We start from the raw sequence: 96,475 nt of genomic DNA on the forward strand, positions 1-96,475 counted from the left end.
TGGTTTGTGGTTTAGATTCTCTAGTCCTAGGAGAAACACAAATTTTAGGACAGGTACGAACAAGTTTTTTATTGGGGCAAGAGGAGAAAACAACCGGAACCATTTTCAATCAACTATTTAAACAAGCGATTACCTTAGCCAAAAAGGCGCATTCCGAAACAGAAATTGGGGCAAATGCCGTATCTGTCAGCTATGCAGCTGTCGAACTAGCCAAGAAGATTTTCGGGCATTTGAAGCATAAGCATGTTCTCATTTTAGGTGCAGGCAAGATGGGTGAATTAGCGATTCAAAACCTTTATAGTAATGGAGTAAGCAAGGTTACGGTAATCAATCGTACCTTTGAAAAGGCACAAGATTTAGCTAACCGTTTTGCTGGCAATGCCAAATCACTTGATGAGCTTGAAACAGCTCTTATCGAAGCGGATATTTTAATTAGTTCAACCGGTTCAAAGGATTTTGTCATTACGAAAGAAATGATGGCAACTGTTGAGAAAATGCGGAAGGGAAAACCATTGTTTATGGTGGATATTGCGGTACCACGTGATTTAGATCCACAAATCTCTGAGTTGGAAAATATATTCCTTTATGATATCGATGATTTAGAGGGAATTGTCGAAGCAAACCTTCAAGAACGAAAAAAAGCAGCTGCCGAGATTTATTTGATGATTGAAAGTGAAATTGTGGAATTTAACCACTGGCTTAATATGCTTGGTGTAGTGCCTGTTATTTCCGCATTGCGTGAAAAAGCGCAAATGATACAATCGGAAACCATGAAAAGCATTGAACGAAAATTACCTAATTTATCTGAACGTGAGATTAAAATTTTAAATAAGCATACAAAAAGCATTATTAATCAAATGTTAAAGGATCCAATATTGCAGGCAAAAGAAATTGCAACAAGAAAAGATGCCCATCGTGCAATGGATTTATTTGTACAAATATTTAATATAGAAGAACTTGTGAATAAGGAAAGAGAATTGAGAGCATCCGAAACTGAGCAATTGGTGGTACCATCCGGACAGGCATCATTCAGTCATAAGTGAGGTCAATTCGATGAATGACATCTTTATGGTTAAGCTGCATGAACTTACGGTAGTTTTGTATGCTCTTAGTGTGCTTTTATATTTTATTGATTTTCTTAATAGTAACCGGAAAGCAAATAAAATTGCCTTCTGGTTACTTGCATTTGTTTGGGCATTACAAACGACCTTTCTCTTTTTTTATATGCTGAAAACTGGAAGATTTCCAGTTTTATCTATTTATGAAGGGCTATATTTTTATGCTTGGGTGCTCGTTACCCTATCGCTTGGGATTAATAGTCTTCTCCGCGTAGATTTTATCGTTTTTTTTACTAATGTTCTAGGCTTTGCGATAATGGTTATACATACCTTTGCGCCTGCTGAATTGAACTCTCATGTGGTCGCAATGAAATTAGTGTCTGAATTGCTGTTGATCCATATAACGATTGCGATTCTATCTTATGGCGCCTTTTCACTTTCCTTTGTTTTTTCTCTGCTCTATTGTCTTCAATACAAGCTTTTAAAGGAGAAAAAATGGGGGAAAAGACTATTGCGGATTGCCGATTTATCAAGGCTTGAGCATATGTCCTATGTATTAAATGTCATTGGGGTGCCAATGCTGATACTGGCCATTATCCTTGGTTTACAATGGGCGTATATTAAAGTACCCAATATGCATTGGTATGACACAAAAGTCATTGGTTCTTTTATTGTGCTTTGTTGCTATAGCAGCTATTTATATATGCGGGTTGGCAAAGAGCTTAACGGCCGGTCTCTTGCACTATGGAATATGGCTTCATTTTTGATTGTATTAATCAACTTTTTCCTATTTGGGAAGCTTTCATCCTTTCATTTTTGGTATTCATAAATCATTTTAAAGGGATGAATGAAAGTTTTGACTTGAAATTTCCTTATTAAATGACAGGAGGCTATCATGAGAAAAATCATTGTGGGGTCTAGAAGAAGTAAATTAGCCATTACACAAACGAATTGGGTAATCGATCAATTAAAACAAATCGATCCTTCCTTTGAATTTGAAGTGAAAGAAATGGTTACCAAAGGGGATAAAATTGTCGATGTTACCCTTTCAAAAGTAGGAGGCAAAGGACTTTTTGTAAAGGAAATTGAGCATGCGATGCTGACGAATGAAATTGATATGGCCGTTCACAGCATGAAAGATATGCCGGCAGTTTTACCAAAGGGCCTTGTGATTGGTTCCATCCCTGTGAGAGAGGATCACCGAGATGCTCTGATTTCAAAAGGAAATGTGAAATTTGCTGATTTAAAACCCGGTGCTATCATTGGGACAAGTAGTCTAAGACGCAGCGCTCAAATTCTAGCCGCTCGTCCGGATTTAAACATAAAGTGGATACGTGGAAATATTGATACTCGCCTTGCTAAATTGGAAAACGAAGATTATGATGCGATCATTTTGGCAGCTGCCGGATTATCACGAATGGGATGGTCGAAAGAAACGGTTTCGGAATTTCTTGATGCTGATATGTGTGTACCAGCAGTTGGGCAAGGAGCATTATCGATTGAATGTCGTGAGAGTGATCAGGAATTATTGGCGTTATTAGAAAAATTCACTTGTCAAAAGACAAGCCAGACGGTTCGTGCAGAAAGGGCCTTTCTTGATAAAATGGAAGGTGGTTGCCAAGTACCGATTGCCGGCTTCGCATCTTTTGATAAGGAAAATGAAATCATTTTAACGGCTTTGGTTGCTTCTCCTGATGGAAAGACTACATTTAAGGAGAGAGTAAAAGGAGTGAATCCTGAAGAAGTAGGGATTACTGCTGCTAATCTATTAATTGAAAAGGGTGCAAAGAAATTAATTGATCAAGTGAAAGAGGAGCTTGATCAGTAATGACTACCTCAAAACCCTTTGAGGGAAGAAAGGTTTTTATCCCAAGAGGACAGAAACAATCAGGAGCATTTTCAAAATTAGTGAAAAAATATGGGGGAGAACCGACGGAGATTCCCTTAATTGAATTTCAACCGGTAAATGATAAAGGGCTTCGAGATGCAATTCAAAACTTAGCATCCTATGATTGGGTGATATTTACAAGTAAAGTAACAGTTGAGATTTTTTTCTCATTAGTGGATGAGACAGTGAGTGTACCAAAGATTGCTGTTATTGGCGGGAAAACAGAGGAAACGATACGAAAGCTTGGATATCATGTGGATTTTCTTCCTCATGAATATGTAGCAGAAGGGTTCATTCGTGAATTCCTCCCTATAGTATCAAAGAAAGCCAAAATTCTTCTTCCTAAAGGCAATTTAGCAAGGGATTATATTCCCAATCAATTAAGGACAAGTGAAAGAATGGTAGAGGAGCTTGTCGTGTACGAAACTGTTTTTCCGGAAGAAAGTAAGAGGATGTTAAGAAATTTATTAGAACACGGTACAATGGATATTCTTGCTTTTACAAGCCCATCAACGATTGAAAATTTTATGTCTATCGTTAACCAATATCAGCTACATAAAAGTCTTAAAGGTGTAATCATTGTTTGCATTGGTCCTGTTGCTAAGAAAAAGGCGGAGGCCTTTGGCCTAACCGTCAATGTTGTTCCTGACGTATATACCGTGGAAGAAATGGTTAATAGTTTAATTGCATATTTAAGTCATACATCGAAAAATATGGAGGAAGAAAAGATATGAATTTTCAATTTGATCGTCATCGTCGATTAAGACAAACCGCTAATATGAGAGCGCTTGTACGCGAGACGCATTTACATGTCGATGATTTTATTTATCCCTTATTTGTTGTAGAAGGAAATCAAATAAAGAATGAAATCCCTTCGATGCCAGAAGTCTATCATTTGTCTTTAGATAACCTTAAACCTGAATTGGACGAGATTGTCTCATTAGGAATTAAATCTGTTTTACTATTTGGAATTCCAGATGAAAAAGATGAATGTGGAACGGGTGCCTATCATGACCATGGGATTGTCCAAGAAGCTACTCGTTTTATTAAACAACATTATCCAGATCTTATTGTCATTGCGGATACATGCCTATGTGAATATACAAGCCATGGTCATTGCGGTGTCATTGAAAATGGCGATGTTTTAAATGATCCATCACTTGAACTTTTAGTCAAAACGGCAGTAAGTCAAGCGAGTGCTGGAGCTGACATCATCGCTCCTTCCAATATGATGGATGGATTTGTGGCTGCTATTCGAGCAGGACTCGATGAGGCTGGGTTTATGAATGTTCCGATTATGTCCTATGCGGTTAAATATGCATCTGCATTTTATGGTCCATTCCGAGATGCTGCACAATCAGCTCCACAATTTGGCGATCGTAAATCTTATCAAATGGATCCTGCGAATCGAATGGAAGCCTTACGTGAGGCAGAATCCGATACAAAGGAAGGTGCTGATTTCCTTATTGTGAAACCGGGTATGCCTTATTTGGACATTGTTCGTGATGTAAGAAATCATTTTAATTTGCCTGTTGTTATTTACAATGTAAGTGGAGAATATTCCATGGTGAAGGCTGCAGCTTTGAATGGTTGGATTGATGAGCAAAAAATCGTTATGGAAATGTTAACTGGAATGAAACGTGCTGGTGCGGATTTAATTATTACCTATCATGCAAAGGATGCTGCACGCTGGTTAAAAGAGGAATAGAGAGTAGAATCAATCAGAAACAATAGACAGCAAAATAGCGTATAATCTTGCTGATTTGCAAAGAAATAGAAAATGAACAGTAGCTGTAATCAATGCCTAACGAAATGAGGGACTTATTTTGAGTGACTATACAAAATCGATTGAAGCATTTAAGGAAGCAAAAAAACTAATGCCAGGGGGCGTTAATAGCCCTGTTCGTGCTTTCAAATCCGTTGGAATGAATCCAATCTTTATGGAGCGGGGAAAAGGTTCTAAAATTTATGATATCGATGGAAATGAATATATTGATTATGTGCTTTCATGGGGGCCACTTATTTTAGGACATACAAATGATCAAGTGGTTGAGGCCATAAAAAAGGTCGCTGAAAATGGAACAAGCTTTGGAGCCCCAACTTTAATTGAAAATGAATTAGCAAAGCTTGTTCAAGAGCGTGTTCCATCGATTGAGATTATCCGGATGGTTTCATCTGGAACAGAAGCAACTATGAGTGCTCTTCGTTTAGCACGCGGTTATACAGGAAGAAACAAAATCTTGAAATTTGAGGGCTGTTATCATGGTCATGGTGACTCCTTATTGATTAAAGCAGGATCAGGCGTAGCTACTTTAGGTTTACCTGATAGCCCAGGCGTTCCTGAAGGAATTGCAAAAAATACCATCACAGTTCCATATAATGATTTAGAAGGTGTCAAAATGGCCTTCGAACATTATGGTGATGATATTGCTTGTGTGATCGCCGAGCCTGTAGCAGGAAATATGGGCGTTGTTCCACCAATACCTGGTTTTTTAGAGGGCCTTCGTGAAATTACAACGCAATATGGTGCTCTCTTAATTTTCGACGAAGTGATGACTGGATTCCGCGTGGATTATCATTGTGCCCAAGGATATTTTAACATTACTCCTGATTTGACTTGCTTAGGTAAAGTCATCGGCGGAGGTCTACCAGTTGGTGCATTTGGTGGCCGGGCAGAGATCATGGAACGCATTGCTCCAAGCGGTCCTATTTATCAAGCTGGTACGTTATCTGGGAATCCATTAGCAATGACAGCGGGTTATGAAACCTTAAAGCAACTAACTCCAGATTCATATAAAGAATTTATTCGGAAAGCTGATTTACTTGAAAAGGGTCTTAAAGCGACAGCTGAAAAATATGATATCCCACATACCATTAATCGAGCAGGTTCGATGATTGGTTTCTTCTTTACCAATGAAGCAGTTATCAACTATGATAAGGCGAAGACATCTAATTTAGACTATTTCGCTTCCTATTATCGCGATATGGCGGAACAAGGTGTATTTTTACCACCTTCACAATTTGAAGGCTTATTCCTCTCAACCACTCACAGTGATGAAGACATAGCTAAGACCATAAAGGCTGCTGAAATTGCCTTTTCTAAGTTAAAATAATCATGAGCAAACCTATTCTACTTGAATAGGTTTTTTTTTATCATAAATTCATCCCTCCAATCATAGAGTGGTAATGACATAGTGATTATACGGAAAGGATATGAAAGGAGGAGTCGCTTTGTCTCAAGGAAATCAGTCTGTATTACGATTTTCAATAGAAGAATCGGTTTGGTTTCAAAAAGGACAGGAAGTAGATGAACTGATTTCTATTTCCATTGATCCTGATATAACGATACAAGATAATGACCTATATGTTTCGATACAGGGTGCTTTAGAATTAACGGGAGAATATAGATGTCATAAGAATGAAGAAGAGGAAGAGGAGAAATTTCCCATTCCTAAATTTATTCAACATGTTGAGGAACGAGAAGGAGGAATTTGTGAATTTTCGCATCGGTTTCCTGTAGATATCTCAATCCCAAATAATCGAGTTCAAAGTGTTTATGATATAGATGTGGAAGTGGCTTCCTTTGATTATAGTTTTCCAGAGCGCAGCTTAATGAAATTGACAGCAGAAGTAACCATTTCAGGTCTTTACGATGAAGAATCAGGATCGCAAAATGAGATAGAAGAGGATTTAAACTTTCGTCCGTATTCTTCCCAGACAGAAGAGGAGGAAGAATCTATTGATGAGCCTGTTCATTTTAATCGAACAGAAGAAAATCCAGTAACTGATTTTCAAAAAAGTGAATATGATTTACATCCTTTTAGTCGTCCATCTTTAGAGGAAGAACATCCTGTTGACGAGCATTTAGGTGAAACAGGAGTGACAGAGCATAAGGAGGAATGGAGTACTCCTTTTGAAGCTGTTGCCAGAAAGGTACCTGAAACTGAATCAGAAATAAATGGAACAGATGTCGAAGAGGATCAATTTAAGAATGAAATTCCGATTGTTCAAGTTAACCCAACCCCGGAAGTAGCTTTTTTATCAGCAAAGGGCCCAGAGTTAGTTGGGGCTGAAAGGAATAAAGAGGAAATCAAGATTGAGGTCGAAATTCAAGAGGAATCCAGTTCGAAGCTGGTAGAGGAAAGTGAATCTTCCTCTTCTGAAAACCTCTTAAAAAAGAAATTATTTGCGAAGAAGAAAAAGTCTTTAACCTTGTCAGAATTTTTTGCGCGAAAAGAAGAACAGCCAGATTTAACTAGGTTAAAGGTATGTATTGTTCAAAGTGGTGAAACCTTAAATCAATTAGCGGAGAGATATGATGTAGCAGTTCAGCAGCTTATGCGTGTTAATCAATTAGAATTTAACCAAGAAGTCTCTGCAGGTCAAGTACTATATATCCCCGTTACCGTTGCGAGAAGCTAATGGGAAAAAATTGAGTAGATATGATTGTCTACTCAATTCTTTTGTTTAGAGGGTGTTAAGGAAGAATCCTAGATAAGTGAATTCATGTAAGGGATGATTAATGGAATTTCACGGTGATTTAATACATCCATGCATAATGAAAGAGAGTGTATGAGGATGGAAGAGCAAATATTACTCCAAAAGGCGACAGCAATCGTAAAACCATATGGAATTAAACCCTATTTTGCGGAGGATTTTGGACGTATTTTAAGAATTTATGCTGATGCTGGGTCCTTTGCTTTAAAAAAAGTTCCACCAAATATGGGAACGGATTTTATTCGTCATATTCAATTTCTTTATCAAAAGGGGTATAACCGAGTGGTGCCAATCTATCCTACCAATGATGGGCGTTATGCCGTTTTGTATCAAAATGAATTATATTACTTGATGCCATGGCTACCTAATGAGGAAAAGGAAGAGAGAAAGGAAAAGCAGCATCAGCTTTTTCGGGAATTAGCAAGGCTTCATACTTTATCTGTAAGCGAGGTGCAAATCAGTAAGGAGGAGCGTACTATCCATTACGAAACAACCTTAAATCAATGGGAGAAGGATCAAGAATTTATTGAAGGATTTATTGAAACATGCGAGTCCAAAATTTATATGTCTCCATTTGAATTATTATTTTGCCTGTATTTTCATGATATCAACCAGGCAATTAAATTTTCTATTAATCAATTAAAAGAATGGTACGAAAAGACAAAAGATCAAGAAAAAGCAAGACGGGTGTTAGCGCATGGGAAAATTTCAACAGAGCATTTTTTATATGATGAAAGAGGGTATGGGTATTTTATCAATTTTGAAAATGCAAAGCTAGCGTCTCCCAATCACGATTTACTCCCGTTTATCGCAAGAGTGCTAGACGGATATCCAAAGCAATCAGATGAATGTGTCGATTGGTTTTATAATTATATGAAATATTTCCCGCTTAAGGAGGAAGAATTGCTTCTCTTTTTAGCTTATTTTGCGTATCCAAGTCCCATTTTGCAAGTTGCAGAGCGGTATCATAAGTCTTCAAAAAGCATAAATGAACGAAAGGTTGTCCAGCAGTTGCAAAAAAAATATTGGCTATTAAAAAATACAGAATATGTTGTGATGAAAATAACCGAAATTGAAAATCAAAAAAAGATACAGCAAGCAAGTAATAACGGAGCCCAATCATCCTAGTCATGGTTGGGCTTTAAATGATTCGTAAATAGACAGCAACTGCAAGTAAAATTAAAATGGCTAATAATAAAACATCAAAGGTTGTAGGAAAGAAAATTGTGCGAATTCCTTGGAAAATGCTAATTGGAATAATAAATTGCGCACAGACATTTCTGCAGGTCCTTAGCCATGGCGGGTATCGATATTGATTGTATCTTTTCACCATAATCCCCCTCGTAAAAATAATTCCTTACTCTAATCCTATGATTTCTTTCGTAGGAATGTGTCAAGTCTTCGAAAGTCTAGGGAAACTTTCATGTTAATGCAATCGAAGTCCAGCTGCTGTTAGTAAAATAGGCGTATGAAAATTGAAAAACTGGGTTATCCTTATTGACGACATGATGTTTTATTTTGTAGTATAATGAATATAAATTGAAAAGTGAAAAGCTTTGAAAGGGATAGTACAAAGGATTCACTGCTTTAAGAGAGGAAAATCATTTGCTGTGAGATTTTCTAAGCAGACCCGTTTTGGAAAGTCACCCTTGAGCTTCTTTTGCGAAAGAACGATTGTTTGAGTAGTGAAAGACGGGAAATCCGTTATTGATGTTGAGCCAATTCAAGTTTTTGGATTGGAAAAAAAGGTGGTACCGCGAACAGCACTCCATTCGTCCTTTTATGGGATGAATGGAGTTTTTTGTTTTGAACATCAGATTATTTATTGGAAAGGAAGACTCAAATGGAAGCAAATGAATTATCGATGCCAACTAAATATGATCCACAATCGATAGAACAAGGTCGCTATGATTGGTGGCTTAAAGGAAAGTTTTTTGAAGCGAAGGGTGGAGAAAAAAAAGAACCTTATACGATTGTTATTCCACCCCCAAATGTAACAGGAAAGCTACATTTAGGTCATGCTTGGGATACCACTTTACAAGATATTTTAACCCGAATGAAACGGATGCAAGGCTATGATGTGCTTTGGCTTCCAGGAATGGACCACGCAGGGATTGCTACCCAAGCGAAAGTTGAACAAAAGCTTCGTGGTGAAGGAAAAAGCCGTTATGATCTTGGTCGTGAAAAATTTGTTGAAGAAACATGGAAATGGAAGGAAGAATATGCATCCTTCATCCGCCAACAATGGGCGAAGCTAGGGTTAGGACTTGATTATAACCGTGAGCGCTTTACGCTTGATGAAGGCTTATCAAAAGCAGTTCGGGAAGTATTTGTTTCCCTTTATCGCAAAGGTCTTATTTATCGTGGAGAGTATATTATTAACTGGGATCCATCAACGAAAACAGCCCTTTCAGATATCGAGGTTATTTACAAAGATGTTCAAGGTGCTTTCTACCATATGAAATATCCATTAGCAGATGGGTCTGGGTCAATTGAAATTGCCACAACTCGTCCAGAAACGATGCTTGGGGATACGGCGGTTGCGGTTCACCCTGAGGATGAGCGCTATCAACATTTGATTGGGAAAACGGTGATCCTACCGATTGTTGGCCGCGAAATTCCAATCGTTGGCGATGATTATGTCGATATGGATTTCGGTTCTGGAGCCGTTAAAATTACTCCAGCTCATGATCCTAATGACTTTGAAGTGGGAAATCGCCATAATCTTGAACGAATCCTTGTCATGAATGAAGACGGAACGATGAATGATAAGGCTGGAAAATACGAAGGGATGGACCGTTTTGCATGTCGCAAGCAAATTGTAAAGGATCTACAAGAACAAGGCGTTTTATTTAAAATTGAAGATCATCTCCATTCCGTTGGCCACTCTGAACGAAGTGGCGCCGTTGTTGAGCCATATTTATCTACACAATGGTTTGTGAAAATGCAGCCATTAGCAGATGAAGCTGTTGCTCTTCAAGAGAAAGAGGGCAAGGTCAACTTTGTTCCAGAGCGTTTTGAAAAAACGTATTTGCATTGGATGGAAAACATTCGTGACTGGTGTATTTCTCGTCAGCTTTGGTGGGGCCATCGCATTCCAGCTTGGTATCATAAAGAAACTGGGGAAGTATATGTGGATCATGTGCCACCTAAAGATATTGAGAATTGGGAACAGGATAAGGATGTTTTAGATACATGGTTTAGCTCCGCTCTTTGGCCATTTTCAACCATGGGCTGGCCAGATAAAGAGGCGACAGACTATAAACGCTATTATCCAACGGCAGCACTCGTGACCGGTTATGATATTATCTTCTTCTGGGTTTCCCGGATGATTTTCCAAGCAATCGAATTTACAGGTAAACGTCCATTTAAAGATGTTCTCATCCATGGTTTAGTTCGTGATTCAGAAGGAAGAAAAATGAGTAAGTCATTAGGCAACGGGGTTGACCCAATGGAAGTAATTGATCAGTATGGGGCAGATTCTTTACGTTATTTCTTATCAACCGGAAGCTCACCAGGCCAAGATTTACGCTTTAGTGTTGAGAAGGTTGAAGCTACTTGGAATTTTGCTAATAAAATTTGGAATGCTTCCCGTTTTGCTCTTATGAATATGAATGGTTTAACCTATGAAGAAATCGATTTAAGCGGCGAAAAATCTGTAGCAGATCAATGGATTTTAACCCGTCTAAACGAAACAATCGAAACCGTTACAAGACTTTCAGACCGTTATGAATTTGGCGAAGTAGGTCGCGTTCTTTACAATTTCATTTGGGATGATTTCTGTGATTGGTATATCGAAATGGCGAAGCTTCCACTTTATGGGGAAGATGAGGCAGCTAAGAAAACGACGCGCTCCATTTTAGCCTATGTATTAGATCAAACCATGAGATTATTACATCCGTTTATGCCATTTATCACGGAAGAAATTTGGCAAAACCTTCCTCATCAAGGTGAATCCATTACAGTTGCTAAATGGCCAGAGGTGAAGGCGGAATTAACGGATACACAAGCAGCTGAGGAAATGAAGCTTCTTGTTGAAATCATTCGTTCCGTTCGTAATATTCGCGCGGAAGTGAATACACCGTTAAGCAAGAAAATTAATATGATCGTGAAAGCTAAGGACGCTTCTGTTTTAGCTACATTGGAAAAAAATCGTGCTTATGTTGAACGCTTCTGTAATCCAGAAGAGCTTGTAATAGGCACGGATGTTGAAACTCCAGATAAAGCGATGACCGCTGTAATAACTGGAGCAGAAATCATTCTTCCGCTCGCTGGTTTGATCAATATCGAAGAAGAAATCGCTCGACTTGAAAAAGAATTTGAAAAATTAAATAAAGAAGTAGAGCGTGTGCAAAAGAAATTAAGTAATGAAGGATTTGTGAAAAAAGCTCCAGCAAAAGTCATCGATGAAGAAAAAGCAAAGGAAAAAGATTACTTGGAGAAGAGAACAGCAGTGGAAGCAAGATTAAAGGAAATGAAGGATCAATAATTTCCTATTTTAGAGTGAAAACGGACCCTAAAAAGGGTTCGTTTTCTCATGAAATCATCAAAAAGGGGAGACAAACTTGTTTACTGCATATCATGAAGCACTAGATTGGATTCATGGGCGTCTAAGACTTGGGATTAAACCAGGCTTAAAGAGAATGGAAATAATGATGGAGAAATTAGGTCATCCGGAAAGAAGACTAAGAACCATCCATATTGGGGGAACGAATGGCAAAGGTTCAACCTTAACGTATCTTCGATGCATATTAGAGGAAGCTGGCTTATCCGTTGGAACCTTTACCTCTCCCTATTTTGAACAATTTAATGAAAGAATCAGTGTCAATGGCCACCCTATTTCAGATAAAGAAATCATTGAACTCGCCAATGTGATCTACCCTTTAAGTGAAGAACTAGAAAAAACGGAATGGGGAGGACCGACTGAATTTGAGATTATCACTGCGATGTCCATGTATTATTTTGCCCATATTCGTCCGGTTGACATCGTTTTATATGAAGTCGGTCTTGGAGGCAGATTGGATTCGACCAATATTATCTTTCCACTTGTTTCCGTTATAACGAGTATTGGATTAGATCATACCAATATTCTCGGTGATACTTATGCAAAAATTGCTTATGAAAAAGCAGGGATTATTAAAAATGGAGTAAAAGTGGTGACCGCAGTAAAACAAAGGGAAGCGCTGGAGGTTATTCAAACTCAGGCAGAGGAAAAGAAAGCCCCTTTATATCTCTTAGGGAGTGAATTTTCCATTGAAAACCACATCTCGACTGAATGCGGAGAACGGTTTTCATTTAAATCGCTTTTTCACGAGCTGGATAAGCTTGAAATTCAGATGATGGGGAAGCATCAAACTGAAAACGCCGCACTTGCAGTGATGGCGGCTATTTTATTGAATAATTATTATTCTATTTTCATTGAGGACGAACATATTTTATCAGGCCTAAAAAGGGCTTACTGGCCAGGCAGATTTGAGATCATAACTAGTAAACCGCTTGTGATGATGGATGGGGCTCATAATGAGGAAGGAATCCAATCCCTCGTTCAAGAGCTTAATAAGCGATACCCTGAGAAGGCGAAGCGCATCCTATTTGCTGGATTGAATGATAAGAAGTTGGATAGAATGATTGGTCAGTTAGATGAGATTGCCGCTAGTATCACTTTCGTGGACTTTGCCTATCCAAGAGCAGCAACGGCTGAAACCTTGTTCGATATAAGTAACTCTAAAAATAAGAGAATTCTTTCAAATTGGAAGGAAGCAGTTCAGGAAGAAATAACGGATTTAAAGGTAGATGAGATGTTGATTATTACTGGGTCGTTATACTTTTTGTCGGATGTGAAGCCGTATTTAGTTACGATTATATAGCAGAAAAAAGCTGAGAATATCAGCTTTTTTCTTGCCTTTTAAGCCATTTTCAGGAATCCTTATCTCTATCAAAAATTTATATTAAGGATTTCACAGTAAATTCAAAACTAGGAAAAATTAGTTACTGTAATAAACCAAAAGACCTAGTATAATAGTTGTGTATTATAGAAGAATAAATTCTTCCAAAGAAGGAGGGAAATGCGGGTGAAACGAAGGCTTCAGTTCTTTTCTAATTTAACAATTATTTTATTTCTCCTATTATCTACTCTATATCGTCCTGTAATAGTAAATGCTGCTGAACAACCAAGTGTTGATTTTTCTGTTACACCTTCATCAAGCCAATATACACTAACCCCTGATGGAACTGCAGAGGGAAGTCTTAACATAAATGTCACGCCTAAAGGCAGCGCCTCAAATATAAATCGCGGCCCAATGGATGTTGTTTTTGTCCATGACACATCTGGATCGATGGACTATATTTTAGATGGAGTAAAAAAATCCGTCAGTGCCAAAAAGGCTTTACTCGATGCAGTTTCCTATTTTAATCAAAACAAACAAACTGGTGATAATTATTATTTTGTTCCGTTTAGCGATGATGTCCGAAAAAGTGGAGATGTCAAAGTTGTCGAAGGTTTAGATAATATTGCAAATACAGCAAAAAGCCTCGACCGTTCAGGTATTAATACAGGTGGTACAAATTATACCCAGACCTTAGAATATGCGAAATCCTTATTATTAAAAAGTAATAATAAAAATAAATATATTGTTTTTCTTACGGATGGGGAGCCGACAGTATTAAATTATCAAGGTTGGAAGTATATCTTATATACAAATGGAACAGCACTTTATCAAGGATTTACCTCTAGCAGGAATTATACGAAAACAAAAAATCTAATTCAAAGTGTTGCTTTACAAACAAGCGACGAACTGGATAAAAATAATATTACGATGTATAGCATTGGCTTTGCTGATCCTCAAGATATTGATTTTCAGCTATTGCAAAATATGTCAGCCAAAACAGGCGGCTATGCTGTCCAAGCGAATACAAGCAATTTAACAAAACTATTTCAAGAGATTTCTAAAAAAATTGATAGCTATGCCATTCGTGGTGAAGTAACAGTTGATTTAAGCAAATTCAGTGGGAAAGTAAATGTGAAAGAAGGAGCAAATGCTGTTGTTGATTCAAATTCAGTTGCTCATATTCCGTTCCAATTCAATTTTCCAGTAGGAATGCAGCCAGATCCTAGTAATTTACAGGTAACTTTACCGCTTGTGTTTACTGATGCGGGAACCTATACATTTGATGCAATCAAGCTGCAATATGATGGATTAACAACGCCAAAAATTCATGCGCCTTTTACCATAACAATAAATAAAGATATGACTTCACAGCCTGCAGCCACATTTTCCGTAAAACCTTCGGCAGATGAGTTTATTAAGCCGCCAGATGAAAATGCAAAGGGAAATATTGATGTTACGATCACTCCAAAGGGAATGGCACCGAAAGATAATAGACTCCCGATTGATGTGGTATTTGTCCATGATACGTCAGGTTCGATGGCAGAAACATTAAATGGGGCTAGAAAGGATACGACTGCAAAAAATGCTTTAATCTCTTCAGTGAATTATTTTTTGCAGCAACAAACTATTCAAAACCCTAAACTGGATGATACTTTTTATTTTGTTCCATTTGACGATGATATAAGTAAAAAATCGTATTTTAATAGCTATCAAGTCGAGCCTACTTCTGGTCTTAGTAATATCAAAAATATGGCTAATAATTTGGATTATAATTATAGTGTTTTATTTTTACCAATCTATAGTACAAGCAGTGGTGGTACTAATTATACTGCAGCCTTAAATGAAGCGATGACGAAATTTAATAGTGTTCGAAAAAGCAATAAATATATTATTTTTCTAACTGATGGTGAACCGACTGTTTTGAAGAAAAATAATGATTATATGTTATATTCTGATGGAAAATCAGGTAAATATAACGGGATTGAATTTTACAATAATACAACAAAATACAATGAAACAAAAGCAATCATTAATGCTGAAGCTAAGAATTCAGCTACCGTATTAGGCAGAAATAATATCTCCATGTATAGCATTGGTTTTGCAAATGAAGGGGATGTAGACTTTCAATTATTGCAAGATATGTCTGGTAAAACAGGTGGATATGCATTACAAGGAAGTTCTAGTAATTTAACCAATATTTTTAATGACATTTCAAAAAAGGTTAATTCTTCGACTATTGCGGGTAATGTCATAATTGACCTGAAAAAATTTAATGGAGATGTGATTGTCGATCCAGCTTCAAATATTCAAGCAAATAGTGATCAAATGGTTCAAATTCCATTTAAAATTACCTTCCCAGTTGGAGAAAAGCCAAGTCCAAATGTCATTCAGCAATCATTGCCTTTACAATTTAAAAAGGCAGGAAGCTATGAGTTTAAAGATAATGTCAAAATGACCTATACCGATATAGATGGTAATGAACAAACCATTATTAATCCACCATTTACAGCTGTTGTAAGAGACGAAGCAGCACCACAATTTTTGAATGAAGTAAATATTAAGGGAAACCAATATTTTTCACCAGACAGCTTAGTTAAACTTGGTACTACAGATTCAGAGCGTAATGAATTTACAGTCGAATATAAGCTTATTCCAGATACTGTATTTACAGACATAACAAAAGGAAAAATCAATGGGTTGAAGATTACCCAACCTTTACCAAAGGGTATTTCATTAGCAAACGCGAACCAAATTGCCTTGTTCAAGAATAATAATCAACCACTAACAGGTGCTTCCGTTCAATTGATTAATAATGGAACTGCTGCTGAAATAAGCTTGGGAAGTAATGAAATTACCTATGAATCTGGTAAATTTTCGCTAGATAATTTCATTGTTCAATTGAAGTTAAAAGCAGATTGGGCTTTGCCATTAACCGCATTGCCACAAGCAAATTTGAATTTTTATGATTCTCGTTTTAAGGATCAGGAACAAACCTTGAACATAGACGATCAACTTATTTCCATGACTGTTCGTATTGCTGGAATGAATGAACAATATATCGGTAACTATAATGGTACAATCGGCAAGGTTAGGTTGTTTGATGGAGAATTAGTTGCGGAAACTCAGCTAACGAATGAAAGTGGAAGCATTGAAAAACCTGTTAAAGGAATGGAGCTAATTAATGACAATAAAGCCATTCAAGTAACGTACAATGATAATTCAAAAGCTATTCTCCATTTAAAAACAGATTTTAATATCCGAAACTTAACCTTTAATCAGGACTTAAAATCAGGTGACACTACAAAAGGAAGAGTGGCCTTCAAAATTACTGATTTAGTACCAGGAAATGATGTCAAATATGAATATATGCTAAAATCGGGTGAAAAAGAAACCCAATGGACAGCCTTTGATCCATCAGCGACAATTGAAATTCCGAAAGAGATGGAAGGTAGAATAGAAATCCTTGTAAGGACAATTGGTGGATTCTCTTTAAATAGTGATGCCATCAGTAAAACGATTACGATTATAAGAGAAAAAATCGTCGTTCAGCCTGATCCAATCGAACTAAATGTCGGGGATTCTGTTGAAGTAAATTTAAGGGTTAATCCAGATGATACGATGGATAGACAGTTTGATGTTACAGTTGCCGATCAAACTGTAGCTAAATATGAAAATGGAAAGATCACAGGTTTAAAAGAGGGGGAGACACAATTAATTGTCAGAACTACGGATATAGATGGTGACTGGATTGAGAAGAGAGTAACCATAAAGATTAATGCTGTATTAATAGAAAGTATTAGGGTTACACCTAATCCATTAAACCTCAAAAAATTTGTGGATTTCAGTGATTTCACTATCGATATCGAACCTGAAAATGCGACTAATAAGAATTTAAGATGGACGTCCTTAAATCAATCAATTATTGAAATATTAGAAAATGGTAAAGTTAGAGGACTTTCAACTGGAACAGCGGAAGTGGAAATTGCTGCTGAAGACGGAGGGAATGCGAGAACAGCGATCCAAATAAATGTGGGATCTCCTCTAACTGGAATTGAAGCAAGTCCAGCAGAAATTAATGTTAAAAAGGGTGCTGTATTTGATGGTAATGATAATATTCAAATTCACCCAAGTGATGCGACTAATATTAAGGATGGTCCAAACTTCCAATTACTAAATGTAGAAGAGTCTTACATTCTTGGTGTAGAAGCAGATGGAAAGAACATGAAAGCCAAAAGATTAGGTAGTGCAACCGTAAGAATCACTTTGCAAGATGAGAATGGCAATATATATTCTACCTTATTAAAGGTTAATGTTGTTGAATCTAATTCAAATGACAATGGTGGAGACGATAAATATTAAAAAGAAGGGGCTGTCTGATAAGTCTCTAAAATAAAGGAAGTGGAGAAAAATGACCCGTTTTTCTTCACTTCCTTTTGTCTTTTTTTTACTCTTCTCTGAAAGCAGTTGATGAATGCTGGCTACTTTCAGGATGTTTTGCTAATACCATATTCTTAAACCCGAGAATCCACAGTGAAAATGGATGTAACGATTGATTGCCCTTGATGAGGCCGAACGTACCTTCCTCCTCGATTTGACGCGCAACTTTCTCCTCATATTCAGGTGCTGATTCGAAACGTGACTTTTCTTTATAAAGGACTTTTTCTTTGCAAAAAATAATAAAATTGAACAATTTGAGTATTTTTGATAGTAAAATTGAAATAATGGAGTGATAGTGTTAATTTGTTTAAAATAAAGTATTCTTGTTATATTCAAAATTGATATAATAGTATAAAAGTAATGGCTTTTTTAATATGGATAAATAGGGGTGGTAAAGTCAATGCGGAAAATAATTTGTTTGTTGATACCATTATTATTAATACTTTCAGCATGTCATCATCCAAATGAAGATAGGGATGTTAATTTGACTGACTTTGTCACCTTATCTCGAGATATTCAAAATCAAGCAGAAATCTATGAAGTTGGAAAGCCTATTACGATTAATTATTCTGTCACTCCCAAAAGTAATATCCAATCCGAAGTAGTTATTCCAAAAAATAAATTAAGACCAATGGCTGTTCGAGAGGGGTATCTCGACGGAAACTTGAATAAAGAAGTTGTTTTATACGAGGGTCCACAGACAGATAGTGATAACGTGAAATTTATTAATTTCAATGTTAACAACAGTTCGGATGCAGTAAAAAATAGTATTGTAAATGGGTACTCTGATAAAGTTTCTATTTCCTATTTAAACAATGAAGATGAATTATTTAATTTACTAAATGGAAATCACACTGGAAAAGTAAGGGAAGGATTAGAAGAACTTGTAAGACATAATAATGAAATTATTCTACCAGTAGTTGATGATTTTTCCAACAGCAATAAACCCAATTATATTAAATTTGCAAAGTTTGGATCCCTAAAAGTTGAGCAGAAAGTGAATGGAAATGGTAATGACAATGGTAACGGTCAAATTAGGTTTAGCGCAACTTTTTTAGGTTATTATAGCGGCAATACCGATCAATACGAAACGGCAGATTTATCATTTGAAGAATCATTTCCAACTGATTTTAAGATAAATCCATCAGATATAACTGGTTTGGAAGATGTAAGTGTAGAAAATAATGTGGTAAAAGGTAAATTACGTATTAGATATATAGAAAGGGACAATGAATTTAAGGCTGAGAAAGATGTTTATCATTTTTCTATTAAAGTTACCCCTACGAAGATTGATAATTATACTTTAGATAAAAGCACCATCCAAGTGGATAATGAGGATTTAAAGGACACACAATCCTTTAATTCACTACCAATTTCAGTAAAAGGAATCGAAGTAAGTGTTAATTCACCTATTTCTATGAATGTAGGAGAATCAAAGCAGATCGATGTAGTATACAATGGGTCACTGGATATTATCCAACAAAAAACATGGAAATCAAGTGATTCAAACATTGCTGAGGTTAGTAGCGACGGTAGGATTCATGCTAAAGCACCTGGTGAAGTTACGATTACTTTAAGAGTAGAGCATAGTTTCGGGGTAATAGAAAAAAATATCCAACTGTCTGTCATAAGGCAAGCAGATCGTATAACCACGAATCCAGATTCACTTAATTTAAAAGTGGGTGAAAGATATTCATTAGATCAGATTGAAGTTACTGTAGGCCCTGAGGATGCTTCAAATAAGGAATATAAATGGGATCAGATTTCTAACCAAATCCTTAATCTGAATGGTGACGAAATTGTTGCCAATAATTCAGGGGAAACAGATATGATTGTGAGACCTATAAATCCTATTAGCAGTAGTATATTTGCAATCGTTCATGTCAAAGTTTATTTGCCATTAGACAGTATTTACTTTGATCATTTGCAAATGGAGAAAGGTGAAACTATTCATGTCAATAGTTTAATTAAAAGAGTACCTGAGCTATCACAAGAAGAAATTATAAATAAAAAATTTACTGTAGATAATAAGTACCTAGCAACCATTGATTCATCTGGTAAATTAACTGCGAAGCGATTGGGTCATGTAAATGTGACTCTAAATGCTGAAAGCGAATCAGGAAAGAAACTTAATGCTACATTGAATGTAGATATTGTTGAGAAAAAAGATTCTGATTCCCAGCAGAATGATGGAGATTTATACTAATATAAATCGTATTAGGATAAGGGACTGTTCAAAAAGTGGAAAATTCTTGAATTGCAGCAATTAGGAATGTCGGAATATCAGGGCTTTTAAACATGAAAAAGGGGTATCCAAAAGTCAAAAAAATGACTTTCTGGATACCCCTTTCTAAATAGATTGGTTGAAATCTATTTGCTGTGCATAGAATGACACGTTAAAAATCCGTTTTAATGGGTTAACAATAAAATAGCTGAACTGGGCATGACTTGTTCAGCTATTTTTATCTTTTTCCATAAGATCAGTTAATACTTCAAGTTGATTTATTCTTGGGAGACCCTGAGATTGATTAATAAATAGGCTTTTATTATTACGAACGATTAGTCTTGAGGATTTTTCATCTTCTTCTGGGGTGAAATTTAAATCATTTTCCCCTTCTTCGGTTTTTCCTCTAAATGCATTGATTTCTAAATTGCCATTTGAAAAGATGCCTCCATCTATGTAAACATAAGAGCCCACAGCATAAACACTAGCATTTTCATTAGTATATAGGTAAGCCTTAATGGAGTTAACATCGTCTAGTTTTGTACTATCAGGATTTTGAAATTTATTAATTCTAGCAATATCAAGGGTTTTTTGTGACATCAAAATCAATTCGCCATTGTTATAACCAGTTAAATCTACGTTATTTATGGTTGTCTTTCCCAGTACATACATGGTTGAATCAAAGGCGATTTTCCCTTTAATCGTTACATCCCCTGTGACAAGTATATTAGCAGAGACATTCATAGATGGTTCAGATTCATCGGAATCAGTCATACTACCATTATTTTCAAAGTAGGCATTTCCATCAATAATTAGCCACTTTGATTTATCTATAATCAGATTATTTGTATCGATATAAGCATTTTTATCCGCATTTGGACTAGTATATAAGTAGCTTTTAATATTAGCATCCTCATTTAGTTCATCGAAGGAGGTTACGTTACTAATCGAACTATTATGAGATCCGTTTTTAATAATTTCTTCAACTGATAAATTATAAGGATCAGTATTTTCCTCTAAAAAACCTGCGTCTTTGAGTTTATCTTTAAAGGTTTTTTCGATATCTACATCTACAAAGGTTGTGTCATCAATCGAGAAGGTTGGAGCATTTGGATTAAACACACGACTTATATCATTGACATTTAGAGCCTGAAACGGCAGCTCATTATCCCCTTGATAACAAGTTGATTGACAATATTCCAATTGGGTCCCTTCTTCTGCATAAAGTAGGCTATTTTTAGAGACAGAAGGGAATGTAGTGAGTACTTCTTTTTTTTCATTATGATAAATATACCTAGCCTGGTTACTTATTTTTAGTCCTTCATTAGCGAACAGATTTCCTTTTTGAAGATAAACAGAACCATTTAGGGTTAATTCTCCTTTTGAACCCAGTGCATACTTCAAAAAGCTTGGCATTCCGGTTATATATACCTTCTGAGTAAAAGATTTAGAACCATCTATATTAGATTTTACTAACAAAACCCTAGTATAATCTTTTGAAGGATTAATTTTGTCTTTATATTCAATTGATTCGGTAAGATTTGTTATGACAAATTCATTCTTTGCTTCATCATTGGAAGAATGAATAAAGGAATCGAGTTGCTTACTAAAGTCATCTGGATTACCCATTTGTTTGGAATAATCATTCACAAATTTTTTTATAGTTGCAACGCCAATATTTAAAGCATTAATGGAAGTAAGACTATCTTCAACTTCGTTTTCTCTGATACTTGTTCTATTAGATCCTCCCAAACTAACAGATAAGATGGACAAGCCTAATATTGAGAAAACAAATATCATGAGCATAACAGTCAGTAAGGTTGAACCTCTTTCATTTTTTAGCATGAAATTATACGCAACCTCCTTTACTCTATTTAATAGCCAAAAGAACTTTTTAATATCAATGGGTTTATATTAAATATTTGGTTTTGACCTTGGCGTATATCATCGATCACAAGATTTAGATTAATCCGTCCATGTTGACAATTGCCATTGGAATCTTTTCTGCTGCATTGCCCAATTGAAATGGAAGAAATTTCTTTGGATGAATCTTCTCCAACCGTAGTGGTTTTTGATGAATCAGTAGAGATTTCAGTTTTGCTATTGGTAATAACTGAACCATCTTCCTTTCTTTCAATATCCTCAATAAAGAATTTTCCTTCAAGATAATAGATAAGGAGATCCTTATCAATATAATTCACTTCATCCACATCCTGAGGTTCTTCGATTAGGTATCCATTCACTACCTTTTGCTTGTACCGAACTAGTTCAATTCCTTTGGCCCCAGTTTCCATATTGTCATAGTCAGTAATATAATTGGGGGGATAATTATACATTTCATTCAATATCATTGTTGCAATATAATCTGCATCATCTCTTAGTTGAGACTCGATACCAATTTTTTGGTAGAGTTTTATACCTGTAATAAAAACACTATAAACAACACCAGAAACAATCGCTGTAATCACTAATGTAGCCAATACTTCTATTAAGGTCATCCCTTTGCTAGCAGTAAGTAATTTTCTCATTTTTTAATCAAACCCCTTACTGTTTCTGTCCGGTTTCCCCATTGTACTTCTACTTCTACCCCTATTAAGTATTCATTTAAGGAAGAATCATTTTGACTATCATTTTCATTATTATTAGCATTAACTCCATTAGTCAGCTTTACGGACTTTGTAACGTATTCAATATTATTGATTTTGGTAGAAAAGAATTGTTTACATACCTCAGGTTCAAAAACGTTTTCGTCTGAAGACAATAATTGATCATTGCAATTATCAATAGTTAATTTTTTTTCGGTAGCGGAATCAGAAAAATACAATTCCGTGATGTCATCATAATTTTGTTGTTCAAAATAATTAAGAACATTTCTTGCAACGTTAATTCCTACAGTATTATTTTGATTTTTTTTAGTATAGGAATAAGCTTGATTAAAGAAAGATAGGAAAGAAGTCATGACTATTCCTAATATTGTGAGAGAAGCTAAAACTTCAATAAGAGTTAGGCCATGGTTTTTTTTCAATAATTTCCACATAATCATAACTACACCTTCTTTCAAAAATCATAAGATTATTATACAATATTAATTAGTCGAGAATTGTCTAAAATGATAGAAATAAATATGGTACAAATGACATATTCACTTCAATAAAAAATACATAGAAAAAGGGGTGATAAAGTGGAAAGCATGATTATAGCACTAGTATCATTAGTTATTCTAGTACCAATCATCTACTTCCTGCCTCTTGGGTTAAAAGTAGGAGGAAAAATTATTCTGATAGTACTTTCCTTCTGTATCGCGAATATTGGGATATTGGCAAAAAATAATTTCCCATTATGGCAATCCGTTTTACTCGTTTTATTGTTACTCATATTAGTTTCCTATATTTTAGATAAAAGACTTGGAAAAGCGCTTTATTTAGCTAATGATCAAGAGATCGAGGAAGAAATAGGGAATACGGCTCCAAAAGCGGTGAAACTTAGCTCTCGATTAAGTGAGTCATCGGTGGACGATTCGAAAGCAATACTAAAAATGGAGGAATTATCAAATCTATCTTCTCCTCCAGATAAGCAAGAAAACCTGAAGCCAGCAAACGATGATATTTACCTCGAAGAAATTGTTTTTGAGGATGAAAAAGATTCTGAACAAAATGATCAATCAAATGAAGAAAAGCACAACAAGCCAATGGAAGCTGAGACTGAGTCAAATGAAGAGGTTCTTCAGGAAGAGGAACTTTCTGAGCTAATGGAGAGAAGTGAGCCTAAAGAATTGAATGATGAAGATGGTCAGAAAGAGGTTCCCTCAGATGACAATGAAGTTCACTATATGGCTGAAATTGAAAAACTTATAGAGGAAGATGAAGAGTTTGACAACTTAGTGCTAGAGGATTCAAACCCGAAAGGACAAGATGATCAGCTCGAAACAAAAGCTGAAATCAAAATTACAGAGTTAGAATTGACTGATCTTGAGGATTCCTATAATCCCGTCGATGAAAGTTTATATGAAGAGCTATTTAATGAAGAAAAGGTAGAGGTAGAAGATTCAATTCATGGGGAAACGGTTCCGGAAGCCTCGAAGCTGGAAATAGACGATGAACTTCCAGAAATAAAACCGCAAGAAGAGGCTGAATTCACTGCTAATTGGGATGAAGATGAAATAATTCCAATTGATGAGATTCATTCGAATAAAGAAGAAATAAGCGAAAATGAAATAAATCAAGCTGATTTTATTGCTGATAATTCCCTTGATTTGGACAAACTAAAGAATGAAGAAATGGATGTATTTTCGGGTGATGTGGATTTGAATGAATCACCACTTGAATTAAATGAAGTCGCTGTAGGATTGGAATCTATACAAGAGAAAATAGAGGCTGAAGAGATTTTGAATCAATCCGTTGACTTTGATGAATCATATGTAAATGAATTATCAGAAGAAAAAACGGATATTCCACAGAAGGAAGAACCGATACTGGAACATCCTAAGAGAAATTCAGTGCAGCAGCAAATCTTCCATACAATGGTATCGCAAATCAATCTGATGCGAAAGCAATTGGATCCTAATCAATTTGAAAAATTGATTCAAGATCATCTGATCCCTACGTTACCACCAGAGGAGCACTTTACTTTTGCTAGCATGCTAATTGAGCATTACATGCGTACCCATGAAATGGATAAATTAAAGGGATTACTAGATAATTTAAAGAATCAATATCAAGATTATCCAATCGTTCAGCTGGAAATTCTATATTTATATGGACAATATTATGAAAATACACTATAAATTAAAATGTGCATGGTAAAATGAAAATCATATATTATAGTTTAGTAACTAATAGATTAGGTGTGGTGAAATATTCATGAAGAAAAGTACTCAAATAAGTGGATTACCGATTATCAGTATTGCTGATGGAAATCAGATTGGAAAAGTAAAATCATTAGTTATCAATCCGGACAAAGGTTCTGTTGATTTTTTAACAATTGAGCATGAAGATTTTCAAGTCAGCGTTAAAGCGATTCCTTTCAAAAAAGTAGTTGGAATTGGGGAATATGCCGTTACGGTTGATAGTGAAAATGCTGTCATTGATCTAAATGAAATCCCAATTGCGAATCAGCTTGTGAATAAAAAGATTAAGATCAACAATACAAGAGTGATGACTAGAAAAGGCGAATTAATCGGTGAAGTGGTCGAGTACTTTGTTGATCAGGATACTGGACATATCATTGGCATGCAATTAAAAGTGGGAGACAAACAAGTCGCACTCTCTACAGATTTAGTAGTCACTTTCGGGAAAGATATCATCATCGTGAAGGAAGAAGCTACTTCCAGTTTTCTTAATTCAGTTGAAGAATTAGAAGAAAATGAGCAAATCGAAGCAGCTGCAAGTGAGGCTGATGTCCTAGTTGAAGAAATTCCTACAGTAACAGCAGAACAATCTTCTGAGGATGTAGAAGTGCTAGCCCTAAAAGAAAAGCAAATTGAACTATTAACCGGAAAAAAAGTCACAAAGGATATAATGGATAATGAAGGAAATATGATCATCGTAGAAGGAACTATTCTAAGCTCAGCAGATATCGAAAAGACACAAGATGCTGGGCCAAGCGTTGTCGTTGAGTTATCCATGAATGTTGAAGCATAACATAAAGGGGGCTCATAAATGTGAGAAATCAGCAAGTCATTAAACTGTTTCTTGTACTAATCATTTGTACCTCTTATATTTATGGTTTCTCACAATTTGGGGTTCAGGCCTATGATACATTATGGAAAGATAACAGTACATTTGAAAAAGGAACAACGATTGGTTCTGTCGATGTATCTGGAAAATCAAAAAGTCAAGCGTCTCAGTTTGTTGATCAAGAAGCAGCAAAATGGCTAAAGGATGCAAAAATAGAAATCCATTTTAAAGAAAAAACGATTCCTTTTGACAATAGCCTGATTACCCTTCGCGTTGGAGAATCCGTCAATCAAGCAAAGCAGGGGCAGCAAAATAATCTTTTGGTTGTCATGGAGTCCATTGATTCATTTATGGCGAGCATTTCACCGGAACTATCCAATACCGTTTATGATTTTGAAAAGATAAAATCGGCCATTCTTTCTCAGGCTGCCCGCCTACAATCTGGCAAGCAAGAAATACAACTGAATGACTACTTAATTGATCCTCAATATGAGAAGGAAAATGTCATATCAAAGGTAAGTGTGAATGCCAAAATAGCAGAAAATGATATTGCGTTATTGACAGATAAGCTGTCTGAAATTGAGTTGAAACCCATGTCTCAATTTTCCCTGCTTAGCACATTGAAGGATCTTGACTTAAAGCAAGTGTCAGCGCAATCGATTAATATGCTTGCAACAGGCATTTATCAAGTGATCTTGCCAACTAATTTTGCCATTATTGAAAGACAAATTAGTGAAGAGCTACCAAAATATGCGAACCTTGGATATGAAGCAAAGGCGGATATAGATAAAAATATGGACCTGGTTTTTTCTAACCCTAATGAATCTAGCTATCAATTAAAGCTAGATTGGAAGAAAAATAAACTAACCGTTTCCTTGCTCGGTCCAAGCTTTCTAAATCAATATCGGATTCAAACAAAGGATAAGCAGACATTTAAACCGAAAATCATTGTTCAATTTAATCCTCAATTAAATCCAACTCAGAAAATCGTCGAACAAGAGGGACAAGAAGGGCAACTGATTAAAGTAATCCGGACCACGTTTGACGAAACTGGCAAGCTTTTGAAAACAGAACAAATATCAGAGGATTTCTATGCACCGATCCATCGAATCGAGGTTCAAGGACTCATTATAGATGAAGGCTCCTCAAATACAAATACAGATGAGCAAACCACCAATAATCAGGATGAGTCTACAACAAATCCAAATGAGGATACAAATTCAGATTCTGATTCTCAAAATCCTGATGAAGGGACAACACCGCCATCAGACGATGAGAATGCTCAAGGGTAAAGTTATTGTTTAGAATGAAAAATTATATATCACCAAAAAAGCGGGGTTATGAAGGATGAAGCAAACCCGAAAACGTCTTGGAGATTTACTTGTTGAAGCTGGTCTTATTACTGAAGATCAGCTTCAAACTACATTAAAAGAAAAAAGTGCCGGTCAAAAGCTTGGCGATGCCTTACTGCAAAGAGGGTATATTACAGAGCAGCAGCTTATAGAAGTTCTGGAATTTCAGCTTGGAATCCCACATATTAGCCTATACCGTTATCCTTTTGATACAAAACTGTTCAATCTCATCCCAAAGGAAACAGCAAAACGAAATTTATTAATTCCACTATCAATTGATGGGGATAAGCTGTTTGTGGCGATGGCGGACCCGATGGATTTTTTTGCAATTGATGATTTGCGTCTTTCTACCGGTTTTCAAATTGAAACGGCGATTGCTACTAAGGACGATATCCTTCGTGCCATCAATAAATATTATGATATTGATGAAGGCTTTGAGGAATTAGTGGGACGCCCATCTGATGTTGACGATGAGGAAGAAGAAAAAATCAATGATCAGGATTCCCCCATTGTTCGGCTCGTGAATCAAATGCTCTCCAATGCTGTAGCCTTGAAAGCAAGTGATATTCACGTTGACCCTCAAGAAACAAAGGTCGTTGTCCGCTATCGGGTTGATGGCATTTTGCGGACGGAAAGAGTCTTGCCAAAGCATATGCAGAGTCTATTAACGGCACGTATTAAAATCATGTCCAATCTAGACATTACCGAGCATCGTGTTCCACAGGACGGACGAATTAAAATCAATCTTGATTTTCATCCAATTGACCTTCGTATTTCGACTCTTCCAACGATTTATGGGGAAAAGATTGTGATGCGGATTCTTGATTTAGGCAGCAACTTAAATGATATTAACAAATTAGGCTTTAATAAGCTCAATTTAAAGCGTTTCACAGAAATGATTAACAAGCCAACTGGAATTGTTCTTATTACAGGTCCAACCGGATCAGGGAAATCCTCAACCCTTTATGCAGCCATGAACCGATTAAATAGCGAAGAAGTGAATTTAATTACAATTGAAGATCCGGTGGAATACCAACTAGAAGGGGTCAATCAAATTCAGGTTAATCCCAATATTGGCATGACCTTTGCGGCAGGTCTGCGTTCGATTCTCCGGCAGGATCCAAATATTATCATGGTCGGGGAAATCCGTGATAAGGAAACGGTTGAAGTGGCTATTCGCGCCTCATTAACCGGCCATCTCGTGTTAAGCACCATCCATACGAACGATTCTTTAGGCACGGTAACGCGCTTATTGGATATGGGAGTTGAGCCATTCCTAATTGCTTCTTCATTGAGCGGCATCGTATCTCAACGTCTTGTAAGAAGAGTGTGCCGAGACTGTGCTGAAGAACAGGCACCAACGAAAAGAGAGATTGAGATTTTTGCCAAACGCGGGCTAACAATTGATCGCATTGTTCGTGGCCGTGGCTGCTCATCCTGTAATATGACCGGCTATAAAGGACGGATCGCGATTCATGAGGTCTTTGTCATCAATGATGATATTCGGAAAGTGATAATGAATGGAGAATCGTTTACAAAGCTGCGCGAGCTTGCGATTAAGGCAAAAACGATCTTTTTAATTGACGATGGTTTATTAAAAGTAAAGCAAGGGATTACGACGACGGAAGAAATCTTAAAAATGGCAATCCCTGAGTAGAGGTGCTAGAAATGAAGGAAATGGTTGACCATTTGCTGCGGGCGGGCTTTGAGCTGAAAGCATCGGATATTCATTTAACTGTGGGAGTTCCACCCATTATGCGAATCAATGGCGAGCTAAAACGATACGGAAAAGATATGATAAAGCCTAAAGATACAGAGGAAATGGCGAGGACTATGATACCTGAAAATTTGTGGGATAAATTCAAGGAAAAGGGCGAGTTGGATTTTTCTTATAGTATTCCAGGAGTTTCACGATTCCGCGTGAATACGTATTTGCAGCGCACATGTGTTGCCATTGCTGTTCGTGTCGTGCCAACAAAAATTCCAACCATCGATGAGCTCGAGCTTCCAGAAGTATTGAAAAAAATCATGGAAAAACCACAAGGATTAGTTCTGGTAACGGGTCCAACCGGAAGTGGAAAATCAACGACATTGGCAGCGATGATTCAATTTATGAATCAAACGATGCGCAAGCATGTGATCACACTTGAAGATCCAATTGAATATTTGCATAAACATGGAAACTGTATCATAGACCAGCGCGAGGTCGGCTTTGATACGAATAATTTTGCGAATGGCTTAAGATCGGCTCTAAGACAGGATCCAGATGTCATTTTAGTTGGAGAGATGCGCGATTTAGAAACGATTCAAACGGCGATAACGGCAGCGGAAACTGGTCACTTAGTCTTAGGAACCTTGCATACATCAAGTGCTCCGGCAACGATTAACCGGATTATTGACGTTTTCCCGCCATCCCAGCAGCCACAGGTTAGAATTCAATTGGCATCCGTCCTTGTTTCGATCATTTCCCAGCGGCTCTTTCCAACTGCCAATCATAAAGGGCGAAGGGCGGCGACAGAGATCTTGATTAATAATTCAGCGATAGCAAACCTAATTCGCAATGAAAAAATCTATCAAATTGTCAATGTCATGCAAACTTCACGTGTTCTAGGCATGCATACCCTTGAAGCGAGTATTAATGAGCTAGTTGCAATGGGGATTGTCGCTAAAGATGCCGTGGAGCCATTTTTACAGGAGACTATGAGCTAAAATGGGACGATTTAAATATACAGGTAGAGACCGAAAAGGAAAAAAGAATGGGGTTATTAATGCTACCTCTAAGCGGGAGGCTGTGCAGAAGCTGAGAGCCGATGGTATTCGGGTGATGGATGTGATTGAGGTACCAGAGACCCTTTTGACGAAGGATATTTCCTTTGGTTCTTCAGTTAAGCTTGAGCACATGGTTATTTATTTACGGCAATTTTCAACATTGCTTAAGGCTGGAGTTTCAATTGTTGATTCCACCAGTATTCTTGCAGAACAAACAGATAGCAAAGGGCTAAAAAAAGTACTTTTAGACATTGTACAAGATTTAAAAGAAGGGAAACCTTTATCTGAAGCAGCAGCCAAGCATAGAAAGATTTTTTCTCCGATGTTTATTAATATGATTCGCGCTGGTGAAGCAGGCGGTAATATGGATGAGACGCTTGATCGCTTGGCTATTCATTATGAAAAGCAGCATAACACACGTTCGAAAATCAAATCGGCACTTGCGTATCCGATTGCGGTGGCTGTTTTTGCAGTGGCTGTTGTGATTTTTCTATTAGTATCCGTAGTTCCAACATTTGTGGATATGTTTGCAGATTTTGGCGGGGAGCTACCAGCCATCACACAGTTTGTGTTGGATGCTAGTAAATTTATGCAAAAATTTTGGTGGCTAATTGTTCTTTTGATTGTTGCATTTATTGTATTTATTATAGCTTTAAGGAACAACAAAAACACCAAATACTATCTAGATTACTTTATGCTTCGTATTCCGATTTTTGGAAAGATGATGCAAAAGGCTGTTCTCGCTAGAATGACTAGGACTTTAAGTTCATTATTTACAAGCTCAGTCCCGATTTTACAAGCAATGACCATTGTCGAAGATGTTGTCGAAAATGAAGTCATTGCCCGTGTGATTCGCGAGTCCCATGATGCATTGGAAAAAGGTCAATCAATGACGATACCAATGAAAAAGCATTGGGCTTTTCCTCCATTAGTCACACAAATGATATTGATTGGGGAAGAGACAGGATCGCTTGATGCCATGCTTGGCAAGGTAGCGGATTTTTATGAACAAGAAGTTGAAAATAGTACAGATCGGTTGAAATCGTTAATTGAGCCGTTGATGATTATTGTACTAGCTGGCTTAGTTGGAACTATTGTTACCTCAATCGTTGTTCCAATGTTTGATATTTTTAACCAGGTAGGAAATACAGAATAGCAGGAATTGTAAAAAAATGTCGTCGAATTGCCATAGAAACTCTCTATTTTTATGCTTATTGTTTTGGTAGAGTACTGTTATAATAGTAATATAAGACTAGTATTTAGAGGAGATGGGACTTATGATTAAAATTCTAAAAAATCGTTTAAAAAATCAAAAAGGTTTTACTTTAATTGAATTGCTTGCTGTTATTGTTATTTTGGGGATAATCGCAGCTATTGCGATTCCTAGTGTTGGGAAAATAATTCATAATTCTAGGATAGATGCTATTAAAACAGATGGAATTCAAATTATAAATGCTTCTAAGACAGCATATGCAGAAACAGGGGCAGCAAGTTATGATCTTGCATCGCTAGCTGATTATATTGATGTGGATGCCGATGAATTTAAAGATACTACAGTAACAGTGACTGATGGAGTTTTTACACTAAGTGGTACTGGAACTAAAAGTGGTGTAACAGTAACTTTTAATGGTGCGACTGTTTCTGATATTAATAAGGCAGCGAAAGGTGATACAACAATTCCAAAGTAATTAATAATAAGTGAATGAATAACAGAAAAATGAATTGATTATAAAATAAATTAAAGGATTACGAAATGTTTATACTATTTTCTTATCTTTTTATTATTGGAATAATACTCGGTTCCTTCTACAACGTAGTCGGCCTAAGAGTCCCGCTCAAACAATCCATCATAACACCACGCTCAGCTTGCCCTAACTGCCACCACCAGTTAACAGCAATTGAGCTCATCCCGGTGTTATCGTTTATCATTCAAGGAGGGAAATGCCGTCAATGCAGGGCGCGCATTTCTCCCATTTATCCAATCGTGGAATTGATGACGGGGATCCTGTTTGTGTCAGCGCCACTGGTTCTTGGCTGGACTTCTGAGTTATTTGTCGCTTGGACGTTGATCTCGCTGTTTATGATTATTTTTGTATCAGACGTTCATTATATGATAATCCCTGATAAAGTGTTACTTGTGTTTGCAGGGATTTTTTTAGTGGAGCGGATTTATATCCCGCTGACTCCATGGTGGGATTCAGTGCTTGGAGCGGGTGTTGGTTTTATTTTGCTGCTTCTGATTGCTGTCATTAGTAAGGGCGGCATGGGTGGCGGTGATATTAAATTATTTGCTCTCATTGGCTTTGTTGTAGGAACGAAAATTTTGTTGCTTGCTTTTTTTCTTTCTACGGTATTTGGTGCGGTATTAGGCTTAGTAGGGATGCTCTTCAAAATTGTGAAAAAGGGAAAACCGATTCCTTTTGGACCTTTTATTGTTATGGGAACGCTCACGGCCTATTATTTTCATTTTGAAATTGTTCATGCCTATTTAAATCTTCTATCTCGATCATTTGAAATGTAATTCCCTGATTCTTTATACCTATTGATTGCAACAATAAGAATCAGGGATATTCCTTTTTTTGCATAATTATCCGTGATTTTTGTCAGTTTTTGTAGGATAATAGAGGAATAGTAGCGCTTTCGTATTAATTGGTTGAATTAACTATCAGTTGTGAGTAATGTAAGACTGGTTGTTAATTGAACTAGATTAATAGGAATCTTAAATAAGGGGTTAATGGAATATGGTTTTATCTCGATTTTCGCGAAAAGGTAATGTAGTTAATCTCGTGATTAATGACCACGCCATTCGATATTTAGAGTTAAAGCAAGTAAAACCTCCGATTGCGAGTAAATGGGGAGAGCGATTGTTGCCAAATGGAATCATTAATAATGGGAAAATTCTCGATTTTGAATCCCTCACGAGTATTTTAGAGGAATGCATTCATGATTGGAAATTGCGGAATCGCCAAATTCGCTTTCTCATCCCGGAGTCTTTTGTGATTATCCGGAAGCTTTCCATTCCATCTGTGATCAGCGATGATGAAATCAAAGGGTATTTATATTTAGAGCTTGGATCAAGCATTCATCTCCCCTTTGATGAGCCTGTGTTTGATTGTATTGTCTTAGGAGAAAAAGAAGACAAAAAGGAATTATTGTTATTTGCTGCGCAAGAAGAGAATGTGATGGATTACGTGGATTTATTTTCTCACTTAAATTTAAAACCGATAGAGGCAGAGATTTCACCGCTTGCGTTATATCGACTCTACCATCACCTAGATTTGGCTCATAAAGACGAAGATTTACTGGTTGTCCAATTTAATTTAAATTCCGTCAATATTTGCATCTTTGAAAATACGATTCCATTTTTCATGCATCATCTTCCACTCGATTTTGATGAGAATCAATGGGATATAAAACTAAATCACGAAGGAAATTATGAATTAAAGTTTATCGGTGATGAACGAAATTTATCCATGCAATTTGAAGATTCGTATAAAGAAATCACTCGAATTATGGACTTTTATCGTTATTCCTTGCATCAAGGGCAAAAGCAGGTTTCCAAAATTTTATTAAACGGAGATCATCCAATGCTATTAAAGATTAAGAAGGACCTTGGAGAACGATTAGATACTCCGATTGAAACCATTTCATATAATGGAGTTGTTCCTACTGAGATCCATTTTCCAGTGACGCATTATCTTTTATTAGGCCTTGCGTTAAAAGGGGTGCAATAGATGCTCGTTGAAATTAATCTATTACCTCAAAAAGAGGAGAAAAGAATGTCCTTTTTATTGCTGGGAATAATCGGACTTGTCATCCTAGTCATAGCGGGTCTGGCATTCTATTGGTTTAATTATTCGACAAACACGAAAATCGACCAATTAAATAGGCAGATTTCTACAACGGAAAATACCATCGCCATCGAGCAACAGAAAATCGTCAAATATGAATCCTCTAATTCCCTAGCAGAGCTGGAGAATGCGGTTTCCTGGGCAAAGGATTATCCTATTAAAACGGTTTCTGTTATTAAAAAGCTCACTTCACTGTTGCCTGAACGAGGCTTTATTCAAAGTATTAAATATGAGGAGACAGGAGTGCTTACGGTAGGGGTCCAATTCGAGACGAATCGTGATGCCGCCTATTATTTGACGACCTTGCTTGATTCAGAATGGATTAAGGATGCAAAGCTGAATAAGCTGGATGCGGCGACTGCCTTTTACGATAAAAAACTCGGCCAAAAGATGGATGATACTAAAATTAAAAATGAAAAATATGTTCCGCGTTATCTTGGAGAATATGAAATTACGCTAAATCAAGATATTGTAAAGGAAGATATTAAAAAACAAAACGATGATTCAGATCCTTCCGATAAGAAAGGGGGAGATGATTCATGAATATAAGTTTTTTGAGAAATAAAACGGTCACGGTGACTGTTTCGGTTCTTGTTCTCTTAGCAATGGTTGCGGGTGTCTATTTTCTAATCGTTTCACCGAAATTAGAGGACGTGAAGCAAAAGGAGCAGGAATTATCCGCACAAGAAAAAATTCTGTCAGTTCTCCAAAATAAAATAACAGATACGAAATCCAGTACATTTGAGAGTACAGTAGCTCTACAGCAGAGTGTACCGGTTAAGCCGTTGTCCGAGCAGCTTCTTCTTGATATCGAAAAGGCAGAAACAATTTCCGGAAGCTTTGTTGTGAATATGGAATTCCAGGAAGCGGATATGGAAGGTAACCAAGATCAGCAGAAATCAGATAGTACAAACGAAAAGCAGGATCAGACGAATCAAGCTACAACAGAAGAAGAGCAATCGAAGGAAAATACAATTCCCCTTCCAACCGGGGTGAAAAAGCTAACCGTCAATTTAAATATTGAATCACCAAGCTATTTTGAGCTTGAAAAGTTTCTGCAAATTCTTGAAGCTTCGACTCGGATTGTTGTCGTAGAAGCAATTGATTTTAGTGCAAACGATGAAATTATCTCAACTGATCAAACGAATAAACCTTTAACTTATAAGATAACGCTTTCTGCCTTCTATATGCCTGGATTAACGGATTTAATTAATCAACTGCCAAAAATTGATGCACCGGCACCAAGCAATAAGAAAAATCCATTAATTGATTTTGGTGATTATAATAGCAGCGAAATTGAAAGCAATGTTGATGACTCTGTTACAAATTCAGATGATAATAATACGAATAATAATAATCAAAATAACGAGAATAATAACACGGAAGAAAAGCCTGATACAACAACGGATACGCCAAATCATAATAATAATGAATCAGCCAATGATACGAATACAAACGAGAATAAAAAAATACTAAAATATACAGTCAAAAAGGGAGATACTTTGACAAAAATTGCGATGGAATTCTTCCATTCTAAAGATGGAGTTAAGATTATCATGGACGCTAATCATCTTAAGAATGAATCAGTCACTGTTGGGCAAATCCTTCTTATTCCATTGCAGATCTAGATAATACTTGATTATAATCTCTTAAAAAAATTGACGAAAGCATTCGATAACAAGACGACAAAAGTCTTGTTATTTTTTTTTTTGATTATGATAGGATGGAAAAAACTAGTTAGATGAGGGGAGGTCAAACATGGAAAGCAAACAAAAGAATCGAACCATCACGATCAAAATAAATGGAAATGAACATCCATTTGATGAAGCCGTTGTGACGAATGACTCAGATAAAGTCGAGAAACTCAGAAAAGTGGAAGAAGAATCCATGCTGTCTAAAGAACTCGATTTAACCGAGCAACTTGCTGCTGCAGAGGAAAAAATGGAGGACCACTTTGATTGGATTCTTCCAGAACAGGCAGATGAGGAGTTAAAAGAATATAAAATCAACTACTCTACTTCTCCTAAGAAGGGGAAATCTTCCGTTTATCCCAAAAGTACTAGTAAAGGACGAATGCCAAAATGGAATCCATCGATCATTATTTCAGTTGCCTTTGCTATTATCCTTGGGACAAGCTTTGGATTTTTCATGCTTAAACTATTAACGAACGATCATCCTAAGAATCAACCAACCATATTAGAAAATGGAAATTTGGAAAACAATGAGACAAACACACAGGCAAGTTCAAATGGAAACAAAGCGATTCCATTGCCTACCCTCACAACGAATATTATTCAAGCTGGAGTATTTTCAAGTAAGGAATCGGCTGAGCAGCAGCAGGAGATCATCATGGCGGCTGGTTTTCCGAGTGAAATCGTCACATTTGATGGAAATTTCTTTCTGTTTGTGGGCACTGCAGATACGCTGGAGAATGCTAAATCTTTAAGTTCTGAATTCAAAGATAAAGATATTGGTGTCTATGCAAAGGAATGGAGTACAGGTGGTGAGACTAAAGTGAAATTTAATAAAGACGAACAGAAATTACTAACTCTCATTCCAGATACCTATCAGTTGCTTGTCCAACAATATTCCTCATTAGCTCTCGGTGATACTCCTTCCAGTGATTCTAGTCATGCTCTTTCAAGTCAAATAGAAAAGCTTAAGCAAATCAAGGATAAGAATGTTAATAACAAGACAATAATTGGAATAAAGGAAGATGCAGAGAAAGCCGGGAATCAATTAAGTCAAAGTAAATTTGACGTTCAGAAAGACCTTTTATCGATTCTAGCAAAGTATCATTCACTTACTAGTGAATAATAGTCAAGGATAAAATAATATATTTAAAGACAGCATTCAACAAATATCGTATATTTTCCGGGAAATAACACATTTTGAAAAGAGTCTGTTCGTTTTAATTCGACAGACTCTATTTATTTGATGAAAATTGTCATTTTTTTCAAAATCAAATTGTTCCATTGACATATTTTTGATACGATAGTCATGTATCTTCCTTTTTAGACAAAATTTTTAAGGTCAGGTGATTGTATGCAAACCCTCATTTTAGCCTCTTCGTCTCCTCGGCGTAAAGAACTTCTTGAAAATCTTCAGATATCTTTTCGGGTTTCCAGTAGCGATGTAGATGAAAGCTATGATCCTCATTTAAAACCACAAGAGGTTGTTATGGAACTGGCATCGCGAAAAGCTGGGCATGTAGCTAAACAGAATCCAGAGGCCTATGTGATTGGCTCAGATACTGTCGTGGTTATTGATGAGGAAATATTAGGGAAGCCTAAGGATCGAGATGAAGCATTTCAAATGTTAAGTCGCTTGTCTGGCAATACACATTCTGTTTATACAGGTGTGGCCATTGCGAAAGAAAATGAGATTCATCAATTTTTTGAAAAAACAGATGTGGTGTTTTGGGAGTTAACAGATGATGAGATTGACTCTTATCTTAACACCGGTGAACCGTTTGATAAGGCAGGTGCCTATGGAATACAGGGCTTCGGCAGCATCCTTGTTAAAGGAATTGTTGGAGATTATTTTTCCGTTGTAGGCCTCCCTATTTCAAGAACGGTTCGAGAACTTGCAAAAATGGGCTTTCATTTTCGAAAAGAAGGGAAATGATAATCATTTGCTAACTTCTTTATCATCATGTTTGGTAAGGAGGAATAGTAATTGCCAAAGGAAACGTTAATGATTAGAGACTTCCCACAAGATGAACGGCCAAGAGAAAGATTTCTTCAGAGTGGGGCACAAAGTCTTTCCAATCATGAATTAATCGCTATTTTACTTAGAACAGGTACAAAGGAAGAATCTGTCCTTCAATTATCGAATCGCTTATTAACCCATTTTGAAGGATTAAGATTGCTTAAAGATGCGACGGTTGACGAAATTACCTCAATCAAAGGGATTGGTATGGCTAAGGCGATTCAAATTTTGGCGGCTGTAGAAATAGGAAGAAGAGTGTCAAACCTCGCTTATCAAGACCGCTATGTTATTCGCTCTCCTGAGGATGGAGCAAAGTACATGATGAATGAGATGAGATTTCTCTCCCAGGAACATTTCGTTTGCCTCTATCTCAACACCAAAAATCAAGTACTTCATAAGAAAACCATCTTCATTGGCAGCCTAAATGCCTCGATCGTGCATCCCCGCGAAGTGTATAAAGAAGCTTTTAAACGATCAGCCGCTTCCATTATTTGCCTTCACAACCATCCCTCCGGCGTGCGCCTGCAAGGTGCGTAGTTTTAGCGATTTCTAAAGAAATCTAGAACTCCTTACAATGTTCTATGGTCAGCATCTTACCTTGAGGGGAAACCCAACATAGGGAACAGAGCATGATGTGAAAAGGAGAAGAGACGACAAAGCTATCTAACGTCGAGTCAGTTCTTCAGACCAAGTGATGTATGGTAAAAGCTATACTGCTTGAATCCTAGACGAATGAGCGATGGGTGCGCCGTTGTCTACGATAGCTAACAGGCAATGAGGACAAAATGGGAGACGTATCGCCAGAGCGTCTGTTGGAAATCTCCGCATTCCTGCCCATAGTAAGGTTTGTCCTTCAATCCTTAACTAGAGGAAAACGTCGAAAGGGATACCTAACCATCACGCATCTAAATTTGCGCATAATGCAGGGATTACCTAAGTGCAAGCGTCATTTTGGCTATTAGACTTTAGGTTTTGAAAATTGCATATGGTAACGGAGTCTCCATAGTACCCAACGTTTGCTTGTAATGAGTTTAGCAGGGGGAAGGGAGATAGGTTGATGTTAACGTTAACGAGAAAGGAGTCATGAACATGGCAAAAAATCCATTTCGACAGTTAGACGTTATAAGAAATGCTTCTCAAAAAGGAAACATCATTACGGATTGTTACCGTCTCATGTATAGCAAAGAGCTGTGGATTAAAGCATATGCAAAACTATACCCGAATGCAGGGAATCTAACAAAAGGAATATCAGAAGAAACAATAGATGGTTTCAGTTTACAAAAAATAGATGACATTATAGAGAAATTAAAAGCTGGAACATTTCGCTTTGCACCTGTAAGAAGGGTTTACATTCCAAAATCTAATGGTAAAAAGAGACCTCTAGGAGTTCCTAACTTTATAGATAAGATGGTACAGGAAGTCATGAGAATGATACTGGAAAATGTATTTGAGCTAGTGTTCTCAGACAACTCTCATGGGTTTAGAGAAGGAAGAAGCTGTCATACAGCACTATCCCAAATCAAAAACACATGGAAAGGGTTAACATGGTGCATCGAAGGAGACATAAAAGGCTTTTTCGACCATATTGACCATTCTGTATTATTCAAACTAATTTCAAAGAAAATTCACGACCACCGTTTCCTGCTTCTTATTCACAATGCGGTTACTAGCGGTGTTATGGAAAATTGGACATATTATAAAACATATAGCGGTACGCCACAGGGAGGTATTATCTCACCTTTGTTAGCCAATATCTATCTTCATGAGTTTGATCTGTTTATGGAAAAACAAATGGAGAAGTTCGATAAAGGTAAAATCAGAGTGAGAAATGATGAATACATCAAGATACGTTCAACAATCAGCACCTTGTCCAGAAAGATTAAAAGGCTTGACGAAAGAAAGGGACATCAATTTTGGGAAGGGCGAGAAGAATTAATCCTAAACATTCAAGAACTAAAAACTAAGCAAATTAGGATTCCATCAATAGACCCTTTGGATGAAAATTATCGCAGAATGAAATATGTTCGGTATGCTGATGATTTCGTGATTGGTATCGCTGGTTCTAAACAAAGTGCAGTCAACATGAAGGAAATAATCAAAAATTTTCTTAAAGAGGAACTTCTGCTTGACCTTAACGAAGAAAAAACGCTTATTACTCATTTGGAACATTCGATTCCCTTTCTGGGATACGAATTCAGAAGATGGAATGAGATAAAGGTCAAGAGAGTCATGTATAAAAACCAAAAGTATCCATTGAAAAAGCGTACTCTATCAGGTGCAATTAAGTTAGAAATCCCTGAAAAGAAAATCAAAGAATTTGCAATAAAAAATGGATATGGAAACTTGGAAATTTTTAGAATAATCCACAGAGCAAAACTAATTAACAATTCAGAGATAGAAATCATGTATACCTATAATGCGGAACTGCGTGGAATTGCAAATTACTATATGTTAGCAAATAACTATCATAATTTGGACAAGTTATTCTATCTAGCTGAAAGTAGTTTTATCAAAACCATTGCTAATAAGCGGAGAAATACTTCTATGAAGGTTGCATCTAGCATGAGAACGCACAAACAAGGTGTTCTATGTTTAACTAGGAAGGACAAGCATGGTAACGAAAAACTTCATCAATTTGTTAAACTTAAGGACTTACCTAAGCATAAAGGTGCTATTAAAGCAGATTCTTCTGAAATAGATACACTTGTTAATACATTAAAATATTCAGGAAGAACAGAATTTGAACAACGCTTATTAGCAAATCACTGTGAAGCATGCGGTACAACAGAAGGTCAGATGGAAGTTCATCATGTTCGAAAGTTAAAGGACATTAAGAATAAGCGTAGCTTAACATATTTGGACAAAATTATGATTGAACGGAACCGAAAGACACTTGTCCTGTGTTATAAGTGCCATCATGACCACCATGAGAAGCAAATTCCTATTAATCAACTGGCGAGCCGTATACGCTGAAAGGTGTACGTACGGTTCTGAGGGGGGAGTTGTGAAACCTGCTTTGGAAACAAAGTAAGGCGCATGGTTCCTACCCTACGACCCCGCGCCAAGCCGCGAAGATATTGAGGTTACGAAACGTTTAGCGGAGTGTGGTAAAATTATAGGGATTGAGCTATTAGATCATTTGATCATTGGAGAAAATAAATTTGTCAGTTTGAAGGAAAAAGGGTATTTATAACACTATGATTTTATTTGACGTTAGGCTATAATAATGGTTATGATTTTTTTGATGATAATATTATAATGAAAAAGTTAGTTCTTGAGTTTGCAAATATCAAAACAGATAAATCCTAGCTTTAAAAATTGGCAACTTCAAGTTTAGAAAGGGAGATACAACTATGTTTGGAATTGGGACAAGAGATCTCGGAATTGATTTAGGAACAGCGAATACACTCGTATATGTAAAAGGAAAGGGGATTGTTGTACGTGAACCTTCCGTAGTAGCATTTCAAACGGACACGAAAACCATTGTCGCTGTCGGAAATGATGCAAAAAATATGATTGGACGTACACCAGGTAATGTTGTAGCCCTCAGACCAATGAAGGATGGAGTTATTGCTGATTATGAAACAACCGCAACAATGATGAATTATTATATAAAGCAGGCTATTCATACGAAAGGTATGTTTTCTGGGAAACCATATGTAATGGTCTGTGTTCCTTCAGGCATTACGGCTGTTGAAGAGCGGGCTGTAATCGATGCTACACGCCAAGCAGGAGCGAGGGATGCTTATACCATTGAAGAACCATTTGCAGCGGCTATCGGGGCGAATTTGCCTGTATGGGAGCCAACGGGAAGCATGGTCGTGGATATCGGTGGAGGTACAACGGAAGTAGCGATTATTTCTCTTGGAGGAATCGTGACAAGCCAATCCATTCGCATTGCCGGTGATGAAATGGACGAAGCTATTATTAACTATATTCGCAAATCCTACAATCTCCTTATTGGCGATAGAACAGCTGAGACGATTAAAGTTGAAATCGGTTCTGCTGGCGATCCAGAAGGGATTGACAATATGGAAATTCGTGGCCGCGATTTATTAACGGGCTTGCCAAAAACAATTGAAATCTCTGCTGAGGAAATTGCGAAAGCTTTACATGATACAGTGTATGCCATTGTCGATGCCGTGAAAGTGACACTTGAAAAAACACCTCCTGAATTAGCGGCAGATATTATGGACCGCGGCATTGTGTTAACAGGTGGCGGAGCATTATTACGTAATCTAGATAAAGTGATTAGTGATGAAACCAAAATGCCGGTATTAATTGCCGAAACTCCACTAGACTGTGTAGCGATCGGAACAGGAAAAGCATTGGATCACATCCATTTATTTAAAAATAAATCAAGAGATTCTCGTTAATGGAATCTCTTTCTAGGCAGGGTCAGGTCTTTTAATAAAGAGGACAAGTTATAAGACCAAATGGAAAATCGGGAGAGGCAAAAAAACTCGGTTTCAGAAATAGATAAATAAGGATTAAGAGGTGTAAAAGAATGCCACAATTCTTTTTGAATAAACGCCTGATTATTTTGCTTGTTAGCATCATTCTTCTCGTGGCATTGATTGGGTTTTCCTTAAAAGAAAAGGATAATTTGACCTGGCCGGAACAATTTGTGAAAGACACAACCGGCTGGGTTCAAACCGTTTTTTCAAGACCAGCCCATTATGTTGCAGGCTTTTTTTCAAACGTGCAAGACTTGCAAAATACATATCAAGAGAACAAAAAGCTTAAATCAAGACTGGATGAGCTTGCGAAATTAGAAGCAGATGTCCAAGAATTAAAAAAAGAAAATGATGACTTAAGAGGGATCCTTGATAAAAAGGATGATTTAAGAAGCTTTTCACCAATTCAAGCAACGGTAATTGGTAGAAATCCAGATCTATGGAATGAATTATTAATCATCAATAAAGGTAAGGTCAATGGAGTTAAGAAGAATATGGCTGTTATTACAGCAAATGGACTAATTGGGAAAGTGAAAAGCAGTAATCAATTTAGTGCGACAATCCAATTATTAAGTTCAATGGATCATACGAACCGAATTTCCGCGGTTATTCAAGGAAAAAAACCAGCATATGGCATTATCAATGGATATGATGAGAAGAAAGAGCTGTTATTATTAAAGCGAATTCCATCTAAAGCTAGTGTTAAGAAGAATCAAATGGTCATTACCTCAGGACTTGGAGGTGTCTTTCCAAAAGGGCTCACGATTGGAAAGGTAGTTGAGGTGGAACCGGATGAAAATGGTTTAACGCAGACAGCTTATGTCCAGCCCGGAGCGAATTTCTATGATGTTGAAAATGTGATGGTTGTCAAAAGAGAAATGATGCAGCCGGATTTTAGTGATGAAATAGAGGGCGAGGAGGAAGACCTGTGAGAAGATTCCTTCTTCCGATAATTTTTGCCTTCCTTTTTATCCTTGAAAGTATATTTGTTGAACTATTCTCTAATCTGATTGCAAGGGGCGAATGGATATTAGTGCCTCATTTTTTAATGGTGGCTATTCTTTTATTAACGATATATGGTAGTAAAAAGCAGGGAATTATTTACGGATTAATATTTGGGCTTTTGTTTGATATTGTCTATACAGAAATCCTAGGTATTTATTTATTTATGTTCCCGCTTGTTGCTTATATCATTTCCATTTTGATGCGAATTTTTCAAACCAATGTCTTTATCTCTAGTATTGTGACCGCGATTGGGGTGGCATTGCTTGAGCTTGGCGCTTATGAGATGAATTTTCTCATTAAGATCACGGATATGGGCTTTACCACCTTTTTATACAGCCGCCTATTTCCAACGATTGTTTTGAACCTTGCATTTACGATTATCGTTATTTATCCTTTAAAGAGGTTCTTTGAGAAAAACACTGAAGAGGCTTCATAAGGGGCATCGAATCCTGATTTGATTAAGATGCTCAAACGTGAAGTTCTTTCAGGTGCTTTTTTTAAAAAAGAAAAAGATGTCCACTGAGAAAAAGAGGAAAATAGCTAGATTTGTCGAATTATTTATTTTAGCTGACTTCAAGAATTGGTGGTCCTATAGTAACAACTTCACGATGCTGGCGCTGACCTTTAGAATGAGGCGCTTATGTTATCTAACCTGAGGTGAACATCTTGACATGAAGAAATCACAGATTGTTGTCATAAAGGGTACAAAAGAAGGAATATCCTTACATCTTGATGATCATTGCTCCTTTGATGAGCTTTTGAAAGAATTAGATGAAAAATTATCCGAAAGTTCAATTTCAGTGGATGATCGTCCACTTATTTCTGTTACAATAAAACTTGGTAATCGCTATTTAACACTAGAACAAGAGGGAACTATCAAGGATTTAGTTCGCCAAAAACGAAATCTTGTGGTGGAATCTCTCGTATCTAATGTGATTACAAAGGAAGAAGCAGAGCAAAAAAAAGCTGAAAATGAAATTGTATCGGTTGCGAAGGTAATCCGCTCTGGACAAATCCTTGAGGTCCCTGGAGATCTTTTATTGATTGGCGATGTAAATCCAGGTGGTACCGTGAGGGCTGGAGGCAATATTTTTATTTTAGGTGCTTTAAAGGGAATTGCCCATGCAGGGTTCAATGGAAATGATGAAGCCATCATAGCGGCTTCTGTCATGAAACCTTCACAATTAAGAATCAGCAGTTGTATTAATCGCGCGCCGGACCACTATCTTGAAAATGAGAAAAGGGAAATGGAATGCGCATTTATTGATGCGAGTGATCAGATTATCATTGATAGATTACAAGTGTTATCACATCTTAGACCGAATTTAACTAGATTGGAAGGGGGACGCTAAAGTGGGAGAAGCAATTGTTGTGACATCTGGAAAAGGCGGAGTTGGCAAAACAACAACATCTGCTAATATTGGAACAGCTTTGGCTCTTCAAGGAAAACGTGTGTGCTTGGTGGACACGGATATAGGCCTTAGAAACTTAGATGTTGTGATGGGTCTTGAGAATAGAATTATATATGATTTAGTCGATGTAGTTGAAGGCAGGTGCAAAGTCCATCAGGCTCTTGTCAAAGATAAGCGATTTGATGATTTATTATTTTTGCTACCAGCTGCACAAACTTCTGATAAAACAGCTGTTAATCCAGAGCAGATGAAGCAATTAATAGATGGATTAAAGCAAGACTATGATTATATTATCATTGATTGTCCAGCGGGAATTGAACAAGGCTATCGAAATGCGGTAGCTGGGGCGGATAAAGCGATTGTTGTCACGACTCCAGAAGTATCTGCGGTTCGTGATGCTGATCGAATTATTGGATTGCTCGAAAAAGAAGAGAATGTGGAACCTCCAAAACTTGTCATAAACCGAATTCGAAATCATCTTATGAAAAATGGAGATATGCTCGATGTCGATGAAATTACAGCCCATCTTTCCATTGATTTAATGGGGATTGTAGCTGATGATGATGAAGTCATTAAAGCTTCTAACCATGGAGAGCCCATCGCATTAAATCCGAACAGCAGGGCCTCCATCGCCTATCGCAATATTGCGAGGAGGATACTTGGTGAATCCGTTCCCCTACAGTCACTCGAGCAAGATTCTAAAGGAATGTTTTCAAAACTGAAAAAGTTCTTCGGTGCAAAGTGAAATCAAACTACCTAGTTTGGTTTCTTTTTTTTGTCATACACCCATCATGCGACTCATAGACTTGTACAAAAGAATAATAAGGATTGGTGGGGGAAATGCGATCTCGTGCAGATGAAGTTCGAAAAAGAATTGAAAATCGAAAAAGAGAAAAAGAGAGAATGTCGAAAAATTTGAATAATCGCTTTTTATGGCCTGAGGAAGAAGAAAAGTATGGCTTTGATAAAGTGACTACTTTTGAAGGAGGACATGAGGAGAAAAGCCATCCTTTATTCAAAAAGGAAATTTTTGTTTTCAAAATTTTATTCTCTGCAGCACTTGTTTTGGTTCTGGCTATTCTCTTTCGCAATGATAGCCCGACTCTGGATCCAACTCGATCCTTTATTACAAAAACAATGGAAAATGAATTTCAATTTGCTTTTGTATCTAATTGGTATGAGAAGCAATTTGGAAAGCCGCTTGCGATCCTACCTTTTAATCACTCAGATAAAGAAAAGGATAAATCCGATGGGAACGAAGGCGAGTATGCAATGCCAGCCTCAGGTAAAATCTTAGAGCAATTTAGCTCAAATGGACAAAGGGTTGCCATTGAAACGAGCAAGGAAGCAACTGTTGATGCAATGGAGGAAGGCCTTGTCAGCTTTGTGGGAACAAAAGACGGGTTTGGTCGTACCGTGATTATTCAGCATCCAGATAAGAGTGAGTCATGGTATGGCAATTTAGCGCAGGTGGAAGTGGATCCTTATGATTTTATTGAAAAAGGCGATATTGTGGGGAAAGCAAGTGATAGCAAAGATGGAGAGAAAGGGGAATTTTATTTTGCGATTAAAAAGGGTGATGATTTTATCGACCCTATTCAGGTGATTAAATTTGAATAATTTTTTCAGCTTGATGAGAAAACTTCAGATTCATCCGTTATTTTGGGCTGTCGCTGCTCTTTCGATTGTTACGGCGCATTTTCAAGATCTCTCCATTCTTTTTCTCATCATTTTCATCCATGAAATGGGACATGCAATGATGGCGAATTCTTTTTCGTGGCGCATTAAGAAAATATCTCTGTTGCCCTTTGGAGGGGTGGCAGAAATGGATGAGCATGGGAATCGCCCATTGAGGGAAGAAGCTTGGGTTATTTTAGCAGGTCCTCTTCAGCATCTTTGGTTATTTTTAGTGGGAGCTATTGGCTATTCATTAAACCTTGTTCCTGAGGACATTTATCAGCTATTTGTTCAATATAATGGGATGATCCTTCTCTTTAATCTTCTCCCCATTTGGCCGCTAGATGGTGGGAAGCTGCTATTTTTGCTTCTATCACTGAAACAGCCTTTTCCTGAAGCTCATATGAATACGATTTTTCTTTCAATTGGAAGTCTTGTCATCTTTATTTTGACGAATCTTTTCATGAATCCGTTTAATTTGAATGTATGGATGATTGTCGCCTTTTTATTATTTTCACTCTATTTCGAATGGCGGCAGCACAGGTTTCTTTTCATGCGATTTCTACTGGAAAGGTATTATGGGAAAAACCCGGATTTTCGCTCTTTGCAGCCAATAACGGTACAAAAAGACGAATTGGTAGTGAATGTTTTAAAACGATTTCGTAGAGGCTGCAAACATCCAATCGTCATTGAGGGGAATGGGAGTGAGATTGGGACATTGGATGAAAATGAACTCTTGCATGTATTTTTTTCTGACAAGCTTTTGACTGCAAAGGTGGGAGATTTGCTATATTATTATTGAGAAAAAGATTTACCCTATTTGCAGGAAACGAGGAAAGAGCTTGAATACATTAGTAGTGAATTATACAGGAAGAGAAAAACGTTTTGCCCTTTTGAAAAATGATAAAGTGGATAAAATTTTCATCGAACAGCCTGAACAGCAATCATCCGTAGGAAATATTTATTTAGGGATTGTGACAAAGGTTTTGCCCGGAATGGATGCAGCCTTTGTCGATTTTGGTGAAAAAAAGGGTGGCTACCTTCATCGCGATAAGCTTTTATCCTTTCTTCAATTGGATGTTCCCAAGGAGGAAAAGCAGCAGCAGAGAATCTCATCATTTGTTCATCAAGGGGAAAGGCTTCTTGTTCAGGTGGAAAAGGATGCTGCTGGTACAAAAGGAGCCCGTCTTACCGGAATCGTTGAATTTTCGGGTGAATATGTTATTTATATGCCATATGGACGCTATGTGGCTGTCTCAAAGAAAATCAAACAAGAAGAAGAGAGAGCGAAGTGGCGTAGCTTAGGCTATGAGATAAAAACAGTGGATGAAGGAATGATCTTTCGAACCGAATGTGAAGGACAGGCGAAAGAGGACGTACGATCGGAGCTTGATGAATTACGGGGGAAAAATCAGAGTTTGATGAAACAATTTCTATCAATGAAAAAACCTGGACTTATTCTATCTCGAGATACGTTTATGGAAGAAGTGGAAAGGGAATTAAGAACCTGGGATGAGGGCCAAGTTGTTATCGATGATGGAGAGATGAAAAAGAAACTGGATTCTTGGAAGATGAATCCTAAGATAGAGATTCTATGGTATTCCAAGAGGGAAAATATTTTCTCCGCCTATCATGTAGAGCATGAGGTGGAGAAGGCCTTAAAACGCATCGTATGGCTGCCAAATGGAGCTTATCTTATTTTTGATTATGCGGAAGCCTTAACGATTATTGATGTGAATACAGGAAAGTTTTCCGGAAAGAATGATTTAGAAGCGACGGTATTAAAAACAAATGAATGGGCTGCCGAGGAAATTGCGCGCCAAATTCGTCTAAGGGATTTAGCCGGGATGATATTGATTGATTTTATTGATATGAAAAAGGAGGAGGAACGAAAACTAGTTCAAAGGCGGCTCGAGCAGGAGCTCACAAAGGATGACCGAAGAACAAAAGTGATTGGTTTTACCTCTCTTGGCATCCTGCAATTAACGAGAAAGAAGACCAAAGTCTCCTTATCCGAGGCATTAGAGATGAAATGCCCTACTTGTGAGGGAACAGGAAAAGTCATAAGCACGGAAACCATTGCTTTTCGGCTAGAAAGGGAGCTTTGGGAGCATCGAAATTCAGATGCAGAAGGGATATACATTGAGACAACTGCCGAAGTAAAATCTTTATTTTGCGGGGAGCAGAATGAACATAAAAAGAGGCTTGAGGAAGCCATTGGTTTGAAAATCTTTTTCTCTTTAAAAGAGGCATTTAAGCCATATTATGAAATTAGACAAATTGGGAGTATTTCCGATATTCAATAATGAAGGTTAGCCTGATGGTTTAATAGCTGACCTTGCTTTTTCTATTGACATAAACGACTAAATTATGATAGGATTCTAATGTTATGTTTGTAGCGCACCGTGCTACAACCGCTCAAAACAGGTACTAAGCTTTTGCTTATTTCGCAAAACGCCTGTCCATGGCGAGTCTTAGTTTATAAGGAGGTGCATTTCATGTACGCAATTATCGAAACAGGTGGTAAGCAAATCCGTGTAGAAGAAGGTCAAGCTATCTATATTGAAAAGCTTAACGCTGAAGCAGGCGAAACATTTACATTTGATAAGGTTTTATTCGTTGGTGGTGACAACGTTAAAGTTGGTAGTCCTGTTGTAGAGGGAGCAACTGTCACAGCAAAAGTTGAAAAACAAGGTCGCGCGAAAAAGATCATTGTTTTCAAATACAAAGCGAAGAAAAACAATCGTAAGAAGCAAGGTCATCGTCAGCCATACACAAAAGTTGTAATTGAAAAAATCAACGCGTAAGGCGATTTAAGATGATTCATGTCAATTTAAAACGTACTGAATCCGGGAATATTCAATCCTTTACTTTGAGTGGTCATGCCTTGTTTGCTAATCATGGAAATGACATTGTTTGTGCAGGGGTTTCTGCCGTATCGATTGGTGCGATTAACTCTATTATGGCACTAACAGGTGTTACTCCTGAAATCGAACAGAGTGATAGCGGCTTTCTCCAATGTGTGATTCCAGATGATTTAAAAGAAGAGACACAAGAGAAAGTTCAACTGTTGCTTGAAGGAATGCTTGTCTCACTGCAAACGATTGAAAGAGATTATGGTGATCACATAAAAATTACCTTCAAAAAGTAGGAGGTGGAAATAAATGTTAAGATTAGATCTTCAGTTCTTTGCTTCTAAAAAAGGAGTAGGTTCTACAAAGAACGGACGTGACTCTATCTCGAAGCGCCTTGGTGCGAAGCGTGCAGATGGTCAATTCGTAACTGGCGGTTCTATCCTTTATCGTCAACGTGGAACAAAAATCTATCCAGGTGTGAACGTAGGTAAAGGCGGCGACGATACTCTATTTGCAAAAGTAGATGGTGTTGTTAAGTTCGAACGTTTAGGACGTGACCGTAAGCAAGTGAGCGTTTACCCAGTAGCTCAAGAAGCTTAATTACTTTACAAAACTCTAACCAGGCTTGGTTAGAGTTTTGTTTTTGTTTGGAATCATTTTTACATAAGAATTTTTGACTTACATAGTCCAAAGTACAATTTTGGCTGTATGATGTAGGTTTTACAGGAAAAATATGAAATTAATCATGCGATTGTTTATATTTTTGGTATACTAGCCTAAAGAGGAAACTGTGTGTGTAGGAGTGCTACAATGAAAAGGGACTGGAATACAATAGAGGTGCTAAGGCACGCAAGACATGATTGGCTAAATCAAATTCAATTAATCAAAGGGAATATTTCCTTAAATAATATCGCACGTGTCAATGAAATTATTGATGAAATTGTTGCAGAGAGCAAGCATCAATCAAAGCTTTCCAATATGAATTTACCTCAGTTTGCCTCATTACTGCTTACTTGCAATTGGGAAAATCATTTATTTCAATTAGAATTCGAATGTGTTGAACAAAATCATCTGTGTGCTGATGATCATCGTTTAGCAAATTGGACAAATGTTTTTTTTGAAGTATTAGATGAGTCTATTAAGAAATTTCATGATAATTACCTTTCTATAACAATAGAACCACAAGCGAAAGGAATCGGTTTCTTTTTTGATTTTAGCGGGATAATAATTAGTAAAGACCATATGGAAGATTTTCTAAAGAGTCAACTATCTTTAGAAATAGGAGTGAAGGTTCAGCAATTTTCTGAATGTGAGCTAACGCTCGAATTCTTCTTACCCAATAACGAAACGAAGGAATGAAAAATAGAACGGTTCTCGTCAGGTGATATTCATTCTTTTAAAAGACTTGCGACGGGAGGAAAAATATGTTTGTAGATCAAGTCAAAATTTATGTTAAAGGCGGCGATGGTGGCAACGGTATGGTTGCATTCCGCCGTGAAAAATATGTTCCAAAGGGTGGTCCAGCTGGTGGGGACGGTGGAAAAGGAGCAAATGTTGTATTTGAAGTGGAGGAAGGCCTTCGTACATTGATGGACTTCCGTTACCAACGTCATTTTAAAGCCCCTCGCGGAGAACATGGGATGTCTAAAAATCAGCATGGAAAAAATGCAAAGGACATGATTGTCAAGGTTCCACCAGGTACTGTGGTTTCAGATGCCGAAACAAAAGAAATTATTGCTGATTTAACCGAGCATGGTCAACGGGCTGTTATTGCGAAGGGCGGAAGAGGAGGCAGAGGGAATTCACGTTTTGCAACACCTGCTAATCCGGCACCTGAGCTTTCTGAAAAAGGAGAGCCGGGGCAAGAAAAAGACGTTATCCTTGAATTAAAGCTATTAGCCGATGTGGGGCTAGTAGGTTACCCAAGTGTCGGGAAATCAACCTTGCTATCTGTTGTTTCAGCGGCAAGACCGAAGATTGCGGAATATCATTTTACTACGAATGTTCCGAATTTAGGGATGGTGGAGACTGAGGATGGAAGAAGCTTTGTCATGGCCGATCTTCCTGGATTGATTGAAGGGGCACACTCTGGAGTTGGACTAGGACATCAATTTTTACGTCATATTGAAAGAACAAGGGTTATTGTCCATGTCATTGATATGGCTGCGATGGAAGGGCGCGATCCTTACGAGGATTATACGACCATCAACAATGAATTGACGGAATACAATCTGCGCCTTACAGAACGTCCACAGATTATTGTAGCCAATAAAATGGATATGCCGAATGCGGAGGAAAATTTAAAGCAATTTAAATCTCAGCTCAAAGAGGATTATCCGATTTTCCCGATTTCAGCCATTACCCGAAAAGGGCTCAGAGATTTGCTGTTCGCGATTGCGGATAAGCTCGATCAAACATCAGAATTCCCACTCATTCATGAAGAAGAGCAAGATGCACAAACCATAAACAGAGTCTTATATAAGCATGAGGCAGAGAAACCGGATTTCGAAATTACAAGAGATTCTGATGGAAGCTTTGTTCTTTCTGGGTATTCCATTGAGCGATTGTTCAAAATGACGGACTTCACAAGAGATGAATCCATTAAACGATTTGCACGTCAGCTAAGGGGAATGGGTGTTGATGATGCATTACGGGCAAGAGGAGCCAAAAATGGAGATACCGTTAAGTTGTTAGAATATGAATTTGAATTTATGGATTAACCTGATTGGTTAATGGGGTGGGGAAATGAAAAATAGTAAATTAGATCGAAAATTTTACTTAGTTCGTGAAGATGTGCTTCCAGAAGCAATGAAAAAGACGATAGAAGCGAAAGAAATGCTTGAAAGAGGGAAGGCATCTTCCGTTGGGGAAGCTGTGCAAAAGGTTGATTTGAGTCGCAGTGCCTTCTACAAATATCGTGATACCATTTTTCCTTTTCACACAATGGTGAAAGAAAAGCTGATAACCTTATTTTTTCATTTGGAGGACCAGTCAGGAACATTATCCCATTTACTTAGCGTTGTCGCCACATCTGGCTGTAACGTCCTGACGATTCATCAAACCATTCCATTACTTGGCAGAGCGAATGTTACCTTATCTTTAAATATTTCTGAAATGGAAATGGACATTGATGAATTGCTTTCTCGTTTAAGAAAGCTTGAATTTGTTGAAAAAGTTGAGGTGTTGGGGTCAGGAGCCTAAGGGACTCCCGAGCCCCTTTTTTTTAAAATCATACATGAATCCATTAAAGGATTAAAGAAAATCGAGGTTTCTTGTTTGTAGGAGGAGATGGGAAAAATGAAAGTTGCCTTTTTAGGTCCAAAAGCGACATTTACAGATTTAGCTGTTCAAAAGATATTTCCAGATGCGACAGCTATTCCTTATATGACGATACCAGATAGTTTAGATGCCGTAATGGGGGATGAAGTGGATACGGCAGTTGTCCCTTTAGAGAATGCTTTAGAGGGGTCTGTAAATATTACTCTTGATTATTTAGTTCATGAGGTTGAATTACCCATTGTAGGGGAAATAACGGCGCCAATCCGTCAACATTTGCTCATTTCTCCTAAGTTTTCAGGGAATTGGCAGGAGATTGAGATTATTTATAGTCATTCTCATGCGATTGCACAATGCCATAAATTCCTTCACAGTCACTTTAAGGGGATTCCCTATGAAAGTGTGACTTCGACAGCAGCAGCAGCGAAATACCTCTCAGAACATCCCAATGGAAAAGTTGCCGTTATTGCCAATGAACTAGCAGCCAAGGAATATGGCCTAGTTATAGCCAAACCGGATATTCATGATTATGATTTTAACCACACAAAATTTATTATCTTATCTAAACAAAACTTAGACTTCAGTAAGCAACAACGTTATAAAAATGGTGATAAGACTACAGTGATGGTTACACTGCCCTCAGACCAGGCTGGAACACTGCACCAAGTGCTTTCTGCATTCGCTTGGCGTAAGCTGAACTTATCTAAAATTGAATCACGCCCGATGAAAACGGGATTAGGAAATTATTTCTTTATTATTGATATTGAAATGGCCTTGGATGAGGTTCTCATTCCAGGTGCGATCTCAGAGCTTGAGGCACTTGGATGTTCTGTTAAAATTCTGGGAAGCTATCCGTATTTTCAATTGGACAAAGAAAAGGCAACGCCGATGGAGGCATCTGAAGTATAAACACATGAACAAGAAAAAGGACATTTTAACTCTTATTTCAGAGAGAAATGTCCTTTTTTTGTATAGTTATAAAAAATAGCTAGCGCTGATCAATTAAAAAATTAGCCTTTTTCATTGCTTCTTCTGCTTCTGATAAAATTTCTTCAGAGGTTGCGGTTATCGTATGGAGATGGTATCCATCCGTTAATTCCGAAAGATAGGAGGCATTCGTTGTCTTAATTTTCTCCATAAATTGCTTCACTTCTTTTCGATTAGAAACCATAATGGATGCAGTCAGATCCCCATAGACAGGATGTTCGATTTTCACATCCTTTACTGTCACCCCTAAGTCAACTAATAAAAAGAGTTCTTCTTCCGTTCGTTCAGGAGGATGGAAGCAGGCGACTGTTCGTTCATAGATCTTGACGGCTGATGGATGAATCAGATAGAGATATCCTTGGCTGGAGGCAATAATCGGCTCATTTCTCGCCTTAAGTAAGGTGATATCTCCTACAATCACCTGTCTGCTGACATTGGCTCTTTCCGCAAGTTCACTTCCTGTAATCGGGCGATTGCTCGTCTTTAACCAATTAAGGATTAAATCTCTTCTTTCTTCACCTAGTAACTTTTTTTCCTTCATTTACAATCCTCCTTTTTACATCATTGTATCATGTATTTTGTTCCATTTTTACAATCGAAAGGATGGACTCTCCTAAGTTCTCCACATCCTCTATCGTTGTTTTTTTTCCAAAGGAGATACGAATAAATTCCTTTGCCTCTTTTGCTGCAACTCCAAGTGCCTTCATTGTTTTGGACGGTGAGAGTAAACCAATCTGGCAGGCGCTGCCTGTTGAGATGGCAAATCCAAGGCGATTTAATTCAAGCATGATCCATTGTCCCTCTAGTCCTCTTACACGGAGACCAATTGTTGAAGGAAGCTTGTTTGCAAATTCGTAGAATACAAAGTTTTCCCTTTTATTTTTTAGTAAGCGAATGAAACGTTTTCGAAGCTTGTCGTAATGCTGATGTAAAGAATCGCGTCTTGCTTCAAGCTGTTCTGCAGCGACGGTCATGGCCGCAATGGCTGGAACATTGACGGTTCCAGGCCGCATCCCTTTTTCATGAGTGACTCCCGGGTAAAAAGGTTTCCAGGCAATTTTAGGCGAGAGATAAAGGATGCCAATCCCTTTTGGTCCATAAATTTTATGTCCAGAAATAGAAAAACTGTCCACCAAGCGGGAAATCTCTTTCAAATCTACTTTACCAAATGTTTGCACACAATCGCTATGAAAACGAATTTGTTCTCTTTGACATATGGCATGAATTTCAGCTATTGGCTGAAGGGTTCCAATTTCTGGATTTCCATGCTGAATGGAGATACAGATTGTATCTGGTCTTAAAGATTGCTTCAATTCCTCTACATCAATGATTCCATTTTCGTTAAATGGAAGATAAGTAATTTCATAGCCGTTCTCTTTTAATTTCTCTAATGTACTTTCAACAGAAGAATGCTCTGCCATGCCAGAAATGATGTGCTTTCCTTTTTTTAAGGGCGACCGTATGAGGGATTGAATGGCTAAAAAATTACTTTCAGAGCCTCCAGAAGTAAAATAAAGTCCATCTGAATCAACACCTAATAGCAAAGAAAGCTGTTTTCGGCAATTTTCTAAAAGATTGTGCGCCTGATTCCCAATATCATGGAGGCTTCTTGAGTTTCCATAATATTCTGTTGCAGCTTTCACATAAGCTTCTGCTGCCTCTCTATCCAAAGGACAAGTTGCTGCATAATCGAAATATATCATAACATCCTCCGATTTCTACACTTTAATCTCAAAACACTTGTCATAAGTTTAAATCTATGTAATTATAAGTGTCAAGACAGTTGTAAACTGGGGGGGTAAAAATAATGGGAAACTCCAATGTATTGATTATTGGTAGCGGGATAGCCGCGATGCAATTATCAAAAAAATTACGAAATGATGTAAATGTGATGATTCTCACAAAGTCAAGCATAAGTGATGGAAATTCCTTTTTGGCTCAAGGGGGAGTCGCGGTTGCTTTGGGAAAGAATGATAATCCATATAAGCATTATTTAGATACGATGGAGGCTGGACGTTACCATAACAATGGGGAGCTTGTGTTAGAAATGACGAAAGAGGCTCCGCATCTAATAAATGAACTTTTTGCCAATGGCTGCTTATTTGACACGGATGCCAGTGGCGAGCTTCTTTTAGGCTTAGAAGGAGCTCATCAAGAAAGAAGAATTGTTCATGGCGGTGGTGATGCAACAGGGAAAACGATCATGGAGTATTTTTTACAGCGAATAAATGACAATATCTCTGTGGTGGAAAACATTACTGTATATGAATTAATAATAGAAAATAATCGCTGTATTGGAGCGAGAGGGAAATTTCAAGATGGTACCATTGAGACCTTTTATGCTGATCATGTGGTGCTGGCAACGGGAGGATGCGGGCAGGTCTATAGTTTTACCTCAAATGCCGAAACCGTCACAGGCGATGGAATCGCATTAGCTTATATTGCTGGTGCAGAAGTAGCGGATATGGAATTTATCCAATTCCATCCAACACTTTTGTTTGTCGATGGAAAAACGAGAGGATTAGTTTCTGAAGCCGTCCGTGGCGCTGGAGCGAGATTAGTCACAAAGAAGCGAGAAACGATTATGGATGATGTTCATCCAATGCGTGACTTAGCCCCAAGGCATGTTGTCTCACAGGCTATTTATGATCAAATCAGACAGGGAGAAGAAGTATTTTTAGATATAGCTTTCATTTCAAATTTTGAAGAATATTTTCCAACTGTTTCAGAGATATGCAAAACGAATGGAGTGGATTTAAGGGAACAACTTTTACCAGTAGTTCCGGGCTGCCATTTTTTAATGGGGGGAGTCAAAACGGACGCCTATGCCAGAACAAGCATCCCTGGCCTATATGCAATCGGAGAGGTTGCTTGCACGGGTATACAAGGGGCAAATCGCCTCGCAAGCAATTCCTTATTAGAAGGGTTATTCTTTGGCCATCGTTTAGCGGAGGTTATTCATGCGCAAACCGATGTTAGTCAAGTTTCCCATGAGGGAAATCTAAAGCAGAAGATAGACAATCATTCTCTCAAACTACCAACCATTTCTGAATTACAAAAAAGGATGATGGATTTTACCGGTATTGTTCGAAATCATGAACAATTAAAACGGCAAAAGGACTGGTTGGAAGGCTTTGCAATTGAGAAATGGCTTGAGATGGATTTTGCACAACTCTCAAAAAGGGATATTTCAAGAGCTTTTATGCTCATTACTTCATGGCTTATCACAGATTCTGCTTTACAGCGAACAGAGTCAAGAGGCGGCCATTATCGCACCGATTATCCATTTGAAAAGGATAAGGAATGGAAACAGAAGCAAATCATTCAGACAAGACGGAAAGTTGAGGTAGGAGAAAATGAACAAACTAAAGCTGAAATTACAACTGGAGCAATTCTTTCTTGAAGATATTGGCGAGCGTGACGTAACGAGTGAGCTCATTTTTGCAGAGAAAGAACAAGGAGAAGTTGTCTTTCTGGCAAAGGAGAGTGGGATATTTTGCGGAGAAGAAGTGATTCGCACCGGTTTTAAACTACTTGACGAGAATGCTGAAGTTCGATTATTAATTTCTGACGGCGATCCGCTAGAAAAAGGACAAAGTTTAGCAATAGTAAAAGGAACAATTTCAGAATTACTAAAAGCAGAACGTGTCGTCTTAAATCTTGTGCAACGAATGAGTGGGATTGCCACCAAAACAAGAGAAGCTGTAAGGATTCTGGGCAGCTCTCATACAAAAATCGTCGATACGAGAAAAACAACACCCGGATTAAGAATGGTAGAAAAATATGCTGTGCGCTGCGGAGGAGGATTGAACCACCGCTTCGGTTTATATGATGCTGTGATGATTAAGGATAATCATATTTCATTTGCTGGTTCGATTACAAAAGCGGTAGAAAAAGTTCGAGTTAGTCTTGGCCACATGGTGAAAATAGAGGTGGAAACGGAAACAAGGGAAGAAGTGTTTGAAGCAATTGAAGCCGGCGTTGACGTCATTATGTTCGATAACAGAAAGCCTGAAGAAATAAGTGAATGGATTTCATTGGTTCCAAAAGGAATCATGACGGAGGCATCTGGAGGCATTACATTAGACAATCTTGCTGACTACAGCGATTGCGGTGTCGATGTGATTTCTTTAGGTTTCTTAACTCATACAGTGAAAGCTCTTGATATTAGCGTAAAGGTTCATGTTGTAGGTTAAATATTTGCTAGTTTGGAAGATTTGCCATACAGGTTTGCGGCTTTGATTCAATAAAGCAACGAAAGATTTTGTTTATTCGCGAAAATGGATAGTTTATTCGCGATATTTAAAATTTATTCGCGAAAATCAAGGTTTTATTCGCGAAAAACCTAATTTGCTCGCGAAAGCCAAAATTTATTCGCGAAAAACCTAATTTGCTCGCGAAAGCCAAAATTTATTCGCGAAAAACCTAATTTGCTCGCGAAAGCCAAAATTTATTCGCGAAAAACCTAATTTGCTCGCGAAAACTAAAATTTATTCGCGAAAAACCTAATTTGCTCGCGAAAATCAAAATTTATTCGCTAAATTCCAAGCTAATTCGCGAAAGCCAAAATGTGCAAACTAAATTCAAAGCTACTCGTAGAAAACAAAATTAATTCACAATTTCATAAATCATACCAAAGCTCTATCATACCATGCAAAATAATTAAAATATTAAAAACATCCATATTACCATTAGGAGGATGCGAAAAGCATGAATATTTTCCAAACCACAGAAAAAACGAATCATCTACCGGAAAAATATAAAACGATGTCCGTTGAAGAATTGGAAGGTCGTGTCAAGGAAATCAAAGAAAAACTCGGGAAAAGATTATATATTCCAGGTCATCATTATCAAAAGGATGAAGTGATTCAATTTGCTGATGCAACAGGTGATTCTTTAAAGCTTGCCCAATTATCTGCTGATAATCGCGATGCAGAGTTTATTGTGTTTTGCGGGGTTCATTTTATGGCAGAAACAGCGGATATTCTAACAACAGATAATCAAACTGTATTTTTGCCGGATATGAGAGCAGGTTGTTCGATGGCAGATATGGCCGATATTCATCAAACGGAAAGAGCTTGGGAAAAGCTTTATGAACTGTTTGACGATACGATTTTACCGCTTACCTATGTGAACTCAACCGCTGCAATTAAGGCCTTTGTAGGGGAACATGGGGGTGCGACTGTAACAAGCTCAAACGCTTCAAAAATGGTGAAATGGGCATTCAAACAAAAGGAACGAATCCTATTCTTGCCCGATCAGCATTTAGGGCGGAATACCGCTTATCAATTAGGAGTCCCAGTAGATGAGATGGCAATCTGGAATCCTCAGGAAAATCAATTAGAGTATGATGGACCAGTTGAGAAAATTAAAGTGATTTTATGGAAAGGTCATTGTTCAGTTCACGAAAATTTCACAACAGCTAACATCGAATCAGTCAGAAAAAAATATCCAGACATGAGAATCATTGTTCATCCTGAGTGTAGCCGTGAAGTGGTCAATTTATCGGATTTGGCAGGTTCCACTAACTATATTATTAATCAAATTGAACTTTCCCATCCAGATACTTCGTGGGCGATTGGAACCGAAACAAATTTGGTCAATCGTCTCATTAAACAGCATCCAGATAAACATATTATTTCGTTGAATCCATATATGTGTGTATGTCTTACAATGAATCGAATTGATTTACCACATCTTGTTTGGTGCCTAGAATCGATTGAGAGTGGTGAGCGCACAAATGTGATTAAGGTGGAAGAAACCATTTCCTTCCATGCAAATCTCGCACTAAATCGAATGCTTGCTCAATCTTAATGAAGAGTTGAGGAAAAACTACCTAAAAAAATTTGATGTTTACAGGTAGTTTTTCTTTTTAAATCTCCTGGCTCATTCGAATTATTGGATCCTGTTAACATATTTTTTTTGATTCATGCATAAGTTTTTGTGAAGATTATTAGCAATTTGCCCACTTCATCATACACTATATGGACTTATGCATAGGAGGGAAACTAAAGTGAAGATCCATATCGTACAGAAAGGGGATACTCTTTGGAACATTGCCAAGAAATATGGGGTTAACTTCGAAGAGCTGAAACAGATGAATTCCCAGCTAAGTAATCCAGATATGATTATGCCTGGTATGAAAATAAAAGTACCGACTGCAGGTGGCTCCATAAAAAAAGAAATGCAAATGGGTTCCAAAAAAGAAGCTCCCATCATGCAGCATCCATTTACAAAAGAAAAACCATTACCGATTGTTGAACCACCGATTACGCCCGCACCAATAAAAGAAGCGCCAATCATGCCTGCACCAAAGGAAAAACCAAAAGCACCGTATGTTCCTAAAATGCCTCAGCCTATTATTCCTGAAATCGATATTAATAATTATTACACAATGAATATGCAAAATGTATCTGTAGAACAAAAACCACAGCCAGCTCCAAAACCAGAAATTCAACCCATTATCATTGTGGAAGAAAGCTCAGAATCCATTGAATCTCCAGTGGAAATGCCGATGCAGGAAGTTCCATATCAGCCAATGTATCCTTGCGTTTACTGCTATCCTGTAACACCAATTATGCCGGGAACAGGTTTATGTTATCCAGGAGGATTTCCTGTTCCGCCAATGATGCCTTTTATGCAAGCACCAGCTCCATATTCTGTTCATCAACCAATGCCACAAGTGGCGGGAGCTTATGAACAACCAATTCTACAAGGAATGATGCAAGATCCTAGCCAGATGATGATGCAACCAGGTGTAGCCGGTGACTTTGATGATGAATCCTCCTCCTTTATGCCACAAATGCCTGCATTTAATCCAGAGACACAAGGAATGGGCATGGGAGGATTCGCACCTGAAAGTCCAGAAGGATATCCATACATGCAACCAGGTTATCCAGGAGGAGTCCCAGGTCAAATGCCGTTTGGCACGCTGCAAGCCGCTCCACATCAGCCAATGCAACCGATGATGTCACCAATGATGCCGATGCAGCCCATGAGCCAACCAAGTTTTCCTGCCGGCCAAGTTCCATATGGCTACCCAGCAATGGGAATGCCAATGGCCCAAGCTCCAATGGGATTCCCAATGGAATCGTTTCAACAGAGAAATGATTTTGATGAATCACTAGCTATGCAGGTAGCTCCTCAGCAAATGCCCGTAGCACCACCAGTTCCAGGTGCTATGAATGATTGTGGCTGTGGGGGACCAAAAATGGCTCCAATGCCGTATGAGATGGGTGCATTTGGACCGGGACCAGTGATGAATCCATGGATGTTTGGTCAAGGAGCTCCAGTCTATACCCCAATGTATGGACAGCAAATGGCTCCACCGTTTATGACTCCATTCAGCTATGGTCCATATGGTCCATATGGTCAAGGGATGCCAAGAAATCCTGAAGATGAGGAAATTGGAGACTAAGAATATGGGAGACGATTACCAAAATCGTCTCCTCCTCAATTTAAGAGAACAAATCCCATTCGTTATCGAAGACATTTTGCGAATTCGTAATCATGTTTTTTTAATCAAAACTGATCATCTTCCTTTTATATTAAAAGGTTTTCCAACCTATCATCGCTTGAAATTACAGGAATCATTTACAGAATCTTTAAAAAAGGAAGGCTTTCATAACACTTATCATTTTTTAAGCATAGAAATGGATCCTCCTTTGTTGTTTGAGCAAAAATACTATGGCTGTTTAGAATATATTGAACCAGCCAAAGAGAGCTTTTCTTATCATCAAGAGGAAAATCGTCATCGAGGTTTGAAGGTGCTAAAGGATTATCACCAAACAACTAGAAAATTAGTACGCCGCTATAAAACCTTAATTCCTGATTTTGATTTAAAAAATAAATGGCAGGAACGTTATCGTACATTTGTCCAAAACCTCCCTATTATTCGTTTTTTTATTAAGAAAGAATTCGTTCGCCAAATTTTAGCATGGGCTCATTGGTCTCTTAATGGCTTAGAGAGAGAGAAGTCATTTTTTTATCAGGGGGAGACGGTTATTCTGCATGGTGATGTAGCGCATCACAATTTTATATGTACTGAACAGCATCAATTAACCTTAATCGACTTTGATTTAATTGCAATAGGGAAAAATTGGATTGATTATTTGCAATATGCAAACCGCATTTTTCCTTTTTTAGAATGGAATTTACAGGAATTATGGAGATATGAAGAAATGAAAGAGTACCAAAATGTAAAGGGTTTCTTGTATGCTTTAGCATTTCCGACAGATATTATGCGAGAATGGAACCGAGTAATCAAGGAAAAAAGCTACAACCATCCTCGAAAGATTCGCCCGATTATGGAGCTAACGATGGAACAATTTCATTTGCGAAAGCAGTTTTTTAAGGATATCCAATCAACCTTGGATGACAATTAATGGTCTTATCTGACAGCATGAAAATCTTCTTCCGTCACAATCTAATAAAGAGCAGTGCGTAAATTGCTCTTTATTATAGCGAAGGAGGTTTTTCGCTTGAATAGAAAAGGTTTAGTGGTTGTCTCTTTTTCAACCTTAATAAGTTTGGGTCTTGCAGGATGTAATGCAAATAATGAAGCAAAAATTCAAGGTAGATATTCTGATTCCATGGAGCCTGTTGGTTATTACTCTAATGAGAATGTCCATCATGGGGGTAATGCCATTGTTGACCAGGATAATGACGGAGCGTTAATAGAAATAATGGATCATACTCTTGGTGGAGAAGGAGAAGCTGTAAATGAAAAACGGCAAAGGATTTTAAATGCCCGCGATGGAAATGGGAATCCCGGAAATCCAACAAAACCATTAGCTGATAAGGATCGAAATTTTTTTGAAAGAGATAATCGTTTTAGTCGTGCGGATATCAATTATCACGGCCATCTAAATAGTAACCAAAATGTAGGCAGAACATCTTACTATTCCAATTATGATGGGGAGCTTGTCGAGAGAATCAGGGATAACGCCGAAGCGGTTCCGAATGTAGATAGTGCCCAGGCGGTTATTTACGGAAAGAATGTTTTAGTAGCGGCTGATTTAAAGGACGAAACAAGGAAAAATTCGACTGCTCAAGCGATTAAAAGTAAAGTTAACTCAGTCATAAATGGGAAAAAAATAACCGTTGTTACGGATCAAGCAACGTATAGCCGTGTCAGGAGCATTGATAATGATTTGCGCGATGGTGGGCCAACAGACCATATACAAGATGATTTAAAAAACTTGTTCCGTTCTTTCTAATCGTTGTTTTATCGACAATTTTTAGCTATGGACAGCCTCAACTTGGCTGTCCTCTTTTTTTTTGAGGATAATTCACTTCTAAATTGGTAAGGATAGATAATGGAAATTAAAAATTTTTTTGATTTTCTTATCGATAATAGAGGTGGTCAACATGAGAAGCATTCTTCCCCGATTGCTGATGGCTTTTGTTTTCATTTCAGCTTTTATCATTCAGACAAATCAGATATCCGCTCACGGCATGGATCGTGAGCATTCCAAAACTGAAAGTCAGGAGAAACCAATTCATTTAAAGGTCATATTAGAAAGATCCTATGTTGATGGAGATAAGAGCCAGGAAGTGGTTCATGAAACAATCTGGTCAATGGAGAATTTTTGGGCGAAATATGACCAATGGGAGTTAGTTTATATGGGGAAGGATCAATTAGTTTTTCGTCAAAATATTGATGATATCTCACCTTTATTAAAATCAAATGGATATTTTGGAATAACGGATGAGGGAATCCTGACCATTTTTAACGGCAAACCAAGAAATTATCAAATCATCCATTCATTTTTTCAGATTGATATTGGGAAGCTTGAGAGCAAAAAGCATGAACAATTAAAAAAAGGGATTCCAATCAAAACAAAAAATGATTATGAAGAGGTTTTGGAAAGCTTTAAAATGTACTCAAAAGAGGAAAAACATTAGGAATCTTTTGCCTAGAAGTCTGTCACTATAAAGTGACAGACTTTTTTTCCGTTAGGATATTTCCTTCGTAACTGATCACTTGATATGATAAAATGAGGTACAGCAAATGTTGAGGAGCGGATGTTTTGTTTGAGTTTATAAAAGGAATTATAGAATTTGTTGGACCGGAATATATTGTGATCGAAAATCAAGGGATAGGGTATCAAATTGCAACACCTAATCCGTTTTCCTATTCCAATTTGATGGGGAAAAATGTGACGGTGTATACGTATCATTATGTTCGTGAGGATGTTATCGCTTTATATGGATTTCATTCACGTGAAGAGAAAAGCTTATTCACAAAGCTATTAAATGTCTCAGGCATTGGGCCGAAGGGGGCACTTGCTATCCTTGCCTCTGGTGTTCCAGAACAGGTGGTACAAGCGATTGAAGCGGAGGATGAGGCTTTCCTTGTAAAATTCCCGGGTGTCGGGAAGAAGACAGCAAGACAAATGATTCTTGATTTAAAAGGAAAGTTGCAAAATGTCGTTCCAGATTATTTTCCCAGTCTTTTCTCAAGTAATCTTGATGAGGTGAAACAGCTTCATAATCAAGAACTAGAGGAAGCTTTATTGGCATTAAAAGCACTAGGTTATTCGGAAAAAGAAATTAATAAAATGACGAAAGACTTAGGAAAAGAAAAACGGACGACGGATCAATACTTAAAATTAGCTTTACAAAAGCTATTAAAATAAAACTTGGATGATTTTTTCATGAAAAAGGATGGGGAACAAATGGAAGAACGAATTGTATCAGGGGAAGCTGATGTGCAAGATTTCTCGTTCGAACAAAGCTTGCGTCCACAAACCTTAAAACAATATATTGGGCAAGATAAAGTGAAGGAAAATCTTGATATCTTTATTCAAGCAGCAAAGCAGCGAGAGGAAACCCTTGATCATGTATTACTTTATGGACCTCCAGGGCTTGGAAAAACAACATTGGCTGCTATTATTGCCAATGAGATGGGAGTGAATATTCGCACAACCTCTGGACCAGCGATTGAACGCCCAGGAGATTTAGCCGCAATATTAACTGCACTTGAGCCGGGGGATGTATTATTTATCGATGAAATTCATCGCTTGTCAAGATCAATTGAAGAGGTTCTATACCCTGCAATGGAGGATTTCTGTTTGGATATTGTCATCGGAAAAGGGGCAAGTGCCCGTTCCGTCCGTCTGGATCTTCCTCCTTTTACATTAGTCGGTGCAACGACAAGAGCGGGATCCATTTCTGCTCCATTAAGAGATCGATTTGGCGTTTTAGCTCGGCTAGAATATTATCAAGAGGAACAATTAAAGTTGATTGTCATGCGGACCTCTGATTTATTTGAAATCGAAATAGATTCACAAGCAGCAAGTGAAATCGCCAGGCGTTCTCGAGGCACTCCAAGAATTGCTAATCGCCTTTTAAGGAGGGTCCGGGATTATGCCCAGGTTCGTGGAGATGGGGCTATTCATAGCGATTTAGCCATTGAGGCACTTGAGCTTCTGCAAGTGGACCGTTTAGGGCTCGATCATATTGACCATAAATTATTAAAAGGGATTATTGAAAAATTCCGCGGTGGTCCCGTGGGTCTAGAAACCGTTGCTGCCACCATCGGTGAAGAAGCACTGACGATTGAAGATGTATATGAGCCGTATTTATTGCAAATCGGATTTTTACAAAGAACCCCAAGAGGCAGAATTGTCACTGATTTAGTATATCGTCATTTTCATATGGAGGTGCCTAAAGATTGACTGGAATTCCAAAATTACTCATGACGGTTGGGGCCATTATTTTTGCAATTGGTTTTTTGCTGCAATTTATTCATATTGGGAAGCTTCCAGGAGACATTATTATTAAAAAGGGAAATACGACCTTTTATTTTCCTTTGGCCACTTCGATTATATTAAGCATTTTATTATCATTCGTATTATACTTATTGGGGAAGTTTCGTTAAAAAAATTGTAAATCAGTTAGAGTAGGGTGACAACATGAAAGTAGATTTATTTGATTTCCATTTACCAGAGGAATTAATTGCACAAGTACCTCTTGCGGATCGTACAAGCAGCCGTTTAATGGTGCTTGATAAAGAGAATGGAAATATTCGACACGATATTTTTAAAAATATTACCTCCTACTTAAAAAAAGGAGATTGTTTAGTATTAAATGACACAAGAGTATTACCTGCCCGTCTTTTTGGTGAAAAAAAAGATACAGGGGCTAAAATAGAGGTGCTCCTTTTAAAACAAACAGAAGGAGATACATGGGAGACTCTTGTAAAGCCAGCTAAGCGTGTAAAAGAAGGGACTGAGATTCTGTTTGGAGATGGTCTTTTAAAAGCAATCTGTGTAGGAACCTCTGATCATGGAGGAAGATTGTTTTCATTTCGGTATGAAGGTATCTTCTATGAGGTTCTCGATCAATTAGGGGAAATGCCTCTTCCACCATACATAAAGGAACAATTGGATGATCAAGAACGTTATCAAACCGTCTATGCAAAGGAGAGAGGTTCTGCTGCAGCACCAACTGCAGGGCTCCATTTTACGGAAGAATTATTGGAAGAAATTAAATCTTTGGGTGTTCATTTAGCCTTTATTACCTTACATGTAGGTTTAGGAACCTTTCGACCTGTAAGTGTCGATGATGTCGATGAGCATGAGATGCATTCTGAGTTTTACCAAGTCTCAGAAGAAACTGCCCGTTTGCTGAACGAAGTAAGGGCAAATGGTGGACGCATTATTACCGTAGGAACCACCTCAACGAGAACACTTGAGACCATAGCAAGTAAATATGATGGGAAGTTTGTAGCGGGGTCTGGGTGGACAAGCATCTTTATTTTCCCAGGCTATGAGTTTAAAGCGATTGACGGGATGATTACGAATTTCCATTTACCAAAATCAACTCTCATTATGCTAGTAAGTGCTTTAGCAGGTAGAGAACATGTTCTTAAAGCGTATGAAACAGCCGTAAAGGAAAGATATCGCTTCTTTAGTTTTGGAGATGCGATGCTTCTTATATAGAAACGTCCATATTTAATAGGAGAGACACCAATTTCCTCTTGTTAAATTAAGGAGAAGTTCCATTCAGGAGGTAGCAAATTTGACAGCAATTAAATATGAATTAATCAAAACATGTAAACAAACAGGTGCTCGCTTAGGACGGGTTCACACCCCGCATGGTTCCTTTGAGACCCCAATCTTTATGCCGGTAGGAACCTTGGCAACAGTAAAAACCATGTCCCCTGAAGAATTGAAGCAAATGTCCGCCAATATTATCTTAAGTAATACCTATCATCTCTGGTTACGACCTGGTCATGATATTGTGAAGGAAGCAGGGGGATTGCATAAATTTATGAATTGGGACCGTTCCATATTAACGGATTCAGGTGGATTCCAAGTATTCAGTTTGAGTGATTTTCGTAAAATAGAAGAAGAAGGTGTTCATTTCCGTAATCACTTAAATGGTGATAAGTTATTTCTCTCACCGGAAAAAGCGATGGAAATTCAAAATGCCCTTGGCTCCGATATTATGATGGCCTTTGATGAATGTCCACCATATCCTGCTACATTCGAATACATGAAGAAATCAGTAGAAAGAACTTCAAGATGGGCAGAAAGATGTTTAAATGCTCATACTCGCCCAAACGATCAAGGGATATTTGGAATTGTCCAAGGGGGGGAATACGAGGAACTGCGTAAGCAAAGCGCCAAGGATTTAGTATCATTAGATTTTCCTGGCTATGCAGTAGGTGGATTGTCTGTTGGCGAACCGAAGCATGTAATGAATCGCATGCTTGAATTTACAACCCCACTATTACCAACAAATAAGCCAAGATATTTAATGGGAGTAGGTTCACCAGATTCATTAATTGATGGGGCCATTCGCGGAATTGATATGTTTGATTGCGTTTTACCAACTAGAATTGCGAGAAATGGCACTTGTATGACAAGCGAAGGGCGTCTTGTTATCAAAAATGCAAAATATGCACGTGATTATCGCCCGCTAGATGAGCATTGCGACTGCTATACATGCAAGAATTATACGCGCGCTTATATTCGTCATCTTATTCGTTGTGACGAAACATTCGGAATTCGACTTACATCTTATCATAACCTGCATTTTCTGTTAAAATTAATGGAAGAGGTCAGACAAGCTATTCGTGAGGATCGCTTGGGTGACTTTAGAGAAGAGTTTTTTGAGCGTTATGGCTTCAACAAACCGGATGCTAGAAACTTTTAATAAAGCTTGAAAGGAGGAAATAGAATGGAAGGTTTAGTAGGCACAATAGGTCCTCTGTTATTAATGTTTGTTTTGTTCTACTTTTTATTAATTCGTCCACAACAAAAGCGCCAAAAAAATGTTCAACAAATGCAGAGCAGTTTAAAAAAAGGTGACAAGATTGTGACAATCGGCGGTCTTCATGGTACAATTGATTCAATTGATGAAGATACGGTTGTTATTAAATGCGGTGATGGAAGTCATCTGACATATGACCGTGTTGCAATCCGTGATGTTAAATCATCAGAGGATTAAGAAAAATAGCTGACTCCAAAACTTTGGAGTCAGCTTATTTTTTTCTACATAATCCAATGAAGTATTATTCTTCATGTGTTACGCGATTTTGTGGTCATATTCACTCCCAGGATTCCACCCATCATGGCCGTTAAAATATAGCAAGTATGATAAATCAATGTTTCCATAGAAAATAATCGATTTAATCCCAAAAATTGAAATAAGAATATAATTAAAGAAAAGACAAGCCCCGTTAAACTACCAAGCAGCCATCCTTTTTGTTTTCCCCGTCCACCTGAAATAAAGCCACCCAGAAATAATGTAATAAATGAAATGGCTGTTACAACAAATTGGAGGGAAGATTCTTGGAGAGAAGTAAATTTCAATAGGATGGACATCACAAAGCTAGTCACGATTAACAATAAAAAAATTGTAATAATCCCATATAAAATTGAACTACCTATTTTCTTTGATTCCTCCATTTTTTGATCCCCTTTCTTAAAATCCAATTACCTGAAGAATTCGCACAGCTTGTTTCTTATAGTACATGCATATTCACAACACATGAAAAGTAGAATGAAAAGGTGGTTTTAAATTTGAAAAAGTATCCTTTTATTGCTATTTAAACGATGAAAAATAAGGTGTTTACAACAGAATTGAAAAAGCTAATCATTTTACCTTTACTTATTAGGAAGAAACAAATCGTGACAAAAATTTTCCAATTAACGGAATGCGGGTAAATTCATTTTTATAAATAAGTCCGAAGAGAATAATGAGTATGGAATAAAGAATCACCATAATTACTGTTGTCGTGAACAAATTGAGAGTTAGCTGAAGATGATCGGACATACTTGAAAAAACAAAGGAACCAACCATTCCAGTAATGGTTATGGCAAGAATGGTTTTGACATAGTCTCGAACATAAAAGGTAAAAGAAATGGCTTTTACGACAGTGGCAAAATGAAGTAAGGTCACGAGTAAAATCCCAACTACAATACCGATGGCTGCCCCATTAATTCCAAAGCTGGGTTGACTTGCCAATAAAAGGATGACTACTGTTTTGACCAAAGCCCCAAGAAAACTATTAATCATGGCGGCTCTCGCCAGGTTTAATGCCTGGAGTGTAGCCTGTAGTGGACCTTGATAATATTGCAGAAGGAAAAAGGGTGCCATCAGCTTTATAAAAAAGGATCCACTTGAAGAGCCATACATGACTTTCATTAAAGGCTCAGATAATACATAGAGAATGACAACGGAAATCCCTCCAGTAATAAAAACGTAACGTAAAGCCTGCTGTAAGCGATGCTCTATCATTTTTTTATCATGACGAGAATTTGCTTCACTAATTGCAGGGACTAGTGAGGTCGATAGAGAATTCGTTATAAAGGAGGGAAGCATTAACAAGGGCATGGCAAGACCAGTTAACGCTCCGTATTGCCTTGTTGCAAGAATTGTTGTCACACCCGCTAGGGCTAATGCTTGAGAAACAACGATTGGTTCTAGGAACCAGGAAACATTTCCGATTAGTCTACTCCCGGTAGTCGGGATGGCAATTTGCATTAATTCTTTAAACGTTTGTTTTCCAGTTTGAACATGATGAAAGAAGCGCCCTCTCAACCGAAAACGTTTTTTTAATTTAAAGCTTGTTAACAAATAAATCAGTGATGACAATTCTCCAATCACAGAGGCCAACATCGCACCCGCTGCAGCATACTCAACGCCATAAGGCAAAAACTTTTTTGTCATGAAGGCAATCAAGGCAATGCGGAAGGTTTGTTCAATCACTTGTGAGATAGCAGCAGGCTTCATATTTTGTTTCCCTTGAAAATAGCCCCTTAATACGGATGATATGGCCACGATCGGAACAATCGGGGCAATGGCTAATAACGGTAATTGAGTTCTTGGGTCTGTAAACAAGGTATGAGCAAGATAGGGCGCAAGAAAAATGAGAGCAGGTGTGAAGAGAACGGATAAAGTAATGGTAGTGCTTAGAGAAACGACTAGGATTTTTTTTATTTTTTTAACGTCTCCTAGTGCTTCAGCCTCTGCGACATTTTTCGAGATGGCAACCGGTAACCCTAATTGTGTAATGGTGATGACGAGGATTAGTGTAGGGAAGGCCATCATATATAACCCTACTCCTTCTTCCCCAATAAAACGGGCAATGACAATCCGATTAATAAACCCTAGTACTCTTGTTACCAAGCCCGCAATTAATAAAATAACGGTCCCTTTTAAAAACTTAGACATCCATTTCCCTGCCTTCTCAAAAATGGTGATATCATTTACAATTAACTATATGCAATGATGTGGACAAAGCATGACAAGGTTGAGATAAATATTAATTTAAAAAGGTAAGAGGAGGCGGCTCGATATGAACATCGGCCATAAATATGATCACTTTCGCAACCAAGTACAGCCTGCTTTGAAAAGTAAATTGGAAGAATTTGAACTTCTTGGATATGGTACAGTATTAGAAGATACATTGTGGAAATTTTTAACTAAAAAAAAGTGGAAAAAGCCGAAGGAAGAGATGAAGCTTTTTGAAATTGTGCAAGATATTTTATCTGTTGACGCCGGTGAGTACATGAGTTTTGTTACCGTAGAAGCCTTTAAAGAATCTGAATTTTATTTTGTTAACGGAGATGATTTAAAGGAATTATTAAAGTAGGGCTATGACTTTTTACCTAAATGAATGAGAGATTTCTTTGTCAAAAAAAACAGTTTTCTTGAAATTGGCATTGAATGTTCACGTTCATAAATTGACAGCTTTTCCAATCTGTTTCATAATGAGAATGTTGATTTTATAAAAATAGCATCATTCTGATTCCAAGAGAGATTGTGGTTATTTAGGCCTTGAATTAAGGAGGATTTATACATAATGGTTAAACGCAGTAGAATTGTTGCTTTCCTGCTACTAGTGCTTTTGTTAGGCGGGCTAGTCGGTGGAACAGCTAAGAACATCCTAGAAAATATCAAGCTTGGGCTGGACCTTCAAGGTGGTTTTGAGGTTTTATATAAGGTAGAACCAGCGAAAAAGGGACAAGAAATTGACAAGAAAGTTTTAGCCAATACGGTGGACGCTCTTGATCGACGTGTCAACGTGCTCGGTGTGAGTGAGCCGAACATACAAATTGAAGGAAAAGACCGCATTCGTGTGCAACTAGCAGGTGTTAAGGACCAAAATAAAGCACGTGAAATTCTTTCTACACAAGCGAACCTAACGTTCCGCGATGTGAATGATAAGAAAATGATGGATGGCACGGATTTAAAAGAGGGTGGAGCGAAGCAAACCTTCGATGAAAATGGGAACCCGAGTGTATCTTTAACATTGAAAAGTGCAAACAAATTTAGAGATGTGACCCAGAAAATTGTGAATATGGGTGAACCTAATAATCTACTTGTCATTTGGTTAGATTTTAACGAAGGTAAGGATTCGTTTAAAGCGGAAGCAGCGAAAAAGGATCCAGGCTATCTTTCTGCACCTCGTGTAAGCCAAGTGTTTAATCAGGATACCGTTTCAATCGTGGGTGATTTCAAGGTTGAAGAAGCGAAAACATTAGCTAACTTATTAAATGCAGGGGCTTTGCCAGTTAAATTAAAAGAAGTGTACTCAACTTCAGTTGGTGCCAAATTTGGAGAACAAGCATTAAATGAAACGATATTTGCAGGAGTAGTCGGAATTGCAATTATTTTCCTATTTATGCTTTTGTATTATCGCTTACCAGGGTTCGTGGCAACCGTTGCTTTATCCGTCTATATTTATTTAATATTACTGGTCTTTGACTGGATGAACGGTGTGCTGACGCTGCCGGGAATTGCGGCGATAATCCTCGGGGTCGGGATGGCAGTCGATGCCAATATCATCACGTATGAGCGGATTAAGGAAGAAATAAAAGTCGGTAGAAGCATTAAATCTGCCTATAAAGCTGGGAGTGCCGGAGCTTTTACGTCCATCTTTGATGCAAATATTACGACCCTTTTAGCAGCAGGTGTGTTATTCTTCTATGGAAACAGCTCTGTTAAAGGGTTTGCGACGATGTTGATTATCAGTATCCTCGTCAGCTTTATCACAGCCGTATACGGTTCCAGATTACTGCTTGGATTATGGGTACACAGTGGTTTATTTGACAAGAGACCTGGTTGGTTTGGCGTTAAGCAAAAGGATATCCATAAGATTTCCGAAAACATCGATACGCTGCAAATTCCAACTCATTTTGATAAACTGGATTTTGTGCATAATCGGAAGAAATTTTTCACGATTTCAGGGATTCTTTTAGCTGCATCAATTATTGCGATTATTTTTGTTCGCTTGAATCTTAGCATTGATTTTTCAAGTGGTACACGGATTGAGTTGTTATCCAAGCAACCATTGACTTCAGAGGAAGTACAATCACAGTTTAAACAGTTGCATATTAAAACAGAGGATGTTGTCATCTCAGGAGATAAGAAAGATATTGGTGTGGCAAGATTAAAAGGAGTATTATCAAAAAATGAGATTGCCGATTTAAAATCTCACTTTAAAAAGGAATTTGGAAATGAACCAAATGTAAGTACCGTTTCACCAATGGTTGGTAAGGAATTAGCGAAAAATGCCCTGATTTCAGTGGCGATTGCTTCCATTGGAATTATCATTTATGTTGCCTTCCGCTTTGAGACAGCAATGGGGATTTCAGCAGTTCTTGCCTTAATTCATGATGTCATCATGATTATCGGATTTTTTGCCATTACTCGACTTGAAGTCGATTTGACCTTTATCGCGGCTGTCTTAACGATTATTGGTTATTCTATTAATGACACGATTGTTACCTTTGACCGGATGCGTGAATCCATGATTAAGAAGAAACGGTTGAAAACACCAGAGGATATTGCAGAAGTAATCAATGTTGGGATAAGACAAACCTTAACGCGTTCAGTCAATACGGTTTTGACGGTTATAATCCCAGTTATTACCCTTCTGATTTTTGGAAGTGAGTCTATTCGTAACTTCTCGATTGCTCTTCTCTTTGGATTAGTAGGCGGTGTCTATTCCTCTATTTGTATCGCAGCGCAAATATGGTATGTGTTAAAAGTGAAGGAATTGAAGAAAAAAGGTACAATTAAAACGACGAAGAAAAAACGAATGATTTCAGATGAACCACAAGTATAAAATGTAAAAATCAAGGGACTGTTTCATTTTCGCGAATTTAAAATGGTTAGAGCTTTTTAGTTCGGTTAGGAGGGCAGTCCCTCCTTTTTTTTTGCACTTTAAGAAAGTATAAATTGGCAGCGGTGATGAAGATCGAGGTAGTGGCCAATTTTAGGAATAAAGTATAAGGGCAACTACGCCTCTGTCTTCGCCTGAAGGCTTGCCAATCGGCGAGTTTTCTTTATGGCTTTTTAGAAGATGAACTGATTTCTTGTTGTTCGGATTTCGTAGGTGATTGTCAACGAACTTACATTGAATCAAAATAAAGGCTCCTGTATAATAATATCTCTAAAGAGGTGGGCGTATGTTAAAACCAAAAAGTCGATGGATTGTTCGTGAACCAGATCAAGAACAGGTTGAAAGACTCATTTCGGAGCTGAACATCACTCCTCTTGTGGCTTCTTTACTTGTTAATCGGGGATTGCGAACACCTGAATCAGCAAAGAGTTTTTTATATGAAACCAATCAGGATTTTCACGATCCTTTTTTATTGCCTGAAATGGAGAAAGCTGTCTTAAGAATTCATAAGGCAATCGAAACACAAGAGCCTATTTTAATATATGGTGATTATGATGCGGATGGAGTTACAAGTACAACTGTCATTATGTATACCTTAACTGAACTAGGGGCGAATGTAGATTTTTACATTCCCAATCGTTTTACGGAAGGGTACGGTCCGAATGAAACTGCTTTTAGAAATGTTGCAAGTCTTGGCATTCGCCTGATCATTACTGTTGATACTGGAATTGCGGCAATACATGAAGCACAAGTCGCAAAGGAATTAGGGGTTGATTTGATTATCACCGACCACCATGAGCCTGGGCCTGAGCTGCCTGATGCCTATGCTATTGTTCATCCCAAATTGGAGAATAGTGAGTACCCCTTTCGCGATTTAGCGGGTGTTGGCGTAGCCTTTAAGCTCTCCCATGCGTTATACAAATGCGTTCCAGAGCATCTCTTAGAAATTGCAGCCATCGGAACAGTAGCGGATCTTGTTTCACTTACAGATGAAAATCGATTAATTGTGAAAAAAGGTCTTAAAAAGCTCAAGGAAACCGAAAATTTAGGCTTATTAGCATTGCTTAAAAAGGCAGGAGGGCAACTTTCAACGATTGATGAAGAGACGATTGGCTTTGTTATCGCTCCAAGGATTAATGCGATGGGAAGACTTGATCGTGCAGAACCAGCTGTCCATCTTCTTTTAACGAATAATCCTGTTGAGGCGGACGAGTTAGCAACAAAAATTGATCGATTAAATAAAGAAAGACAGACAATCGTTGCGGAAATTACAGAGAAAGCCATTAAAGAAGTGGAAGAGCATTATCCAATCAAAGATAACGCCGTTTTGGTTGTCGGAGGGACCGGTTGGAATGCTGGAGTGATTGGAATTGTTGCATCGAAACTGGTTGAAAAATATTACCGACCAACGATCGTACTTAGCTATGATGAAGAAAAGGGCTTAGCTAAAGGATCTGCAAGAAGTATTATCGGTTTCGATTTATTTAAGAATTTATCCACCTGTCGTGATATTTTACCGCATTTTGGTGGACACCCTATGGCAGCAGGGATGACCTTAAATTTAAGTGATGTAGTCCAATTCAGAGACCGTTTAAATGGACTAGCAAAAGAACAGTTGACAGAAAAAGATTTTATTCCGGTTACAACGGTGGATTGTGAAATAAAAATGGATGAAATCAACTTGAGTGCGATTGAGGAAATGGGATTACTTTCTCCATATGGAGTGGATAATCCAAAGCCAAAGGTTTTGGTTCAGCAAGTTGGCTTTTCGCAAATAAGAAAAATCGGCTCTGATCAGAGTCATTTAAAGCTGACCTTATCCACTGATAACACCAGTTTAGATGGAGTTGGGTTTGGACTAGGACATTTATATGAGGGCATCTCCCCACTCGCAAAATTATCCGTGACTGGAGAGCTTTCCATTAATGAATGGAATAATATTCGTAAACCACAAATTTTCCTACAGGATATTGCAGTCTCCTCGTGGCAGCTTTTTGATTACCGGGGACAAAAACGAATGCATCAATTAGTTAGTGCGATTCCTAAAGAAAATACAAAATGGATCTTGTTCAATCATGAGAATAAAGGGAAGTTACAAAGATACTTTGCCGTTGATTTTGACATCGTTGATTGCGAAACATCTGCACAAGAATTATCAATTGATGATTCTAATGTTGTATTAGTTGATATGCCATCAAATAAAGATTTACTTGAAGGGTTGCTTAAAGGGAAAAAACCAGAAAGAATATATGCGCATTTTTATCAGGAAAAAAGCGACTTCTTTAGTACGATGCCAACTCGAGAGCATTTTAAATGGTATTATGCTTTTCTCTTAAAGAAAGCCCCTTTTGATATTGGAAGATTTGGCGATGAATTAGCGAAATATCGCGGATGGACAAGAGACACAATTGATTTTATGTCAGAGGTGTTTTCTGAATTAGAATTTGTTAAAATAGACAATGGATTTATTTTCTTAAATAAGAGTATGCAGAAACATGATTTAACAGAATCGCTTGTTTATCGTATGAAGCAAGCCCATTTTGCACTTGAACAGGATTTGTTATATTCCTCATTCCAAGAACTACATCAGTGGTTTGATGAAATGCTTCAAGGGCAGATGAAAATTGAGGAGGCAATGGAAGAATGGATTTAAAACCATATGTTACAATTGTAGAGGATTGGCCAAAACCTGGAATTAAATTTAAAGATATCACCACATTAATGGATGATGGGAAAGCATATAAATATGCGACAGATCAAATCGTGGCATATGCTTGTGAAAAACAAATAGACCTTGTTGTAGGACCTGAAGCAAGAGGCTTTATTATCGGATGCCCGGTTGCCTATTCATTAGAGGCAGGATTTGCCCCTGTCCGTAAAGAAGGAAAACTTCCACGAGAAACTGTAAAGGTTGAGTATGGTCTTGAGTATGGGAAGGATGTTCTTACCATTCATAAAGACGCCATCAAACCTGGACAAAGGGTTTTAGTTACGGACGATCTTCTTGCTACAGGTGGAACGATTGAAGCTACGATTAAATTAGTGGAGCAGCTTGGTGGTGTTGTTGCAGGGATTGCTTTTCTCATTGAATTAACTTATTTAGATGGTCGCAGCAAGCTTGATGGTTATGATGTCTTAACTTTGATGCAGTTCTAATGAGAAATCCTTATAATTTGCATAAATAGTAAACCGAAAAGAGCGCTAAGAAATAGCGCTCTTTTTGTACTTTAAGAAGGTATAAATTAGCACCTCTATCTTCGTCTGAAGGCTCGCCAAACGGTGAGTTTTTTCTTTATCCCACTCTTAACGGACATTTTGACTCCCACTTCAAGATTCTGAGAATACGAAGAAGATAAGTGGGAGATCAACTGTCTGTAAAGGTCCGACGAGGGATTAAGGTCCTAGTCAGGCGAAGCCACAGGACGTGGCGTTATGAGCGTGAATAAGTGAAATAAGATTTTTCTTTGGGCCTCAGCCCTTAGAAAAATCAATCAGGCTTTGCGTGACTAACCATCAGTGGGGGATGAATGGCAGACTAAAAGCGCGATGTCAATCGCAACGTCTGCACACTTCACGTCCTGTGCGTCGAAAACCCCCACTGATGGAAGTTTCACTTTATATATCTATAATTTTCTTGAAATTGGAAGAAAAAGAGCGCTCAAATCTATTTTTTCGACATTTTTTTAAATTCCCATGAAAAATAAATTTCAATCTCTTTACATATTGCTTTTTTTTCAAGATAATAGTAACAATCATTCAATTTTTTCAAGTAATAAAAATCATATAGTAATTATTAAATAAAAGAAATTATAGAAATCAAAGGTGATTATATGGCGAATGATCAGGTTTTGACCGCCGAACAAGTCATCGATCGAACAAAGCAATATTTAAATGATGAGAATGTAGAATTGGTGAAGAAAGCATATGAATTTGCCAAGTATGCTCATCGTGATCAATTTCGAAAATCAGGTGAACCGTATATCATTCATCCCATTCAAGTTGCTGGAATTCTAGCCGATTTGCAAATGGATCCTTCAACGGTGGCTGCTGGTTTTCTTCATGATGTCGTTGAGGATACTCCGGTTACTTTAGATGATTTACGGAAAATCTTTAACGATGAAATTGCGATGTTAGTCGACGGTGTCACAAAACTCGGAAAAATTAAATACATGTCTAAGGAAGAACAGCAAGCAGAAAACCATCGGAAAATGTTTGTGGCCATGGCTCAGGATATTCGCGTAATATTAATAAAATTAGCTGATCGTTTGCATAATATGAGAACCCTTAAACATCTTCCAGCTGAAAAGCAAAGAAGGATTTCTAATGAAACATTAGAGATATTTGCTCCTTTGGCTCATCGATTAGGAATTTCCAAGATTAAATGGGAATTAGAAGATACAGCTTTACGCTATTTAAATCCTCAGCAATATTATCGCATTGTAAATTTGATGAAGAAAAAAAGAGCAGAACGTGAGCAATATTTAGAGGAAGTAATCGAAGAGGTAAAAATGAGGATGAATGAGGTTTCTATTAAAGCAGAGATTTCAGGACGTCCAAAGCATATTTATAGCATCTATCGCAAAATGGCATTACAAAATAAGCAGTTCAATGAAATATATGATCTTCTTGCAGTAAGAATTGTAGTGAGCAGTATTAAGGATTGCTATGCGGTGCTAGGGATTATTCATACATGCTGGAAGCCAATGCCTGGCCGTTTTAAAGATTATATTGCAATGCCTAAGCCAAATATGTATCAGTCACTTCATACGACTGTTATAGGTCCTAAGGGTGAGCCGCTTGAAGTCCAAATTCGGACAGTGGAAATGCATCGTATCGCAGAATTCGGGATTGCCGCTCACTGGGCGTATAAAGAAGGAAAAACGGTCAATGAATCTTCTTCATTTGAAGAAAAGCTAACATGGTTTAGAGAGATTTTAGATATTCAGGACGAAACAACAAATGCCGAAGAATTTATGGAATCTCTTAAAATTGACTTATTTTCCGATATGGTCTTTGTCTTTACCCCAAAAGGAGATGTCATCGAATTGCCGTCGGGTTCCGTTCCAATTGATTTTGCCTACCGTATCCATTCGGAGATAGGGAATAAAACCATTGGGGCAAAGGTTAATGGAAAGATGGTCACGCTCGACTATGTTTTAAAAACAGGAGATATTATCGAAATTCTTACCTCCAAACATTCGTATGGACCAAGTCAGGATTGGGTCAAGCTTGCCCAAACCTCTCAGGCCAAGAGTAAGATTAGACAATTCTTTAAGAAACAAAGAAAAGAAGAAAATGTCGAAAAAGGCAGGGAGCTAGTAGAAAAAGAAATCCGCAGCATGGATTTTGATGTGAAGGAAATATTGACAGCAGAGAATATTAAAAGAGTAGCTGAGAAATTTAACTTTGCCAATGTTGAGGATATGTATGCTGCTGTTGGATATAATGGCATTACCGCTTTGCAAATTGCCAATCGATTGACGGAAAAATGGCGAAAGCAGCGGGACTTAGAACAAATAAGCACGATCAAACATGCTGTTTCTGATTTAAAAACCTACCCTCAGACGAAAAAACGAGAATCTGGAGTTAGAGTTGCAGGGATTGATAATCTCTTAATTCGATTATCTCGCTGTTGTAATCCAGTACCGGGAGATGAAATCGTCGGTTTTATTACAAAAGGAAGAGGGGTTTCCGTTCATCGTGCCGATTGTCCAAATATTGAGACGGAAGATGCTAAGGCAAGATTAATTGAGGTAGAATGGGAAACCGGTCTGACGACGCGAAAAGAATACAATGTTGAAATCGAAATTACTGGCTATGACCGCAGAGGGTTATTAAATGAGGTTCTCCAGGTAGTAAATGAATCGAAAACCGATATTTCAGCCGTTTCTGGTCGAACGGACCGTAATAAAATGGTGACCATTAATATGTCGATATCCATCTTAAATGTGAGTCACTTGCATAAAGTGGTGGAACGGATTAAACAAATTTCTGAAATCTATTCTGTTCGTCGAATTATGAACTAATCGAGCAAATCTATGGTAGGCGGCCATTTAGCAAGTTAAAAGGAAAGGTAAGAACTGTTAGACAAGGAGTTAAAAAAGATGCGGATCGTTGTGCAACGCTGTAAAGAAGCAAATGTGAAGGTAGCAGGAGAAATGGTTGGTGCTGTTGGAAAAGGATTCATGCTGCTTGTAGGTGTCACTCATGACGATACTGAAAAGGATGCAGAATTTCTTGCTGATAAAATTTCTCATCTTCGTGTTTTTGAAGATGGGGCAGGGAAAATGAATTTGTCCTTATTAGATGTGGGGGGCGGAATTTTATCCGTTTCTCAATTTACATTATATGGCGACTGCCGCAAAGGAAGAAGACCTAATTTCATGGATGCGGCTCGACCTGATCATGCGCTTAAGATATACGATGCCTTTAATCGCTATTTGCAAGCTAAAGGAATTCAGGTGGAAACAGGCAAGTTTGGGGAAATGATGGATGTACATTTAATCAATGATGGGCCTGTGACATTAATAGTAGAAAGTAAATAATGATTTTAAATCAATAACCAATAAATAATATTTGAGGTGACTCTTGAAAAATGACTTTTTTGAGCCACCTTATTTTTTTAGGTTTATTAGAGGAAATGATTCAAATAATTAATAGGATTTGCTGAAATAATGTTTCAATCCCTCAAAGATAGCACTTGAGACAAGCTTTTGATACTGTTCACTCTTAGCAAGCTTTTCTTCCGTTGGATTGCTTAAATACCCAAGCTCAAGGAGAATCGCTTTTTGCGTGTTTTCTCGTAAAACATGGTAATCACCAAACTTAAGACCTCTGTCCTTCATGATTGATAAACCAGAAAGGGCTGAATGAACCTCAATTGCGAGTGGTTTTTGATAGGAGTGGTAGTAATAGGTTGTCACACCTTGAATGCTTGAATCGAAAATACTATCGTAATGGATGCTTATAAAGGCATCAGCATTCTCTTTTCCTGCAATTTTTACTCTTGAAGGCAAAGAGAGAAAAGTATCAGTCACCCTCGTTAAAACAACGGTTGCTCCTGCTGATTCTAACTGTTCAGCTAGTAGCTTCGCTGTCCGTAACGTTAAATCTTTTTCATTTGTGCTAGAAAAACCAGTGGTTCCTTTATCCTGACCTCCGTGACCGGGATCAATCACAATGACTTTATTTTTCAGTGGATTTTTTTGTTTGCTTTGGCCATTGGTATTTTCTAAAGAAACGACCCAAGCGGCCACGTAGCCGCTGTCACCATTTGCTAGTCGTATTTTATACCAATTTTTTTCAGATTCGATAATTGGAAATGTATTACCTGAATTTGCTTTTTGAATAATATCATAGGATAAATCGGGACCAGTACGAATATTGGTTTTGTCTTGGAGGATCATGACATTTTTTTCTTCCACCATTTTTTTAACTTCATCTTTATCCTCACTTGTGCTTTTGGGAGATGCTTGAGAATGAATCATCACATACTCTTTATAAACCCAGCCATCTCCTGCTGGTGTTAAAAGTTTTACCCAATTCTGTTTGGTTTTCAGAATGGTGAAGCTTTCCCCCTTATTCATGACCCCGATGATTTCAGCATTCGTGCTTGGTTCTTTTCTTACCCTTAAATGATCAGCATTTGAAGTGGCTTTTCTTTCTGCTTTTTTGCTATTCAATGTTGGTGATTTTGTAATGAGCCAGTTTGCAACCCATCCTTTTTGGTTATTCCCAATTTCAATGAGACTCCAATCTCCTTCTTCCTTTAGTAGGGAATAACTTTCGTTTTTTGAAGCTTTTGCTAGTATTGGATATTCTAGTCCGGGACCTTCGCGTATGTTGACGATTTCATCAGAAATGATAATCGTTTGCTTTTCTGCCTTTGCAAAAGAGGGTCCAAACAAAATAGAAAGGAAGAGAAGCGCTGTAATGAAGGATATCGTTCTTTGTTTAGGCAAGGAGCATTCCCCCTTAATCAGTATCTTGAAACGAAATTTGGCATTGGACATATTGGTTAGTAGAAAGATTTTTGATCCTATTTGTGGTTCTATATCATTTCTATTAAAAATTAATAATTCCTTTTAAAATCGAGAGAGATTTTGTCCACAAAGTTTGACAAACATTTTTAGACAACTTTCTTGTAACATTTTTTGCATTGATGGGAACACTAAAAGTCAGATGAACTAAAGAGGTGACAATCGATGCGATTTAGCGAAAAGGGAATGACTTCTCAAGCAGGAGAAAATCAATTATTTGGGGTGGATTTTCATGATTTTATTCAAAAAGAACAAAATGCCAATATGGTAGAACTAGCTTCAGAATTTGGGATATCCATTAAAGATGTACAGAAATTAAAAAAACAACTGGGGCGCTCCTAATCTTGTGTAAAGCATTTTTGAAAAAACACAGGAGCTATTGACTTTTCTATCATAGCTACGTATTATTATAGAGATAAAGTAATACTTCATTAGAGGTATTTTTCAAAAAAGATTTTTCATGACTTGTATGAAAATGAAATAAGAACAACCAATGACAGAGAATAGTAATTAGGAACCACGTGGAAAGAGAGGAAATGTCCCCGGCTGAAAGCATTTCTCCATTGTGACTTAATGAAGGAACACTCTATAGGCTTCTCTCTGAAATATCCATTTTTAGTAGGAGATGAACGTTCACAGGCGTTAACTGTAAAAGTGGAAATGTCAGAGCTTTTGGCATTTCAACTAGGGTGGCACCACGGGAAATGATAACTCTCGTCCCTTGTATGATTACAAGGGATGGGGGTTTTTTATTTTGGTTCCTAAAGAATTTGATACATATAAGGGAGGTTTATGATGTCCATTCAAATACCAAGAGGAACGCAGGATATTCGTTCAGGGGATGTTGAAAAATGGCAGTTAATTGAAGCAAAAGCAAGAGAGCTTTGTGATCTCTATCAATATAAAGAAATCCGCACCCCCATTTTTGAACATACCGAATTATTTTTAAGAAGTGTGGGCGATACGACTGATATTGTCCAAAAGGAAATGTATACCTTTGAAGATCGTGGAGGAAGAAGCATTACTCTTCGCCCAGAAGGTACTGCATCAACCGTTAGAGCTTTTGTGGAACACAAGATGTTTGGTGAGGCTAATCAGCCAGTAAAGCTCTATTACATGGGACCTATGTTTCGTTATGAACGTCCACAAGCGGGTCGCTTTCGTCAATTTGTTCAATTTGGCATTGAGGCATTAGGAAGTGCTGATCCAGCCATTGATGCAGAAGTGATTTCGCTTGCCAGGCATTTATATCAAGCCCTCGGTTTGAAAAAACTCAAATTAGTTATTAATAGCTTAGGTGATAAAGAAAGTAGAAATGCTCACCGCGAAGCATTAATAGAATATTTTCGCCCACGTATTGGCGAGTTCTGTCATGATTGTCAAAATCGCTTAGAAAAAAATCCAATGAGGATTTTGGATTGTAAAAAGGATCACAATCATGAATTAATGAAATCTGCGCCTTCCATAATCGATTACTTAAATGAAGAATCTAAAAATTATTTTGAAAAGGTGCAGAAGTATTTAACAGCACTAAACATTCCATTTGAAATTGATCCAAATCTTGTTCGTGGTCTTGATTATTATAATCATACAGCCTTTGAAATCATGAGTGATGCAGAAGGATTCGGTTCTATTACCACCCTTTGTGGTGGAGGTCGATACAATGGATTGGTTGAAGAAATTGGAGGACCGGAAACCCCAGGTATTGGCTTTGCCTTAAGCATTGAACGTTTTATCGCAGCTTTAGAGGCAGAAAGCATTGAGCTTTCGCTGAATAAAGGCATCGATTGCTATGTGGTTGCTTTAGGAGATGAAGCAAAGGATTACTCCGTATCTCTACTTCAACAACTGCGGTCGGCCGGCTATTCAGCAGAGCGCGATTATCTCAATCGAAAAATTAAAGCGCAGTTTAAAGCAGCGGATCGACTGCAAGCAAGCTATGTTGCGATTCTTGGAGAAGATGAGCTGAAGGCTAATAAAATCAATGTAAAATCAATGAAAACAGGTGAACAGACAGAATTAGAATTAGATCAATTTATCGATCAATTTACATTACTAAATAAATAGGGGGATCATCAACATGTTTGGAAGGTCTTATTTCTGCGGAGAGGTTCCAGAAGCGGCTATCGGTGAAAAAGTTAAATTAAAAGGCTGGGTCCAAAAAAGACGTGACCTTGGCGGTGTGATTTTTATTGATCTTCGCGACCGTACAGGGATTATCCAAGTCGTTTTTAATCCGGAAACATCTGCTGAAGCTTTGAGGACAGCAGAAAAAATTCGTAATGAATATGTACTGGATATTGAAGGAGAGGTTATAGCACGTTCAGAAGGTACCTTCAATGATAACTTGAAAACAGGCAAAATAGAAGTGAAGGCGGAAAAGGTGGTTATTTTAAATGAAGCCAAAACACCTCCTTTTATCATTTCTGATCAAACCGACGTCTCAGAGGATGTTCGATTAAAATATCGTTATTTGGATCTGCGACGACCTGTGATGTTTGAAACATTTAAAATGCGTCATCAAGTCACACAGGTGATTCGTAACTTCTTAGATAGCGAAGGATTTTTAGATGTGGAAACACCGATCTTAACAAAAAGTACTCCAGAAGGGGCACGTGATTATTTAGTGCCAAGCCGTGTTCATCCTGGTGAATTTTATGCACTTCCACAATCACCACAGTTATTTAAGCAGCTTCTGATGGTTGGTGGATTTGAACGCTATTATCAAATTGCTCGTTGTTTCCGCGATGAAGATTTACGTGCGGACCGTCAACCAGAATTCACACAGGTCGATATTGAAACAAGCTTCATGAGTCAAGATGATATCATTGCGCTAATGGAAAGCATGATGAAAAAAATAATGATGGATGTAAAAGGAATAGAGGTTCAAACTCCATTCCCGCGCATGAAATATAAAGAAGCAATGGATCGTTATGGCTCTGACAAACCAGATACCCGCTTTGATATGGAGCTTGTTGATCTATCTGAAATACTGCAGAATTCTAGCTTTAAAGTATTTGCTGGTGCCCTTTCCTCAGGCGGACAAGTAAAAGCAATAAATGTGAAACAGGGTGCTGAAAAGTATTCACGTAAAGATATTGATGCTTTAACTGAATTTGTAGCGGTATACGGAGCAAAGGGATTAGCATGGTTTAAGGCTGAGGAAGATGGCTTAAAAGGCCCAATTGCAAAATTTATCTCTGAAGAAGAGCAAATCGGTATTAAAGCAACACTTGAAGTCGAAAATGGTGACTTATTATTATTCGTAGCTGATAAAACAAGTGTTGTTGCAGATGCACTTGGCGCTCTTCGTTTGAAGCTTGGAAAAGAGCTCGATTTAATTGATCAAAATAAATTTAATTTCTTATGGGTAACAGATTGGCCGCTTCTTGAATATAATGAAGAGCTTGGCCGCTATTCTGCAGCCCACCATCCTTTCACAATGCCATTTAGAGAGGATCTTCCACTGCTTGAAGAGAAGCCAGAAGAAGTCCGTGCACAAGCTTATGATATTGTGCTTAACGGCTATGAGTTAGGCGGTGGTTCACTGCGTATTTTTGAACGTGAAATCCAGGAAAAAATGTTTAAAGCGCTTGGCTTTACTGAGGAAGATGCAAAAGCACAGTTCGGATTCCTCATGGAGGCATTTGAATATGGAACACCACCACATGGAGGAATTGCCATTGGCCTTGACCGTCTAATTATGCTGCTCGCTGGAAGAAGCAATCTTCGTGACACGATTGCATTTCCAAAAACAGCAAGTGCAAGCTGTCTCTTAACCAATGCTCCTGGAGAGGTAAGCAAGGCACAATTACAAGAGTTGAATCTAGCATTAACTGTGAAAAAATAGTCAATTTGTGCTACCCTCACCTTTCTTGAAAATCAGTATCTGTTATGATATGATAATTTCAATAAAATAAAGAGTCCTGAGGTGCTCGTTGTATAACCTAAAGTTTTGACCGAACATTTCGTCTTTGGGAGCTCGGAGTTTTTAAGTAGCGTAAATGCCTATGGATTTAGGACTTACTAAGCTTAAAATAGAACACCCACCTGCTAGTAGCGGGATCAAAACAAAGGCACATAAAGCGACGGCACAATTGGGACTCTTTCGTTTAATAGACAATTACGGAGATGATCACGAAAATGATCATCTCTTTTTTATGCCTCTTTTTATTATTATTATTCCTATTGCTCTACTTGTTTTTAAAAGAAAGTATGTTATATTCAATATCGGGAAAAACAAAAAATAAGTGTTTTCTAAATTTTGTTATGTCGGAGTTGAGATAAATGTTACATCAGTTTTCGAGAAATGAGCTTGCAATTGGTAAGGAAGGTTTAGAAATATTAAGAAAAAGCACAGTAGCGGTTCTAGGAATTGGCGGGGTTGGCTCTTTTGCGGCAGAGGCCTTAGCAAGGTCCGGTGTAGGGAAATTAATTCTAATTGATAAAGATGATGTGGATATCACCAATGTCAATCGTCAAATTATGGCTCTATTATCAACGGTTGGCAAGCCCAAAGCTGATTTAATGAAGGAAAGAATTAAAGATATAAATCCTGAGTGTGAAGTCATTGCTTTAAAAATGTTCTATACAGAGGAAACCTATGAAGAAATTTTTGCTTACGGGCTTGATTTTGTGGTAGATGCATCGGACACAATCTCTTATAAAATTCATTTAATGAAGGAATGCTTAAAGCGAAACATTCCCATCATTTCAAGTATGGGTGCGGCAAATAAAATGGATCCAACACGTTTCCAAATTGCTGATATTTCAAAAACACATACTGATCCTATTGCAAAGGTGATTAGAACCCGCTTAAGAAAAGAAGGAATTAAGAAGGGAATTCCGGTTGTCTTTTCTGATGAAAGCCCGGTTGTTATTCGCGAAGAGATTAGAAAAGTTGTTGGCAAGGATGACGCAAAGATTCGAAAGGCTAAAATGCCACCAGCATCAAATGCTTTTGTTCCTTCTGTTGCTGGTTTGATTGAGGCAAGCTATGTGGTTAGGGAGCTTTTAAAAGGAATTGAAATTAAACGGGTGAAGGATGAGAAATAAAAGGCAGGACGATTTTTCGTCTTGCTCTTTTTTTTACACAAGTAATCATCAGCCTATTTTATTTAATTGTCCAGATATTAACGATATAATTAGATTAGCAATAGGTTGGAGGTTATCAAAGTGAATGGTGAACCACTTGCTTACCGGATGAGACCGACTCATTTAGATGAAATTGTTGGTCAAAAAGAGGTAATAGGAAAGAAAACGAGTTTATATAAAATGATTCAAAATGGCTATGTCCCTTCTATGCTTTTATATGGCGAGCCTGGGACAGGGAAAACGTCCATCGCCTTTGCGATTGCCGGCACTACGAACATCCCGTTTATTGCCCTGAATGCGACTACAGCTGGAAAAAAAGATGTGGAAGCGGTTGTAGAGGAAACGAGACTAACTGGAAAAGTGATTTTATTTTTAGATGAAATCCATCGTTTTAATAAAGCTCAACAGGACTATCTGTTGCCACATGTAGAACGTGGGGATATCATTCTTATTGGGGCAACAACTGAAAACCCCTTTCATGATGTAAACCCTGCGATTCGCAGTCGTTGTGGGCAAATTAAACAGCTATCCAGATTGAAGGAAGCAGATATCGAAGAGCTTCTTCAACGTGCCGTCAAGGATGAAAAAAAAGGCTTAGGGAAGCTTTCCATTCAAATTTCAAATGAACAAATTAAGAAAATCGCTCAAGGCGCTAATGGTGATGCCCGGAAATCATTAACCATGCTTGAATCTATTGTCTACTCTTCGTCACAGGAAAATGGTGTCTTTGTGATTGAAGATGAAACGATTGCAGATTTAATCGATAAAGTGGGGGTATATGGCGATAAAAAAGGCTCTAATTTCTATAATCTCCTTTCATGCCTGCAAAAAAGCATTCGTGGCAGCGATGTTGATGCGGCCCTTTATTACTTAGCCCATCTGCTGGAAATTGGTGATTTAGTAGCTGTGAGTCGCCGTTTGCTTGTCATCAGCTATGAAGATATTGGGTTGGCCAATACTACTGTTGGGAATAATGTACTAGCAGCAATAACAGCAAGTGAGAGATTAGGACTTCCGGAAGCCCGTATACCATTATCAGTTGCTGTCATAGAGATGTGCCTCTCTTCTAAATCCAATTCGGCAATAGTATCCATTGACAAGGCTATTGAAGGAATCAGAAATGGAAAAGTGGGGGAGATTCCGAAACATTTACGGGATGCTCATTATGCGGGTGCAAAGGCACTGGGACATGTGGGCTATTTATATCCACATGATTATCCCATTGGTTCCTTTGGCGGTTGGGTTAAACAACAGTATCTTCCCAAGGAATTGGCTGATGTTCACTATTATACGCCAACAGAAGCGGGTCAGGAAAAGCGACTGGCGGGAATTTATAATAAGCTGCAGGAATTTAAGAAGGATTAAGAAAAAGTATCAAATTATTGATACTTTTTCTTTATATCTATGGTTTCAAGCATCATATTATGGAGATTATGTTATAATCGCAAATGCCTATCAATATAGTATGGTTTTTGATACAATTAAATTGGTGGCTTATGAACGTGTGGTTTTATCCCACTCTTAACGGACATTTTGACTCCCACTTCAAGATTCTGAGAATACGAAGAAGATAAGTGGGAGATCAACTGTCCGTAAAGGTCCGATAAGTGAAATAAGATTTTTCTTTGGGCTTCAGCCCTTAGAAAAATCAATCAGGCTCTGCGTGACTAACCATCAGTGGGGGATGAATAGCAGACTAAAAGCGCGACGTCAATCACAACGTCTGCACTAGCACGTCCTGTGCGTCGAAAACCCCCACTGATGGAAGTTTCACTTTATATTACAACCTATATTAGTTGTTAAAATAAATGATTACTTAAATGAGAGTAAGAAATGATATTACTTTGAGGTGAACGTATATGAAAATTTCTACCAAAGGTCGTTATGGCCTTACCATTATGATCGAATTAGCAAAAAAACATGGCGAAGGACCCGTTTCATTGAAATCGATTGCGAATGCGAATGGACTATCTGAACATTATTTGGAGCAGCTGATTGCCCCACTCAGAAATGCAGGACTGGTAAAGAGTATTCGCGGTGCATATGGCGGCTATTTATTAGGGGATCAGCCTTCCAAAATAACAGCGGGTGATATCATTAAGGTTCTTGAAGGACCTATTACTCCAGTTGAAGGAATCGAAAATGAGGAGCCAGCAAAACGAGAGCTTTGGATTCGCATACGCGATGCCGTTAAAGAGGTTTTAGATAATACGACGATTGAAGATTTAGCCAATCATTCAGAGGATAGCGAACCAGATTCTTATATGTTTTATATTTAGGGGAATGCAAACACTAATATATGATTGAAGTTATTTAAGAAGGTGAAATGATTGAATCGAATTTATTTGGATCATGCAGCGACTTCTCCTATGCATCCAAAAGTAATAGACAGAATGGTTTCAACGATGGAAAACCAATTTGGAAATCCGTCAAGTATTCATGCCTTTGGGAGAGAGGCAAGACATATAGTCGATCAAGCAAGAGACATTTTAGCATCATCATTAGGCGCTAATGCAAATGAAATCATTATAACCAGTGGTGGTACGGAAGCGGATAACCTCGCTATTATGGGGGTGGCTGAAGCCAACAGGGCGAAAGGCAAGCATATCATCACAACTCAAATTGAACATCATGCTGTTCTTCATACATGTCAGCAGCTTGAGAAAAAGGGGTATTCTGTCACCTACTTACCCGTTGATGAAAATGGGAAAGTATCGGTTCAGGATGTTCAGAATGAATTGCGAGAGGATACGATATTAGTAACCATTATGTATGGAAATAATGAGGTTGGAACGATTCAACCCATCAAAGAAATTGGCGAGCTTTTAAAAGATCATTCAGCCTATTTTCATACCGATGCCGTCCAAGCCTATGGGATTGAAAAGATCAATGTGAAAGAATTAGGGATCGATCTTTTAAGTGTTTCCGCACATAAAATCAATGGTCCAAAGGGGATTGGCTTTTTATATGCGAATCATCATGTGAAGCTACTTCCTAGAATGTTCGGCGGTGAACAAGAACGGAAAAGACGGGCAGGAACGGAAAATGTAGCATCTATTGCTGGATTTATGACAGCTGTCATGATTGCGCAGGAGGAAATGGATGATCGAAAAGAGAAATACATGGAATTTAAAACTATCATGATAAATACGCTCAAAAAACATCAGGTAGATTTTTCTATAAGCGGATTAATTGATAATTCCCTACCACATGTATTAAACTTAAGCTTTCCAGGTACCAATGTGGAATCCATGCTCGTAAATCTTGATCTAGCAGGAATTGCCACTTCCAGTGGTTCAGCATGTACCGCCGGTTCTATTGACCCTTCTCATGTTTTGGTCGCCATGTTTGGAAAAGACTCCGAAAAATTAAGAAATTCGATCCGATTTAGTTTTGGATTTAACAATACAAAGACACAAATTGAACAAGCTTCTGAAGAAATTGCGAAAATTGTTCAGCGCTCGATCCATAAGTAGGATTACGGGTGGAAAGCCGAGGTGAAACAGATGAATAAAAAAGCACCGAAAGATACTCGCGTAGTGGTTGGAATGTCCGGTGGCGTTGACTCATCCGTTGCTGCTTTGCTTTTAAAACAGCAAGGATATGATGTCATTGGCATTTTTATGAAGAACTGGGATGACACAGATGAAAATGGTGTATGTACAGCAACAGAAGATTATGAGGATGTCATTAAGGTTTGCAACCAAATTGGGATTCCCTATTATGCAGTAAATTTTGAAAAACAATACTGGGATAAGGTGTTTACCTACTTTTTAGAAGAATATAAGGCGGGTAGGACGCCAAATCCAGATGTGATGTGTAATAAAGAAATTAAATTTAAAGCCTTTTTGGAGCATGCCTTAAAGCTTGGAGCCGATTATTTAGCTACAGGTCATTATGCAAAGGTGGAGTACCGGAACGGGGAATATAAAATGCTTCGTGGTTTGGATGAAAATAAAGACCAAACCTATTTCTTGAATCAATTATCACAGGAGCAATTATCGAAGGTTATGTTTCCAATAGGAAATATGAAAAAATCTAGAGTTCGGGAAATTGCAAAGGAAGCAAATCTTGCCACAGCGACCAAAAAGGATAGTACGGGAATATGTTTTATTGGTGAACGAAATTTCAAAGGATTTTTAAGCAATTATTTACCTGCACAAAAGGGAAATATGGAAACCTTCGATGGAGAAGTGGTTGGCCGTCATGATGGACTTATGTATTATACCATTGGTCAACGACATGGATTAGGAATTGGTGGTGCCGGAGAACCTTGGTTTGTCATTGGAAAGGATTTAAAGAGAAATGTCTTACTGGTAGGACAATCCTTTGATAATGAAAAATTATTTTCCGATTCCATTATTGCGACAGATATTAGTTGGGTCTCTAATCACAGACCGGTATCGGGCCTAAAATGCACAGCTAAATTTAGGTATCGTCAACCAGATAACAAAGTAACCGTAGAAGATCTTGGAGATGGATTGGTGAAGGTTATCTTTGATGAACCAATCCGCGCTGTCACTCCTGGACAAGCTGTTGTTTTTTATCAAGGAGAAGAATGCTTAGGTGGCGGAACAATTGATCAAGTATTTAAAGTGGGCAAGCAATTAACGTATGTCGGTTAATATAAAACCTCGATTTCTTAATGGAATCGGGGTTTTTTGCTGATTCATCTCATTTCTAGTTGCGTGGATTGAACTAAGAAATATGCTATACTTCTATACAGGATAAAGTGAAACTTCCATCAGTGGGGGTTTTCGACGCACAGGACGTGCTAGTGCAGACGTTGCGATTGTCGTCGCGCTTTTAGTCTGCCATTCATCCCCCACTGATGGTTAGTTGAACCGATCGGACCTTTACGGGCAGTTGATCCCCCACCTATCTTCTTTGCATTCGCAGAATCCCTGAGGTGGGGGTCTTACTGCCCGTTAAGGTGGGATAAATTGGAGCGTGATTTATGATGAATAAAAATGAAAAAGGAATTGAGTTAATGCAGGAGGGAAAATGGGAAGAAGCTGCAAAGATTTTCATGGAAGCAATCGAAGAAAATCCTAACGATGCACTTACCTATATTAATTTTGGAAATGTTCTTTCTGCCGTTGGTGAAACCGATAAGGCATTGGTTTTTTTTGAAAAGGCGATTGAATTAGATGATAAGGCAGGCGCGGCTTATTATAGTGCTGGCAATCTTTATTTTGAAAATGAACAATATGACCAGGCAAAGAATATGTTTGAGCAGGCGATGAAATGCGGGTTGGAATCAAGTGATAATTATTTCATGCTTGGCATGTCCCTCGTGCAATTGGAGCAGCCGCGTCTTGCGTTGCCATATTTACAAAGAAGTGTTGAATTAAATGGGGATGATGCGGAAGCCCGATTCCAATACGGACTTTGCCTTGCCCATCAGGAATTTATCCTGGAGGCGATTGATCAATTTAAAAATTGTATTGAATTAGATCCTTCTCATGCTGATGCTTACTATAATCTAGGTGTGGCATATGGTTATCAGGAAGAAGAAATCCAATCATTGGCTATGTTTCATAAAGTGATTGAAATTCAGCCTGACCATTTGCTAGCAGGCTACGGCATCAAATTGATTGAAAAAGGACAAGCCGAACAGAAATAATCAGGTCATTGGAGAAAGAAAGGAGGCTAAGCATATGGAAGGGCAAGAGTCACTCGATTTATTTCAAGATCAAGGTACATTCATTAAAGGAAAGCATTTGGTCACGATATTTCATAATGAGAATAACCTTTATACGGTTTTAAGAATTCGGGTAGAAGAAACCAATCACCCTTATGATGAGAAAGAAGCCGTGATTACAGGCTATTTCCCGAAGATTTATGAACAAGAGACCTATATTTTTTACGGTGAATTTAAGGAACATCCTAAGTTTGGCCTCCAGTTTCTTGCCAGTCATTTCAGAAAGGATATTCCCCAAACAAAGCAGGGAGTTATCAGCTATCTTTCGAGTGAGCTTTTTAAAGGGATCGGGAAGAAAACAGCTGAAAATATTGTCAATACTTTAGGGGAAAATGCGATTTCGAAAATTTTGAATCAGCCTTCTTTGTTGGATCAAATTCCAAAACTCCCCCCTGATAAAGCGAAAACTCTTTATGATACTCTAATGGAACATCAAGGGTTAGAACAAGCAATGATAGCCTTAAATCAGTATGGATTCGGACCGCAGCTCTCCATGAAGATCTATCAGGTATACAAGGAACAGACGATTGATGTAATCCAATCTAATCCTTATAAGCTTGTGGAGGATGTAGAGGGAATAGGCTTTAATCGAGCAGATGAATTGGGCTATCAAATTGGTCTTTCCGGGAGCCATCCAGATCGCATAAAAGCAGGCTGTCTATACACATTAGAGACAAAATGTATGCAAGATGGGCATGTTTATATGGAGGCAGAAAATCTCCTGAATACTGTGAAGGATTTATTAGAAGAGAGTAAAAGAGATGAGATTGATTTTACCAAAATTTCCAATGAAGTAATCAAATTAGGAGAAGAAGGGAAAATCATCATCGAAGAAAAAAGGATATATTTACCTTCGCTATTTTTTGCTGAAAAGGGTCTAGTCACCAATATTAAACGGATATTGAGCCAAACGGAATATGAAGACCAATTTCCTGAATCTGAGTTTTTGCTAGCGTTAGGCAATTTGGAAGAGCGAATTGGCGTACAGTATGCTTCGTCGCAAAGAGAAGCGATTCAAACGGCTTTAATGTCACCCATGCTCATATTAACCGGAGGACCTGGAACAGGCAAGACGACTGTCATTAAGGGAATTGTGGAGCTTTATGGTGAATTACATGGCTGCTCTCTGAATCCACATGATTATAAAAAAGAAGAGCCCTTCCCCTTTTTATTAGCAGCTCCTACTGGACGAGCAGCAAAAAGAATGAGTGAATCAACGGGACTTCCTGCCGTTACGATCCATCGGTTGCTTGGCTGGAATGGAACGGAAGGATTTGATCGAAATGAAGATCAGCCTTTAGAGGGGAAAATTATCATCATTGATGAAACCTCTATGCTTGATGTATGGTTAGCCAATCAATTATTCAAAGCATTGCCAAATGAAATACAGGTTATTCTTGTTGGGGATGAAGATCAGCTTCCTTCTGTTGGTCCAGGACAGGTACTGAAAGATTTATTGCATTCTAAGCGGATTCCCACTGTACAATTAACGGATATTTATCGACAAGCAGAGGGATCATCCATAATTGAACTAGCGCATTTGATTAAAAAAGGGAATATGCCAGAAAATGTAACTGAACAAAAAAATGATCGTTCTTTTATTAAATGTAATGGTAGTCAAGTGGTTACGGCAGTAGAGAAAATTGTCCTTAATGCGAAAAAAAAGGGCTTTACCATGAAAGACATTCAAGTGCTTGCCCCCATGTATCGAGGACCTGCTGGAATTGATAAATTGAATGAGAGCTTACAGCAAATTTTTAATCCTAATCCGGATGGAACACGAAAGGAATTAAAATTCGGTGATATTACATATCGCATTGGGGACAAAGTATTGCAGTTAGTCAATCAACCGGAAAATAATGTGTTTAACGGGGATATTGGTGAGATTATTTCTATCTTTTATGCAAAGGAAAATACAGAAAAGCAGGATTTACTCCTTGTTTCCTTTGACGGAAATGAGGTTACCTATACTAGACAAGATCTAGGTCAAATTACCCTCGCCTACTGTTGTTCTGTCCATAAATCCCAAGGCAGTGAATTTTCGGTGGTCATTATGCCAGTGGTCAGAAGCTATTATCGCATGTTACGAAGAAACTTAATCTATACAGCCATTACACGGAGTAAGCAATTTTTGATTTTATGTGGTGAGGAAGAAGCCTTTAAAATGGGGGTTAAAAGGGCAGATGAACAAATGCGTTTAACTACCCTATGCACAAAGCTAGTAGAGGCCATTGAAGTAAAACCGGAGGAAACGGAGAATTCTAATGTAGCTAAAGGAATAAACGATGAAAGCTCTCTTACATACGAGGAGATGTTAATGAAGGTAGATCCTATGATTGGGATGGATCAGATCACACCATATGATTTTATTTTGGAATAATTGGAAGAGAGCAAAAAAGCTCTCTTTTTGTTTATTTTGTGAATACTGTCAAACAATAAAGGGGAGAGGTGAAAAGAATGAAGGAAGAAAGATTAAATGAAGAGGCAGCTCCCAATTTAAATCTTGGAAGAGCGGTGTCAGCAAGAAATATGAACCATGAATTTTCTGAAGAGCTTTCAGATGGTGGAGAACGTAACAAAACGATTGAAGATCAAAGGAAAGAGAAAGATTATTGAACCCCGTTTTTCCAAATGGGGTTCGTTTCTTTTTCTTATAATGGAAAACGTTTCACCTTATACTTTTGTTTGCTTTGCAGAAAATAGGAATGTTCGAAAAGAGGTGGAATAATCTTTGCGGACATTTTCACTATTAAAGGGACTTCCCGTTTATACACTGCAAACAGGCTCAAGAATTGGTCAAATATGTGATATTAGCATTTCAAGTAATGGAATGGTGAAGGGCTTAATTGTTAAAAAAGGGACATTTCTTAAAAGAAACTGCTTTATTGATATCCAAAATGTCGCCTCCTTTGGCTGGGATGGCATTATGGTTGAGGATGAAACCGTCCTTAAACCTCTTAAAAAACCGGAGCCTTATACTTTTGAAAGTCGTCAGCGTTTAACCGGCAAAATGCTAATGACTTCTCAAGGAGAAAGACTTGGAATTTTGGAGGATGTATATTTTAAAGAAGAGTTGGGAACAATCGTAGGGTATGAATGCTCAGATGGCTTCTTTTCAGATATAACGGAAGGGAAACGTGTCGTCAAAACAGATGAGCCGCCTGCAATTGGGAAGGACGCCATCATTGTCAATGTTAAAGAATAGCAAACCATCTTGACGGAATGAAAATGAGGTGTTCTTCTATGTTAAAATGTCCCAACTGCAAAAGCAAGGATATCGGAAAAATTGGCATTAACCAGTACTATTGCTGGAATTGTTTTATTGAGCTTTCCTTATCAAAAGGATTGATCCTCACCCATCAGGTGGAAGAGGATGGAACCTTAAGCTCATTAGATGACTTGTTCGATGAAAATGAAAGACGGTTCAGTGGATAATATTCTTACTTTGAGGTGATCGGGTTGAATAAAATGTTAACCTCCGTTATTGCTGTAGGTGTGGGCGTGGCCGCTTATAATTTAGCTAGAAAAAATAATATGTTTTCCGGCAGACAAATGAAGAGAATGCAAAGAAAAATTACGAAGGCCATATTTTAAGAAATGAACAGGTAAAGACTGTCTCAGGAAGAAGGGATTCTGAATTTCGGTTATGCATGACCGATAAAATAAAGAGCCCCTGATCCCTGAACAGTCTTTTTTCATGTATAAATCGAGAAGTACTTTACAAAATAAGGGTGAAGGAGGCGGGAATGTTGGATATCCGAGTAAAATGGTATTATCGCCTAGGTTTTCTGCTTCTTTTGTTTATTGTCCTATTTGTCTTTTTAAAGCTGCAACAAATCTGGTTCCCCATTTGGAAGGTCATCCTGATTGTCATATTGCCTTTTGCAATTTCTGCTTTTATCACCTATCTTCTTCATCCGCTTGTGGAAAATATTCACGGACGGGGAATTCCAAGAGGGATCGCCGTTTTATTCATTTACGTTATTTTTTTCGGTGGGGTCGGTTTCGTTTTTTATAAAGGGATCCCAGCCTTTATTGCCCAGCTAAAGGATCTTTCCGAAAATGCACCCTATTTTGCCAGTCAATATCGAGATTGGATTGAAGTGGTACAACATCAAACGGCAAAATGGCCAAATGCTCTTCAAGAAAGAGTTGATCAAGGAATATCCTCTGTTGAAGCATCACTTGGACATTTATTAACGGGTGTCGTGAATGGTCTGGTGGTGATTTTAAATTCGATTGTGATTATTGCCATCATTCCATTTATTGCGTTCTATATGCTTAAAGATATTGAATTAATCAAAAAAGCATGTTGGTATTTAACACCAAGGAAATGGAGAAAAGAAGGAATATTATTTTTAAGAGATGTCAATAAATCACTTGGCGGCTATATTCGCGGGCAAATATTAGTCTGCGTTGTCATTGGATCGCTTTCTTCTCTCTTTTTCTGGATCATTCATATGAAATATCCTTTATTGCTAGGACTCATTATTGGAATTACCAATGTCATCCCTTATTTTGGCCCTTTTATTGGAGCGATTCCTGTTATCATTATTGCGGCGACGATATCAATGAAATTGGTGATTTTCTCTGGAATTGTCATTCTTCTATTGCAATTTATCGAAGGAAATATCCTTTCACCATTAATTATGGGGAAAAGTTTACATATGCATCCACTTATGATTATGTTTGCCCTCTTAGCAGGAGGAGAGGTGGGGGGGATTTTAGGGATGATTTTAGCAGTACCTATTTTGGCCATATCGAAAGTGGGTATCCTCCATTTTCGCAATCACTTTGGAAAATCCAAACGAAGATTGGCTCCATAAAGTGAAACTTCCATCAGTGGAGGTTTTCGACGCACAGGACGTGAAGTGTGCAGACTTATGTGTTGACGTCGCGCTTTTAGTCTGCCATTCATCCCCCACTGATGGTTAGTCACGCAAAGCCTGATTGATTTTTCTAAGGGCTGAAGCC

Annotated in this window: 84 protein-coding genes, 1 other RNA gene, 2 pseudogenes and 3 other annotated features (1 of these 90 running past the window's edge); of the genes and pseudogenes, 78 read left to right on the forward strand and 9 right to left on the reverse strand. The window is 37.8% G+C overall.

The features are described 5' to 3' along the window. The 8 genes from hemA to ysxE all read left to right on the forward strand — a co-directional run. Positions 1 to 1,043, forward strand: partial view of a glutamyl-tRNA reductase gene (hemA, locus tag ACE38V_RS14305; protein ID WP_375842175.1) — the 3' portion only. It extends 307 nt beyond the left edge of the window; only the last 1,043 of its 1,350 coding nucleotides appear in the window; its start codon lies off the left edge, out of view; it ends in the stop codon at positions 1,041 to 1,043. A 10-nt stretch (positions 1,044 to 1,053) separates the two neighbouring features. Continuing rightward, complete coding sequence (locus ACE38V_RS14310; RefSeq protein WP_375842177.1) at positions 1,054 to 1,887, forward strand: cytochrome c biogenesis protein; 834 nt, start codon at positions 1,054 to 1,056, stop codon at positions 1,885 to 1,887. Between the two features lie 66 nt (positions 1,888 to 1,953). After that, on the forward strand, positions 1,954 to 2,886 hold the full coding sequence (hemC, locus tag ACE38V_RS14315; protein WP_375842179.1) for a hydroxymethylbilane synthase: 933 nt from the start codon (positions 1,954 to 1,956) through the stop codon (positions 2,884 to 2,886). Further along, positions 2,886 to 3,680 carry a uroporphyrinogen-III synthase gene (locus tag ACE38V_RS14320; protein WP_375842181.1) on the forward strand — a complete coding sequence of 265 codons (795 nt, stop codon included), beginning with the start codon at positions 2,886 to 2,888 and terminating at the stop codon, positions 3,678 to 3,680. The genes hemC and ACE38V_RS14320 overlap by 1 nt, the downstream gene beginning before the upstream one ends. After that, positions 3,677 to 4,654: a porphobilinogen synthase gene (gene hemB, locus ACE38V_RS14325; protein WP_375842183.1), complete on the forward strand. Its 978-nt coding sequence runs from the start codon at positions 3,677 to 3,679 to the stop codon at positions 4,652 to 4,654. The genes ACE38V_RS14320 and hemB overlap by 4 nt, the downstream gene beginning before the upstream one ends. A gap of 118 nt (positions 4,655 to 4,772) precedes the next feature. After that, positions 4,773 to 6,059 (forward strand): glutamate-1-semialdehyde 2,1-aminomutase, encoded by a 1,287-nt coding sequence (gene hemL, locus ACE38V_RS14330; protein ID WP_375842185.1) that lies wholly within the window; start codon positions 4,773 to 4,775, stop codon positions 6,057 to 6,059. Positions 6,060 to 6,177: 118 nt separating this feature from the next. Next, entirely contained in the window at positions 6,178 to 7,368 is a 1,191-nt protein-coding gene (spoVID, locus tag ACE38V_RS14335; RefSeq protein WP_375842187.1) for a stage VI sporulation protein D, read from the forward strand. A gap of 156 nt (positions 7,369 to 7,524) precedes the next feature. Further along, positions 7,525 to 8,571, forward strand: coding sequence for a spore coat protein YsxE (gene ysxE / locus ACE38V_RS14340; protein WP_375842189.1), 1,047 nt, complete (start codon positions 7,525 to 7,527; stop codon positions 8,569 to 8,571). A 13-nt stretch (positions 8,572 to 8,584) separates the two neighbouring features. Here ysxE and ACE38V_RS14345 read toward each other — a convergent pair whose 3' ends face one another. After that, positions 8,585 to 8,776 (reverse strand): hypothetical protein, encoded by a 192-nt coding sequence (locus ACE38V_RS14345; protein WP_375842191.1) that lies wholly within the window; start codon positions 8,774 to 8,776, stop codon positions 8,585 to 8,587. Between the two features lie 214 nt (positions 8,777 to 8,990). After that, positions 8,991 to 9,226, forward strand: a binding site (T-box leader). A 60-nt stretch (positions 9,227 to 9,286) separates the two neighbouring features. On the opposite strand from ACE38V_RS14345, the gene ACE38V_RS14350 reads away from it, so the two are divergent. The 4 genes from ACE38V_RS14350 (at position 9,287) to ACE38V_RS14365 (ending at position 19,974) form a co-directional block, all read left to right on the forward strand. After that, positions 9,287 to 11,932 (forward strand): valine--tRNA ligase, encoded by a 2,646-nt coding sequence (locus ACE38V_RS14350; protein WP_375842192.1) that lies wholly within the window; start codon positions 9,287 to 9,289, stop codon positions 11,930 to 11,932. Positions 11,933 to 12,008: 76 nt separating this feature from the next. Beyond that, complete coding sequence (locus tag ACE38V_RS14355; protein ID WP_375842194.1) at positions 12,009 to 13,310, forward strand: bifunctional folylpolyglutamate synthase/dihydrofolate synthase; 1,302 nt, start codon at positions 12,009 to 12,011, stop codon at positions 13,308 to 13,310. Positions 13,311 to 13,514: 204 nt separating this feature from the next. Then, positions 13,515 to 17,690, forward strand: coding sequence for a VWA domain-containing protein (locus tag ACE38V_RS14360; RefSeq protein WP_375842196.1), 4,176 nt, complete (start codon positions 13,515 to 13,517; stop codon positions 17,688 to 17,690). A gap of 478 nt (positions 17,691 to 18,168) precedes the next feature. Further along, a complete protein-coding gene (locus tag ACE38V_RS14365; protein WP_375842198.1) occupies positions 18,169 to 19,974 on the forward strand; it encodes an Ig-like domain-containing protein in 1,806 nt (601 codons plus the stop codon). A 246-nt stretch (positions 19,975 to 20,220) separates the two neighbouring features. Here the strand turns inward: ACE38V_RS14365 and ACE38V_RS14370 are convergent, their stop codons facing one another. From ACE38V_RS14370 to ACE38V_RS14380, 3 genes are read right to left on the reverse strand one after another with little or no spacing between them, the layout of a single operon-like run. Continuing rightward, on the reverse strand, positions 20,221 to 21,837 hold the full coding sequence (locus tag ACE38V_RS14370; RefSeq protein WP_375842200.1) for a thioredoxin domain-containing protein: 1,617 nt from the start codon (positions 21,835 to 21,837) through the stop codon (positions 20,221 to 20,223). 29 nt (positions 21,838 to 21,866) lie between these two features. Further along, positions 21,867 to 22,520 (reverse strand): PulJ/GspJ family protein, encoded by a 654-nt coding sequence (locus tag ACE38V_RS14375; protein WP_375842202.1) that lies wholly within the window; start codon positions 22,518 to 22,520, stop codon positions 21,867 to 21,869. Beyond that, on the reverse strand, positions 22,517 to 23,035 hold the full coding sequence (locus ACE38V_RS14380) for a type IV pilus modification PilV family protein (protein ID WP_375842204.1): 519 nt from the start codon (positions 23,033 to 23,035) through the stop codon (positions 22,517 to 22,519). The genes ACE38V_RS14375 and ACE38V_RS14380 overlap by 4 nt, the downstream gene beginning before the upstream one ends. Positions 23,036 to 23,173: 138 nt before the next feature. Between ACE38V_RS14380 and ACE38V_RS14385 the strand changes: the two genes are divergently transcribed. From ACE38V_RS14385 to pheA, 31 genes and pseudogenes are all read left to right on the forward strand, one after another. Continuing rightward, complete coding sequence (locus tag ACE38V_RS14385) at positions 23,174 to 24,775, forward strand: hypothetical protein (protein ID WP_375842206.1); 1,602 nt, start codon at positions 23,174 to 23,176, stop codon at positions 24,773 to 24,775. Between the two features lie 76 nt (positions 24,776 to 24,851). Then, positions 24,852 to 25,631 carry a PRC-barrel domain-containing protein gene (locus tag ACE38V_RS14390; RefSeq protein ID WP_375842208.1) on the forward strand — a complete coding sequence of 260 codons (780 nt, stop codon included), beginning with the start codon at positions 24,852 to 24,854 and terminating at the stop codon, positions 25,629 to 25,631. 20 nt (positions 25,632 to 25,651) lie between these two features. Continuing rightward, complete coding sequence (locus tag ACE38V_RS14395; RefSeq protein ID WP_375842209.1) at positions 25,652 to 26,959, forward strand: G5 domain-containing protein; 1,308 nt, start codon at positions 25,652 to 25,654, stop codon at positions 26,957 to 26,959. 55 nt (positions 26,960 to 27,014) lie between these two features. Next, positions 27,015 to 28,676, forward strand: a complete 1,662-nt coding sequence (locus tag ACE38V_RS14400; protein WP_375842211.1) for a GspE/PulE family protein — start codon at positions 27,015 to 27,017, stop codon at positions 28,674 to 28,676. A gap of 11 nt (positions 28,677 to 28,687) precedes the next feature. After that, a complete protein-coding gene (locus tag ACE38V_RS14405; protein ID WP_375842212.1) occupies positions 28,688 to 29,728 on the forward strand; it encodes a type IV pilus twitching motility protein PilT in 1,041 nt (346 codons plus the stop codon). A gap of 1 nt (position 29,729) precedes the next feature. Further along, positions 29,730 to 30,944 (forward strand): type II secretion system F family protein, encoded by a 1,215-nt coding sequence (locus ACE38V_RS14410; RefSeq protein ID WP_375842214.1) that lies wholly within the window; start codon positions 29,730 to 29,732, stop codon positions 30,942 to 30,944. A 121-nt stretch (positions 30,945 to 31,065) separates the two neighbouring features. After that, entirely contained in the window at positions 31,066 to 31,476 is a 411-nt protein-coding gene (locus ACE38V_RS14415; RefSeq protein ID WP_375842215.1) for a prepilin-type N-terminal cleavage/methylation domain-containing protein, read from the forward strand. 65 nt (positions 31,477 to 31,541) lie between these two features. Continuing rightward, on the forward strand, positions 31,542 to 32,309 hold the full coding sequence (locus ACE38V_RS14420) for a prepilin peptidase (RefSeq protein WP_375842217.1): 768 nt from the start codon (positions 31,542 to 31,544) through the stop codon (positions 32,307 to 32,309). A gap of 220 nt (positions 32,310 to 32,529) precedes the next feature. After that, positions 32,530 to 33,522 (forward strand): type IV pilus biogenesis protein PilM, encoded by a 993-nt coding sequence (pilM, locus tag ACE38V_RS14425; protein WP_375842219.1) that lies wholly within the window; start codon positions 32,530 to 32,532, stop codon positions 33,520 to 33,522. Further along, a complete protein-coding gene (locus tag ACE38V_RS14430; RefSeq protein WP_375842221.1) occupies positions 33,523 to 34,182 on the forward strand; it encodes a PilN domain-containing protein in 660 nt (219 codons plus the stop codon). Next, positions 34,179 to 35,267, forward strand: coding sequence for a LysM peptidoglycan-binding domain-containing protein (locus tag ACE38V_RS14435; RefSeq protein ID WP_375842222.1), 1,089 nt, complete (start codon positions 34,179 to 34,181; stop codon positions 35,265 to 35,267). Before ACE38V_RS14430 ends, ACE38V_RS14435 begins: the two co-directional genes overlap by 4 nt. Positions 35,268 to 35,397: 130 nt before the next feature. Continuing rightward, positions 35,398 to 36,456, forward strand: coding sequence for a hypothetical protein (locus tag ACE38V_RS14440; protein ID WP_375842223.1), 1,059 nt, complete (start codon positions 35,398 to 35,400; stop codon positions 36,454 to 36,456). 228 nt (positions 36,457 to 36,684) lie between these two features. Next, on the forward strand, positions 36,685 to 37,266 hold the full coding sequence (locus ACE38V_RS14445; RefSeq protein WP_375842224.1) for a Maf family protein: 582 nt from the start codon (positions 36,685 to 36,687) through the stop codon (positions 37,264 to 37,266). Positions 37,267 to 37,335: 69 nt separating this feature from the next. After that, a pseudogene (gene radC, locus ACE38V_RS14450) lies at positions 37,336 to 37,866 on the forward strand (RadC family protein); the annotation flags it as partial. A 573-nt stretch (positions 37,867 to 38,439) separates the two neighbouring features. After that, positions 38,440 to 40,323, forward strand: coding sequence for a reverse transcriptase domain-containing protein (locus ACE38V_RS14455; RefSeq protein WP_375842226.1), 1,884 nt, complete (start codon positions 38,440 to 38,442; stop codon positions 40,321 to 40,323). Between the two features lie 79 nt (positions 40,324 to 40,402). Beyond that, a pseudogene (locus tag ACE38V_RS14460) lies at positions 40,403 to 40,543 on the forward strand (JAB domain-containing protein); the annotation flags it as partial. Positions 40,544 to 40,703: 160 nt separating this feature from the next. Then, positions 40,704 to 41,726 carry a rod shape-determining protein gene (locus tag ACE38V_RS14465; protein ID WP_375842227.1) on the forward strand — a complete coding sequence of 341 codons (1,023 nt, stop codon included), beginning with the start codon at positions 40,704 to 40,706 and terminating at the stop codon, positions 41,724 to 41,726. Positions 41,727 to 41,857: 131 nt separating this feature from the next. Continuing rightward, complete coding sequence (gene mreC / locus ACE38V_RS14470; RefSeq protein ID WP_375842229.1) at positions 41,858 to 42,739, forward strand: rod shape-determining protein MreC; 882 nt, start codon at positions 41,858 to 41,860, stop codon at positions 42,737 to 42,739. Continuing rightward, entirely contained in the window at positions 42,736 to 43,248 is a 513-nt protein-coding gene (mreD, locus tag ACE38V_RS14475) for a rod shape-determining protein MreD (protein WP_375842231.1), read from the forward strand. Before mreC ends, mreD begins: the two co-directional genes overlap by 4 nt. A 235-nt stretch (positions 43,249 to 43,483) precedes the next feature. Next, positions 43,484 to 44,164, forward strand: coding sequence for a septum site-determining protein MinC (minC, locus tag ACE38V_RS14480; RefSeq protein WP_375842232.1), 681 nt, complete (start codon positions 43,484 to 43,486; stop codon positions 44,162 to 44,164). A 1-nt stretch (position 44,165) separates the two neighbouring features. Further along, positions 44,166 to 44,969 carry a septum site-determining protein MinD gene (gene minD, locus ACE38V_RS14485; protein ID WP_375842234.1) on the forward strand — a complete coding sequence of 268 codons (804 nt, stop codon included), beginning with the start codon at positions 44,166 to 44,168 and terminating at the stop codon, positions 44,967 to 44,969. A 95-nt stretch (positions 44,970 to 45,064) separates the two neighbouring features. Continuing rightward, positions 45,065 to 45,844 (forward strand): peptidoglycan DD-metalloendopeptidase family protein, encoded by a 780-nt coding sequence (locus ACE38V_RS14490; protein WP_375842236.1) that lies wholly within the window; start codon positions 45,065 to 45,067, stop codon positions 45,842 to 45,844. Then, a complete protein-coding gene (locus ACE38V_RS14495) occupies positions 45,837 to 46,703 on the forward strand; it encodes a site-2 protease family protein (protein ID WP_375842237.1) in 867 nt (288 codons plus the stop codon). The genes ACE38V_RS14490 and ACE38V_RS14495 overlap by 8 nt, the downstream gene beginning before the upstream one ends. A 40-nt stretch (positions 46,704 to 46,743) precedes the next feature. Next, a complete protein-coding gene (locus tag ACE38V_RS14500) occupies positions 46,744 to 48,207 on the forward strand; it encodes an Rne/Rng family ribonuclease (protein ID WP_375842239.1) in 1,464 nt (487 codons plus the stop codon). A 96-nt stretch (positions 48,208 to 48,303) separates the two neighbouring features. Then, positions 48,304 to 48,386: a sequence feature (ribosomal protein L21 leader region), on the forward strand. 13 nt (positions 48,387 to 48,399) lie between these two features. Continuing rightward, on the forward strand, positions 48,400 to 48,708 hold the full coding sequence (gene rplU / locus ACE38V_RS14505) for a 50S ribosomal protein L21 (protein WP_375842240.1): 309 nt from the start codon (positions 48,400 to 48,402) through the stop codon (positions 48,706 to 48,708). 11 nt (positions 48,709 to 48,719) lie between these two features. Next, positions 48,720 to 49,052, forward strand: a complete 333-nt coding sequence (locus ACE38V_RS14510; protein WP_375842242.1) for a ribosomal-processing cysteine protease Prp — start codon at positions 48,720 to 48,722, stop codon at positions 49,050 to 49,052. A gap of 13 nt (positions 49,053 to 49,065) precedes the next feature. After that, positions 49,066 to 49,356 carry a 50S ribosomal protein L27 gene (gene rpmA / locus ACE38V_RS14515; protein WP_126407387.1) on the forward strand — a complete coding sequence of 97 codons (291 nt, stop codon included), beginning with the start codon at positions 49,066 to 49,068 and terminating at the stop codon, positions 49,354 to 49,356. A 210-nt stretch (positions 49,357 to 49,566) separates the two neighbouring features. Further along, entirely contained in the window at positions 49,567 to 50,115 is a 549-nt protein-coding gene (locus ACE38V_RS14520; RefSeq protein ID WP_375842244.1) for a Spo0B C-terminal domain-containing protein, read from the forward strand. Positions 50,116 to 50,180: 65 nt separating this feature from the next. Beyond that, entirely contained in the window at positions 50,181 to 51,476 is a 1,296-nt protein-coding gene (obgE, locus tag ACE38V_RS14525; RefSeq protein WP_375842245.1) for a GTPase ObgE, read from the forward strand. Positions 51,477 to 51,501: 25 nt separating this feature from the next. Further along, positions 51,502 to 51,957: an ACT domain-containing protein gene (locus ACE38V_RS14530; protein WP_375842247.1), complete on the forward strand. Its 456-nt coding sequence runs from the start codon at positions 51,502 to 51,504 to the stop codon at positions 51,955 to 51,957. A gap of 96 nt (positions 51,958 to 52,053) precedes the next feature. Further along, positions 52,054 to 52,941 carry a prephenate dehydratase gene (pheA, locus tag ACE38V_RS14535; protein ID WP_375842248.1) on the forward strand — a complete coding sequence of 296 codons (888 nt, stop codon included), beginning with the start codon at positions 52,054 to 52,056 and terminating at the stop codon, positions 52,939 to 52,941. Positions 52,942 to 53,020: 79 nt separating this feature from the next. Here the strand turns inward: pheA and ACE38V_RS14540 are convergent, their stop codons facing one another. Together ACE38V_RS14540 and ACE38V_RS14545 are read right to left on the reverse strand one after the other, a co-directional pair. Next, positions 53,021 to 53,560 carry a transcription repressor NadR gene (locus ACE38V_RS14540; RefSeq protein ID WP_375842250.1) on the reverse strand — a complete coding sequence of 180 codons (540 nt, stop codon included), beginning with the start codon at positions 53,558 to 53,560 and terminating at the stop codon, positions 53,021 to 53,023. Positions 53,561 to 53,588: 28 nt separating this feature from the next. Next, the gene (locus ACE38V_RS14545) at positions 53,589 to 54,722 is read right to left on the reverse strand and encodes an IscS subfamily cysteine desulfurase (RefSeq protein WP_375842251.1); all 1,134 of its coding nucleotides are present in this window, start codon (positions 54,720 to 54,722) and stop codon (positions 53,589 to 53,591) included. Positions 54,723 to 54,826: 104 nt separating this feature from the next. Between ACE38V_RS14545 and nadB the strand changes: the two genes are divergently transcribed. The 13 genes from nadB (at position 54,827) to yajC (ending at position 67,479) form a co-directional block, all read left to right on the forward strand. Then, positions 54,827 to 56,422 (forward strand): L-aspartate oxidase, encoded by a 1,596-nt coding sequence (gene nadB, locus ACE38V_RS14550; RefSeq protein ID WP_375842253.1) that lies wholly within the window; start codon positions 54,827 to 54,829, stop codon positions 56,420 to 56,422. Further along, complete coding sequence (gene nadC, locus ACE38V_RS14555) at positions 56,376 to 57,215, forward strand: carboxylating nicotinate-nucleotide diphosphorylase (RefSeq protein WP_375842254.1); 840 nt, start codon at positions 56,376 to 56,378, stop codon at positions 57,213 to 57,215. The genes nadB and nadC overlap by 47 nt, the downstream gene beginning before the upstream one ends. A 514-nt stretch (positions 57,216 to 57,729) precedes the next feature. Continuing rightward, positions 57,730 to 58,833: a quinolinate synthase NadA gene (nadA, locus tag ACE38V_RS14560; RefSeq protein ID WP_375842255.1), complete on the forward strand. Its 1,104-nt coding sequence runs from the start codon at positions 57,730 to 57,732 to the stop codon at positions 58,831 to 58,833. A 199-nt stretch (positions 58,834 to 59,032) separates the two neighbouring features. Then, positions 59,033 to 60,436 (forward strand): SafA/ExsA family spore coat assembly protein, encoded by a 1,404-nt coding sequence (gene safA / locus ACE38V_RS14565; RefSeq protein WP_375842256.1) that lies wholly within the window; start codon positions 59,033 to 59,035, stop codon positions 60,434 to 60,436. Between the two features lie 4 nt (positions 60,437 to 60,440). Then, positions 60,441 to 61,403 (forward strand): phosphotransferase, encoded by a 963-nt coding sequence (locus tag ACE38V_RS14570; RefSeq protein WP_375842257.1) that lies wholly within the window; start codon positions 60,441 to 60,443, stop codon positions 61,401 to 61,403. 96 nt (positions 61,404 to 61,499) lie between these two features. After that, positions 61,500 to 62,237: a YhcN/YlaJ family sporulation lipoprotein gene (locus ACE38V_RS14575; protein WP_375842259.1), complete on the forward strand. Its 738-nt coding sequence runs from the start codon at positions 61,500 to 61,502 to the stop codon at positions 62,235 to 62,237. A gap of 151 nt (positions 62,238 to 62,388) precedes the next feature. After that, complete coding sequence (locus tag ACE38V_RS14580) at positions 62,389 to 62,925, forward strand: BofC C-terminal domain-containing protein (protein ID WP_375842260.1); 537 nt, start codon at positions 62,389 to 62,391, stop codon at positions 62,923 to 62,925. 125 nt (positions 62,926 to 63,050) lie between these two features. Next, entirely contained in the window at positions 63,051 to 63,659 is a 609-nt protein-coding gene (gene ruvA / locus ACE38V_RS14585; protein WP_375842261.1) for a Holliday junction branch migration protein RuvA, read from the forward strand. 39 nt (positions 63,660 to 63,698) lie between these two features. Beyond that, positions 63,699 to 64,700 carry a Holliday junction branch migration DNA helicase RuvB gene (ruvB, locus tag ACE38V_RS14590; protein ID WP_375842307.1) on the forward strand — a complete coding sequence of 334 codons (1,002 nt, stop codon included), beginning with the start codon at positions 63,699 to 63,701 and terminating at the stop codon, positions 64,698 to 64,700. Continuing rightward, positions 64,697 to 64,903, forward strand: a complete 207-nt coding sequence (locus ACE38V_RS14595) for a DUF2905 domain-containing protein (protein ID WP_375842262.1) — start codon at positions 64,697 to 64,699, stop codon at positions 64,901 to 64,903. Before ruvB ends, ACE38V_RS14595 begins: the two co-directional genes overlap by 4 nt. 34 nt (positions 64,904 to 64,937) lie before the next feature. Beyond that, a complete protein-coding gene (gene queA / locus ACE38V_RS14600) occupies positions 64,938 to 65,966 on the forward strand; it encodes a tRNA preQ1(34) S-adenosylmethionine ribosyltransferase-isomerase QueA (RefSeq protein ID WP_375842264.1) in 1,029 nt (342 codons plus the stop codon). Positions 65,967 to 66,045: 79 nt separating this feature from the next. Then, positions 66,046 to 67,185 carry a tRNA guanosine(34) transglycosylase Tgt gene (gene tgt, locus ACE38V_RS14605; RefSeq protein ID WP_375842265.1) on the forward strand — a complete coding sequence of 380 codons (1,140 nt, stop codon included), beginning with the start codon at positions 66,046 to 66,048 and terminating at the stop codon, positions 67,183 to 67,185. Between the two features lie 24 nt (positions 67,186 to 67,209). Next, positions 67,210 to 67,479: a preprotein translocase subunit YajC gene (gene yajC / locus ACE38V_RS14610; protein WP_375842267.1), complete on the forward strand. Its 270-nt coding sequence runs from the start codon at positions 67,210 to 67,212 to the stop codon at positions 67,477 to 67,479. 71 nt (positions 67,480 to 67,550) lie between these two features. Here yajC and ACE38V_RS14615 read toward each other — a convergent pair whose 3' ends face one another. Next, entirely contained in the window at positions 67,551 to 67,940 is a 390-nt protein-coding gene (locus ACE38V_RS14615; protein ID WP_375842268.1) for a TIGR04086 family membrane protein, read from the reverse strand. Between the two features lie 205 nt (positions 67,941 to 68,145). Next, positions 68,146 to 69,708, reverse strand: coding sequence for a stage V sporulation protein B (gene spoVB, locus ACE38V_RS14620; protein ID WP_375842269.1), 1,563 nt, complete (start codon positions 69,706 to 69,708; stop codon positions 68,146 to 68,148). Between the two features lie 124 nt (positions 69,709 to 69,832). On the opposite strand from spoVB, the gene ACE38V_RS14625 reads away from it, so the two are divergent. From ACE38V_RS14625 to dtd, 6 genes are all read left to right on the forward strand, one after another. Continuing rightward, positions 69,833 to 70,129 carry a post-transcriptional regulator gene (locus tag ACE38V_RS14625; RefSeq protein ID WP_375842271.1) on the forward strand — a complete coding sequence of 99 codons (297 nt, stop codon included), beginning with the start codon at positions 69,833 to 69,835 and terminating at the stop codon, positions 70,127 to 70,129. Between the two features lie 210 nt (positions 70,130 to 70,339). Then, the gene (secDF, locus tag ACE38V_RS14630; protein ID WP_375842273.1) at positions 70,340 to 72,607 is read left to right on the forward strand and encodes a protein translocase subunit SecDF; all 2,268 of its coding nucleotides are present in this window, start codon (positions 70,340 to 70,342) and stop codon (positions 72,605 to 72,607) included. Between the two features lie 343 nt (positions 72,608 to 72,950). Continuing rightward, positions 72,951 to 75,317: a single-stranded-DNA-specific exonuclease RecJ gene (gene recJ / locus ACE38V_RS14635; RefSeq protein WP_375842275.1), complete on the forward strand. Its 2,367-nt coding sequence runs from the start codon at positions 72,951 to 72,953 to the stop codon at positions 75,315 to 75,317. After that, complete coding sequence (locus ACE38V_RS14640; RefSeq protein WP_375842277.1) at positions 75,308 to 75,820, forward strand: adenine phosphoribosyltransferase; 513 nt, start codon at positions 75,308 to 75,310, stop codon at positions 75,818 to 75,820. The genes recJ and ACE38V_RS14640 overlap by 10 nt, the downstream gene beginning before the upstream one ends. 674 nt (positions 75,821 to 76,494) lie before the next feature. Continuing rightward, positions 76,495 to 78,690, forward strand: coding sequence for a RelA/SpoT family protein (locus ACE38V_RS14645; RefSeq protein ID WP_375842279.1), 2,196 nt, complete (start codon positions 76,495 to 76,497; stop codon positions 78,688 to 78,690). 78 nt (positions 78,691 to 78,768) lie between these two features. Beyond that, positions 78,769 to 79,209, forward strand: a complete 441-nt coding sequence (gene dtd, locus ACE38V_RS14650; RefSeq protein WP_375842281.1) for a D-aminoacyl-tRNA deacylase — start codon at positions 78,769 to 78,771, stop codon at positions 79,207 to 79,209. A gap of 108 nt (positions 79,210 to 79,317) precedes the next feature. Here dtd and ACE38V_RS14655 read toward each other — a convergent pair whose 3' ends face one another. Then, the gene (locus tag ACE38V_RS14655; RefSeq protein WP_375842283.1) at positions 79,318 to 80,625 is read right to left on the reverse strand and encodes an N-acetylmuramoyl-L-alanine amidase family protein; all 1,308 of its coding nucleotides are present in this window, start codon (positions 80,623 to 80,625) and stop codon (positions 79,318 to 79,320) included. Between the two features lie 243 nt (positions 80,626 to 80,868). On the opposite strand from ACE38V_RS14655, the gene ACE38V_RS14660 reads away from it, so the two are divergent. The 16 genes from ACE38V_RS14660 (at position 80,869) to ACE38V_RS14735 (ending at position 96,327) form a co-directional block, all read left to right on the forward strand. Beyond that, positions 80,869 to 81,045 (forward strand): hypothetical protein, encoded by a 177-nt coding sequence (locus ACE38V_RS14660; protein WP_375842285.1) that lies wholly within the window; start codon positions 80,869 to 80,871, stop codon positions 81,043 to 81,045. Between the two features lie 142 nt (positions 81,046 to 81,187). Continuing rightward, positions 81,188 to 81,428: a binding site (T-box leader), on the forward strand. A 70-nt stretch (positions 81,429 to 81,498) separates the two neighbouring features. Next, positions 81,499 to 82,770, forward strand: a complete 1,272-nt coding sequence (hisS, locus tag ACE38V_RS14665) for a histidine--tRNA ligase (RefSeq protein ID WP_375842287.1) — start codon at positions 81,499 to 81,501, stop codon at positions 82,768 to 82,770. Positions 82,771 to 82,783: 13 nt separating this feature from the next. Then, positions 82,784 to 84,553: an aspartate--tRNA ligase gene (aspS, locus tag ACE38V_RS14670; RefSeq protein ID WP_375842289.1), complete on the forward strand. Its 1,770-nt coding sequence runs from the start codon at positions 82,784 to 82,786 to the stop codon at positions 84,551 to 84,553. A gap of 70 nt (positions 84,554 to 84,623) precedes the next feature. Further along, positions 84,624 to 84,811: non-coding RNA, 6S RNA (gene ssrS / locus ACE38V_RS14675), on the forward strand. 179 nt (positions 84,812 to 84,990) lie between these two features. Then, on the forward strand, positions 84,991 to 85,758 hold the full coding sequence (locus tag ACE38V_RS14680; RefSeq protein ID WP_375842291.1) for a tRNA threonylcarbamoyladenosine dehydratase: 768 nt from the start codon (positions 84,991 to 84,993) through the stop codon (positions 85,756 to 85,758). A gap of 120 nt (positions 85,759 to 85,878) precedes the next feature. Beyond that, on the forward strand, positions 85,879 to 87,162 hold the full coding sequence (locus ACE38V_RS14685; protein ID WP_375842292.1) for a replication-associated recombination protein A: 1,284 nt from the start codon (positions 85,879 to 85,881) through the stop codon (positions 87,160 to 87,162). 494 nt (positions 87,163 to 87,656) lie between these two features. Next, a complete protein-coding gene (cymR, locus tag ACE38V_RS14690; protein WP_375842293.1) occupies positions 87,657 to 88,076 on the forward strand; it encodes a cysteine metabolism transcriptional regulator CymR in 420 nt (139 codons plus the stop codon). A gap of 51 nt (positions 88,077 to 88,127) precedes the next feature. Next, positions 88,128 to 89,273 carry a cysteine desulfurase family protein gene (locus tag ACE38V_RS14695; protein ID WP_375842295.1) on the forward strand — a complete coding sequence of 382 codons (1,146 nt, stop codon included), beginning with the start codon at positions 88,128 to 88,130 and terminating at the stop codon, positions 89,271 to 89,273. A 30-nt stretch (positions 89,274 to 89,303) separates the two neighbouring features. Beyond that, a complete protein-coding gene (gene mnmA / locus ACE38V_RS14700; RefSeq protein WP_375842309.1) occupies positions 89,304 to 90,422 on the forward strand; it encodes a tRNA 2-thiouridine(34) synthase MnmA in 1,119 nt (372 codons plus the stop codon). 335 nt (positions 90,423 to 90,757) lie between these two features. Further along, positions 90,758 to 91,423 (forward strand): tetratricopeptide repeat protein, encoded by a 666-nt coding sequence (locus ACE38V_RS14705; protein WP_375842311.1) that lies wholly within the window; start codon positions 90,758 to 90,760, stop codon positions 91,421 to 91,423. Positions 91,424 to 91,457: 34 nt separating this feature from the next. Beyond that, positions 91,458 to 93,881, forward strand: coding sequence for an SF1B family DNA helicase RecD2 (gene recD2, locus ACE38V_RS14710; protein ID WP_375842297.1), 2,424 nt, complete (start codon positions 91,458 to 91,460; stop codon positions 93,879 to 93,881). 77 nt (positions 93,882 to 93,958) lie between these two features. Further along, the gene (locus ACE38V_RS14715; protein ID WP_375842298.1) at positions 93,959 to 94,117 is read left to right on the forward strand and encodes a hypothetical protein; all 159 of its coding nucleotides are present in this window, start codon (positions 93,959 to 93,961) and stop codon (positions 94,115 to 94,117) included. Positions 94,118 to 94,232: 115 nt separating this feature from the next. Then, complete coding sequence (locus ACE38V_RS14720; RefSeq protein ID WP_375842302.1) at positions 94,233 to 94,706, forward strand: PRC-barrel domain-containing protein; 474 nt, start codon at positions 94,233 to 94,235, stop codon at positions 94,704 to 94,706. 38 nt (positions 94,707 to 94,744) lie between these two features. Further along, positions 94,745 to 94,936 (forward strand): hypothetical protein, encoded by a 192-nt coding sequence (locus tag ACE38V_RS14725; protein ID WP_375842303.1) that lies wholly within the window; start codon positions 94,745 to 94,747, stop codon positions 94,934 to 94,936. A gap of 33 nt (positions 94,937 to 94,969) precedes the next feature. Next, complete coding sequence (locus ACE38V_RS14730) at positions 94,970 to 95,095, forward strand: YrzQ family protein (protein WP_375842312.1); 126 nt, start codon at positions 94,970 to 94,972, stop codon at positions 95,093 to 95,095. A 155-nt stretch (positions 95,096 to 95,250) separates the two neighbouring features. Then, entirely contained in the window at positions 95,251 to 96,327 is a 1,077-nt protein-coding gene (locus tag ACE38V_RS14735) for an AI-2E family transporter (RefSeq protein ID WP_375842314.1), read from the forward strand. Positions 96,328 to 96,475 lie beyond the last annotated feature (148 nt).

The organism is Cytobacillus sp. Hz8, from assembly GCF_042263505.1.
Classification (GTDB): domain Bacteria; phylum Bacillota; class Bacilli; order Bacillales; family Cytobacillaceae; genus Bacillus_BE.

What these genes read in the sequence shown, in the direction of transcription:
- aspS (WP_375842289.1), top strand. Translation starts at nt 82,784, where the DNA reads ATGTTTGGAAGGTCTTATTTCTGCGGAGAGGTTCCAGAAGCGGCTATC.
- ACE38V_RS14615 (WP_375842268.1), bottom strand. Translation starts at nt 67,940, where the DNA reads ATGGAGGAATCAAAGAAAATAGGTAGTTCAATTTTATATGGGATTATT.
- ACE38V_RS14530 (WP_375842247.1), top strand. Translation starts at nt 51,502, where the DNA reads ATGAAAAATAGTAAATTAGATCGAAAATTTTACTTAGTTCGTGAAGAT.
- nadB (WP_375842253.1), top strand. Translation starts at nt 54,827, where the DNA reads ATGGGAAACTCCAATGTATTGATTATTGGTAGCGGGATAGCCGCGATG.
- queA (WP_375842264.1), top strand. Translation starts at nt 64,938, where the DNA reads ATGAAAGTAGATTTATTTGATTTCCATTTACCAGAGGAATTAATTGCA.
- ACE38V_RS14465 (WP_375842227.1), top strand. Translation starts at nt 40,704, where the DNA reads ATGTTTGGAATTGGGACAAGAGATCTCGGAATTGATTTAGGAACAGCG.
- ACE38V_RS14640 (WP_375842277.1), top strand. Translation starts at nt 75,308, where the DNA reads ATGGATTTAAAACCATATGTTACAATTGTAGAGGATTGGCCAAAACCT.
- ACE38V_RS14365 (WP_375842198.1), top strand. Translation starts at nt 18,169, where the DNA reads ATGCGGAAAATAATTTGTTTGTTGATACCATTATTATTAATACTTTCA.
- rplU (WP_375842240.1), top strand. Translation starts at nt 48,400, where the DNA reads ATGTACGCAATTATCGAAACAGGTGGTAAGCAAATCCGTGTAGAAGAA.
- ACE38V_RS14545 (WP_375842251.1), bottom strand. Translation starts at nt 54,722, where the DNA reads ATGATATATTTCGATTATGCAGCAACTTGTCCTTTGGATAGAGAGGCA.
- minC (WP_375842232.1), top strand. Translation starts at nt 43,484, where the DNA reads ATGAAGAAATCACAGATTGTTGTCATAAAGGGTACAAAAGAAGGAATA.
- ACE38V_RS14625 (WP_375842271.1), top strand. Translation starts at nt 69,833, where the DNA reads ATGAACATCGGCCATAAATATGATCACTTTCGCAACCAAGTACAGCCT.
- nadA (WP_375842255.1), top strand. Translation starts at nt 57,730, where the DNA reads ATGAATATTTTCCAAACCACAGAAAAAACGAATCATCTACCGGAAAAA.
- ACE38V_RS14705 (WP_375842311.1), top strand. Translation starts at nt 90,758, where the DNA reads ATGAATAAAAATGAAAAAGGAATTGAGTTAATGCAGGAGGGAAAATGG.
- ACE38V_RS14580 (WP_375842260.1), top strand. Translation starts at nt 62,389, where the DNA reads ATGAGAAGCATTCTTCCCCGATTGCTGATGGCTTTTGTTTTCATTTCA.
- mreC (WP_375842229.1), top strand. Translation starts at nt 41,858, where the DNA reads ATGCCACAATTCTTTTTGAATAAACGCCTGATTATTTTGCTTGTTAGC.
- ACE38V_RS14415 (WP_375842215.1), top strand. Translation starts at nt 31,066, where the DNA reads ATGATTAAAATTCTAAAAAATCGTTTAAAAAATCAAAAAGGTTTTACT.
- obgE (WP_375842245.1), top strand. Translation starts at nt 50,181, where the DNA reads ATGTTTGTAGATCAAGTCAAAATTTATGTTAAAGGCGGCGATGGTGGC.
- recJ (WP_375842275.1), top strand. Translation starts at nt 72,951, where the DNA reads ATGTTAAAACCAAAAAGTCGATGGATTGTTCGTGAACCAGATCAAGAA.
- ACE38V_RS14410 (WP_375842214.1), top strand. Translation starts at nt 29,730, where the DNA reads ATGGGACGATTTAAATATACAGGTAGAGACCGAAAAGGAAAAAAGAAT.
- ACE38V_RS14435 (WP_375842222.1), top strand. Translation starts at nt 34,179, where the DNA reads ATGAATATAAGTTTTTTGAGAAATAAAACGGTCACGGTGACTGTTTCG.
- pheA (WP_375842248.1), top strand. Translation starts at nt 52,054, where the DNA reads ATGAAAGTTGCCTTTTTAGGTCCAAAAGCGACATTTACAGATTTAGCT.
- ACE38V_RS14380 (WP_375842204.1), bottom strand. Translation starts at nt 23,035, where the DNA reads ATGATTATGTGGAAATTATTGAAAAAAAACCATGGCCTAACTCTTATT.
- ACE38V_RS14490 (WP_375842236.1), top strand. Translation starts at nt 45,065, where the DNA reads ATGCGATCTCGTGCAGATGAAGTTCGAAAAAGAATTGAAAATCGAAAA.
- ACE38V_RS14310 (WP_375842177.1), top strand. Translation starts at nt 1,054, where the DNA reads ATGAATGACATCTTTATGGTTAAGCTGCATGAACTTACGGTAGTTTTG.
- ACE38V_RS14345 (WP_375842191.1), bottom strand. Translation starts at nt 8,776, where the DNA reads ATGGTGAAAAGATACAATCAATATCGATACCCGCCATGGCTAAGGACC.
- ACE38V_RS14375 (WP_375842202.1), bottom strand. Translation starts at nt 22,520, where the DNA reads ATGAGAAAATTACTTACTGCTAGCAAAGGGATGACCTTAATAGAAGTA.
- ACE38V_RS14455 (WP_375842226.1), top strand. Translation starts at nt 38,440, where the DNA reads ATGGCAAAAAATCCATTTCGACAGTTAGACGTTATAAGAAATGCTTCT.
- spoVB (WP_375842269.1), bottom strand. Translation starts at nt 69,708, where the DNA reads ATGTCTAAGTTTTTAAAAGGGACCGTTATTTTATTAATTGCGGGCTTG.
- ACE38V_RS14645 (WP_375842279.1), top strand. Translation starts at nt 76,495, where the DNA reads ATGGCGAATGATCAGGTTTTGACCGCCGAACAAGTCATCGATCGAACA.
- ACE38V_RS14520 (WP_375842244.1), top strand. Translation starts at nt 49,567, where the DNA reads ATGAAAAGGGACTGGAATACAATAGAGGTGCTAAGGCACGCAAGACAT.
- dtd (WP_375842281.1), top strand. Translation starts at nt 78,769, where the DNA reads ATGCGGATCGTTGTGCAACGCTGTAAAGAAGCAAATGTGAAGGTAGCA.
- pilM (WP_375842219.1), top strand. Translation starts at nt 32,530, where the DNA reads ATGGTTTTATCTCGATTTTCGCGAAAAGGTAATGTAGTTAATCTCGTG.
- ACE38V_RS14660 (WP_375842285.1), top strand. Translation starts at nt 80,869, where the DNA reads ATGCGATTTAGCGAAAAGGGAATGACTTCTCAAGCAGGAGAAAATCAA.
- ACE38V_RS14540 (WP_375842250.1), bottom strand. Translation starts at nt 53,560, where the DNA reads ATGAAGGAAAAAAAGTTACTAGGTGAAGAAAGAAGAGATTTAATCCTT.
- ACE38V_RS14440 (WP_375842223.1), top strand. Translation starts at nt 35,398, where the DNA reads ATGGAAAGCAAACAAAAGAATCGAACCATCACGATCAAAATAAATGGA.
- yajC (WP_375842267.1), top strand. Translation starts at nt 67,210, where the DNA reads ATGGAAGGTTTAGTAGGCACAATAGGTCCTCTGTTATTAATGTTTGTT.
- recD2 (WP_375842297.1), top strand. Translation starts at nt 91,458, where the DNA reads ATGGAAGGGCAAGAGTCACTCGATTTATTTCAAGATCAAGGTACATTC.
- ACE38V_RS14730 (WP_375842312.1), top strand. Translation starts at nt 94,970, where the DNA reads ATGTTAACCTCCGTTATTGCTGTAGGTGTGGGCGTGGCCGCTTATAAT.
- hemC (WP_375842179.1), top strand. Translation starts at nt 1,954, where the DNA reads ATGAGAAAAATCATTGTGGGGTCTAGAAGAAGTAAATTAGCCATTACA.
- secDF (WP_375842273.1), top strand. Translation starts at nt 70,340, where the DNA reads ATGGTTAAACGCAGTAGAATTGTTGCTTTCCTGCTACTAGTGCTTTTG.
- ACE38V_RS14430 (WP_375842221.1), top strand. Translation starts at nt 33,523, where the DNA reads ATGCTCGTTGAAATTAATCTATTACCTCAAAAAGAGGAGAAAAGAATG.
- ACE38V_RS14350 (WP_375842192.1), top strand. Translation starts at nt 9,287, where the DNA reads ATGGAAGCAAATGAATTATCGATGCCAACTAAATATGATCCACAATCG.
- ACE38V_RS14320 (WP_375842181.1), top strand. Translation starts at nt 2,886, where the DNA reads ATGACTACCTCAAAACCCTTTGAGGGAAGAAAGGTTTTTATCCCAAGA.
- mnmA (WP_375842309.1), top strand. Translation starts at nt 89,304, where the DNA reads ATGAATAAAAAAGCACCGAAAGATACTCGCGTAGTGGTTGGAATGTCC.
- ACE38V_RS14445 (WP_375842224.1), top strand. Translation starts at nt 36,685, where the DNA reads ATGCAAACCCTCATTTTAGCCTCTTCGTCTCCTCGGCGTAAAGAACTT.
- ACE38V_RS14510 (WP_375842242.1), top strand. Translation starts at nt 48,720, where the DNA reads ATGATTCATGTCAATTTAAAACGTACTGAATCCGGGAATATTCAATCC.
- ACE38V_RS14420 (WP_375842217.1), top strand. Translation starts at nt 31,542, where the DNA reads ATGTTTATACTATTTTCTTATCTTTTTATTATTGGAATAATACTCGGT.
- ruvB (WP_375842307.1), top strand. Translation starts at nt 63,699, where the DNA reads ATGGAAGAACGAATTGTATCAGGGGAAGCTGATGTGCAAGATTTCTCG.
- ACE38V_RS14370 (WP_375842200.1), bottom strand. Translation starts at nt 21,837, where the DNA reads ATGCTAAAAAATGAAAGAGGTTCAACCTTACTGACTGTTATGCTCATG.
- ACE38V_RS14680 (WP_375842291.1), top strand. Translation starts at nt 84,991, where the DNA reads ATGTTACATCAGTTTTCGAGAAATGAGCTTGCAATTGGTAAGGAAGGT.
- ACE38V_RS14390 (WP_375842208.1), top strand. Translation starts at nt 24,852, where the DNA reads ATGAAGAAAAGTACTCAAATAAGTGGATTACCGATTATCAGTATTGCT.
- ysxE (WP_375842189.1), top strand. Translation starts at nt 7,525, where the DNA reads ATGGAAGAGCAAATATTACTCCAAAAGGCGACAGCAATCGTAAAACCA.
- ACE38V_RS14570 (WP_375842257.1), top strand. Translation starts at nt 60,441, where the DNA reads ATGGGAGACGATTACCAAAATCGTCTCCTCCTCAATTTAAGAGAACAA.
- ACE38V_RS14405 (WP_375842212.1), top strand. Translation starts at nt 28,688, where the DNA reads ATGAAGGAAATGGTTGACCATTTGCTGCGGGCGGGCTTTGAGCTGAAA.
- nadC (WP_375842254.1), top strand. Translation starts at nt 56,376, where the DNA reads ATGAACAAACTAAAGCTGAAATTACAACTGGAGCAATTCTTTCTTGAA.
- hemB (WP_375842183.1), top strand. Translation starts at nt 3,677, where the DNA reads ATGAATTTTCAATTTGATCGTCATCGTCGATTAAGACAAACCGCTAAT.
- ACE38V_RS14400 (WP_375842211.1), top strand. Translation starts at nt 27,015, where the DNA reads ATGAAGCAAACCCGAAAACGTCTTGGAGATTTACTTGTTGAAGCTGGT.
- cymR (WP_375842293.1), top strand. Translation starts at nt 87,657, where the DNA reads ATGAAAATTTCTACCAAAGGTCGTTATGGCCTTACCATTATGATCGAA.
- ACE38V_RS14715 (WP_375842298.1), top strand. Translation starts at nt 93,959, where the DNA reads ATGAAGGAAGAAAGATTAAATGAAGAGGCAGCTCCCAATTTAAATCTT.
- ACE38V_RS14725 (WP_375842303.1), top strand. Translation starts at nt 94,745, where the DNA reads ATGTTAAAATGTCCCAACTGCAAAAGCAAGGATATCGGAAAAATTGGC.
- hisS (WP_375842287.1), top strand. Translation starts at nt 81,499, where the DNA reads ATGTCCATTCAAATACCAAGAGGAACGCAGGATATTCGTTCAGGGGAT.
- rpmA (WP_126407387.1), top strand. Translation starts at nt 49,066, where the DNA reads ATGTTAAGATTAGATCTTCAGTTCTTTGCTTCTAAAAAAGGAGTAGGT.